Genomic DNA, 115,343 nt, shown 5'->3' with positions numbered 1-115,343 from the left:
CCGGAGGACGCCGCGCCGGCGACGACCGTCGACCTCGTCAGCGCAGGGCCCGGGATCGCGCCGGCAGTCCGGCCCGGAGGGCAATGCCGACTCGCGGTCATCGGCGCTGGAAACTACGCTGGCCGTGTGCTGATCCCGGCGCTGCGCGCGGGCGGCGCCGTCCTGGATACCCTGGTCAGCGCACAGGGTGTGAGCGCGGCGCATTACGGACGCAAGCACGGGTTTCGCCGCGCCGGCACCGACGCCGCGGCCGTCATCGCCGCCGAGGACAATGATGCGGTGGTGATTGCCACCCGGCACAACGACCATGCGGCACAGGTGATTGCCGCATTGCGGGCCGGAAAGCACGTCTTCGTCGAAAAGCCACTGTGCCTGACCCTGGCAGAACTCGAGCAGATCCAGGCCGCCCTGGTGGGCGATGGTCAGCATCCTGCGCCGCTGCTGATGGTCGGGTTCAATCGGCGGTTTGCGCCGCTCGTCCAGCGCGCGCAAGCCCTGCTGGCGGGTCTGACGGCGCCAAGAGCCGTGTCGATCACGGTGAACGCTGGCGCGATTCCGCCGGAGCACTGGACCCAGGATCTGCGCATTGGCGGTGGGCGGATCGTTGGCGAAGCATGTCACTTCATCGACCTGGCGCGCCATCTGGTCGGTCACCGGGTCCTGCGCTGGGACCTGGTCGCACTCGACGGCGCGACGCGCGACAGCGTGTCGTTGCAGCTCCAATACCAGGATGGATCGATCGCCACGATCCAGTACCTGGCCAATGGCCATCGAGGCGTCCCCAAGGAGCGCATCGAGGTCTATTGCGGTGGACGGGTCCTGGGCATCGACAATTTCCGCAGCCTGCGGGGGCATGGCTTCGCAGGCTTTGGCAGCCAGGGGAGTTGGCGCCAGGACAAGGGACAGCAGGCCTGCGCGGCTGCCTTCATCCAGGCCATTCGCGAGGGCAAGGCGTCACCGATCGCCGCCGACGAGATTTTCGAATCGAGCCGAATCGCGATCGAAGCGCAGCAGCGCGCGCTTGCTGCACTGCAACCTTGAACCGGTCAAACCGCTGGCTGGCGGCCGGCATTGGCCCGGCGGGCGAGCATCCAGCGTACCGCGCGCCCAGGCAGTTGCAGGCGGACGAGGTGCCTGACCTCGAGGTCCGGGTTGTTGCGCAGGAACAGGCCGAACAGGTACTCGTAGACGAAGGGATGCAGGCAGGTCCGGCTGCCGCGGTGGTCCAGCCAGTGTGTTTCCAGGAGTCGCCGGCAGGATTCATCGGCACTCAGACTGGCATGCATGGCCGACAGGAACGCGTGGTAGCGGATGCAGGCGGGGCCGTCTGCCAGCCAGAAATTCCGCAGCACCGGAACCCAGCGCTCGTCCGGCTGCAGCCCATGGATCTCGCGCAGGCGCCGCAGGATCGCACCAATGGCGTTGTCGCTATTGCGCTGCAGTTCGTCGCCGCGGGCTTCGTTGTCGTAGATGTAGATGTTCGCCCCATCGGGATCGGCACCGATTGCGTCGCTGATCGCCGCCACCGTGAGGTCGGTCTTCTCGCGCAGCCGCCACGAAGTCACACCCCAGAAATCATGGCCAAGGTAATCGCGGGCAGCGAGGAGGTCGAGGATGATCCGGTTTTCGTACAGGGGATCGAGCGTGCCGTTGAAGTAGGGCACAGCAAGCGGGTCCAGTGCCGCCCGCTGGTCATCACGGAAAAAGACTTGAACGAGCCGGACGCTCTTCATCTCTCGGTTGATTCGTGCAGATCGGCGCGTGCGACTTCCATGGCGCCAATGTTGCCGCTGCGCGCCAATCGTGTCGACGCCCGGGCCGCCCCGGCCGTGGCACGCCCGGGGCAGGCGGGTGGCGCAGGTGCTGGATGACCTCGGTCTCGCGCTACTTCCACACCTTGCGCCACCTGAAGCCGGTTCAGTGGTATGGCCGGCTGTGGTTTCGCATTCGCCGCCCAAGGCCCAGGCTGGCGCCTGCGCCGGCGCGCCGCGCAGTTGCAACATGGTGCGAGCCCGCAGCGCGCGAGCCCTCCCTGATCGGTCCATCGCACTGGCAACTCGCATCGGATGAGGTACACCTGGATGGCGAAGGGGGCTGGCAGTTCCCCCGGCTCTCCGAGTTGCTGCGCTACAACCTGCACTATTTCGACGACCTCAACGCCACGGGTGCTGCAGGCCGGCGGGACTGGCATGCCAACCTGATCGCACACTGGATCGCCGGGAATCCCCCGGCACAGGGCGTGGGTTGGGCGCCTTATCCGACCTCGCTGCGGATGGTCAACTGGATCAAGGCGTCGCTCTCGGGCTTTGCGCTGCCGGCAGAGGCCATTCACAGTCTGGCCGTGCAGGCGCGCCAGCTGGAGCGCCGCCTGGAGTGGCATCTGCTCGGCAACCACCTGTTCGTCAATGCCAAGGCGCTGGTGTTTGCCGGCTGTTACTTCGACGGCGACGAGGCTGGGCGCTGGCGTACGACGGGACTTTCGATCCTGGATCGTGAGCTCGATGAGCAGGTGTTGCCCGACGGCGGGCAATTCGAGCTCAGTCCGATGTATCACGCGCTGGCATTCGAGGACCTGCTGGACCTGATCAACCTGGCCGGGGCCTTTGCAGGCGTCATTCCGCGGGCGACCGTTTCGCGCTGGCGCGCCGTCGCCAGCCGGATGGGTGCCTGGCTGGAGGCCATGTGCCACCCCGATGGGGAAATTTCCTTCTTCAATGATGCCGCCATGGGGGTCGCGCCGACGCCAGCCGAACTTTTCGACCATGCAGCGCGTCTTGGCGTTTCCTGGAGTGCGTGCGATACGGAACTGACGCACCTTGCGGATTCGGGGTACATCCGTGCGCAGCTGGGCGCCGCGGTGCTCCTGATCGACGTGGCGCGCATAGGCCCGGACTACCTGCCGGGTCACGCGCACGCGGACACGCTCTCGTTCGAGCTGTCGCTGGCCGGTCAACGGGTACTGGTCAACAGCGGAACCAGTTGCTACGGAATCTCGGCAGAGCGTCTGCGCCAGCGCGGAACCGCGGCGCATAACACGGTCATCGCCGGCGGTCTGGATTCGTCGGAAGTCTGGAGCGGCTTTCGAGTCGCCCGTCGGGCGCGTCCTTTGGGCCTGAAAATCGAGCGCGATGCCTCATCGATTCGCATCGAGTGCGCTCACGACGGCTACTGCCGCGACGGCCGGAAACTGATCCATCGCCGGGAATGGCGTCTGACCGCGGGGACGCTCGAAGTGTGGGACATGCTGGAGGGCGATCAGGTCGAAGGCGAGGCACGCTTTCACCTGCATCCGGATATCGGAATCAGTGCGCCTGGGCGACTGCAGGATTCCCCGTCTGGCGCGGCAATCCTGGCGCTGGGTGAGCAGTTGGGTCTGGTCGACAGTACCTGGCACCCGCGTTTCGGCACGACGGTTGCGAACCACGTCATCACCAGCGCCGTTCCCGCCAATCGGCGCGTCGGGATTTGCCTTGAGTGGAAGGCGCGGGCCAGCGGCGTTCGCGTCGAAATTCGCCATTGCCGCTGACGCGCGGCGCCCTTCGCAGCGATACTTCCCGGCTAAGCCGGCTCCGGGTCCCCACTTGCACATCCTGTTCCTGACCGACAACTTCCCGCCGGAAGTGAATGCGCCTGCCAGTCGCACCTGTGAGCACACGCGCGAGTGGGTTCGTGCCGGGGCAAAGGTGACGGTGATCACGGGGGCGCCCAACTTTCCGAAGGGCAGTGTTTTCCCCGGCTACCGCAATCGCTTGTGGCAGCGCGAGACCATCGACGGCATCGAGGTGATCCGCGTCTGGACCTACATCACGGCGAACGAGGGCTTCGCCAAGCGCATTGCCGATTACATGAGCTTCATGCTGAGCGCATCGCTCGCCGCGCTGTTCGTGCGGAAGGTCGATGTCGTCCTCGGCACGTCGCCGCAGTTCTTCACGGCGTGTGCCGGATGGTTCGTGGGTGCGGTGAAGCGGCGTCCTTTCGTCTTCGAACTGCGCGACCTCTGGCCCGAATCGATCAAGGCGGTGGGGGCGATGAGTCATTCGCGGGCAATCGCGATGCTCGAGCGCATCGAGTGGTTCCTGTACCGGAATGCCGCGCACATCGTCTCGGTCACCGAGTCTTTCCGCGCGCACCTGATGGCAGGGGGCATTCCCGCGGAGCGCATCACGGTGATCACCAATGGTGTCGACCTGACAAACTTCTCGCCGCGCGGCAAGGACAGCGAGCTGCAGTCGACGCTGGGCCTGGCCGGCGCGTTCGTGGCCGGGTACATCGGCACGCATGGCCTCGCGCACGGCCTCGGTACGCTGCTGGATGTGGCTGCAATGTTGCCGCAGCTGGCGGACGGGCGTCGATTGGTACTTGTGCTGGTCGGCGATGGCGCGGAGAAGCGCGCGTTGCAGCAGCGCGCGGCGCAAGAGAATCTGGGCAACGTGATCTTCGTCGACACGGTGTCCAAACAGGACATCGTGCGGTACTGGTCACTGCTCGATGCGTGCATCGTGCATTTGAAACGGACGCCGTTGTTCGAGACGGTGATTCCGTCGAAGCTGTTCGAAGCCATGGGAATGGGTGTGCCGGTGGTGTTGGGCGTTGCTGGCGAAGCGGCATCCATCGTCACGCGTGAAGCGTGCGGGCGGGTGGTGGAGCCCGAAAGCGTGGGTGCGATCGCGGCTGCGCTCTCGGAGATCGCGATGGATCCGGCGCTGGCCGCCGGTTTCCGCGACGCTGGCCTTGCGGCAGCCAGGAAATATGAACGCTCTGCGTTGGCAGCCCGCATGTTGGCGGTGCTGGAGGCGGTGGCAGGCAAGCCTGGGCACGACCGATGAGTGCGTGGCAGTTGTTGCTGCCATCCACTTGATCGACGGGCCAGGCGACCGGGCCATCGCTTGCACCGCTCAGGCGGTTGTCGGCACACTAGGGACTCTGTCTCTGTTACCAACTGGGAATCGGCATTGGGCTGGAACTTGGGGCTGGACCCATACGTAATCGCGGCGATGCTGACTGCCCTGGCAGTCGGTGCGGTCAGCTGTTGGTGGCTGATCGGGCACGCCGCGCGAATGGGGCTGGTCGACCACCCGGTCGGTCGCAAGGATCATGCGCACCCGACCCCCGTGGTCGGCGGCATCTCGATTTTCCTCGCGAGCTGCGTCGGCTGGTCGATGGTGCCTGGATTCACGCTCGGCAGCAGTGCGTTCGGACTGCTGTTGGCCGGCGCTATGCTGATCGCGGTCGGGATACTGGATGACCTTCGCGATCTCAAGTGGCACTACCGGATCCTGGTCCAGTCTGTAGCCGCATTGACGATCTGCTGGTTCGGCGCGGAACTGCACAGTCTCTCGCTTCCCGAGGCACGACCCGCGCTGTCATTGGGATGGGCGTCGATGGCGTTCACTGCGTTCGCGGTGGTCGGAATCATCAACGCCGTCAACATGATCGACGGGGTCGATGGACTGGCGGGGTCGATCGTCGCGGCAACCTTGATCGTCATCGCCGTGCTCGCTTTCTGGACCGGCCTCGCGCTCCTGGGGTGGCTGCTGCTGGTGGCCACCGTCGCGATTGCGGCCTACCTGATCTTCAATTTGCGCATCCCCGGTCGCCCCAAGGCGCTCACCTTCCTCGGCAACAGTGGCAGCGCATTGCTGGGCCTGCTGGTCGCCTGGTCGGCAATCGAACTGACGCAGGCGCCGTCCGCCCGGGTGACGCCATCGGTCGCACCCTGGCTGGTCGGCCTGCCGATCCTGGATTGCCTGACCCTCATCGGACGCCGACTGGCCGGTGGTCGTTCGCCGTTCTCGGCGGATCGCATGCACTTCCACCACTTGTTGCTCGATCGCGGATTCAGTGTGCCGCGGGTCGTTGTCGCCGGTCTCGTCCTGCACCTGGCGATCGCCGGAAGCGGACTTGGGCTGATGTTTCTGGGAGTTCCGGATCTGGCATTGATCGCCGGTTTCCTTGGCCTGCTTTGCGCATACGCGATCACTGTGTCACTGAACACGACCGGGCCCGCACTCCCGGCGACGGCAGTCCGCGGGGATCGCGACGCCAGCTGATGTTGCACAGGAAATTGTTGTAGGTTGGCGGCCCCCGGACGCAGGGCCGCTGTCGTTTGCGCGTTGAGAATTCCCGGTTGCATGCCGATCCGCATCCTCCCCGATCACCTGATCAACCAGATCGCCGCTGGCGAGGTGATCGAGCGCCCGGCGTCGGTGGTCAAGGAATTGGTCGAGAACGCGCTGGACGCGGGCGCCTCGCTGGTCGAGATTGACATCGAGGCGGGTGGGGCGAAGTTGATCCGGGTGGCCGACAACGGCGGCGGCATCGGCGTCGACGAGCTGCCGGTGGCGTTGTGCCGGCATGCCACGAGCAAGATCGCGTCGATGGACGATCTGGAGATGGTGCGCTCGCTGGGATTCCGCGGCGAAGCCTTGCCGAGCATCGCGTCGGTCTCACGCCTGACGCTGGCGTCGCGCCAGCCGGGTGCCGCGCACGGCTACGTGGTGGATGCCTCGGGCGGCCAGGTATCCGCGCCCCGAGCAGAAGCGATGCGACCGGGTACGCGGGTGGAAGCCTGGGACTTGTTCTACAACGTCCCGGCGCGGCGCAAATTCCTCAAGGCGGAGCGCACCGAGTTCGGCCACGTCGAGGACTGGGTGCGCTCGCTGGCGCTCGCGCGCACCGATGTCGAGTTCCGCCTGTCGCACAACGGCAAGGCGCAACTTCCTATTCGCGCCGCGGGCTCGGCGACCGATGTGCGCCAGCGGCTGCGCGCGGTCGTGGGTCCGGAGTTTGCCGAGCGCGCGCTGCAACTGGATGCCGAGGGCGCCGGGGCGCGGCTGCACGGCTGGGTAGGGTTGCCCACCGATGCGCGCTCGCAGGCGGACCAGCAGTATTTCTACGTCAATGGCCGTCTGGTGCGCGACCGGCTGATCGCCCACGCGGTGCGCCAGGCCTATGCCGACGTCCTGTTCCACGGGCGCCACCCGGCTTTCGTGTTGTACCTGGACATCGATCCGGCGCGGGTGGACGTCAATGTGCATCCGGCCAAGCACGAGGTGCGTTTCCGCGACGGCCGCGTGGTGCACGACATGATCTATCGCACCCTGCACGAGGCCCTGGCGGGGACGCGCGCGGGTGCTGCGGCGCCCGTGCCGGCGATGGCGGAGTCGCCAGTGGCCGGCCCGGTCACGGCATCGACGTCGGCGCCGGCTTATCGCCAGATGCCGATCAGCTACGCGCAGGCGGCCGAGCCGATGGCGGCCTATCGTGCGCTTTACGCAGTGCCTTCGAGCCTGCCGCCTGCTTCGACGACGGCCATGCCCGCAACCGATGCGGCCGAAGCGCCGCCGCTCGGATTTGCCCTGGCGCAGTTGCACGGCGTGTTCATCCTGGCGGAGAACGCCGCTGGCCTGGTGCTGGTCGACATGCACGCGGCGCACGAGCGGATCACCTACGAGCGGCTGAAACAGTCGCTGGGAGGCGCCGGTGTGCGCAGCCAGGCATTGCTCGTGCCCTTGCAGATTGCGGTATCGGAGCGGGAAGCCGACCTGGCTGAGGCCGCGCGCGAACGCTTCGAGGCGCTCGGATTCGACATTGCGCGCGTGGGCGTGGAGGCGATCGGCGTGCGCCGCGTGCCGATCGCGCTGGCCGACCTGGACATCGAGGCGCTGGTGCGCGATGTGCTGGCGGATCTGCGCCAGCACGGCAGTTCCACGCGCATCGAGGAGACCCGTAACGAACTGCTCTCGACTCTGGCCTGCCACGCGTCCGTGCGGGCGAATCGCCGCCTGAGCGTGCCCGAGATGAACGCACTGCTGCGCGACATGGAGGTCACCGAGCGCAGCGGCCAGTGCAACCACGGGCGCCCGACCTGGGTGCAACTCGACAAGGCCGCGCTCGACCGGTTGTTCCTGCGCGGTCGCTGAGCGTGGTGACTGTCCCGGTCAGGCTTCCACCGGCTCTGCGCTCACATGCACCGAATGGCTGGTCTCGATGCGCAGGCGAATCCGCTCGCCGGCTTGAACTTTGACCGGCGCCGCCAGCACGTAGACCGGATGCAACCAGTGATTGTCCGGCCGGTAGGTGGCCGGGTTGGTGGCGAGCAGTTGCCCACAACCAAGGTCGGCCTCGAACCAGATGGCCAATGCCTCCAGGGTACCCGCCCGGGTGCAATCGACGATCGCCGTCGCTGCCTCGCGCGGATGCGACGGCAGGGTCAGATCGAAGTCCGCGACGCAGTGCGAATCCCCCAGAGCGAGCCACTGGGTGATCTCAGCAGGCTTGATCTGCAGGCTGGCTGGTGACTTTCGCGATAGATCAGCGAGTGCCGTGAAGTCCACTCCGTAGGCATGTCGCCAGTTCTCGAGCACATCATCACTGACCCGCAGGCGGTCGCGGTACTTTGCCGGCAATTCGACGGGAAATGCGTGCACCCGCAGTCGTTGCGGAATCAGCTTCGCATCCGGCTTGAGGAAGCGGCGCACCGCGTCCGCCGTTGTTTCGAGGATTCGCTCCCCGAGCGGTTCATTCCCGATGATCTCGGAAACCAGCACATCGGCACGCTCTGGAACCTGGATCTGCGTCGAATATCCCTCGATCAGGCTGATTCTGTCGGCCACGCCGTTTTCGGCGAACGCCCTGCGGGCCGTATCGGCAATGTTCGTGGCTTCGATGGCATACACCCGGCGCGCTCCGGCCTTGGCTGCGGCAATTGCCAGCACGCCGGAACCGGTACCCAGATCGACCACCACGTCGCCGGGCTTCACGACGTCGGCAATCGCTCGCAGGAAGCGCTGGGTTCGCTCCCGGTCCTCCAGCATCTGGATGTGGATCGCGGGCGAGCCGAATCCAGCTACCGGATTCGCGCGCACTTCCAGTTCAACCGCCGCCGGGTCTTCCAGCATCCCATGCCGGTGCAGGAGCAGGAGCTGCTGGGTCAGCTCCATCCAGTCCTGTGCGCCAGTCAGGCGGCCGCGGAAATCAGCCAGCACCTCGTTCATGCTGCGCGGCGTGCGGAAAGCGTCAAGCAGGGCAAGGGTGTAGGGGCCGCCGCAGATCTCCCGTTGCCCCGACTTGAGCAGGAACTCGCTCGGCGACTGGCAAGTCACGCGCAATCCGCGGGCCACCCTCAGCCTGTCGCCTGGGTTCACGCGCGCGCTCCTCGGACAATTGACGGGCCCGCGAGTCTATACGCCCGGCCCTCAGCTGTGCCCGGTGATGATGTGGCAGACGCTCTCGGCCAGCGCGTCGGCAGGAATGCTGCTGGTTTCCAGCCTGATCTCCGGACTCTCCGGCGCCTCGTAGGGCGCGTCGATGCCGGTGAAGTTGGGGAGTTTACCGGCGCGGGCGCGGGCGTAGAGGCCCTTGCTGTCGCGCTGTTCGCAGACTTCGAGCGGAGTGTCGACGTGGATCTCGACGAACTCGCCTTCGGGGAACAGGGCGCGGGCCATCTCGCGTTCGGAGCGGTAGGGCGAGATGAAGCTGACCAGCACGATCAGGCCGGCGTCGGCCATCAGCCTGGCGACTTCGGCGACGCGGCGGATGTTCTCGACGCGGTCCTCGGGGGTGAAGCCCAGGTCCTTGTTGAGGCCGTGGCGGACGTTGTCGCCGTCGAGCAGGTAGGTGTGGAAGCCGAGCGCGTGCAGGCGGCGGTCGACCAGGTTGGCGATGGTCGACTTGCCGGAGCCGGACAGGCCGGTGAACCACAGGCAGCGCGGGGCCTGGCCCTTGATCCGGGCGCGGGCGTGGCGGTCAACCGCGAGGGTGTGCCAATGGATGTTGCTGGCACGGCGCAGCGCGAAGCTCAGCGTGCCGCAGGCGACGGTGGCGTGGGTCTGGCGGTCGACCAGGATGAAGCCGCCGAGCGTGCGGTCGTCGGCGTAGCGCTCGAAGGCAATCGGCGCAGCCAGAGTGAGCTTGCAGTAGCCGACTTCATTGAGCAGCAAGCGCCGGGCCGCGAGGTGTTCCTGGGTGTTGACGGCGACCTTGTGCGTGATGTCGCTGACCTGCGCACCGACCGTGCGGGTGGCGCTTTTCAGCCAGTACTGGCGCCCGGGCAGCAGCGGTTCGTCGCTCATCCACAGGATGTGCGCGGCAAACTGGTCGGCGACCTCCGGCGGGTGGCGCGCATCGGCGAGCACGTCGCCGCGGCTGATGTCGATCTCGTCGGCGAGCGTGAGCGTGACCGCCTGGCCGCGCTGCGCCTGCGGCAGATCGCCCGACGTGCCGATCACTCGCGCGATGCGCGTGCGCCGGCCCGACGGCAGCGCCACGACTTCCATGCCGGGTTCGGCGATGCCCGCCGCCAGGGTGCCGGAATAGCCACGGAAGTCGGCGTCCGGCCGGTTGACCCACTGCACCGGCAGGCGCAGCGCGCCCAGATCGTCCGCGTGGTCCAGGTCGGCCTGTTCCAGCAGTTGCAGCAGGTTCAGGCCGCGGTACCAGCCCATTGCGTCGGAGGCGCGGGTGACCCAGTCACCGTCGCGCGCCGAGATCGGCACGCAGCTGACCTTCTCGATGCCGAGCTTGCCCGCGAGTTCGCGGTAATCGGCTTCGATCGCGTCGAACACTGACTGGTCGTAGCCCACCAGATCCATCTTGTTGACCGCCAGGATCACCTGGCGCACGCCGAGCAGGGCGACGATGTAGCTGTGGCGGCGCGTCTGCGTCAGCAAGCCCTTGCGCGCATCGACCAGCACGATGGCGAGGTCCGCGGTGGACGCGCCGGTGGCCATGTTGCGGGTGTATTGCTCGTGGCCGGGGCAGTCGGCGACGATGAACTTGCGCTGCGCGGTGCTGAAGTAGCGGTAGGCGACGTCGATGGTGATGCCATGCTCGCGTTCGGCCGCGAGGCCGTCGACCAGCAGCGCGAAGTCGATGTTGTCGCCTTGCGTGCCGTGGCGGCGGCTGTCGCGTTCCAGCGCCGCGAGTTGGTCGTCGAACAGCTGCTGGCAGTCGTGCAGCAAGCGCCCGATCAGGGTGCTCTTGCCATCGTCCACGCTGCCGCAGGTGATGAAGCGCAGCAGCGACTTGCGCTCATGCTGGTGCAGGTAGTCGGCGATCTGCGCGCGGGTGTCCTCGGCGAGGGCGCTCATCAGAAATAGCCCTCCTGCTTCTTCTTCTCCATCGACGCGCCCGGATCGTGGTCGATCACGCGTCCCTGGCGCTCGGAGGTGCGCGCCTGCAGCATCTCGGCGATCACCGCCTCGATGCTGTCGGCGTCGGATTCGATCGCGCCGGTCAGCGGGTAGCAGCCGAGCGTGCGGAAGCGCACGCGGCGCATCTGCGGCACTTCGCCGGGCTTGAGCGGCAGGCGCTCGTCATCGACCATGATCAGCGCGCCATCGCGCTCGACCACCGGGCGCTCGGCGGCGAAGTACAGCGGCAGCACCTCGATGTTCTCGCGGTAGATGTACAGCCAGATGTCGAGCTCGGTCCAGTTCGACAGCGGGAAGGCGCGCACGCTCTCGCCGGGATGGACGCGCGTGTTGTACAGGTTCCACAGCTCCGGGCGCTGGTTCTTCGGATCCCAGCGATGACCCTCGCTGCGGAAGGAAAACACGCGCTCCTTGGCGCGCGATTTCTCCTCGTCGCGGCGTGCGCCGCCGATCGCAGCGTCGAAGCGGCCGGCATCCAGCGCCTGCTTCAGCGACTGGGTCTTCATGACGTCAGTGTGTACCGTGGCGCCGTGGGTCACCGGCGAGACGCCCTGGCGCAGGCCTTCCTGGTTGATGTGCACCCGCACATCGATGCCGTAGCGCTCCGGCAGGCTGTCGCGGAAGGCGATCATCTCGCGGAACTTCCACGTGGTGTCCACGTGCAGCAGCGGGATCGGCGGCTTGCCCGGCGCGAAGGCCTTGCGCAGCAGGTGCAGCAGCACCGAGCTGTCCTTGCCGATCGAATACAGCATCACCGGCCGCTGGAACTCGGCCGCGACCTCGCGGAACACATGGATCGCCTCGGCCTCCAGGCGGTCCAGATGGGTCAGGGGCGGCAGGGCGGTCATCGGGCGCGGGATGCGCGCGCGCGGGCGCACCACGGCCTCGTGGTCGGCCCAGTCATGGGATGGGCTGCGCGAACCCGCCCAGCCATCGGAATAAGTGCGTGTGTCCATGCCCGCATTGTTGCGATGCCCCGGTCCGGCCGCGAATGACGATTGGTGATATGCAACTGCCGCGGATCAGGCGAGCGCGAGGGTCTCGCCGGCGCAAATCACCACATCGGCGCGGCGCAGCGCGAACAGGCCGACCGTGACCACGCCGGGAATCTGGTTCCAGTCGCGCTCCAGTTGCTCCGGGTGGACGATCGCCATCCCGTGCACATCGAGGATCAGGTTGCCGTTGTCGGTCTTGAAGCCTTCGCGCAGCACCGGGTGGGCGCCCGCCTTGACGATCTGCCGCGCGACGAAGCTGCGCGCCATCGGAATCACTTCCACCGGCAGCGGGAAGCGACCGAGCACGTCGACCCGCTTGCTCTGGTCGATCAGGCAGATGAACTTGCGGCTGGCGCCGGCGATGATCTTCTCGCGCGTCAGCGCGCCGCCGCCGCCCTTGATCAGGCGGAAGTGCGGGTCGCACTCGTCCGCACCGTCGATGTAGACCGGCAGGTCGCCGGTGCTGTTGAGGTCGAGCACACGGATGCCGTGCTGCTTGAGCAGCGCGGTGCTGGCTTCGGAGCTGGATACCGCACCTTCGATGTCGTGCTTGCGCGCAGCCAGCAGCGGGATGAACTGGTTCACGGTGGAGCCGGTGCCGACACCGATCACGGCGCCGTCCTCGACATAGCGCATCGCGGCTTCCGCAGAGCGGCGTTTCTGGTCGTCCTGGTTCATGGTGGGCTCCGGTTCGAAGTTCACTAGGATACGTGTGGATGAGGCAGGATCGTTTCATCAGCGAGAGTTCCGGTCGCCCCTGTCGGTGCGCTTATTCGCGCATCGAACACCGGATGCGCGTAGCCCGGCGGTACGCGCGCAGCGCGTTCCCCGGGTACTTGCCGCCAGGCGCCGGCGGTGAATCGCTGCGCGATACACCGCCCTACGCAAAATCAATGCCTTGCGACATGCTTCAGCCGCGATCTATTGCCCTTCACCCGGAGCAAGGTACTCCCGGAACATCGCGGCTGAAGCCGATCGCACATCCAGCCAGTGCTGCCGCAACAAGCGCGGCTGACATCGCTCAAGTACACGGGCAGCGAAGTGCCTAGGATTGCCTGACCAATCACAGGAGAGGCCACGATGGGCGCGACGATCCTCGACGGCAAGGCGGTGGCGGCGGAAGTCCGCGCGCAGGTCGCGGCTGAAGTGGCGAAGCTCAAGGCTGCCGACCAGCGCTTGCCGGGTCTCGCGGTGGTGCTGGTCGGCGGCGATCCGGCCAGCCAGGTCTACGTCGGCGCCAAGATCAAGCACACGCACGAGGTCGGCATGCATTCGGTGGAGCGCATGTTGCCGGCGGAAACCTCGGAAGCGGAGTTGCTGGCCGAGGTAGAGCGGCTCAATGCAGATCCCGCGGTCGACGGCATCCTGGTGCAACTGCCGCTTCCCGCCGGTCTCGATTCTCAACGCGTGCTCGATGCGATCGATCCGCGCAAGGATGTCGACGGTTTTCATCCGGTCAATGTCGGCCGGCTTTCGCTGGGCTTGCCGGCCTTGGAGCCATGCACGCCGCGCGGCTGCGTGATCCTGGCCAAGCGCGCGCGGCCTGATCTTGCCGGCCTGCACGCGGTGATCGTGGGCCGCTCGAACATCGTCGGCAAGCCGCTGGCGCAACTGCTGCTGCGCGAGAACTGCACCGTGACCGTCGCGCATTCGCGCACCCGCGACCTGCCGGCCGTGTGCCGCCGGGCCGACATCCTGATCGCGGCGATCGGCCGGCCGAAGATGCTCGGCGCCGAGCACGTCAAGCCCGGCGCGATCGTCATCGACGTCGGCATCAACCGGATCGCCACTGAGGCGGGTACCCGCCTGGTCGGTGACGTGGACTTCGACGCGGTCAAGGACATCGCCGGCGCCCTCACCCCCGTGCCCGGCGGCGTCGGGCCGATGACGATTGCGTGCTTGCTGGACAACACGCTGGCGGCGTGGCGGGCGCGTCGCCAAGGGTAAGGCGGGGGGGGAGGCAGGGGGAGGTGAAGTGGGGCAGGGGACTTGCCTTGCGCTCCGCTATGGGAGTGTCGCCGATTGACGGCAGGTTTTCTCGCTCTTCATGCGGTTAGCCGCGGGAAAGCTCGCGGACGGAGTCCGCTCTCACCGAACATGCGCCAAGATGTTGAATTTCATACATTTTCAGCCCGTGCGAAACGACGACCCTGTGATTGAGTACGCAAAGGACGCAAAGGGACGCAAAGGACGCAAAGACAGCAAGTGCCGGGGATAACCCAGCGCTGTATCGCGTTTGATTTCCTTTGCGTCCTTTGCGTCCTTTGCGTCAAAAACAGAGTCCGCGATCTTGCGAGAGTCACGGTTCGATGCGCGAATAAGCGCACCGGCAGGGGCGACCGGGACTCTCACCGAGCATGTCGCAAGACATTGATTCAGCAATGATAATTCGGAGGGCGCGAGGGCAAGTGGGCACGCAAAGACGCACCTTCGCATCGAACCGGCTCTTGCGTGCCCTCGTGCCCTCGTGGCCTCGTGCCCTCCAGTTCCATGCGCGAACAAGCGCGCCGGCCAGGGGCGACCGGGACTCTCACAGGCGGCGCGGTGTGCGAGCTTCGCTGCCGACAACCAAGAGCCAACAACCAACAACGAACCTCCACTCACCCAGGTGCCGACCAATCCGCGGGCGTCAGCGGTGGCAACCCGTGGCGCGCGCGGGCGCGGTCGCACTGGGGGCTCGGCTGACCATGTTCCCAGGCTGCCGTGAGGTCGCGGCAGGGGCTGGGGCGTTGCACGTAGATGCGGCAGGCGGTGTTCATGCCGATCTCTCCATCGAGGGCGATGCAGCGCAGGTGCAGCGCGTCCTCCACGCGCATCGCCACGCGCAGCGGATCGATCTTCTCGGTCAGTCCCGGGTCGATGCCGCGGTCTTCGGCTTCCGACCAGTACATCGGCACGCGGAAGGCGGCACAGCAGGCGCCGCAACTCAGGCAGGGGTGGGTCATCGGCAGGTCCTCGTACCTGTACCAACGGACAGGGGCGCATGCAGGGGCGCGGGCATACTATCGGCGACGAAACGGTCGCGGGGGCGGCCGTCCGTTCTGTACCGGGGAGGGTGGCATGAACGTACGTATGGTGGCGCTCGGCGCCGCAATCCTGGGATGCGCGATCGCCGCGTCGGCGCCGGCAGCCTGTGTCGACAACGTGGTGCTGGTGCACGGCAATGCCGGCAAGCCCAGCGACTTCGCCAATACCTACAACGAACTGCGCGCCCGCGGCTATTCGACCAGCCAGATCTTTCGGCCGGACTGGGGCAGCAAGAGCTGTCCGGCCTGCAACGACCATTACGGCAGCGAGGAAACGCCGGTCGCGAACGCGCTGACCCAGGCCAGGGCCGCGTCCTGTACCGGCAAGATCGATGTGCTCGGGCATTCGATGGGCGCCACGCTCGCCGCGCGCGAAATCGCCAAGCTGGGCCTGGCCGGCTCGGTGCATACCTTCGTCGGCATCGCCGGCGCCTTCCGCGGGCTGTGGAGCTGCGGCAGCTATCCCTTCAACGTCATCACCAGCACCTGCGGCTCCTGGGGCCTGTCGGTCGGCAGCCCCTTCGTCAACGGCCTGCAGTCAGGCGGCTTCGCCGCGCGCAGCTATTCGATCAAGTCGTGGAGCGACCAGATCGTCTGCTCGACCGGCTTCTGCACCGTCGGTGGCGTGCACTCATCCAGCGTGCCCGGCGAAACCGGCAGCTACACCTATGCGCTCGGCCATTTCGGCCTGCTGACCAGCACTGCGGCCACTCAGGTGAATTTGATCCAGTAGGCGTGGCAGGCGTCTGAGGTGGTCGCCACTGCGATCTGCCCCCTTCCAGGCTGTCGGTTGCTGGTTGTCGGTTGTCGGCGGCAAGAGCCGGCGTGCCGAGAACCCGGTGGGAGCGGCTTCAGCCGCGATCTTCTGCCGTCGACTGCCGGAAGAGATCGCCGACAGAGTCAGCTCACACCAAACATCCGATAACTCATTGATCTGAAGAGCAGTTTGTCCGCAAAGGACGCGAAGAGCGCAAAGAAGAGCGGAAACCGCTTTCGCTTCCTTTGCGTTCTTTGCGTCCTTTGCGGACAAAAAAGTGGCGCGGGTCGCGAAGAAGTTCGATGCGCGAGCAAGCGCACCGGCCAGGGGCGACCGGAACTCTCACAAGCCAGCGCGAGCCGCTAGCCTGCGGCCCCTTCCACGCGCTCCTCGTCGCTGATCATCCGCAGGCGCACGCGACCATCCTCGACCCACTGGCCTATGCGTGAGCGGAAGCGTCCGCAGGCGGAGAGCTGCACCCATTCGTGCACGCATACGGCGGGTTCGGCGCGCGGTATCCAGCGCAGCATCAGGGTCAGCCCGTCCGGGTCCGCGGCAACCTCGGCGGCCCAGCCGCTGATCTCGGCTGAATCCCAGTGCACGCGACCATTCGAACAGGTGGCCGGATACACCCGGGTTTCGCTGCGGCCGTCGGCCCAGCGGTGGACGTTGGTCTGCAGGTAAGGATACGGGCCGTCTTCCGGAAAGCTGCAAATCAGGCGCGACTGGTGCTCATCGACCAGTTCTCCGGCAGCGTCGTAGTAGCGGCACTGGCCTTCCCAGGTGCCCGCGTGGCGGGCGAGTGTGGGCATGGCTTGCTGCAGGGTTTGCATCGGCGTTCTCCTTTGCCGTGAGCTTAGGCGCGATGGGACCGGCGGCATTGATCGCCGTCATTCCAGATCCAGGCGCCCACCCTCGGGGAACTGGAAGAAGCCCTGTGGGCCCGGCCAGTAGAACCACAGCTCCGATTGCCCGGCCAGGATGTCGAGGAATTCCTCGTTCAACTGGCCGACCAGTTCGCCCAGGTCCTGGGTGGGCGGCAGCAGTTTCAGGTCCAACGTGCGCTGGCGCGTGGCCCAGTCCAGGCGCACGCTGAAGCAGCGCCTGGCACCCGGCAGTTGCAGGGCGAGCTTGAGCACACCGCTGCGCCACCAGGCCGGGCGTCCGTCCGGGAAGCGCACCGGCACCAGTCCGGTGTTGGGGCGCGGCGGGGTATCCGCCGCCACGCACACCAGGCCGCCGTCCGCAATGGTGGCGGCGATCCGTTCGCGCGCGCCGCCGGTGCCGATGCCGGCATTGCCGCACACCTGCGCGACCATCCACAGCCGCAGGCGCATGTAGCCGTAGCGCAGCCAGCCGACGCCGGGCGGGCGGGCGTCGAGCGAGCGGTAGACCAGGTAGACGTGGTAGCCGGCGGCGCGCAGGGTCGCCAGCGCCGGCAGGCCCTGGTTGAAGTTGTAGAAGAAGCACAAACCGCCCGAGGCGGGCGCGGTGTCGTGGCGCGTCAGCGGCATGGTGCGCGCCAGGCCGCGCCAGCCGCGTCCGAGTGCGCGGAACAGGTCGGCGTGTTCCAGCAGGAAGCCGAAGCGGAAGCGGCGGTCGAACTCCGGATCGTTCGCCGCGAGGCCGAGCATCTGGCGTCCACCGCGGCTGCCGCCGACCTCCTCGCGCATCAGCAGCCGGCTTCCGGCCAGCCACCAGTAGATCGCCAGGCACCAGTGCCATGGCAACACCGCGGCCAGGCCCGGCACCAGCCACAGCGACAGCAGGTCGCGCAGTTCGCGCTTGATGGCCAGCCACGGGGACATGCGATCGGCGCAGGGTGGAAACCCGCCAGTCTACGCAAGTCGAAGGATTACTCGAATCCGTTGCCGAACAGCGCATCGCCATCGGCCCAGACCGGGCGCGCATCGGTCACGACGATGCCTTGCGCGTCGGCCCGCAGCGCGGTGGTCGTGGCGCCGACCGTCAGGCTGCCACCCGATGAGGCCATGCCCTTCTGCAGCGTCAGGCTGGCGCTGCCTCGGGTCGGATGGCTCAGGCTCAGGGTCCAGTTGCTCCCGTTGTCGACCAGCGCGGCGCCGAGTTGGGCTTCACCGTTGTCGTAACCGGTCACGACGTTGAGGAAGTAACTCTCCGCGCTGCCGATCGAATCCAGTTCCAGCCGGTACTGCCCCGCCTGCTCGTCGCCGGGCAGATCCTCGTCGATCAGACGGAAGCTCGGCGCAGCCGGCAGCAAGGTGATCAACTCTGCCGTCTGCGACCCCAGAACAGCGGAGAGCCGGTTGCCGCTGGCGGTCGGCTGGGTCTCGAAGTGCATGACGAAGGTGCGCCGCACCTGGTCCGCGGTCAGATGCGGACCGCTCAGCAGCCAGCCGCCGCCGTTGTACCAGGGCAACAGCGAATCGGCCGATCCGCGCATGCGGTCGAGGATCACCAGCGCCTCAAGCGGGCGGATGAACACGAATTCGCGCACCGCCTTGTCGGCGTAGGGCCAGTCGACCCTACTGTCCGGCATGTTGCGGTAGGCGTCGGAGTAGTCGATGGCGACGAAACTGAACTGAGGCGCGTGCTGCAGCCGCACCACATCCGGCAGGCCCCGCGGGTTCTCGCCGCGGTCGCCACCCGGCGGGATCACGCGCGGCCCGCTGCCGACCCAGCGCCCGGTATTCCAGCCTTCGAACAGCAGCGTGTTGTGCGCCAGCGGGTGTTCGGTGTCGATGCTGCCGGTGCCCATGAAGCCGCGCAGCTGGTCCGAATAGCCGGCGCTCTCGCGGGTCAGGAAGCGGCCCTTGCGCCAGACCTGGAAACTGCCGCCGTCGTAATGCCGGTGTTCGATGTGCCCCGGGGTGCCGAGCTGCAGGTGCACGGCCATCGCGCTGGCGTCGTGGCTGGTGCGGCTGTCGAGCACCCCGGCGCCCGGGGCGTAGTAGTCGAGCGGCAGTTCGCCGTAGTCGGCGACACTGCCAGTGCCGCCGAGCGCGTCGAACAGCCAGCGGCGCCCGGCACCGGTCTGCGCCAGCCAGGCGCGCGCGTGGCGCGCATTGCCGAGCGCGGGCAGGCGCGTGCCCATGAAGCGCGCGAAGTCACCGAGGTACTCGCGTGCGTTGATCGTGCCGCCCAGGTGGAAGTTCTCGTCGTCGTTGAACGGGAACAGCAGCGGACCGCCGGACCAGCTGCCGCTGACCGTGGTCGGCCCCGGCGTGGTGCCGTAGAGCAGGGCGTATATCGCCTCGCGGAAATAGGGCGTCCGGGCATAGGGGTCGTAGCCGAAATCGGCCGCGCTGGCGAAGGGAATCAACGGATAGCTCAGGCTGACCACGCCGTAGTCGCCGCCCTCGGGGAACACCCCACCGCGGCCGAAGTCCTGGTACCAGCCGGCGAACCACTGGTCCAGGCGCACATCCAGCGCGTGGTCGATGTACTCCTGGGCGCGCGGGTTGTCGCCGTAGCTGGCGATGCCCCACATCAAGGCATTGCGCGTGCGTCCCCACCAGTAGTTGTTGGCCTCGGCGCCCTGGTTGGCGAAACCATCTGCGATCTCGCTGTCGAGGTAGCCGTTCCAGCGTGTCACCAGGGTGGCAATCTGCGCCGGCGACATCCGCTGGTGGCACCAGTCGTAGATGACCAGCAGTTCCTCGCCCTGTTGGCGCAGCGCGTCGCGCCGGCTGCCGTTGTTCTCGACCAGCCAGCCGGTGAGGTGGCTGACGGCGGCGTCGCAATCGGCGTTGTTGGCGGTCAGCAGGCCGCGCAGCGCGCGCTCGAACTGGATGTCGCTGCCCTGCGGTGTGAACGGTGTCGTGCTGAAGTGGGCCTGCGCCTGCGTCAGGCGCGCGGCATTGCCGAACCACAGGCGCGGATGGCCTGTCGGAATCTGCAGATTGGCGGCGCCCGCGCTGCAGGCGATGAGACAGGCCAGGAGCGGCAGGAATTTCGGCATCACTTGGTGACCTGTGTGAAGGATCGGTGCAAAGGTTAGCGCGAACCGGTGCGCCGGAGTGTGTTCCTTGCCTGGGTTCGAGCGCGGTCTCGTGGCGGGTTGGGACATACTGCATCGATGAACGAGCCTCGACACTCCAAGTACCAGCGCCTCATCGATTTCTGCATCGACCTGCCGGACGAACCCTGCGCAATCGTGCATCCCTGCGACGAGCCGTCGCTTTCCGGCGCGATCCGTGCCGCCCAGATGGGCTTGATCAAGCCGATCCTGGTCGGGCCGCGGGCACGCATCGAGGCGGCCGCCGCCGAGGCCGGGCTCGATATCACGCCCTATGAGCTGATCGATACGGCGCACAGCCATGAATCTGCAGCGCGCGGGACCCAGCTCGTGGCCCAAGGCCGTGCGACCATGCTGATGAAAGGCAGCCTGCACACCGATGAGCTGCTGGGATCGGTGGTGTCGCGCGAAGCCGGGTTGCGTACCGAACGGCGCATCAGCCACTGCTTCGTGATGGATGTGCCGCTCCTCGATCGCGTGGTGATCATCGCCGACGCGGCGATCAACATCTTTCCGACGCTGGCAGAGAAAGTCGACATCGTGCAGAACGCGATCGACCTGGCGCAGGCGTTGGGCAATCCCCAGCCCAAGGTGGCCATCCTGTCTGCCACCGAGTCGGTCAACCCGAAGATCCAGTCGACCATCGAGGCAGCCGCGCTGTGCAAGATGGCCGATCGCGGACAGATCACCGGTGGGCTGCTGGATGGTCCGCTGGCGTTGGACAATGCGGTGAGCCTGACTGCTGCGCGCATCAAGAAGCTCGATTCGCCAGTCGCCGGTCGTGCCGACATCCTGATCGCGCCGGACCTCGAGGCCGGCAACATGCTGGCGAAGAGCTTGTCCTTCATGGCTGACGCGGATGCGGCCGGAATCGTTGTCGGCGCACGCGTGCCGATCATCCTGACCAGCCGCGCCGACACGCTGGAGGCGCGTCTGGCCTCGGTCGCGATCGCGGTGCTGCTGGTGCATCACCGGACGCAGCGGATGAAATCGGCCTTGAGTGGCGCCTGAGCAATGCGCGTGCTGGTACTCAACGCCGGTTCGTCCAGCCTGAAGTTCGCGCTTTACGACGGTGCCCGTGGCACGCTGGCCGTGCGCGTTCGCGGGAGCGTCAGTGACATTGGCGGCGCCCCGCGTTTCAGTGGGCGCAGCAGCGATGGCAGCGTGTTGCCCGAGCTTGGCTTGAGCGAAGCGGGCCAGGCAGAGGCGCTTGACTGGCTGCTGGACCACCTGGCGCGTACCGGCCATGGATATGACGCGGTAGGTCACCGCGTGGTGCATGGCGGCATGGACCTCGCCGCGCCGGTTCGGGTCGATGCGCAGGTGCTCGCCGCGCTGGAGGCGCTGGTGCCCCTGGCGCCACTGCATCAGCCGCACAACCTGGCGGCAATCCGCGAGATCGCGCTGCGCCATCCCGAACTGCCGCAAGTGGCGTGCTTCGACACCGCCTTCCACCGCAGCCACGCCGAGGTCGAGCAGCGCTATGCCCTGCCGGATGCGCTGCACCGGCAGGGCATCCGTCGCTACGGTTTTCACGGGCTCTCCTACGAGTACATCGCTGCCGTGTTGCCGCAGGTCGATGCGCGCGCGGCGGCCGGCAAGACCATCGTGCTGCACCTCGGCAACGGCGCCAGCCTGTGCGCGCTGGAAGCCGGCCGCAGCGTCGCCAGCAGCATGGGGTTCTCTGCGCTGGACGGGATTCCGATGGCCACCCGCTGCGGCCAGGTCGATCCGGGCGTGCTGCTGCACCTGATGGCGGCGCACGGAATGGACGCCGCTGCGCTGGAAGAGTTGCTCTATCGGCGCTCGGGGTTGCTCGGTATTTCCGGCGTGTCGAGCGACATGCGTGTGCTGCTCGCCAGCGATGTTCCGGGTGCGCGCGCCGCCATCGAACACTTCGTGCACCGCATCGTGCGCGAGGTCGGCGCGCTGGCAGCCACGCTCGGTGGCCTCGACGCGTTGGTGTTCACCGCCGGCATCGGCGAGCACGCCGCGCCGGTTCGCGCTGCGGTGGTGGAGCGCCTCGGCTGGCTCGGCGTCACGCTCGACCCCGCGGCCAACGCGGCGAACGCGGTGCGCATCAGCCGTCACGACAGTCGCATCGCCGTGCACGTGATCGCCACCGACGAGGAACAGGTGATCGCGCGCGAGACCCTCGCGCTGTTGTGAGATCGCGTCAGCGCTTGAACGCGGAGACGCGGGCCCCCCCCCCCGCCACCCAAGCCGCCGCGGAACACCTCGTCGCGCAGTGCGCGCACCACCGCGTAGCTATAGGGGCCGTCGGCCACCGACGGATTCGGTGAGGCCGAGCCCAGCACCAGCAGGTGCTCACCTTGGTTGATCACGCCGACGCCGAATTCGTGGCCGATGCCGTTGCCGCCGAGGTCGATCGGGTACTCGATTGAGCCGCCGGCGCCGAAGCTCGGGTCGCCGCTGCCGTCCTCGGCCAGGCGCATCAGCGCCAGGCGGAAGTCGCTGCCGGGGCCGGTGTTGCCGGTGTGCAGTGCCGCGACCAGCTTGCTGCCCTGCAGCGCGCAGCCGTTGACGTAACTGACGTTGTAGAGATCGTTGAAGGTGCGGTAGATGCGTCCGCCGCTGCCGAAGCTGCCATCGGGCTGGCCCTGCGGCGTCAGGCGCGCAGCGGAGAACACCAACAGCGTGCCGGGGTTGAAGCTGCGGCTGGCGCCGCAGTCGTATATCCGGTCTTGCGCATCGACCAGCAGCGACCCGGCATAGTCCAAGGTTTCCTCGTTGACGTCGAAGTCGTCGAAGCTGATCTCGGCAACGCCATTGGCACCGAACCCCCCCACCAGCGCACCATTCGCCGTGTACTTGGCGACGAAGCGCTCGAAGTCATTCGGACTGCTGGCCGGCTTGAAAGTGCCGCCGAGGTAGATCGAGCCATCGCTGCCGAGCGCGATCGAGCGCGCGCTGGTGGTGCCGTTGTCGACAGTCAGCGTGCGCAGTCCGTTGACGCCGAAACCCTGGTCGACACTGCCATCGGCATTCAGCCGCAGCAGCAGCGCCGAGTTGCCCGGGTTGTTGAAGTTCGGCGTCTCGATGCTGCCGGCGATCAGGAACTTGCCGTCTGCCAGCACCGCGAGCGCCTGTGCGGTCTCGCTGCCATTGGCGATCAAGTCCAGCTCGGGGCGCACGCAACCGTCGCCGCCGAAGCTGGTGTCCAGGTTGCCGGCGACGTTGTAGCGGCACAGCACCACGTCCGAGTCGTCCGGGCCGATGGCCCAGCCGGTGGCCAGCGGCTTGCCGTCGGCAGCGGTCTTCAGGTCGCCCAGCAGGAAGGTCAGCGAGGCGTCGCCGGAGGGCCTGTCGCGCGCCAGCCCGTTGGTACCGAAGTTGGTCACGCGTGATCCGTCCGGGTTCAGCCGCGCGATGACGAAACGCCCGGAGTTGAAGCCGCCGCCCCCGACATAGAGCGTGCCCGACGGCGCTTGTGCGATCGCCACCGCGTATTCGCCCTGCGCCGCCTGGCTGGTGACATCGATGATCGCGCGCCCGGCGGTGCCGAATCCGGGGTCGGGAAGGCCATCGAGCGGCGGATTGCCGGCGACGGCGCTGGCGCTGACGGCCGTCAGCGCGCAAACGAGGGTACGGGCGAGCGCAGCGCGCGGCTTGCTCAGGGTCATCGGGTTGCTCCTTGGGATTGCCTTGTCCGTCCAGTACGCAAGCGGGCAGGCCGGGAGATCACGCCGGTGGACACCGGCGTATCGTCGCGGCGGAAGTCCCCGGTGCCGATCCGATGAAGCGCATGCTGACCAGCCTGGCCACCACCCTTCTCCTCGCCTATCTGGTGCTGTGTGCGCTGCTGTTCCTGCTGCAGCGGCAGATGCTCTACCAGCCGCAGGCCACGCGGGTTCCCGCATCCAGCACCGACTTCGCGCTCGATCGCGATGGCGTGGTCCTGCGCGGTTGGCGCCTCAATCCCGGCCAGCCGCGCGCCCTGCTGTATTTCGGCGGCAATGCTGAAGAGATCGGCTGGCAGCGCGAGCGCTACGCGCGCTGGTTCCCGCGGCACACGGTCTACCTGGTTGCGTACCGCGGCTATGGCGCCAGCGAGGGCAGCCCCGGCGAAACCGCGCTCAAGGGCGACGCGCTCGCGCTGTACGACCACATCATCGCGGCGCACGCGACCGTTGATGTGCTCGCGCGCAGCGTCGGCACCGGCGTGGCGCTGCACCTGGCGGCGCGGCGCAGCATCGGCCGGCTGGCGCTGATCACGCCCTACGACAGCCTGATGGCGGTCGCCGGCCATCATTACCCGTGGATGCCGGTGCGCTGGCTGCTGCGCGAGCGCTTCGACGCAGCAGTCGACGCCAAGAAGGTGCACGGCGCAGACCCTGCTGCTGGTCGCGCGCCAGGACGAGATCATTCCGCCGGTGCACGCCGAGCGCCTCGCTCGCGCCTTCCCGCAGCATCCATCCGTGCAGTGGCTGGACACTGACCACAACACGACGGAGATGGACGGCCACTTCGTACTCGCGCTGCAGCGGCATTTTCGCGCCCACGCATGGCAGCATCGGCCCAACCCTGGGCCGGAGACGCCGCGCAGTGAATGATGCCCGTGAGACCGCCGCCCGCTGGGCGCGCCTGGACGCTGCGACGCGCGAGCGCGAGCTGGCGGAGTTGCGTCGCCAGGATTCGGCGCTGGCGCGCGAGGTGGAGGCGCTGCTGGCGCCGGCCTCGCTGGACACGGCGGCACCGGTGGCGGGCGAGGGCGCCGGCGCCGGCGACCTGGAGCGCATCGGGCCCTACCGCATCCTGGAGCGCATCGGTACCGGCGGCATGGGCAGCGTGTACCTCGCGATCCAGCCGAATCCGGAGCGGCGCGTGGCGCTCAAGACCATCCGCCAGGAACTGGTCAGCCCGCGCCTGCGCGAGCGCTTCGAGCACGAGGCGCGGTTCCTCGCGGCGCTGGAGCATCCGGGCATCGCGCGGGTTTACGAGAGCGGCAGTGCGCTCACGCCGCAGGGCGAGTTGCCTTACCTGGCGATGGAATATGTCGAGGGCCGGCCGCTGCTGGCCGCGGCCGAGGAAGGTCGCTGGTCGTTGGAGCGCCGGCTGCGCGTACTGGTGGCGCTGGCCGAGGCGGTGCAGCACGCGCATGTGCGCGGCATCGTGCACCGCGACCTCAAGCCCGACAATATCCTGGTCGACGCCCAGGGCCAGCCGAAGATCCTTGATTTCGGCGTGGCGCGCGCCATCGATGTCGAGCCGGCGGTGGCCGGGCGCCTGACCTATGTCGGCGAGATGGTCGGCACGCCGCACTACATGAGCCCGGAGCAGCTCTCCGGCGATCCGACCAGAGTGGACGCGCGCAGCGATGTCTACGCACTCGGCGTGATCGCCTACGAGCTGCTGACGGGCGATCTGCCGTTTGCAGTGCGCAATTCCTCGCTGATCGAGGTGATCCGTCACCGCGAGAAAGCGGTGCCGCGACAACTCTCCGCCCTCAGGCCCGAGTATCGCGGCGAACTTGAGATCATCGTGATGAAGGCGCTCGCCGGCGACGCGCAGGCGCGCTACCAGAGCGCGCAGGCGCTGGCGGACGATCTCACGTGCTATCTCGAACATCGCCCCATCCTGGCGCGCGCGCCGAGCGCCTGGTACCTCGCGCGCAAGTTCGTGCGGCGTAACCGCATCGCGGTGGCGGCCGCCTCGGTGGTGCTGGTGGCGCTGGTGGTCGCGACGGTCGTCAGCCTGCGTGCCGCCGAACGCGCCACCCGCGCGCTGGCCGAGGCCACCGCGCGCAGCGCCGAGCTTTCGGCGGTCAACGATTTCGTCGAGCAGATGCTGGTCAGCGCGGATCCCGAGACCGGCGGCAGCCAGGATCGCCCACTGCACGAGGTGCTGGATGGCGCCGAGCTGGCGCTGGCCGGCCTGCGCGAGCCGCGCGCCGCGGGCCAGGTGGCGATGCTGCTGGCGCGCACCTGGGGCGGCCTGGGCGACAGTGCGCGCGCGGAGAAGCTGTTGGATCGCGCACAGCCGTGGGTGGAACAGGGCTTCGGTGCGCACAGCCCCGAGCGCTTCCGCCTGGAGCAGATGCGCGCCGACGAACTCGGACGCCGCGGCGAGCTGGATGCCGCGCTCGCCGCCTACGATGGACTGCTGCGCGACATGCGCAGCGTCGGCCTGGATCCGGGCCTGGCCGCCGACCGCGTGCGCCTGGCGCAGGCGCAGGTGATGCAGGGCAAGGGCGAGGCCGAGGCGGCGGTGGTGCAGTTGAAAGAGGTGCTGGCGCGCAGCGGCGACGCGCTTCAGCGCGAATCGCCGGAGGAATACGACGGCGCGCGCTACAACCTCGCCTATGCCCAGTTGTTCCTCGGTGATTTTCCGGCGGCCGAGGCGCTGCTGCGCGAGGTGATGGCCAGCGAGAGCGCGCGCCTCGGCCCAGACCACCCGCAGACCCTGTACACGGTCAAGGCGCTGGGCCAGGCGCTGCACCGCCAGGGCCGGTTGCCGGAAGCCGAGCCGCTGTACCGGATGGTCTACGAGAAGCGCAAGGCGGCTTACGGCGAGGGCCACCGCAGCACGCTCAACGCGGCAACCCAATTGGCCGCCGGTCTGGTCTCGCTGCAACGGCCGGCCGAGGCCGAGCCGATCCTGCGCGAGGTGATCGCGGCGATGGAAAAGAATGGCGAGTCGCGTTCGCCGCAGTTCATCGCCAACCTGAACATCCTTGCAGGTGCGCTGGCGCAATCGGAGCAGTTGGACGAGGCGCTGGCGCTGACCGGACGCGGCATGGCGATCGAAGCGGATATCGGATCGCCAAACCAAGAGACGCTGGCCGCGCGCAACCAGCACGCCACGCTGTTGCTGAAGCTCGGCCGCGTGGACGAGGCCGCGCGCGAGTTCGCCGAACTGCTGCCGCTGGTCGAGCAGACCCTCGGCCGCGAGCACATCCATTACGCCAGTTTCAGCAGCCAGGCGGCCGCGTGCGATCTGGCGCGCCAGCGTTTCGATGCCGCGCGCGAGCGCCTGGAGGCGGTCTTGCCGGCGCTGGAAGCGCGCTTCGGCCCCACCCACGCGCGCACCCGCGAGGCCTACCAGCGCCTGGCTGATGCCTGGACCGGACTGGGCGACGAAGCGCGCGCTGCGGAGTTCCGCGCCAAGGCCCAGCCTGCGCCTTGAGCGCCGGCAGCGCCGACGCTATCGCTGCAGGACACCCCGCAACCGCTTGCCGTTCGGCAGGCTGATAGAGACCCGCGTGCCATCGGCCTTGCCCTTCAGGTGCTTCGCACAAAAGGCCCGGAACGCCAGCACCGGGAGCGGTTCCGAGGCCCACAGGTTGTCGGTCTCCCAGTCGCCGCCCAGGACGAAGGGCATTTTGGCGAATAGCCGCTGGCCAATCGGCAGAGGACCGTGTTCCTCCTCCCATTCCTCCAGCAGCGATTGCCCGGAGTAGTAATCGCATTCGTCCAGCAACTGCTCAAGAAAGAGCGTCAGGGTAGCCGCCAGGGGCTCGATTTCGCCGGTCTCATGGTTCAACCGGACGACGGCTTCTCCGCGCACGCCATAGGGGAAACAGAACAGGTCATGGGCAAAGAACACGATGCCGTCCAGATCCTGGTCGAAATCCTTGCGCCATCCCGCGGCATCGTTCCAGGACTCGATCTCGGTGTAGTGGCTGGTCCCCACCGGGAAGATCTCCAGCGCGCCTCCGAAGAAATAGCCGCCATTGAAGCTCTCGTACAGTGGAGTCAGAGAGGGTGCGCCGAGCTTCGCCAGGGCGCTCCGGATCGCGGGCATTGCGGGTGCGGGGAATCGAACGGTGGCCTGACGCAGAAGGGTGTTGAGCAGCTTGCCGGTCATCCGGAAACCTCGGACAGAAAATGGAACAACGCGGATTGGCGTCGGTTTCGGGCTCAGTTCCGGTCGAGCCAGCGACGCCCGATGGTGTCCATCAGCCGGATCAGCTCCGCAAACCCGGACGGCTTGACGAAGTAGCTCACCGCACCATGACCGAAGGAGTCGATCAGGTCATCCGCGATTTTCGACGAGGTGAGCATCACGATCGGGAACGGGACTGCGTTGCCGTCCGCTTGCAATGCCTGCAGGATCTCGATGCCGTTCATCCCCGGTAGCTTGATGTCGAGCAGCACCAGATCCGGCGCCGGGACCTCGCTGCGGTCGATCCACCGGCGCAGCCGCCGCAGACCTTCGCGGCCGTCGCTGACACAGTGCATGGCCGCCCGCAGACCCGCTTCCAACGCCGCGAGCTGGATCAGCTCGGATTGAACGCTGTCGTCTTCGATCAGCACGATGGTGGCGGTACTGCCCCCGTCGCTCAAGGCACCACTCCCGGCTGCAACACCCGTATCCACCAGCCATCCGCAGGAAGCCACCGATGCCGGGCGCTGGCATGCACCCTCCGGCAACAGCCACAGCCTAACCCAAGCGGGACGGTCCCGGTTGGCCCCTGGTCCGGCTGCAACCAAAGTGTTATTCCCGGTTCACGCCGGCAGGCCCGCGAGCCGGCGGGATCAGGCCACATTGGTGTAATTTTCCGCAACCGTCCGGGCCCGCCGATGATGTCAGAAGCGCATGCATTGACCAGCGAAGATGCCCGCGGCATGCAGCAGGTCATCGAACGCCTGCCGATGCCGGTGCTGCTCGAAGGCCTGTCGGGCGGCATGCTGCTGTGCAATGACGCCGCGCGTCGGCAATTGGCGCAGGCCGCACTGGACCCCGTCCCCGGTGGCTGCGTGACCGAGGTGCTGCGCAAATGGGTGATGCGGGTGTCGGCGGGTGCGCCGGACCAGGTGCAGGCACAGGCGTGGAATGCCTGGCTGGGTGCTGCAACCGGTGTCCCGCTGCTGGCCGCGGACCGGGACCAGTGCTTCGAACTCCGGCGCGCGGCGATACCGGCGCTGGGGCATCTGTGGACCATTGCCGACATCAGCGCGCACAAGCGCCTGGAACGCGAGCTGCGGCGCAACACCGAAAGCCTCGAGCAGCGCGTGCTGGAGCGCACCCAGGCGCTCGATCACGCGCGCCAGGCCGCGCAGCAGGCCAATCTCAGCAAGACGCGCTTCTTCGCGGCGGCCAGCCATGATTTGCTGCAGCCGTTGAATGCAGCACGGATCTTCGCCTCGACGCTCTCCGAGCAGCCGGACCTGTCGCCTGCCGGGAGGCTGATGGCAGAGCGCATCGACATCGCTCTGCGCAGTGCCGAGGAGGTCATCGATGTGCTCGTCGATGTCGCCCGGCTGGACACCGGTGCGGTGCGCCCGACATTCGAGGACGTGGATCTGGAGGATCTGCTGCGCGGCCTGCTGGACCAGTTCGGCTCGGTCAGCCACAGCCGGAAGCTGCGTTTGCGCCTCGGATCCTGTCGCTACCTGGTGCGCAGTGACCGGCGCCTGCTGCGGCGGGTGCTGCAGAACCTGATTTCGAACGCCTTGCGTTACACCGCGCGCGGCGGGGTGTTGGTCGGCGTGCGCCGGTGCGGCGGGAACATCCGCCTCGATGTCGTGGATACCGGGCTCGGTATCGCCAGCGAGAAGCTGCCGCGTGCCTTCGAGGAGTTCCAGCGCGTTGGCACCGGCTCGCCTTGGGGTGAGCGCGGTCTCGGCCTGGGGCTGGCGATCTGTGCGCGCATCTGCCATCTGCTCGGCCACCGCCTGTCCGCGCAATCGCGTGAGGGCCGCGGTTCGCGCTTCAGCGTCGAATTCGCCCAGGCCTGGCGCAAACCCGTGGCGGCTGGGGCGCCTTGCGCCATTCCGGTCGCGCCCCCGGCACCGGCACCGGCGCTGGCGCTGCGCGTGCTGTGCGTGGATGACGACGAGCAGGCGCTGCAGGCGATGCAACTGCTGCTTGCCGGCTGGGGTGCGGAGGTCGCGGTCGCGAGTTCGCGCGCGGCCGCGGAGGGGGCGATGCAGCAGCGGCAGTTCGACGCGCTGATCGTCGATTTTCAGTTCGACGGCGATCCCGCGAACGACGGGTTGTCTCTCATCGCAGAGGCGCTACGTCCACCGCACGCGATCCTGCTGACTGCCGACCGCAGCAGCGAACTGGCCGCCGCCGCCGCTGGCGCCGGCATTCCGGTGCTGCACAAGCCGATGCGCGCGGCGCGCCTGCGCGCCTTGCTGGAGGCGGTGCGCCGGCGCTGAGCCGTGCGCGCGGTCAGCTCCGCCTGATCTCGGCAGGCGCCGCGGCGTCGCCCACGGCGCGCTCGAAGTTCAGCAGTTGCATCAGCAGCGCCACCTGGGTGCGGTTCTGCGCGCCGAGTTTGCGCAGGATGGTCGACATGTGCACCTTGACCGTGGCCTCGGTGATCCCGAGATCCCAGGCGATCTGCTTGTTCAGCCGGCCCGCGGCGAGCATGGTCGCAATCCGGTACTGCTGGGGCGACAGCTGCGCGATGCGCCGCGCTGCGTTTGCCTCGGCTTCGTTCAGCGCCGGACCGGCACCACCGGAAAGCGCCGCCGGCAGCACGATGTCGCCGGACAGCACCCGGGCCAGCGTGTCGCCCACCTGCTTGAGGTCGGCGGACTTGGACAGGAAGCCCGCGGCGCCCAGGCCCATCGCGCGGTCCATCACGGCGGGATCGTCCATCGCCGAGACCACCACCACGGCCGTGCCAGGTGCCAGCGCCCGCGCGTGCACCAGCGCGGACAATCCCTCGGCTCCCGGCATGTTGAGGTCGAGCAGCAACAGGTCGATGTCGTCTTGCCCGGCCAGCGCTGCCTGCAGCGCCGGCAAGTCCGCCACTTCGGCGATTCCGGCCGACGGCAACAGGCGCCGCACGCGGCCGACCAGAGCCTCGCGAAACAGGGGGTGGTCGTCGGCGACGATCACGCGATGGCTGGGCGCTTGCGATGGCATGTTCATGGACGACGCCTGCGCTCGATCGTTGCGCCGCAGGCTACGCGAGTTCGCGGCGAGAGGCACGCGCGCGGACGCGGCCGCACGCTGGCGCCGCACGGCCCCAGGCTGGCCGCGCCGGCGCGCGCCTCAGGGTTCACGCCGCCAGCGCCGGCAGCCATACCGAGAAGCAACTGCCGTGTCCCGGGGCCGACTCCACCAGGCATACCTCGCCCTCCAGCAGGCGCGCTGCGCGGTCCACCAGTGCCAGGCCCACGCCGGTGCCCTCCGAGCGGTCATCGACGCGCTCGAACAGACGGAACACGCGGTCATGCAGCTCCGGATGGATGCCGATGCCATTGTCGCGGACATCGATGCGCCAACCGGCCGGGCGCGCGCTCTCGCGGATGTCAACGACAATCAGCGGCGCGCGCCCCGGGTGGCGATGCTTGAGCGCGTTACCGACCAGATTGCCGAAGATCATCTGCAGCAGGACCGGATCGCTGTGCAGAACCAGCCCGTCCGGCACCTCCAGCCGCACCTGCGCGCTCACCGCGGCGATCTGCAGGTCCAGAGCGGCGCGCATCGACTCGAACGCGTCCCGCGCCGGCAATGGCTGCAAGCGGATCGCGCGCTTGCCCAGCTTGGCCAGTTCCATCAGGTTGCGGATCAAGGTGTCGGCCTGGTCAGCAGAGCGCGCGATCCGTGCGATGCAATCGCCAGCGCGCGTCGGGTCGTTGGCTTCGATGGCCATCCGCGCGAGATCGGCCATGCCGCGGATCGAGATCACCGGATTGCGCAGATCGTGCGCCACCGAATGGTTGTAGGTGTCGAGTTCGCTGTTGCGCTTCTCGAGTTCGCGAATCAGGTGCTCGCGTTCGGCCTCGGACTGCTTGCGCACGCTGACATCGCGCTGCACCGACACCCAGTGGGTGTAACTGCCCGAGCGGTCGACGACCGGCGAGATCGCCATTTCGGTCCAGAATGCGCTGCCATCCTTGCGGTAGTTCAGCACTTCGGCACGCACTGGTTGCCAGGCATGCAGTGCGGCGCCGATGCGCTGCAGCTCGGCGGTGTCGGTTCCCGCGCCCTGCAGCAGCCTCGGGGTGCGCCCGAGCACCTCCTCCGCGCGATAGCCGGTCTGGCGTTCGAAGGCTGGATTGACGTACACGATGCGCGGCCCGCGGCCCGGCGAGGGGCTCGGCGGCGGTCACCACCACGGCATCGTTGACCTGATTGATGCAGGTCTGCAGCAGGCGCAGCTCGGCCTCGGCTTCGCGCTGCTCGGTGATGTCGCGGATGAAGCCGTGCCAGAGGATGCTGCCGTCGGCGAGCGGTTCCGGTTGTGCCTCGCCGTGCATCCAGCGCACCCCGCGGCCAGGTACGTGGATGCGATAGGCGTGCGACCAGGGCACCAGTCCACGCGCGCTGGCGTCGATGGAGGCGTACAGCGGCATCAGGTCGTCCGCATCCACCTGGGCGAAGGCCGCATCGGCGCTGTCCAGCAGTTGCGCCGACGACAGACCCCACAATTCCTGCGCCGCCTCGCTGACGTAGGGCAGGTCCATGCGCCCGTCCGCATGCCGCCGGAACTGGTAGAGCACGCCAGGTGCCTGGCGCGCCAGCTTGCGCAGCACCGCGTGGCTCTCGCGCAATTCGGCCTCGCTGCGGCGGATTGCCGAGATGTCCGACAGCGTGCCCACCTCGCGGATCGGCAGGCCGTCGCTGTCGCGCTCGATCACGGTGCCGCGGTCGAGGACCCACTTCCAGCTGCCATCGCGGCAGCGCACGCGATACTCGCTGCGATACATCGGAGAGCCGCCGCATAGTGGCTGGCCTCGTCGCGTTCGACCTGGGGCAGGTCGTCCGGGTGCACCCGGATCCGCCAGGCGGCCATGTCGTCCGGGAATTCGTGCGGTTCGAAGCCGAGGATGCGTTTGAACTCGTCGGACAGCACGGTGGCGCCGGTCTGCGGATTCCAGTCCCAGACGCCATCCCCGGTGGCCTTCAGCGCCACCCGCACCATCTGGTACTGCGCTTCGAGCACGCGGTCCATCCGCCGCTGCTCGCGGTGGCGCACGGCTTCCAGCAGCTCGCGCTCGATCGCCGGCACCAGGCGCGCCATTCGGTCCTTCATGACATAGTCGTTGGCACCCATGCGCATCAGGTCCACCGCCGGCTCTTCTCCGATCAGCCCGGAGACGACAATGAACGGCAGGTCCGGATCGACCGCGCGCACGGTGGTCAGCGCCTGCAGCGCACCGAGCCCGGGCAGGACGAAGTCGGAGATCACCAGGTCCCAGCGTCCTGGCGCGAGTTCCGCGGCGAGATCCCCGGCGGTTTCAACGCGCGTCACCTCGACCTCGAAGCCGCCGCGCCGCAGGTGGCGCTCGAGCAGCGCGGCGTCGCCCTCGTTGTCCTCGATCAACAGCAGCCGCAGGCTCCGCGCACTGGCCAGCAGTTCCTCGACCTGGCTCGGATTGATGCGTCTGCCTGAAAATGCAGGCTGAAACACGTACCCTGGCCAGGAATCGACTGTGCCTGGGCGCGCCCGCCATGGCGGCGCATGATGCGGTCGACCGTGGCCAGGCCGATCCCGGTCCCGGGGAAGATGGTGGGACTGTGCAGTCGCACGAAGGGCTGGAACAGTTCGCTGGCGCGTTGCGGATCGAAGCCGACTCCGTTGTCGTGCACGTGGATGACGGTTTCGCCGCCGTCGGATGCGGCGCTGACGCGAATCCGCGCAGCGGGGCAGGGGGCACAGAACTTGAAGGCGTTCTGCAGCAGGTTGGCGAGCGCAAGGTCCAGCAGCGGGCGGTCCGCGCGCACGCGGATGCCGGGGGCAATGTCGACCGGGATCGCGGTTTCCCTTGATTCGTCGCGCAGGCGACCGACGATTTCCTGCGCCAGCGCGCTGACATCCACCTCGCGCACTTGCAGCCCGCTTTGGGCGATGCGTGCAAGCCGCAGCAGCCCCTCGACCAGATCGCTCATGCGCCGGGCTTCCTGACGGATCCGCGTCAAATGGCCGCGCGCAAGGCTGTCGAGTGCCGGGCCGGCGTCCTCGTCGAGCGCTTCGCTCCAGCCGAGGATGCCGCGCAGCGGCGCGCGCAGATCGTGCGAAACCGACTGGGTGAACGCGCGCAATTCCTGGTTGCTCGCATCCAGCTGGGCGGTGCGTTCCGCGACCCTTCGTTCAAGCCCGGCGTTGAGGTCCAGCAAGGCTTGCTCGATGGCCTTTCGCGCAGTGACGTCGACCACGATGCCGGCTAGCCGAGCGGCGCCATCATCGTGCTCGACCACCGCGCGGCCCCAGATCCAGTGCAGGCTGCCGTCGGGCCAGATCACGCGGACCTCGAGGTCGAGTTCCTCGCCGCAGGAAATGACCCTGGCCATCGCGTCCTTGGCCCGCGCGCGATCTTCCTGGTGCACATGGTTCAGAAAGATCTGCTGGCCCCATTCGGGACACAGTTCCTGGTAGCCGAAGCAACGATCGTGCTCCAGTGAGCGGGTTGCCTGCAGGGTCCTGAGATCGAGCGTCCAGATGCCGATGCCGGCCGTCCGCAGCACCCATTCCAGGCGGTGCTCGCTGCGGGCCAGCGCCTGCTCAGCCAGCACGCTGGCAGTGAGGTCGCGGGTGATCGCGAGGTGGCGGATGCGCCCACTGAGCGGATCACGCATCGGCGTGGCGGCGCTCTCGATGTGCAGCACGCGCCCTTCCAGGCTGACCAGACGGAACTGCAGGCGGCCGGGTTGGCCTGCGCAGACCGCGCGATGGAAGCTGGCGAAGCGTTCGCGATCATCTGCGTGCACGAAGTTCAGCAAGCCGATGCGATTGGCCGCAGAAATGTCGCGGACGCCGAGCACGGCCAGTCCAGCGCGATTGATCTGCACCAGCGTGCCGTCGCTGTCGACCAGTTTCACGCATTCGGGCTGCTGCTCCACGATCGCTTGCAGCAACTGCGTGGTGCGCCTGAGTTCGCCCTGCTCCAGCATCGCGCGGGGCAGGTGGCGCACCACGCTGGTGATGAGCTGTCCGCCGGAGCCGTCCGGCACTGCCAGCAGGCGGATTTGGGCCGGCGCCTGGCCACCCGGCGACGGCAGCTGCGCCGGGGCTGCCCAGCAGATGCTGGCGCCGGTGCGCACTGCGATCCGGTGCTGCTCCGCCCACTGCGGCCCCCAGCCACCAGGGCACACCGCTTCGAGCTCGCGCCCGATCGCTTCCGGGACGCGGCAGCCCAGCCATTCGCAGGCCGCCGGGTTGAGGTCGCTGATACGTACGCTGCCGTCGCTGGCCATCCGCGCCCACAGCACCGGCTGGTCAATCAATTCGTACACCTGGCGCCAGTCGGCGCTCTCCTGCGATTCCACGCGCGCGGCGGCAGCTTCGCTCACGTCGTTCCCACCGAATCGGCCCGGTTACAGTCTACAACGATCATGCGGCCGCGCTGCCCTGCGGCTGCGATTTCCGGCCGTATCGATTGCGCATCGAGCGCGGAGTGGGCAGCCTTGCGCGCGCCGACCGTTGGCCTGTCCCGGAGCCTGCCATGATTGATGCCCGAGAAGCACTCCAGCGACTGCAGCAGGGCAACCGCCGCTTCATCCTGGGTGCCGACAACGCGCCGCTGGCCAGCCGTGCGCACCGCGAGGAACTGGCGGAGGGCCAGGCGCCGGTCGCGATCATCCTCGGCTGCTCGGACTCACGGGTGCCCGCCGAGATCGTGTTCGACCAGGGGCTCGGGGACCTGTTCGTCATTCGCGTGGCCGGCAACATCGTGGCGTCCTCGCAGATCGGCAGCGCCGAGTTCGCCGCCGAGCGCTTCGGCACGCGGCTGATCGTGGTGCTGGGCCATTCCCGTTGCGGCGCGGTGTCGGCCACGGTGGAGGAACTGCGCCGCCCGCGCGAGAACCAATCCCCCAACCTGCGTTCGATCGTCGACCGTGTGCGCCCGTCGGTCGAGGCCCTGCTCGAGACCGAGTTGCGCCACGACACTGATGCCCTGATCCATCATGCGGTGCGCAGCAATGTGCGCGCTTCCTGCAATCAGCTGAGGCATGGCTCGCAGGTGCTGGAACGGCTGATCGAGAAGGACGGGTTGTGGGTCGTGGGCGCGGAGTATTCGCTGGAGACCGGCGTGGTCGAGTTTTTCGACGGTGTGCCGGATCTGCCGGACTGAAAACGGGTACCCGCGGAGCGCCAGCCAACGCGCTCCGCGGGCACTGCTGCCGCCTCAGCTCTCCGAGCTGCCGACCTGGATGTGCATGTTCTCGATCGCGTCCTTGCCGTACCAGCGGCCGTCGATCAGCACCAGTTCGATCTCCTTCGACAGCGGCGCGTCGAACACCGTGACGGTGGTGCGCACGCGGGCCGTGGCGCCGACGATTTCGAGCACCTCGACCTGGGTGCTCGCCAGGATCGCATCGATGTCCAGGCCATACAGGCGCACCGCGCGTTTGCCCGCCGCCAGCATGTTGCCAGCCTTGGCCAGCACTTCCTCGAAGCTCAGCATCCGCGCCTGGTCGAGGTTGCTGATCCCGGTGGCGCGTGCCGCATCGGCCACCAGGGTCAGTGCCTGGCGGGCGGTCTCGGAACTGAGGAAATCGGTGGTCGTGACCCATTCCTGGATGCCCGGCAGCGCCGCGCGCAGGGTGGCCCGTTGTTCCTCGGTCAATTCCGCATCCGGGCTGGCCAGCGCCATCTGTGCCGCACCGATGCCCATCATGATCGCGCCAGCCGCCTGCGGGCGGGCCTCTTCCAGCTTCGGCTCGATCTCCGCCATCAACAGGTCGACCGCATTCGGCGCGGTCAGGCGCCCGAGTTCCTCGGCGAATTCGGCGCGCTGCTCGTCAGTGATCGGTTTTGCGCGCGCCAGTTCATAAGCCTCGCGCACTTCCTGGAACTTCGCTGCCGGCATCATCGCGCGCACCAATCCGGCGAGATCGTTGCCGCGCAACAGGCGTGCGGCTTCGCGGATGTGCAGCGCAGGATCCGGCGCAGCCACGCTGGCACTGCTGGCCGGCAGCGGAGCTTCCTGGGCCAGCAAGGGCTGGGCGGCGCACAGGCTGGCGAGCATCAGGGACAGCGACAACAGCGAGCGTTTCATCGGCGTTCTCCTCGGTGGGGACTTTAGTGTGCTAGTGATGTGCAACACCAAAAAGTGTCGGAAGTACTGGCCCGCCAATCGGCGCAGGCCCGGCGAGGTGCTTGCTGTGCAGCCGGATTCGCGCTCTGCTACGGACCAAAGCCAGCCACGCCCGGGAGTCCGCCATGACCTGTCTCCGTTGGATTGCGCTCTGCCTGTTGCTCGTCGCGCTGCCGGCCATGGCGCGCATCGAGGTGCGCACATCCGAAGTGAAGAGCGCCAACTATCGCGAGCTGGCGACCGAACTCGAAAAGTCAGGCGTGCTGGCCGAGTTCGCAAAGGGCATCAACGACTGGATCGACGTGCCGGAAACGGTGGGCCTGCGCTTCGCCGAGTGCGGCGAGGCGAATGCCTTCTACGACCCGTCCAAGCGCGAGATTTCGATGTGTTTCGAGCTGATCGAGGCCTACTACACCAGCCTGGAAAAGAGCTACGAGAGCGAGGACGAACTCGACGACGCGGTGTGGAATGCCTTCTCGGTAGTGCTGTTCCATGAACTTGGGCACGCGCTGGTGGACGTGCTCGACCTGCCGATCACCGGGCGCGAGGAAGACGCCGTCGATCAGCTGGCGGCATGGTCGCTGATCGACAACGCCGATGGCGATTACGCTGTGCTCGATGCGGCGCTCAGCTACTACGTCAGCGGCGAGGAGAGCGGCAACGAGTTCTACGCCAGCGATTTCGCCGACGAGCACTCGCTGGATCCGCAGCGTTACTACAACCTAGTCTGCTGGGTCTACGGCAGTGATCCCGACCGCCACCAGGACCTGATCAGCGACGAATGGCTGCCGCCCGAACGCGCCGAGCGCTGCCCGGCCGAGTACGAGCAGATCGACAAGGCCTGGTCGCGGCTGCTGGCGGATGCGGAGAAGTAGGCGCGGGCTGCGGGTAGTTGCCGCGAGGACGCGGTTAGCGCCTGCGCCGCACGCCTGCGTGTCGGATCGGTGAGATTCCCGGTCGCCCCCACCCGTGCGCTTGTTCGCGCATCCAGCTGTCGCGTCCCCGTGCCTGTTTTTTTTGTCCGCAAAGGACGCAAAGGACGCAAAGAAGGCAAGAGCGACGTGGGTGCAGCGTCCGGATCTAGTGTGGTGTTCCGTAATTAAGTTGAAGAAATTTCCGATGAATTTTGCGGCGAGGCAAGGCGAGAGGAGGGTGAAAGCCGGCGGCTTGCGCGGCATGCCGCGCGCCGGCGAACGCCCGCAATGGTTGCGGGCCGGAACCGGAGGTCAGCAGGGCTATGGCGACGACGAGCAACGCCGCAGGCGCAAAAGGCGCGGAAATAATTCAAGGTAATTACGGAACACCACACTAGCTCTACTTTGCGTCCTTTGCGTCCTTTGCGGAAAAATGTCTTTTGTTTCATGTTCAGTGAGGGTGGTGTCACTCCGGCACGGCCAGCGCCAGCGTCTCCTTGACCTCTTCCATCACGGCATAGCTGCGTGACCCGGACACGTGCGGCAGGGTCAGCAGGGTCTCGCCGAGCAGCCGGCGGTAGGCGCCCATGTCGGCCACGCGCGCCTTGATCAGGTAGTCGAAGTCGCCGGAGACGAGGTGGCATTCGAGCACCTGGGGCAGTTCCACCACGGCCTGCTTGAAGGCCTGGAACACGTCCTTGCTGGTGCGCACCAGGCGGATTTCGACGAACACCAGCAAATCGGCGCCCAGGCGCGCGGGATTGAGGCGTGCGTGGTAGCCGGTGATGAAGCCCTCGTCCTCCAGCTTCTTGACCCGCTCCAGGCAGGGTGTGGGCGACAGGCCGACGCGCTTGGCGAGTTCCACATTGGCGAGGCGTCCGTCCTGCTGAAGCTCGCGCAGGATCCGGCGATCGATCCTATCCAATTGATTCTTTTGAACTTTCTGTTGACGCATGGTGTTTCATGCTCCGGCGTGGCCTGGCCTCAGCGGATTATGCTTCGAATCGGCGATATACAGCCGAAAATTCCAGCCACGCATCCATACACTTCGCGCCCATCCTGTCGGGGCCCGCGCAGGCAGCGAGTTGCGCTGCTGCGGCGCAGCATGACAGGCCCACCCCAAGCACGAGGCGAGGCAATCATGTTGATCGGCGTTCCCAAGGAAATCAAAAACCACGAATACCGCGTCGGCATGGTGCCGGCCTCGGTGCGCGAACTGGTCCAGCACGGCCACCAGGTCATCGTGCAGACCCAGGCAGGCAGCGGCATCGGCTGCTCGGACGCCGATTACGTGGCGGCCGGTGCGACCGTGCTGGCCACCGCCGAAGAGGTGTTCGCCAAGGCCGAAATGATCGTCAAGGTCAAGGAGCCGCAGGCGGTCGAGCGCGCCCGCCTGCGCGAAGGCCAGGTGCTGTTCACCTACCTGCACCTCGCCCCGGACCTGCCGCAGACCGAGGACCTGATCAAGTCCGGCGCCACCTGCATCGCCTACGAGACGGTGACTGCGGCCAACGGCGGCCTGCCGCTGCTGGCGCCGATGTCCGAAGTGGCCGGCCGCATGTCGATCCAGGCCGGCGCCACCGCGCTGCAGAAGGCCAACGGCGGCCGCGGCATGCTGCTCGGCGGCGTGCCGGGCGTGGAGCCGGCCAAGGTGGTGATCCTCGGTGGCGGCGTGGTCGGCGCGAACGCGGCGCTGATGGCCGTAGGCCTGGGTGCGCAGGTGATCGTGCTCGACCGCAATGTCGACGTGCTGCGTCGCCTGGTCGCGCAGTTCGGCACCCGCATCGAGACCGTGTTCTCCAGCGCCGATGCAGTCGAGCGTCACGTGCTGAGCGCGGATCTCGTCATCGGCGGCGTGCTGGTCGTCGGCGCCGCGGCGCCCAAGCTGGTCAGCGCCGAGATGGTCAAGCGCATGAAGTCCGGCGCAGCGGTGGTCGATGTCGCCATCGACCAGGGCGGCTGCTTCGAGACCGCGCACGCCACCACCCACGCCGATCCGACCTACATCGTCGATGACGTGGTGCACTACTGCGTGGCCAACATGCCGGGCGCGGTGCCGCGCACTTCCACCTTCGCGCTCAACAACGCGACGCTGCCGTTCATCCTGGAACTCGCCAACAAGGGTGCGAAGCGCGCGATGGCCGAGAACGTGCACCTGCTGCGCGGCCTCAACGTGCACGCCGGCAAGGTCACCTACCAGCCGGTCGCCGAAGGTTTCGGCTTCGAGTACGTGCCGGCTGAGAAAGCGCTCGGGCTGTAAGCGCAAGAGGCCCGTCCGTGCCGCCGGTTGGCGGCGCGGACGTGCTCCGGGATCGGTCATTCGAAGCCGTTCCTGAAGACCAGGTCCGGCGCGGCGCCCACGGTGTAGACCTCGCCGGTGGTGAAGCTGCCGTTGCCGGCGCCGGCGCCGCCCAACTGCGCGCCGCCGCCGAAGATGCTGTCGTTGTCGATCAGGTCCAGGCGCAGGGTGCCGCTGCCGGTGCCGAGGTTGACGGTCACGTTGGCGGTGGTGCTGTTGCCCGACACGCCGGTGACCGTGGCGCCGCTGATGCCGCCGGTGGTCGTGAGCGCGAAGTCGCTGCCATCCACGCCCGTGACGCCGGGATTGAAAGTCACCGTAAACGTCACACTGCTGCCGGGCGTGGCCGGATTGGCGCTGGCGCGCACGATCGACACCACCATGGGCACCGCTGCCGGCTCGGCCTGCGCTTCGTAAGAACCGATGTCGCTGCCATCGCCGCCGGCGGCGTTCGCGGGAGTCAGGTCCACGGTACGCGCGAAGCCGCTGCCGCGCTGGTCATTGACGCTGCCGGTGTGCACACCGCCGTCGAGGGCAGCGCTGCCCGCAAACAGCGCGTAGGTCCGGGTCTGGCCGCCATTGAACGACAACATCCCCAAGCGCGGGTTGACGTTGCTGCGATCGCTGGCGTGGTTCAGCAACGGCAGGACGGTATCGGAGAGATTGAATCCTCGCGAGTCGATGCTGCCCGGCCTGGTGGCGGTCACCAGCACGAGGTTGCTACCCGTGGTGTTGGCGAGCAGGGTGTTCTGCAGGCGGGTGATGCTGGTCACCGTGGCGGTGGCCGATGCGGTGCGGATGCCGCCGCCGGCGCTGCCGACGTTGCCTGCCAGCGTACTGGATGTAAGCTCCAGCACGCTGTTGCTCGCGGTGCCACCGACGCCGACATGCGCGATGCCGCCGCCGAGGCCGGCGCCATTGGCGGAATTGCTGCCGATGGTGCTGCCGCGCACGATCAGGCGATGGTTGTCGCCCTGGAAGTAGATGCCGCCGCCCTGGGTGCTGGCGATGTCGCCAGTGATCGCGCTGTCGCTGATGACGCCGTTCGAGTTCGCCAGCGACACGCCTGCGCCGCTGGTGGCCAGGTTGCCGGTGACCTCGACCTGGGTCAGGTGCAGTTCGGCGCTGAAGGCATCGATGCCGCCGCCGAAACCGTCGCCGCCATTGCTGCCATCGTCCAGCCCATCGATGAAACGCATCCCGGTGATCCCGATCTGCACCGGCTGGAAGATGTCGAGCAGGCCGAAGGCCGTGGCGCCGCCGGCGCGACGGAGCGACAGCGATTGCGCGCCAGGGCCGTCGAAGTTCATCTGGCCGGTGGGCTGCGGCAATCGGGTGGCGAGGAATATGTTGGCCGGCACGCCCAGACTGAACAGCACATCGTCCGTCCCCGGACCGTTGGCATTGGCGTCGAGGATGGCCTGGCGCAGGCTGCCGGCGCCGCTGTCGTTGGCGGTGCTGACGAAAATCGCCTGCGCCTCGACTGCGCCGATATCGGCGTTGTTGCCGCCCGTCGCAGCATTGATGGTCGCGATATCGACAGTGCCATTCAGTCCGCGCTGATCGCGGCCATAGCGCAGACCCTTGTCCAGCGCCGGGCTGCCGGCCAGCGGCATGTGCGTCGGCACCTGGCCGGAATGGATGGCCAGCGGGCTGAGTTTGGGATCGAGCGGATTGCCAGAGGTGCCGGTCTGGTCGCCGGGTTGGGTGAAGCTGGTGACGTTGCCGGGATTGCCGATCAGGTTGTGGCCTTGCGACTGGGGCGCTGCGCCGCCGAACTGTTCGATGTCGATGCTTGTCGCGCCGACCAGGTTTGCAGCGATGATCGTGTTGCGGACTGAAACGGTAGAAAAGGTGAGACGAAGTCCAGTACCGCCAGATGTGTTGCGATTGCCGGCAATGGTACTGTCGATCAGCATCCCGCGTCCGGCGTTGAAGAAGACACCGCCGCTCTGGTTTGCGCTGACCGTCGACGCCACCAGCAGCAATTCTGCCTCAGCCCCGCTTTCGATTGCTGCGCCGACAGTGGTTGCCCGGTTACCGTGGATCGCGCTTTCGCGCACCACCATCGCTGCATAGTCCCGGTTGCGGATGCAGCTGCCAGAGTCGCCCGCGCTGTTCTGCACCACGCTGCGGGCAACCGTCAGGTGAGCACCTTCCGCATTCAGAATCGCACTGCCCTCTCCGGTGTTCGGCGTCCCCACCCCGTTGCCCTCGGTCAGCGTCAGCCCGGAAATTCCCACCCGGCGATCAGCCTGCACGGCGATCACGCGACTCTGGCGATTCCCCGAGATTGCCAGCCGCTGCGCACCGGGCCCATGGATGGCGAGATTGCGGTCGATGCTGAGCTGGCCGCTAGTCAGCGTGATCGTCGCCGGCGCCAGCGTCAGTGCGGGGTCGAACCAGATATCGCTGACTGCCGGCGCCACTGGCGCATCGGCGATGGCTTGGCGCAGGCTGCCGAGGCCGCTGTCGTTGGTGCTGGTGACGATCAGCGGCGCCACTTCCACCGCACCGATATCGGCATTGTTGCCGCCGGTGGCCGGCGCGATGCTGGCCAGATCAAAAGCACGCGTCACGCCGCGTGCATCGCTGCCGAAGGCTTTGCCCTTGTCCAGCAGCGGGCTGCCTTGCAGCGGCGCATGCACCGGCACGGTGCCGCCATTGTGGCTCAGGGGGCCGAGTTTGGGGTCGAGCGGCGCCGCTGCGGTCCCGACTTGGTCGCCCGGCTGATTGAAGGCAGTGATGGCGCCTGGATTGCCGATCAGGTTGTGGCCCAGAGAGACAAAGCTGCCTCCGTTTTCGCTGAGATCGTCCCCGGAGTTTGCGGCGACGACGCTGTTCTGCAGCGTGGCAACCGTTCCAGCCGACATGCGAATCCCCCGGGCGTTACCCGCAATCGTGACGCCGACCAGCGTGGTTGGCTGCGTGATTACCAGCGCCGCGATGTCGCCGGATGGTGCATGGCCTGAAAACGTGACACGCTCCAGCTGATTTGGACCCGCGCCACCGATCAGGACCCCGGTGCTGGCCAGCACGCCGCTGATACTCGTGGTGTTGTCGGCGAAACTGCTGTCGTAGAGAGCAAGTCGACCCGAGCTTCCCGTGAAGATGGCCCCACCATTGGCCACAGCGCGATTGCCGCTGATGTCGCAGCCATGCACAACCAGCCCTGCCCCCAGAGCGTAGATGGCACCGCCCGGGCCGCTGACAACCGCTCCTGCCCCCGTCCCTTCGGTCATTCGCAGGCCGCTCAAGGTGACATTCCCGCCCGCGGTGACGGAGATGGTGAAGATCCGGCTTTGGTAGTTGCCCGAGATCGTCAGGCGATGCGCGCCAGGACCGACGATGGCCAGGGCTTTGTCGATCAGGAGATCACTCCCGCCGAGCACGATCGCCCGCGGCGTGTCGAAAAACGGCGAGGCAAAGCTGACCAGATCGCCCGGCGCCGCCACCGCGATGGCTTCGCGCAGCGAGCAGTCGGCATCACAGACGCCATCGTTGGTGTCGGCGATCTTGGTGACTGTGCGCGTCGCGCCATTCTCCAGGAGCAACAGGTTTGCCGACGTCACGCTACCCACGTCGCCGCTCCAGCCATCCTGGAAACGCAGGATCCAGGTGCCGTTGGCCGGCTGGTTCAGAAACGCGGTGTTGAACGACGTCACCGCTGGCGGCGGCACGGCCACCGGGCCGGCGACCACGCTGCGCGAGGTTGAGGCCGGGATATTGACGTCAGCCAGCCCGGCATTGGTCCACCAGTTGCTGCCGGCCTCCAGAAAGGTCTGCAGGTTGGCGCTGACCAGGTTGGCCGGGGATCCGGCCGACGTGGGCGTGGTCGCGCCGGTGCTTTCGAACACCAGGTGCTCGACACCGGTCGGCGCGATCAGCGAGACCCTGAGATCGCCGACAAAGGGATGGTCGGCGGCGAACTGCACGCCAACGCCGGTGAGGGTGCCGTTGACGCCGGTCACGTCGAAGCGCACATCACGCGGCGCGCCGTAGTTGCGCGGCCCTGCGCCAGCACCATCCGGGATGGTCCCGAGGTTGCTGCCCGGGAAAGTCATCGCGCCGGCGAAGGCGTCGATCGCAACCAGGCACCCGCACAGGCCGAAAGCGGCCACCCAACGACCACCCCCACGCTTGCGGAACATGCAGATCCCCCGGTTGGCGATGATTTGAGTATGGGCTGAAACCGTGACGTCGATCACGATTTCAACACCCTTTGGCTGCTGCCGCCCGCATCGCAAGCAGCTCCAGCCGGCCCTCTCGGCCGGGGCGCAGCCAAGGCCGCATCCGGTCTCCATCGGCGCAGCGCTGACGCTAGTGTCCCCTGCCATTAGTTCGATGAATTATTTCCGCGCCTTTTGCCCCGAATGCGTCGTTGTTCGTCGTCGCCATAGCCCTGCTATGACTCCTCCTCTCGCCTAGCCTCGGGCCAAAATGCATCGGAAATTTCTTCAACCAACTAATGGCAGGGGACACTAGACTGGCACGCACACTCTCGTCGTGAACCATTGCATGGCGCGCACTGGCGACATCCTTTCCAGCGGTCCTGGCCAAGGCGAATGCAGCGCCAGTGCTGACGCCCTGTCGCCGCTGCTGTACGCGGAGCTGAAGACGCTGGCCGCGCGGGCGATGCGCGGTGAGCGCAAGGGCCACACCCTGCAGACCACCGCGCTGGTGCACGAGGCCTGGCTGCGCGTGGCGGGTCAGCGCAAGCTGGACCCGGCCAATCGCGAACAGGTGCTCGCGATCGCGTCGCGGATGATGCGCCGCGTGCTGGTCGACCATGCTCGCCGCCGCCAGGCCGACAAACGCCAGGGCATGGAGAACGCGCGCGACCTCGAAGAGATCGAGTGGAGCGTCGCGGCGCCTGGCGCGGGCGCGAACACGGACATCATCGCGCTCGACGGCGCCCTGTCGCGGCTGGAGGCGATCAGCCCGCGCCAGGCCCAGGTGGTCGACCTGAAGTACTTTGCAGGGTTGGAGCTGGAGGAGATTTCGACAGCGCTCGGCGTCGCCAGGCCCACGGTCGTGCGCGACTGGCGCATGGCGCGCGCGTGGCTGGAACGCGAACTCTCCCGTGCCTGAGTCCAACTACGCGCTGGCCCAGCAGATCGCGCATGCGCTGCTCGACCTGCCCGAGGCGGCGCGCGCGGATGCCATCGATCAGCACTGTGGCGCCAACGCGGAACTCCGCCGCGAAGTCGAGTGGTTGCTGGCCGCCGCCGAGGACGATGAGCTGGATGCGGTTCCCGAAGCGGTGCGCGCCGCCACCGATGCCCTCGCGAACGATTTGCGCATCCATGGCCGCGCACCCGGGCAATACCAACTGATCGAACCCATCGGCGAGGGCGGGATGGGCGTGGTCTGGTTGGCGGAGCGCGAAGTCGGTGGTGCGCGCCAGCAGGTCGCGCTCAAGCGTTTGCACAGCGGCTCGGTGGCGCACAAGTCGCGCCTGCAGGAGGAGCAGCGCATCCTCGCCAGCTTGTCGCACGCGAACATCGCGCGCCTGCTCGACGCGGGCGAGGATGCCGACGGCGTGCCTTTCCTGGCGATGGAATATGTCTCGGGCGAGCGCATCGACGACTGGTGCTTCCGGCGCAACCTTGACCTTCGCGCGCGGCTGCAACTGTTCATCAAGACCTGCGCCGCCGTGTCCTACGCGCACCAGCAACTGGTCATCCACCGCGACCTGAAGCCGGCCAATGTACTGGTAGACGAGGCCGGCGAACCCAAGCTGCTCGACTTCGGCATCGCACGGCTGATCGCGGCGGACGGCGCGCCACGCACCGTGACGCAAGCGATGACGCCGGCCTACGCCAGTCCCGAGCAGCTCGAAGGCAAGCCGCTCGGCACAGCCACCGATGTGTGGTCGTTGGGGGTGATGCTGTACGAGTTGCTCAGCGGGGTGCAGCCCTATGGGCACCTGGACAGCGAGGTGTCACGCGCCAACGCGGTGCTGGCCGGCGTCGTGCCACCGCCCAGCCAGCCTGCGCGGCCATCGGCGAACGGCGTGCGCATCCCCACCGACATCGACGCCATCGTCCTCAAGGCGCTGCGGCGCGAGCCGGAGCAGCGTTACGGCTCGGTGCGCGAACTGGCCGACGACCTCAAGCGATACCTGGACTCGCAGCCCGTGCTGGCCCGCCGCGGCCAGTGGGGTTACCGCGCACAGCGTTTCGTACAGCGCAACCGCTGGCCGCTGGCGGTCGCAGGCGTGCTGACACTGATGGCCTGCGGCTTCACCTGGCGCACACTGCTGGCCGAGCGCGAGGCGCGGCTGCAGGCGGAGGTGGCCGAGCAGACCACCGAGTTCCTGATCTCGACTTTCGCGCTCGCCGATCCCACCCAGGGCGGACGTCACGACTACAGCGCACGCGAGGTGCTCGACCGCGGCCACGAGCGCGTCGATCAGGAGCTGGGCGCCCACCCGCAAGTGCGTGCGCGTTTGCTCGAAGCACTCGGCAATGCCTATCGCGGCATCAACGAGGGCAGTGCAGGGGCCGAGTTGCTGGAGGCTGCGGCTCAACTCAACCTCGATCCCGCGATTGACCAGCCGCTCGCGGCGGCGCGCAGCCTGCGCGCCAAAGCAGAGGCCATCCGGGCCAGCAACGGGTCCACCCACGCCGCGAAGGAAGCCGCGCAGCGGGCTTTCGACCTGGTCCGGATCCACGCGCCGGACGACCCGCTAGCCTTGGCCGACGCGCACGCCTCACTGGCAACGGCACTGAACGGTGCGAGCGACGACCGCAGTGCGGTGACCGCCGCGCGCGAGGCCTTGCGCCTGCGCGAGGCCGCCAAGGCCGGTCCGCTGGTCATCGCCAACAGCCTCGTCGATCTCTGTCGCGTGGTCGCTGGCGCCGGCGATACGCAGGGTGCGCTCCCCCATTGCGAGCGCGCCGTCGCCATGTACGCCCACGCCGGCGAAGCGCGCAGCAACGGCTATCGCCTCGCCCTGCGCGAACTGGAACTCGCACTGGTCTACAACGGCCAGAACGAGGCCCACCTGAAAGTGGCGCGCGAACGGCTGGCCATGACCGCTGGACTGTTCGGCGAGGACAGCTCCGTACTTGCCTCCGAGCGCGTGTCGATGGCCTTGGCCCTGGCCGAACAGGGCCTGTTCGACGAGGCCGCAGGCCTGCTCCAACTCAGCATGCCCGTGATCCTGGCGCGCAACGGTGCGGACAGTTCGCAGCACGCCAAGGCGCTGTTCTGCCAGGGCTGGCTGCAGTACCTGCAAGGTCAGTTCGATCAGGCGCTGCCACCGATGCGCCAGGCCCTGGCCATCCAGGAGGCCCGCGTGAAGGGCCGCGACCACTACATGCTGCACGTGCTGCGCACGACGCTGGCCCAGGTGCTGATCGAATCCGGCCAGGCCAGTGCCGAGGCCCGCGCATTGCTCGAGTCGGTCGTCGCCGAGCGCAGCCAGGCGGGAGCGATGGCCAACGCGCTCGCCTATTCGCGCCTGCCGCTGGCGCAGTGGCATGCCGCGCAAGGCGACGCGGCCAGCGCCCGCCGCCTGCTGGACCAGGTGAGCGCCGTCGGCCCCGGCGTGGAAAAGGAAATGCACGCGCGGGTCGCGACCACGCGTTCGGCCTTGCTGGCCGCCGAAGGGGACCTGGCCCGCGCTGCTACCGAAGCCAAGGCGGCCTACACGATCATTCTGGCAGATCGCGGCGAGACCCATCCAGCCACAGTGCGCTACGCCCTCGCATACGCCCGCGCCGCGCGCGCAGCTGGCGCGGCAAACGAGGCGCAAGCGATCGAGCGCCAATACCGACCCTGGCTCGCGCGCCTCTATCCACCCGGTTCGGTGTACCTGACGCAGTTCCCGGCGACTCGTTGAACGCCGCGCCCGGATGGGCGCCCGCGGCTCCGCCGGGCGGGATACGAGGCCGCGAGGCCGATCGAATCATCGCGAAACCAAATGATCCTCGACAGCGCTCCGCTGCGCGTCCATGCGGGCGAGCGATGGAGCGGGGCCCTGACCAGGCCCGCGTGGCGTCCGCCGCATCGACGGGGCGCTCTGGTGGCGTGTCCGGAGTGCTTCGGTCCTTCATTCACAACGTAAACAGGGGATATGCGATGAAAAAGGCGTTCAGTTCGGTGGTGGCAGGTCTGGCGACGGCTTTGGTGGCGTTGCTGAGTCCGGGCATTGCGTCAGCCAAGGTCGTCGTCCTGACCGCGGAGGAGATCCAGGCCATCACCTCCGTTTCGAACAGCTTCGAAGGGACCCTTGACGGGGTGATGGCCGGAGAGGTCGTCCGGTTCAAGATCAACTCGCCAACCAGCTTTTCCTATGAGTACGTCAACGCCGGCGAGGCCTTCAACTTCACCGGAGAGCTGGCCCGGGCCGGGGGCAATGCCAAGGGTAATCCGACGCTGAACTTCAAGCAGCCGGACCAGGACGAGGTGCGTTTCGAATGGCTCAGCAAGAACCAGATCCAGTTCGAATACTGGGAGCCGGGCAAGAGAGCGGGTCAGACCCGCAACAACCCCGCCATGGCGAAAACCACGCTGACGATTGCGGCCGACCCGACGGAAGCGCCCGCGGAAGTCACCCCTGAGCGCCAGGAAGCGCGGGAAGCGGCCACCACCTTGCTGCCAGCGGATACCTACACCTGGCAGCCCTTCGGCAGCACCCTCACGATGGGCGCAGACGGCAGTTTCCGGGAACTCGCACCCGGCTCCGACGTGAGCGGGTTCTTCATCAAGAACGGGGGGGAACTCTGCTTCGATATCGTCAACGGGAACTGCTACGACGTCAGTGGTCCCGACGCTAACGGCAGCTACACGCTGACCTACGCGACCAAGATGATGCAGAGCGACAGGCAGAACTCGCAGGCTGGCAGTCAGACAACGCTGACGCCCAACAAGCACTGACGCGATTGGCCGCGGCAGGGAAGCTTGCTGCTTCCCTGCCGCAGGCTGCGCGCCAGCGTGCTTCTCGCCGCCCGGTCGGGCTGGCATCGCAGGGCGGATGTGTGCGCCGTCGCCGGGTGTAGGATCGAAGCCCTCCTCCCCGACCCGCACGGACCCGCATGTCCCGGCAGCTCCTCGCGTTTGTCTTCGTCCTTCTCGGAGGCGTCCAGCTCCCGGCGTCGGCGGCGCCCGCCGAGGACCTGGACAACGCCTTCAAGCCGATGCTGTGGCGCTCGATCGGTCCCTTCCGCGGCGGCCGTTCGAACGCGGCCACCGGCGTGGTCGGCGATCCGCGCACCTACTACATGGGCACCACCGGCGGCGGCCTGTGGAAGACCGTGGACATGGGGCTGAGCTGGCGCAATGTGTCGGACGGCTACTTCGAGTCCGGCAGCATCGGTGCGGTGGCAGTGGCGCCGGGCGATCCGAACGTGGTCTACGTCGGCATGGGCGAGCACGCAGTGCGCGGCGTCATGACCCACGGCGGCGATGGGGTGTACCGCTCCACCGATGCCGGGCGCAGCTGGAAGCGGATGGGCCTTGAAGCCACCCAGCATATCTCGCGCATCGTGGTCCATCCGCAGGATCCGGACGTGCTCTGGGTGGCGGCGCAGGGCGCGCTGTATGGGCCCAACCCCGAACGCGGGATCTACAAGTCGGTCGATGGCGGCGCGAACTGGAAGAAGGTGCTGTATGTCGACGAGCGCACCGGCGCATCGGAGCTGTCGCTGGACGCGAGCAACCCGCGCATCCTGTACGCGGCGATGTGGGAGCACGGCCGGCGCCCGTGGAACATCACCAGCGGCGGCCCGGGCAGCGGCCTGTACAAGTCGACCGACAGCGGCGAGACCTGGGAGCGCCTGAGCGAGGGCCTGCCCGAGGAGATGGGCAAGCTGGCGATTGCCGTCAGCGCGGCCGACCCGGACCTGGTCTGGGCGCTGATCGAGAGCGATTCGAACGAGGACGAGCGTGGCCTGTACGCCTCGCACGACGCCGGCAAGCACTGGAAGCAGGTCAGCAGCGATCCGCGCCTGGTCCAGCGCGCCTGGTACTACATCGAGGTGTACGCCGACCCGCAGGACAGCGACACAGTCTACGTGATGAGCGCGCCCGCACTGCGCTCGCGCGATGGCGGTCGCACCTGGGAGGATATCGACGGGCCGCACGGCGATTTCCACGACCTGTGGATCAATCCCGCGGATTCCGACAACTTCATCATCGCCAACGACGGCGGCGCCGCGATCACCTTCGACGCCGGCGCGAGCTACAGCTCGCAGGACATCCTGCCGACGGCGCAGCTCTACCGCATCAACGTCGACAACCGCTTCCCCTACCGCATCTACGCCGGCCAGCAGGACAACACGACGATCATGATCGCCAGCCGGGAACTCGCCAGCGACGGCATCGGCACCTCCAGTTGGGCGCCTTCCGCCGGCGGCGAGAGCGCTTTCCTCGCCTTCGATCCGGACCATCCGCGTTACGTGATGGGCGGCAGCTACCAGGGCACCATCGATGTGATCGACACCGAGGCGACCGCCGGCAGCAAGATCATGGCCGCGCCCATCCAGTACCTGGCGATGGACGCCAAGGACATGAAGTACCGCTACAACTGGAACGCGCCGATCATCTTCAGCCGGCATGAGCAGGCCTTCTTTCATGGCGCCCAGCACCTGCTCAAGACCAGCGACATGGGCAAGACCTGGCGCGAGATCTCGCCCGATCTGACGCGCAACAACAAGGCCACCCAGGGCACGCCCGGTGGCCCGTACACCAACGAGGGCGTGGGCGCGGAGAACTACGGCACGCTCGCCTACGTGGCCGAATCGCCGCACGAGAAGGGCGTGATCTGGACCGGCAGCGACGACGGCCTGGTGCACCTGACGCGCGATGGCGGCGTCACCTGGAAGAACGTCACGCCGCCGAAGCTGGCCGAGTGCCTGGTCAATGCGATCGAGGTCTCGCCCTTCGATCCGGCCACCGCCTACATCGCCACCACGCGCTACAAGTTCAACGACCACGCGCCGGGCCTGTACAAGACCACCAATTACGGCGCGAGCTGGACCCGCATCGACCAGGGCATTCCCGACGGCGCCTTCACCCGGGTGGTGCGCGAGGACGATGTGCGCCGCGACCTCCTGTACGCCGGCACCGAGCGCGGCCTCTACCTGTCGTGGAACGGTGGCAAGGACTGGTCGCCGTTCCAGCTCAACCTGCCACGCGCGCCGATCACCGATCTGCGCGTGCACCAGGGCAATCTGATCGCCGGCACTTCCGGGCGGTCGATCTGGATCCTCGACGACCTCAGCCTGGTGCGGCAGTACCGCAAGGACCGTCCGGCCTTCACGCTCTACCAGCCCGGCGATGCCTACCTGGTCAACAGCACCAGCGAGTTGGACGCGCCGGCGGCCGATTTCACCGGCGCCCACACCTACCGCGGGGTCAACCCGGCCAGCGGCATCGTGCTGTACTACGAGCTGCCGGAGCTCCAGAAGGCCGACGAGATCACGCTCAGTGTCACCGACGCCGCCGGGACGCTGGTCCGCAGCTACACCTCGAAGGCGCCGGCCAAGGCGCGCAAATGGGATGGCGGTCCGGCGCCGGATCCGCTGCTGCCCAAGGCCCAGGGCCTGAACCGCTTCGTCTGGGATCTGCGGCATCCGAGCATCACCGGCGTGCCCGATGTGTATTTCGAGGCCAGCTGGGCCGGCCATCGCGCCGTGCCTGGCGAGTACACCTTCACCCTGACGGCGGGCGGGCAGACCCTCGCCACCCGCGCCCGCATCCGGCCCAATCCGCTGTATTCCACCGATGCCGCCACCTACCAGGCGCATCACGCGCTGATGTCGGAAATGGAGGCGGCGCTGTCCCAGATGCACCAACGGATCAACGACCTGCACCGCAAGCAGCGGCAACTGGCGACGCTGCTGAAGCAGTTGCCGGACGACGACAAGTACGCCGCGCTGAAGTCCGACGGCGAGGCGCTGCGGCAAAAGCTCAAGGCCTGGGACGAGGACATGGTGCAGCGCCGAACGCGGGCCTATGACGATGTCGAGAACTTCCCCAACAAGTTCACCGCGCACTATTTCTTCCTGCTCAACCACGCCGAGAGTGATTTGCCGCTGGTCACCGCATCGACCCTGCAGCGCCGCGCGGAGCTGGACGCGCAGTGGGCGACGCTGAAGGCGCGCGCGGACGAGTTGATGGACCAGGACCTTCCGGCGTTCAATGCCCGGCTGTGGCAGGCCGGCGTCGGGGCGATCTGGAAGTGATCGCCGCGGGCGGCAGCTTGCGTCAGCCGCCCGGGCGATCCGACTGCGTCAGGCCGGCGGCGACTGTGTCTGTTTCTTCGCCAGCCATTGCCGATGCGCCTGCGCCAGCGCAAGGTAGCGCGGGTGCTGCCGCAGGCTGTCAAGCCCCGGGCTCTGTTCGAAGCCGGTGAAGCTCACCGGCCCGATCTGCGCGGCAATCGCCTCCAGGTGGAACAGCGCACGCTCAGGATCGCCGGCGCGCGCGTAGGCCACTGCCAGGGACTGGCGGATGCCACTCTCGGCCCACACATCGCGCTTGGCGTGGGCGGTCCAGTCCGCTTCGGCCGCACGCACGCCGGCGAGGTCTCCGAGCATCCCCGGCAAGTCGCAGGGGTAGTAGAAGTAGTAGCTGGTCGACGACCAGCCGCCGGGGTAGGGCGCGGGCCGGCTTGCGATGCGGGTCTTCAGGGCCTGCAACGCGGCGAGCGCCGCCTCGCGCTGGCCGGTCACCAGCAGCGCTTCGGCCTGCGCGTGGGCGTAGGCATCCGGGTGCTCCGGGAACTTGCGCAGGCGCTCGGGCCAGAGTTCCGGTGACAACGCCCGCTCGATCCACTCGGGCTTGCGGCTGGCCAGCGCGATGCGGAAGGGCAGGGCGACATAGAAGTCGTTGGGTCCGTCGATCGCCGCCCAGGCGCCGTCGACATCGCCACGGTTCAGCCGGTCCTCGGCCACATGGGTCGGCAGATCGGCACCCAGTTCCTTGACCCGCGCGCGCACCGCGTCTGCCCGCTCGAACTCACCGAGCGTCAGCAGCGTGTTCGACAATTCGATCAGCGTGTCGGTATTGGCCGGGTCGGTCTGCAGCGAATGCTCGAAGGCGGCGATCGAATCGCCGAAGCGTCCATCCCGGCGCGCCACCAGGCCGCGCGCATACCAGGCCTCGGCATTCCCCGGCGCGCGCTTGAGCACCCGCGCGAGCAGCGCATCGGCGCCGGCGTAATCGAGTTCGCCCCAGTAGCGCTCGTAGGCCTGCGCCATCCAGGTCTCGACGTCCTTGGGCGCCAGCGCCTGCGCCTGCGCCGTGCTCTGCCTGGCCGCCTCGCGCATGCTGGCGTCGTTGTAGCCGAACCAGTAGCTGGCGAACTGGGTGCGCGCCCGGCGCGCATAGGCATGCGCGAACTTCGGGTCCAGCGCGATGGCGCGGTCGAACTGGACCAGCGCGGCGGCGAAGCGCTCCGGCGTGGCGCGGTCGTGCGCGGACAACAACTTGCCCTGCAGGAAGGCCTCGTAGGCCAGCAGGTCGCGGGTGGAACCGGCCGCCAGCCGCCGGGCCTGCGCCGGGCTCAGCGCAACGTGCGTGGCCTGCGCCACTGCCTGGGCGATCTCGGCCTGGATCGCAAACACGGACTCGGCGCTCAGGGCGCGGTCGTAGCGTTCGGCCCACAGGTGCACGTCGCTGGGGCCGTCGATCAACTGCACCGTGATCAGGACTTGGTTCCCCGAGCGTTGCACCGCGCCTTCCAGGACCACCGCGGCGCCCAGTACGCGCGCGATCTCGGGGATCGACAGCCGGGTATCGGCGTAGCGCAGCATCGAGGTGCGCGAGATCACCTTCAGGCTGGAGATCTTGGCCAACTGGGTCAGCAGGTCGTCATGGATGCCTTCGGCGAAATAGGCGTCCTCCAGCAGCGGGCTGCGGTTGCGGAAGGGCAGCACGGCGATCAGGCCGCCGGCTTTCTGCGCCGGCGGCGCGCTGGCATCGGCCGCCGGCCGCGTTTCCGGCGACCGCTGCAACAGGAACTTGTCGGTCAGGAAATAGCCTACCGCGAGCAGCAGCAGGACAATGATCAGGCGGTCCTGCAGGCGACCGCGGGCTGGCAGCTCTTCGCCGATGGGTCGGTCGCTGATCCGACGCAGCCGGCGCCGGCGCCGATCGGGTCCCTGGTAGTCCTCATCCGCCGCCAGCTCACTTTCCAGTTGCAGACCCGCAGGCGTCAGCTCGTAGATCCACGAGAACACCAGCGAGACCGCGAAGCCGATCGCCAGCAGCACCACCAGCGATTTCATCACCCAGGGCGGCGCCTCGAAGACGGGCAGCAACGTCGCCGCCACCTGCACCGCCAGCCAGGCAGCCACCAGGTACAGCCCCGCCATGCGGAAGACATTGCGGCGCTTGAGTTCGGCGAGGAGCTTCACCTCAGGTTCCCGGCAGGCAGCCTGCGGCAGCGTAGACCGATGGTTGCCCGCGCATGGGTTGCGGTGCTCGGCTGGCCTGCAACGAGGCCAGCTGCACAGTCTTGGCGACGAGTGGCTGCACCCTGCCGTCCTTGCCCGATGCACCGATGGTGGCGGTGGAAGCCGATCCTAGCATCGCCATGGATCAGCCGGTCCGGCCCGGCGCGGCGCGGCGCTTCCGGGTCACCGCTGCGGCCCCGGAATGCGATCAGCGCTCGACGCTGCGATCGCGGCATCGTGCGCGGCGAGCAGGTCGACCAGCTTGCCAGCCGCGCCGCCCAGCGTCCTGCGCGCCAGCCAGGCGGCGCCGAACTGCAGCCGCACGCCGATGTCCAGTCCCGGCAGGGCCACCAGCAATCCGGCGCGGATTTCATTCTCGACCATGAACTGCGGCATGTTGGAGACCGCGTCGGAGGCCAGCACGATCTCCTTCAGCACCGCGGCGCTGTCGCACTCGATGGTCACCAGTCCAGCGCGCCTGGCGCGCTCGCGCACATGGGCCGGCATCGCCTTCAACAGGGCCTCGCTGGCCCGCGGCGGGAGCCGCGGTGCGGCCAAGGGGTAGGTGAACACATCCTGCGCGCCGGGTGCCTCCAGCGCCGCCAGCGGATGGCCGCTGCGGCAGACGAAGCGGGTGCGATGCGCGGAAAGCGCGCGGTGTTCGAAGTCCTCCAGCAGGCGGATTTCGCCCAGTTCGGCGATCACCAGGTCCACCTCGCGCGCGCGAGCCCGTTCCGGCAGTTCCTGCCACGGCGCGACGATCAGCTTTACCTGCAGCCGTGGATGGGTGCGGCTGAGCTGGCCGACCACCGGCCCGATCAGTGCCGCCGCACCGAATGGCCCGACGCCGACGCGCAGCTCCCCGAGGTCCAGCCCCCGGGCCAGTTGCAGGTCGCGCTCCAGGTCGCGCGCACCGGCAACCAGCGCCTCGGCGTGGCGCAGCAGCAGGCGCCCGATCTCGGTGGGTTCGACGGCGCCGCGCTGACGCTGCACCAGCACCGCGCCGGCCTCCGATTCGAGCGACTGGATGCTGCGCGAGAGCGCCGGTTGGGTCAGGTGCACCGCCTTGGCGGCGCGGCTGAAGTTGCCGTGCTCGACGACTGCGAGCAGGTGATGCAGGCGCCGGAGATCAAACATGATGCGCAAGACGCATTGATGACAAAGAAAGAATGCATTGGACACATGCAAGCCTAGCGCAAATCATGGCGTGCAGGGCTGCATCGGCTGGCGTGTCCCGGCGACGGACGCGCGGTCTGGACCATCCGCCAGGGGAGCTGCGTCATGAGTCACAGGATTCTGCTGATCGCATCGGCGCTGCTCGCGGGCGCGGCCTGCACGCGTGCGCCAACCGACGCCGGCGACAGCGGCCGGCCCAGTGCCGCGGTGCAGGCGATCCACGCCCAGGCAGCGGAGGCAGCCGACCTCGCGGACCCCGCGAGCTTCGCCGATGCCCAGCGCGGCTTCATCGCCGCGCCCGAGGGTCAGGTCACTGCGGCGGACGGTCGCGTGGTCTGGGATTTCGATGCTTTCCGCTTCGTTGCCGGATCTGCGCCCGCCACCGTGCACCCCAGCCTGTGGCGCCAGGCGCTGCTCAACAACCACGTCGGACTGTTCCAGGTCAGCGAGCGCATCTGGCAGTTGCGCGGCTTCGACATCGCCAACATGACCCTGATCCAGGGCGATACCGGGTGGATCGTGGTCGATGCCCTGACCGCGCGCGAGACCGCGGCGGCGGCGCTGGCCTTCGCGCGCAAGCACCTGGGCGAGCGCCCGGTGACCGCGCTGGTCTACACCCACAGCCACGCCGACCACTTCGGTGGCGCGCTCGGCGTGCTCAGCGCCGAGGAAGCCAGGGCGCGCGAGGTGCCGATCGTCGCACCCGCCGGCTTCATCGAGGAAGCGACCAGCGAGAACGTGCTGATGGGCACCGCGATGGTGCGCCGCGCCGCCTACATGTACGGCAGCCGCCTGCCGGTCTCGGCGCTGGGACTGGTCGACACTGGCCTCGGCAAGGCGGTCGCCTTCGGGCGCGTGGGGCTGCTGCCGCCGACCCGTCTGGTCGAAGGCAGCAGCGAGGAAATGGTGCTGGACGGCGTCCGCTTCGTGTTCCACAACGTGCCCGGCAGCGAGGCGCCGGCCGAGTTCACCTTCGAGTTGCCGGACCTCAAGGCCTACTGCGGCGCGGAACTGATGAGCCACACGCTGCACAACCTCTACACCCTGCGCGGCGCGAAGGTGCGCGATGCGCTCAAGTGGGCGCACTACCTGGACGAATCGCTGGCGCACACCGCGGGCGCCGAAGTGGTGTTCAACCAGCACCACTGGCCGGTCTGGGGCCAGGCGCGTATCCGCGAGTTCATCGAGATGCAGCGCGACAGCTACCAGTTCATCCACGACCAGACCGTGCGCGGGATGAACGCCGGACTCACCGCGCCCGAGATCGCCGAGACGCTGCAGATGCCGCAGGCGCTGCAGGACCATCTCAATGTGCACGGCTACTACGGCACGCTGCGCCACAACGTGAAAGCGGTCTACCAGTTCTACCTTGGCTGGTTCGATGCGAATCCGGCCAACCTCGATCCGCATCCGCCGGTGGAAGCCGGGCGCCGCTATGTCGAGGCGCTGGGCGGCGCGCAGCAGGTGCTGGCGAAGGCGCAAACCGCCTTCGACGCGGGCGACTATCGCTGGGCGGCCGAGCTGCTCAAGCACGCGGTGTACGCCGATGCCGGCGACGCGGCCGCGCGCGAACTGCTCGCGCGCAGCTTCGAGCAACTGGGCTACGCCAGCGAGGCCGCCACCTGGCGCAATGTCTACCTCACCGGTGCCCTGGAACTGCGCCAGGGTCCGCCGGAAACCGGCATGGACCGCGCGGCGATGATCGATTTGCTGCAGCACACGCCGGTCGAGCGTTTCCTCGAAGCGATGGCTGCCTCGCTCGATGCGCAGGCCGCGGGCGACCTCGCACTGACCATCAACCTCGAGTTCTCCGACCTCGGTGAGACCCATGTCCTGGAACTCGGCAACGGCGTGCTGCACCACCACCGCGCACCGCCGGCAGAGGACGCCGCGGCCACCCTGCGGCTGAGCAAGGCCTTCTTCCTGCGCATGCTCACCGGCAGCGCCGGCGCCACCGACCTGCTGACCTCGGACGAGGTCGAGATCGAGGGCAGCACGCTCGATCTGGCCCGCTTCCTGCGCCTGATCGACAAGCCGACGGGGACCTTCCCGATCGTCACGCGCGAGTGACGAGCCCAGTTGCGCGCGCCGGGAAGCTCTTGCCGCGTCGAGGACGGGCCGTGACGCGCTTCCCGGGCCGGATGGGGACCTCCAGCTTCAGCTCGCGATATGCAGCAGGTAGGCCACATAGGACGCGTACGCGCCCAGCAGGAAGGCGCCGTTCCAGCGCGTGATCCGGTAGCCCATCAGCATCATCGGCACCAGGACCAGGGCGAAGCCGATCATTACCGGGATGTCGAGCCCCATCAGCGTAGGCGCGGTGGTCGGCAGCGGCGTGATGATCGACGTGAGGCCGAGGACGCACAGCAGGTTGTAGATGTTCGATCCGAGGACATTGCCGATGGCGATGTCGGCGTGGCCGCGATAGGCCGCCATGACGCTGGAGGCCAGCTCAGGCAGCGAAGTGCCGATGGCAACGATGGTCAGTCCGATCACCAGTTCGCTCATACCCCACATCGTCGCCAGCTTCACCGCCGCCCCGACGCACAGGTGCGCGCCACCCATCAAGCCGGCCAACCCGAGGACGATCAGGGCGATCGTCCCGCCGAGCTTGCGATGGGCTTTCGGGTTCTCGTCGGCGAATTCCGCCTGGACGGTGGCTGGTTCGCTCTTCGAGGTCTTCAACAGGAGAAGCATGAATGCGATGAAGGCGCCGACCAGGACGAAGCCTTCCCAGCGCACCAGTTGCCCCAGGCTGGCGAGGCCCCAGAACAGGAAGCTGATCGCGATCATGATCGGCAGTTCGACCCGGACCATGCGCAACTGCACCGCCAGCGGCGCGACCAGCGCGGCCAGTCCCAGGATGACGCCCACGTTCGCGATGTTCGACCCGACCACATTGCCGATCGCGATGTCGGTGTTGCCATTGACCGCAGCGCCGATATTGACCGCCAGCTCGGGTGTGGAGGTCCCGAAGCCGACAATCACCAGGCCGATGACGAAGGGGCTGATGCCAAAGCGCTCCGCTACCGACGAGGCTCCCTTGACGAAGAGATCGGCGCCCACCGCCAGGATGGCCACGCCGGAAGCGAGGATCAGGATTTGCAGGAGCATGCGCAGCGCAGGGGCAGGATCGGGCTGGCAAGGATGGCAGAATCACGAAAGTCCATCGTGCACGAGTTGTATGTGCGCGTCCCTGCCGACAGGTGGTGGGCGGAGATGGTGGCGCCGATCTCGGCCTGGGCTTCGCATCAAGCCGCGATTTGCGGGCCCGCGAGGGAACTCAGGGGGCGTGCACGCCTGGTGGCGGCACAAGCCGATGCACGCGCAGCGCCTGGTAGATGCCGCGGCACTCGTCGACCACGCGCGCGTCTTCTGCGCCGAGCTCGACAGCTTTCTCACGGGGCGTCTCGAAGCCGGTCGACTGCCACACCGCGTGGTACCAGTGCGGCGCCCACACGCCGTCGCTGGCGCGCGGGCCGGCGGGCCAGTGCAGCATGCGATCGGTGAACGGGATGCCGAGCAGCGCGCAGACCGCGCGCAGATGGCCCCCTGGATCGCGCAGGAACTCGCCGGCGTCGATCACCGGCGGTGCGCGGCCGTCGCGGTCGGCGAGGCGCGCGAACAACTCGGCCTGCTGTGGCAGCCCGATCTCCGCCGCGCTGACGGTGCCGCGGGTGCGCAAATAGGAGGCAACCACCTCGGCCGGATCGCGGATCAGCAGGATGTTGGTCAGTTGATCGATCCACCCGCGTTCCATCTGCGGCAGCAGGTGGTGGGTCATGTGCTTCTGGTACCAGATCGGCTGGCCATCCGGCACCGGGCCGACAAGTTCCGCCACCACGCGCCGCCAGTCGGTCTCGCCGGCCGCGATCACCTCGTCGCGGCCCGGATGGTCGGCGCCGGTGGCGGCGAGGTAGTGCGCGTACAGCGGTTCGTCGCTGACCATGCAGTCGCCGCGGTTCTCCCAGGCCCGCATCATCGCGGTGGAGATGTTGCGCGGGCCGGACCACATCGCGATGCGCAGCGGGCTCATCGTGCAGCCTCGCGCGCGGCGACATCGCGCAGGACGAGGTCGCGGTACAGCGCCTGCAGCCGGTGGATCATCGGGCGGCCCTCCGGGCTGGCCGATGCAAGCGCACGGCCATCGACGGATCTGACCGGCACCAGCCCGGCGAAGGTGCCGGTGACGAAGGCTTCCTGCGCGCCGTAGACCTCGGTCAGGCTGAAGTTCTTCTCGCGCGCCGGGATGCCGGCCAGGCGACAGGCTTCGAGCACCTTGGCGCGGGTGATGCCGGGTAGGCAGTAGTCGCCGCTCGACGTCCACACCTCGCCGCGACGGACGATGAAGAAGTGGGTGGAGTTGCAGGTGGCGACGAAGCCGTGCGGATCCAGCATCAGCGCCTCGTCGGCACCGGCGGTGTAGGCCTGGATGCAGGCGGTGATGCAGTTGAGCTTGCTGTGGCTGTTGAGCTTTGGATCCTGCACATCCGGATAGCCGCGGCGCACGTGCACGGTGAACAGCTTGAGGCCGCGCGCCAGCGTCTGCGGCAGCGGCGTCTTGTATTCCGGGATGATCACGATGGTGGCCGGCCCGATGCACACCCGCGGGTCCTGGTAGGGCGTGCGCTTGACCCCGCGCGTGACCATCAGCCGCAGGTGCACGCCCTCGCGCATGCCATTGGCCTCCAACGTGGCGTACAGGGCGCGCCTCAGTTCGTCCCGCGTCAGGCCGATCTCGAGCGCGATCGCCTTCGCGCCCTCGTACAGCCGGTCGAGATGCTCATCGAGGAACACCGGATGGCCGGCTACCACGCGCAGCCCTTCCCACACGCCATCGCCGAGCACGAAGCCCGAATCGAACACTGACAGCGTTGCCTGCGTGCGCGGCTTCAGCTCGCCGTTGACGTAGATCCGGATGTCCGCATTGCGCGGATCGTCGATGAAATCGTGGGTGCCCTGCGCCATCGACCGACCTCGCGGCAAAGCCCCGAGCATACCGGGCCCTGTTCCATGCGCCGATGCCAGTTAAACGCGGAGACGCAGAGGACGCAGAGAAAAGCGCGGAGAGAAGCGGATGAACAGGGTGATTTTCGGGAAATGGTGACTGACTGGCGCGCTGCGGAGCGTTCAGACGCGGAGGATAGGGAGAAAAATCATGGGCAAGGTCGGATGCGGCGCCTGCCACTCCCGCCATCGCTCTTCTCCGTGCTCTTCTCTGCGTCCTCCGCGTCTCCGCGATTGACGGGTCCGGTCGCGAGATCATTCAGCGCAGAAGAGCCAGAGAAAAGCATGAGAAAGGTTGGATGCGGCGCATGCCACTCGCGCCCTCCGCGTCTCCGCGTTTAACCGGCCCGGTTCAGCCGTCAGCCGAGGTAGGTAAAGACGAGGATGGCGGCGAGGATGGCCAGGGTCACGGCGCCGCCAAGAACCACCAGGCGCGTCAGTGCCTTGCGATTCTTCTCCAGTTCCTGGTCCTTCGAGGCGAGGATCTTGCTCATCGCGTCCTGTCCGGCATGCAGCGGGCCGATACGGCCGAAACTGCGGAGCGTTCGAGCCTACTCCGCGCCCCTGCCATGTCAAGCGCGCGGCGTCAGCGGAACCCCGCCTTCTGGCCGATCGCGGCCACATGGTTGACCAGTTCGTGGCAGAGCACCACGGCCTTGTCGTCGGGGCTCCAGAAGGCATTGGGCTGGCCGCAGTCCTGGGCGACCAGGCGGACCATCACGGCGCCCTCCGGAAACTTGAACTGCTTGAGCAGCGCCTGTCCTTGCTCCAGCAGTTGCGCCTTGCGCACCAGCCGGGCGGCGTCGACTGTGTCGGCGGATTCGGGCTCGATGTGGTTGACCGGGACAATGAAGCCGTCGAGCTGCGCCGGCATGCTCGCTACCTGGCCCCGCAAGTTTGCCGACCACGAGGCGGCGTTCTGCGCGGCCTCGGGAATGCAGCTCTCGCGACGTGCCTGCGGCAGCCCCAGGCGCCCGGCCAGCGGGCCCATGGTCTGCGGATCCGCGCCGTACAGCAGGCAGGCGATCTGGAAGCCGCGCTGCTCGTCGATGCCGTGCTCGTCCCACCAGTGCAGCTCGTCGCGGTCCGCTTCGCTGGCCTGGCCCGAGGCCAGCCACCACTCGACTGCCGCAATCGCATCGGTGCCGTCCTCCTGGCCATCCGGCGACAACCACCAGGTGGCGAAACGGTCGGCCGCGTCCTCCTCGCGCCCGAGCACCGGCATGTCGTACAGATCCACCAGCGCATGACCGATCTCGTGCAGCAGCACGAAGCGCAGCGTGCCGTTGACGAACTGCTGCAGGCTGACGCTGTCGCGGAACATCGATTGCGGCGGCGCCAGGCGGATCTCCTCTGCCGGCGCGGCCTGAGTGATTGCGGCAAGTGCGAGGGCAGCGAGGGAGTTCAGGCGCATCGGGCGGCCACACCGGCAGGACAGGGCCCCCGAGTCTGCAGGCAGCCCGCGCGCTTGCCCATTGGCCAATCGTGACGATGCGCTGCGTCGGCGCGGCTCAGAGATCGCGCCGCCCGGTGAGCACACCCGCACCGCCCAGCAAGCCCTGCGCCATCCAGGCGGCGACGATGACATAGGCAATCCGCGGCAGCCAGGCGGCCAGTTGCGCCTGCTGCGCCTCCAACTCCTGCGCTTCGGCCCCGGCCCAGCGACTGAGCATCTCCGGCAACTGTCCGCTGCCCTCGCCAGTCGCAATCATCCCGGACAGGGCGTGGTGATCGATGCCGTCCAGCGCGCTCACCGCAGAGGCCAGGGTGGCGCCGCCCTGCATGCGCGGCAGCAACTGATCGAACTGCGCGCGGACCGCACGCAGGCGCACCGTGCCAGCTGCCAGTGGCAGCGCCGTGAACATGCTGACGCCACTTTCCAGCAGCAGCGCCAGGCTCTCCACGCCGCGCTGCACCTCATTGCGCCGCCACAGCGGGCCGAATACCGGCACCTGCAGGGCCACCGCTTCGATCGCCAGTCTCGCCGGACTGTCCGGCACTGCTGCGGCATGCTGCCGGAGGTGGCCGACCAGAGCCCAGCACGCCGCCAGCAGCATCAGTGTGCCCACACTGTGCAGCAGGTAGCCGCCGCCGCTGAGCGAACCACTCACCAGCGCGGGCAAGGGCTGCAGAAACAATGCCAGCGCCAACACGAACAGCGGCAGCAATAGACGTGCGCGCACCTGCTTGGCCAGCTTCGCGCGCAGCGCGGCGGCCGCGCCCAGACGTTCGTGCGCAATCGCCGGACTGCCGGCGAGGATCGCCGCGCGCAGCACGCCGGCTTCCAGCGGCGTGAACAGGCCCGCCGCCGCGCCCGCATCGGCCAGCGATTGCCCGCGCGCCAGCGCGCGCGCGGCGCGCGCCGTGGCCGGCTTCCAGGCACCCGGAAGGTCGAGCATGCCGACCGCCTGCGCGGGCGGCACGCCCGCGCGCTCCAGGGCCGCCAGTTGCGCATGCATCTGCGCGCGCAAGTCGTCAGGCAGCAGCTGCGGGAAGGCGGGAAGAGTGCTTCGTGCGGGCATACGCTGGAGTCTGCCAGCGGGGTGCCCGTTGTGGGCCGAAATGATGCGTGGGGATTCGCAAGCCACGCGCCGGGCGCGTAGCGTTGTGCTCCACCTTGCGAGTCGCCCGTCGCCGATGACCGTGCCCCCCGACCATGCGATGGCGATCCTGCACGGCGCGCGCCTGCGGCTGCGGCCACTGCGCAGCGGGGACGCAGCCGCGCTCTACACGCTGTTCAGCGACCCGGCGGTGACCCGCTACTGGAGCTTCGCCGCGTGGACCCGCCCGGCGCAGGCGCAGGCCTTCATCGAGCTGCGCCAGTCGCTGGATCCGCAGCGCGTGCGCAGCTTCGCGATCGCACTCGCTGCCAGCGACGAGCTGATCGGCACCCTGACCCTGTTCCTGCTGGCTGGACAGCGGTGCGAAGTCGGCTATGCCCTGGCGCCGGCCTCGCAGGGACAGGGTCTGGCGGCTGAGGCTTTGCGACTGGCTATCGCGCATGCATTCGGCGCACTCGGCGTGCAGTGCATCGAAGCCGATGTGGACCCGCGCAACCGGCCGTCCGTGCGCCTGCTCGAAGGCCTGGGTTTCCGCTGTGTGCGCGAGGTGGCCGAGCGCTGGCGTGTGGGCGACGAGATCGGCAGTTCGGCGATTTACGAATTGCGTGCCGCTGCGCCACCCACGGGCTGATCGCGCGGCTCAGGACTCCGCCGCGATCTTCCGGCGCATGCGCCAGGTTCCCCAGGCCACCAGCAAGGCAATGACCGGGATCGACACCGCCGTGATGACTTCGACCGATCCGTGGTGCCAGTCCGCCGTCGCCCGCGCCAACTGGCGCACCAGGCTGGAGCCGTAGTAGGTCAGCACCACCACCGACAGGCCCTCGACGGTTTCCTGCAGCCGCAATTGCAGCCGGGCGCGCTGGTTCATCTGGCCCAGCAACTCCTGGTTCTGCTGCGCCAGGTCGATGTCGACGCGGGTCCGCAGCAGTTGGCTGTTGCGCGCCACGCGTGCGGAGAGTTCCTCCTGGCGACGGGCGATGGCCGCACAGGTGCGCATGCCGGGCTGCAGGCGCCGCTGCATGAACTCGGCAAAGATCGGGAAGCCCGACACGCGCGATTCGCGCAATTCCTCGATGCGTTGCATCACCATGCCCTGGTAGGCATGCGAGGCACCGAAGCGGAAAGTCGTGCGCGCCACCGAATGTTCGACCTCGGCCGCGAGCGTGGACAGCGCCGTCAGCGCGTCGCGCTCGTCCTGCGCCGAGCGTGCATGGTCGATCTGGTCCATCAGGTCGGCCAGTCGCTGCTCGCTCAAGTACAGCCAGCGCCCGGTCTCCTTGGCCACCGGCAGGCCCAGCAGGGCGAGCATGCGGTAGGTCTCGATCTCGACCAGCCGCTGCACCGTGCGCCCGGTCTGGCGCTGGGTCATCGACTCGTTGAGCACCAGGAAGCGCGAGAAGCCGTTGTCGATCTTGAAATCGCTGAACACCCAGGCCGTCTGGTCCGCGACCCGCGCCGCCACCATCGTGCGCCCGTTGGCGATCAGCCCGGCCAGCACCGAGTCCGCACTCAGATCTGCCGTCGGGCGCACCTCGATCTGCGTGGCCACCATCAGCTTGCCCGGAATCCGCCGCATCCACTCCGTGTGCAGCGCATCCAGCGCGGTCGCGTCGGCATCGAGTACTTCACCCGCCGCCAGCGCGCGGAAGAAGGTGTAACTGGAAAACTCCGTATGCCGCTCCCAGCGCATGCGGAAAGCGGCCGTCTCCAGCGTCAGGAAGGAATCCGCGTTCTCGATCGCGGTGCATTGCAGGCCCTTGCACAACTCGGCGAGGATCGCGCGCTCGTCGCCTACCGCCTCGGCCCCTTCGCCGTTCTGGAACACCAGGTGCGACACCAGCATCGCCCCCACCAGCGGCACCGGCGGCCCGGCGTGGAACTCGAGGTTCAGCCGCTGGCGTAGCGGGTGCTCGTCCAGATGCGCGAGCAGTAGCCGTGGATGCATGGACCGGTGCCTCCGGCGGACGCAGGATTGCCCAGAGCGTACTCCCCGGGGTTTGGAGTTGGGGCTCAGCTTGCTGCCGTCGCACGCCGTGGTGGGGTGGTGGCGCTCGATCCTGGCGACGTCGCCAGGACGGCAGGCGGCGACGGGCGAGTCCCGGGCGGTGGGTGTCCGGGGCCGAACACGAGTGTCCGCTGGCGTGCGCCGGGCTGCCCCGGATCCGCGTTGCTGCGCGGCCCTCGGCGAGGCATGCAGATTGCATGCGCAGTTGCCGGGCTGCCCCGAGCCCGCAGGGTCCGCGCTGATGAACGACTTCCGCTACGCCCTCCGCCAGTTGTGGCGACACGCCGGATTCGCGCTCGCGGCCATGCTGACGCTCGGCCTCGGTATCGGCCTCGTGGCCACCCAATACAGCTTGATCGACGGTGTGCTGCTGCGCCCGCTGCCGTTTCCGCACGCCGACCGCATCGTCCACGTCGCGCTTGCAGAGGGCAGCGACTCGCAGTCATGGAGGCGATTGCGGGCGGACGACTATGCCGCGCTGGCCGCGCAGCAGCGGGCTTTCGACACCCTTGCAGGCTGGCGTTCGGAAACCTACAACCTGGCCGCGCCAGGCGAACTGCCGCAGCGCCTCTGGGGCTCGGCAGTCACGCCCGAGTTCTTCGCGATGCTCGGTGTGGCGCCGCTGCACGGGCGCCTGCTGGAGCTGCAGGACGCGCAGCCGGGCCAGCCGCAGCGGGCGATGATCGAGCACCGCCTGTTCGTCGAGGCCTTCCAGGCCGATCCGGGTGTGGTTGGCCGCAGCGTGCGCCTGAACGGCGAGCCGACCACGATCATCGGCGTGCTGCCGCCGGGTTTTCGCTTCCCGGGCAACGACAGTGTGTGGGTCAACATGCGCCTGCCAGCGGAAGGAACGCCGGTGGATCACCTGCAGATCGGCATGGAGGCGTTCGGCCTGCTTGCGCCAGGGCAGAGCGCGCAGAGCGCGCAGGCCGAAGTCGGCACTTTGTTGCAGCGCCATCGCGCGGCGCTCGGAGAAGGCGCCGACGGCAACACGCCTGCGCGCGTGCAGCCCTTGCAGTACGCCTACAACGGCGGGCCGACGGTGCCCTTGCTGCTGACCCTGCTGGCGATGACCGGTTTCGTGCTGCTGCTCGCCTGCACCAATGTCGCCAACCTGATGTTCGTGCGCGGCGCCGACCGGATGCGCGAGATCGCGGTGCGCAGCGCACTGGGTGCCGGGCGGGCGCGCGTCGTCCGCCAGGTGCTCGCGGAGAGCCTGCTGATCGGCCTCGGCGGTGCCATGCTCGGCCTGGCGCTGGCGGCGGTCGGCATCGGCCTGCTGCAGGCGCAGGCGGCTGCGCGCCTGAGCATGCCGGCGTGGATGTACTTCGACCTGAATCCCCGCGTGGTCGGCATGGCGCTGCTGCTGGCCATCGGCGCCGGTCTGTTCGCCGGCCTGTTGCCGGCGCTGCGCTCGAGCCGGATCGACCTCGCGAAGAACCTGCGCGAGAGCGGCCGCGGCCAGGTCGGTGCGGCGCGCATCGGTGCGTGGACGGCTGCCGGACAGCTGGCCTTCGCGTGCGCGGCCCTGGTGGTGGCCGCCCTGTTCGGCCAGAGCCTGGTGCAGAGCTCGACAGTCAACTTCAGGTTTGATCCGGAACGCCTGCTGGTGGGTCGCCTCGAACTGCAGGGCCCGGCCTATGCCGAAGCGAGCGCGCGCACTGCATTCTACGAGCGCCTGCTGGACCACGTGCGCGCCGTGCCCGGTGTGTCCGCGGCTGCGGTGAGCAGTCGCGATCTCGTCGGTCAGGGTGTCGGCGTCAGCGTGGAGATCGAGGGTGTTGCGTACGCGCGCGAGCAGGACCGCCCGCCGGCATGGCTGGAAGTGGTCAGTCGCGATTATTTCGCGCTGCTCGGCCAGCCGGCGCTCGCGGGTCGGCTGTTCGCGGCCAGCGACAGGGCCGGTGCGACGCCCGTGGCGGTGCTCAACGCGAGCCTCGCGGAGCGCCTGTGGCCGGGACGCAGCGCGCTCGGCCAGCGTCTGCGCCGCGGTTTGCCTGGCGAAGCTTGGGTGACCGTGGTCGGAGTGGTCCCGGATTTGCACATGCAGGGTGTCGGCAATGCCGGCGACGGTGGTGGTTACTACCTGCTGCAGGATCAGCAGAGCTGGGGTTGGCTGGAGTTGCTGGTGCGCACCGAGGGCGATCCCGCCGCGATGGTCGCAGCGGTGCGCTCTGCGGTCGCGGCGATCGACCCCTTGCAGCCGATCCACAGCATCGCCACCCTCGGCGAGCGCACCCGCGGCTGGCTCGCCCCGATGCAGATCATCGGCTCGATGGCCGGCGTGTTTGCCATAGCCGCCCTGTTGCTGGCCGCGGTCGGCGTGTACGGCGTGATGGCCTACGCGGCGCGCCGGCGCCAGCGCGAGTTCGGCCTGCGCCTGGCGCTCGGGGCGGCCGGGCACAGCCTCGAATGGATGGTGCTGCGCCAGGGCGCGCCGCAGACGCTCGGTGGCATCGTCGTCGGCCTGTTGCTCGGCTTCCTGCTTGCGCAGCCGCTGGCGCCGGTACTGGCGTCCGCATCGGTAGCCGATCCGCGCATCTACGCGCTCGCCGCCGCACTGCTCGGCGTGGCGACGCTGCTGGCGAGCTGGTGGCCGGCGCGGCGCGCGGCGGGTGTCGATCCGATCGCTGCCTTGCGCGGCGACCAATAGTGTCGATCTCGGTTGCGGCAGCGACCTGTGCAGCGCACCACAATCCTCGCGCTGCGCATCGACCATGTGCTGCCGATCCCCGCGACCACCGCGGCCAGCGCTATTGCAAATCGGCGGCATCGAGGTAAAGGACGGTCCCTGTGCAGACCTGCGCGACGTCCATGGGTGTGCTCGGCGCCGCGCGCATCGACTGGATGATTGGCCCCGCTGCGTGGTCGGCTGGTTGGTCCGGCTGTTCGGCCCGCAGGCCCTCGGCTTCATTCGGTCGGGGCGTGCGCAGGACCTTCATTCGAAGCCGCTGGCGTGGACGCGGTCGCCATGCAGGCGCATCAACACGACGTCGATGTTGCCGCTCTCGATGGTGGCCGCGGCGCCGATCAGCAGGCCTTCGAGGCTGAGGAAACTGGCGGCCGGTCGCAATGCGCGCTGGGTGCCGCCGATGTTGGGCACGGTGATCCCGACGATGGTCATGCCGCTGGTGCCATAGCTGGGATCGACGCTGCCGACCGATGTCAGGCGCATGATGCCTGTGCGTGCCTCGCTACCGCCGAACAGGGCGGACGTGATCAGGTAGGGTCGACCTACGTCGGCGGAATCGCGACCGACCTCGATGGCGGTGTCGCCGCTGATGCCGAGCACGGTCTCGTTCCAGTCGTACAATGCCTGGCCGGCCGTGCCGAAGTTCGGCAGCGCGCTGCCGTCAGCTTGGTGCACGCGCACGAAGGACCTCGAAAGCACGCCTGCGCGGTCTGCCCGCCCGGACACATAAATGCGCGTGACCGTGGATGTTCGCAGCACCCCGAGGCCACCGCAGGCGGCGCCATAGCTCTGGCCGTCGACTTGCAGGAAGTGCGTCAGCAACTGGCCGCCGTTGAAGCCCGGATCGAGGCTGCCGTCGGCACCCAGGCGTGCCAGGCCGTAGCCGAGCAGGCTGCCATCAAAATCGCCGACGCGCGAACACACGACATAACCGCCGTCCCCGATCTCGCGCAAGCGATAGCCATCGTCGCGCGCCGCGCCGGCAAAACTCAAGGTACGAATGCCAAAACCGCTGTCGAGCGTGCCGCCAGGCAACATGCGCAGCACAAAGCCATCCAGGAATGCGTCGTTGGTGCCGCTTGGCTTCACCCGTCCGGATACGACCAGCCGCCCGGCGGCATCGATCAGGGCCTCGTCGGCGCGATATTCGAATCCGCTGTTGCCGAGCGCGAACGGGCCGCCGAGCAGGCCGCCGTTGACCCCGTAGCGCCAGACGCGCAAGCCATCGCCGTTGAAGCCGACCAGGTAATGACTGCCATCGGCCGCGATCGCCGATGCCATCGCATTGGGGTTCAGGGCGCCGCCGGGCGGCGTCAGGCTGAGACTGCCGGCCGGCCCGACGCTGGTGTCGGCAAGTCCGGTCGGCGTGCGCAGCGCGATTGCCATCGAATAGCCGCTGCCGTTGTAGGCGCTGCCGACCATCATGGTGCGGCCATCGGAAAGGCGCCGCACGCTCTCCACCAGGTCGAACGGTGGGCTGCCGAGGTCGTAGGTCACGCGAACGCGTCCGAGTGCGCTGGCGCCGCCATACTCGGTGTCCAGGTTGCCCACATTCACTGCCAGGGCCGGCAGCGCCAGCCACCCCAGCAACGCCATCCAGAGTTTGTGCATTGGTCTCTCCTCTGCCGCGAGGTGCGGCGCGATTCCGGGTGCAACGGAAAACGATGGAGAAATCCGGCAGCCGCCGCGGGCTCAACTGCCCGGCGACAGCGCAGCCAGCTCGCGGCGGCTTTGTTCGGCGAGCGGACTGGCAGCGCCGAGCAGGCGTTCACGCTGCTCCAGCACGCTGGCGAGTAGCTCCCGCGCCGCCGCGTGCTCGCCAAGGACCTGCAGCGTCAGCGCCAGTTCGTGGAACGCAAAGGACGCAAAGGAGAAGAAAGGACGCAAAGGAAAGCGCTAACTGCACTGCCTGGGTTGTGACCGGTCTCCTGCACCCCGCTCTTCTTTGCGTCCTTTGCGCCCTTTGCGTTGAACGCTCGTTGTGTCTCTTGGCTCCGGGCCAGCACGTCCTCACGCGGCCTGCATCCGGCGTGCACGGCGCGCGGACGAAACGACGACAAGTGATTGATACAAAATGCATCTTGCCTTGATGGGGCTTTATCCATGCTGGCACCACGCTGCCTTCCGGCAGTCGTGCGGTGCTCTGGGGAGCGCCGCTTCCTCTCTCAGCAGGAGTCCTTCCATGTACGCCAAGTCTGCACTTGCGGGTCTGCTGGCGCTGGCCGCCTTTTCCGGCGATGCGCATGCCAACGCCCGCGTCACCGTCGGTCATTTCGCGCCCTTCGCACCGTCGCTGCAAGGCACCTCGGTATCGATCCGGGTGAACGGTCAGGTCGCGCTGCAGAACGTGGTGTTCGGCCAGTTTACCGAGTACCTGACGCTGGGGCCGGCGGGCCGCTACACCGTCGACGTGCTCCCGACGGGCACCAATACCGTGGCGATCAGCGCGGCGCTGGACCTGGCCAACAACACCGACTACACCGTGCTCGCAGTGGGCGATGGTGGCAACCAGCCGCTCGCGTTGCTGCCGCTGGTGGACGACAACAGCGCGCCGGCGGCCGGCCAGGTCAAGGTGCGCGTAGTCCATGCGGCGCCGTTCGCCAACACCCTGGCCGCCACCGAGGTCTCGGTGCGCGACAAGACCGGCGCGGTGGTCGGCGGCCTGGCGCGCGTCCCTTTCCGCGGCGCCAGCGGCTACCTCAGCCTGCCGGCAGCCCGCTATGACCTGAAGATCGCCACGCCGGACGGTGGCACCACGCTGATCGATCCCAAGCCGGTATCGCTGGCGGCAGGCGGCATCCTGACCCTGGTCGCCACCGGCGGTGCCAACGGCTACGCGACCGGCATCACGGGGATCGCCGCCGGCGCTGCGCCCAGCAATCCGCTGCCTACCTTCGCCATCGGCCCGGTCAAGGTCCGCGTGGCGCACTTCGCGCCCTTCGCGGCCAGCCTGGACGGCACCGCGGTGCGCGTGACCGTGGATGGCGCCGAGGTGCTGAACAACTTCCGCTTCCGCGACTTCACGCCGGAGCTGGATCTGGCCCAGGGCGCCTACGAGATCCAAGTGTTCCCGCAGGGTTCGGCAAGCGCCGCGATCACCGGCACGGTGGAGCTGGACGGCAACAAGCGCTACACCCTGGCGGCCGTCGGCAACGGTGCGGAGCAGCCGCTGGCGCTGCAGCAGTTCGAGGACCGCGCCAGCGCGCCGCCGGCCGGCCGCTACGCGCTGCGCGTGGCGCACACCGCGCCTTTCGCGGCCACGCCCGAGGCCACCGCGGTGTCGATCCGCACCGACGGCGGCGATGTCGTCGCCGGCCTGTCCAGCGTTCCCTACGGTGCCGCCAGCGGCTACCTGGAACTGGCCACCGGCAGCCTGGACCTCAAGGTCGCCACGCCCGACGGCAACACCAACCTGATCGACCTGGCGGCGCTGAACCTGCCGGCCGGTGCCATCGCGACCGCCTACGCGGTGGGTGACGGCGTGCGCCAGCCGCTCGGCATTGTTGCGGTGCCGCTCGGCAACGTGGCGCTGGAGGCGAATGTCGATACCAGCGTCGACGGCATCTGGTTCAACCCGGCGCTGAACGGGCAGGGCTGGAGCTTCCATGCGCTGCCGTCGCAGAACCGCTTGATCGGCGCCTGGTACACCTACAGCGCCGATGGCAGTGGCCGCCACCTCTGGTACACGCTGGATTCCTGCCGCTCGGCGCCGGGCGCCACCAGCTGCCTGTTGCCGGGTGCCTTCGACAACCGCGAGGTGACGCTGTCGATCTACGAGAGCCAGGGGGGGCTGTTCGGCCAGCCAGCCCCGGTGGTGACGCGCGACGTCGGCACGCTCACCATCCGTTTCCTCAGCTGCACCCAGGCGGAGCTGCGCTACCAGATCGGCAGCTTCACTTCCGCCACGGTGCCGATCACCAGCCTGGTGGCGAAGCCCGGCTGCACCCTGGGCAATTGAGACTCAGGCTTGAGCGTAGCCCGGAGTGCCGCGCAGCGGCTCTCCGGGTACTTGCGGCAAGTGCCCGGAGAAGGCGTGGTGTGCGCACTCCGGGCCACGCGGGTGATGAACCCGGTTGCGCTGGCAAGGTGCCAGCGTGCCCTGACGAAACATCCGGGCTAGACTCGCGCGATCCTGCATCCGCGAGATTCCCGATGTCCCGCCCAGACCCCAGCCAGGCCAAGCTGATCCAGCCTAACGCCGACAACCGCTACGAGGTGACGGCGGGCGACCTGCCGCTGTCATGCCCGATGCCGGGCATGCACCTGTGGAACTCGCACCCACGCGTCTACCTGCCGGTCGAGACCGAGGGTACCAGCCAGTGTCCGTACTGCGGCGCGTACTACACCCTCAAGGGCGGCGCTGGTCGCGGGCACTGATGCGTCCGGCCATGGGCAAAACCGGGCGCATGCGCGCGACGGCGGGGGCGCCGCGTGCCGGCTAGTCCACTGCAGCCCTTCCGCCGCGGCTGGACCGTGGTGCAGCTGATACCGGAACTGGCGCCGGGCGGCGCCGAGCGCTCGACGATGGAAGTCGCCCGTGCGCTGGTCGCGGCACACCACCGGTCGATCGTCATCTGCGGCGGCGGTCGCTGGGTCACGCGGCTCAGGGCCGAGGGCAGCGAGCACATCAAGCTGGCGATCGGCAGCAAGTCGCTTGGGCTGGTGTCGGCCTGGCTCAAGCTGCGCAAGCATTTGCGCAAGCTGCGGCCGGACGTGGTCCATGCGCGCTCGCGCCTGCCGGCCTGGCTGCTGCGCTTCGCCCTGATCGGCATGCACCCGCGGCCCAAGGTGGTGACCACGGTGCACGGCCTGAACTCGGTCTCCGGATACAGCAGGATCATGACCTGGGGCGATCGCGTCATCGCCGTGTCGCGCGCGACCGCGGACTTCCTGCTCGAGAACTACCCCAGCCTGGACCCGTCGCGCATACGGATAATCCCACGTGGCGCGGACCCCGCCGAGTTTCCGCCGCGCCTGAAGGCCACGCCGGAGTGGATCCGGACTTTCGGCGACGAGTATCCCGGCCTCAAGGGCGGGTGCCTGCTGACCTTGCCGGGCCGCGGCACCCGCCTCAAGGGCCATGCGGATGCGATCGGCATCCTGGCCCGCGTGCGCCAGGCGGGGGTGGATGCAAGGCTGTTGCTGCTCGGGGTCGTCGAGGGTCGCCGCCAGGGCTATCTGTCGGAACTGCGACAGGTCGCGCGCGAGCACGGGGTGTTCCCCTATGTCGCGTTCAGCGCCTCGCGCGGCGACGTGCGCGAGGTCTACGCCCACAGCGACCTGATCCTGCAGCTGTCGACCCGTCCCGAGAGCTTCGGGCGGGTGGTGGCCGAAGCGCTATGCATAGGCCGTCCGGTGCTCGGCTATGACCACGGTGGCGTCGGCGAACTGTTGCGCGAACTCTACCCGGCTGGCCTGGTTCCCCCGCGTGACCTGGATGCGGCGGCGGCGCGGGCAATCGCCCTGCTCAAGTCGCCACCACCGGTGGACACCGGGCGGGTGCCCAAGGTGGCGGACATGCAGCGCCGGACGCTGTCGGTCTACGATGAGTTGATCAACGGCAAGGCCCCGGATTCCAGCAGCGTCCTGCAGCGGTGAGCGCGGCGCGGCCTGTTGCCGGAGCATGGCTGGCGGGCCTGTTGCTGGCCGTGCCGCTGCTGCTGCCGTTCTCGCGCGCCGCCGAACTGCCGGTGCTGCTGGGCGCGCTGGCTGGCGTGTGGCTGACGCTACGCTACCGCGGGCCGTGGTTGCGGGCGCGGTCCGCGCACGCGCTGGGGCTGGCACTCGGCGCCTACACGCTCGCGGCGCTGCTGTCGGCGCCGGATGCGCTGGCGCCGGACAAGACCTGGGTCACCGCGGCGGCGGCGCTGCGTCTGCTGGCTTTTGGACTTGGTGTGCTTGGGCTGCTGGAGCTGGCGCTGGCCGCCGGCGCCGCGCCGTCATTGCTTTCGCGCCGGTTGCTGTGGGTGGCAGCGCTGCCACTGGCACTGTGGGTGATCGATGCGCTGCTGCAGGCTGCGACCGGCATCTCGCTCGGCGGCAGTCTCGATGCCGATCGCCTGAGCGGCATCTTCGGCGCCGACGACCTCAAGCTCGGCCCGCTGCTGCCGGCGCTGTCGCCGCTGCTGCTGTGGCCGCTGCTGGGTGCGCGGCGCTGGCTGCTGGCGCTGGTCTGGATCGCAGTGCTGGTCGTCGTGCTGCTCGCGGGTTCGCGTGCCGGCTGGGTCAGCTATGCCTGGGTCAGTGCGCTGCTGGCCTGGCGCCTGGCCGGCGGGTCGCGTCGGCTGTTCGCCCTGTGGCTGGGTTTGGCGCTGCTGTGCGGCGCGCTCGCGGGGGCGGTCGGCTACCAGGCGTCGGACAGCTTCCGTGCCCGGGTCGACCGCACGCTGGCCTTCGGCGAGGGCCAGGCCGATGTCGCGCTGGCCGGTCGCGTGCCGATCTGGCAGACGGCCTCGCGCATGGCGCTGGCGCATCCGGTCAACGGCGTCGGCGTGCGCGGCTTCCGGCATGCTTATCCCGCTTATGCCACGCCCGGCGATCCCTGGGTGGATCCGGTGGCCGGCACTGGCGCCGCGCATGCGCACCAGCTCTTCCTCGAACTGCTGACCGAGACCGGCCTTGCGGGACTGCTGCTGTGGCTGGGCGCGGCCTGGGTGCTGTGGCGCGAGTCGCGCCGCGGCGCCGCGGATGCGGCGACCCAGGCGCCGTGGATCGCGCTGGGGGCGCTGGTCTTCCCGCTGAATACTCACCTCGCGTTCTATTCGAGTTTCATGGGGCTGGTGCTGGCCTGGCTCATTGCGCTGGCCTGCGCCCAGTCGCGCCTGAGGGAGGTCGCATGCGCGAGCCGCTGAGCGTGGTGGTGACCACCTTGAACAACGCGGCGACGCTGGCGCGCTGCCTTGGGAGCGTGGCCTTCGCCGACGAGCGCCTGCTGGTCGATTCCGGCAGCACGGACGACACCCTGAAAATCGCCGCTGCGCACGGCTGCCGCATCCTGCACAAGCCCTTCGCCGGCTATGGCCCGCAGAAGCAATGGGCGATCGAGCAAGCCACGCATCGCTACGTGCTGCTGCTGGATGCAGACGAATGGCTGCCTGAGGACTGCCAGCGCGAGATCATCGCGCTGATGCAGTCGATCGGCGCCGGCGCGCCAGCGCTGGCCGGCTGGCGGATCCCGCGGCGCGAGCAGATCTTCTGGCAGTACCAGCACGCCCTGGCGCGGCTGAACACATTCCTGCGGCTGGTCGACCGCACGCGCTTCCGCATGAGCGCATCGACCGTGCACGCGGCGCCGGAGGTCGACGGTCCCACTGCGACGCTGAAGGCCGCCTTCAACCACGACGGCGAGCCGGACATCCACACCAAGGTGGCCAAGATCAATGCCTATTCCAGCGGCCTGGTGCAGGACAAGCTGGAACGCGGCGTGGTTTTGGTCGGCCTGCGCATGTTGCTCTACCCGCCGTGGTTCTTCCTGCGCCAGTATCTGTTCAAACGCCAGTTCCTCGACGGCTGGGCCGGATTCATCCAGAGCGCGGTGGGCGCCTTCTACGTGTTCCTGAAGTACGCCAAGGTGCATGAAGTCCGACGCCGCCATCGCGATTGAGCGCCTGCGTCCAGCCTGGCGTGCGCTGTTCGGCCTGGCGCGCCTGCTGGCGCGGCTGCCCTACCGTTGGCAGATGCGCATCGCGCAGCTGCTCTCGTGGCCGATCGCCTGGGCCGCCGGCAAGCGCGGCGCGATCGTCGCTGCCAATATCGCGCTGTGCTTCCCCGAGCTCGACGCGCGCGCGCAGGCCCGCCTGGCGGCGCGCAACCTGCGTTGTACTGCGGTCAGCCTGTTCGAGACCAGCATGGCGTGGTTCGCGCCGCCGCGAGTGACCGCGGGGATCGTCGAGGTGGAGGGCCTGGAGCACCTCCAGCGCGCGCTGGAGGGCGGCAAGGGCGCGCTCTGCCTGTACAGCCACTTCACCATGATCGAGCTCGGCGGCCGGCTGCTCAGCGAGGCGCTCGGCCGGCCGATGCACCAGATGGTCCGGCGCAACAATGATCCGGCCGTGGAAGCGGTGATCGACCAGGGCCGCCGCGCCTTCTGCGGGCGCACGCTGGAAAAGAAGGGTCTCGGCGAGCTGCTGCGCTCGCTGCGCGAAGGCCACCCGGTGGGCTACGCACCGGACCAGAACTTCAACCTGCACATGGCCTTCGTGCCCTTCTTCGGCCAGCCCGCCGCCACCCTGACCATGACCAGCCGCATCGCCCGCCTGTCGCGCGCGCCCGTGCTGTGCGTGTGGATCACGCGGCATCCGTCCGGCTACGGGTACCGTTTGCGCATCGATCCGCCGCTCACCCAGTTTCCGAGCGCAGACCCGGTCACCGACACCGCGCGCATCATCGCCCTGCTCGAAGCCGAAGTTCGCAAGACGCCCGAGCAGTACCTGTGGGCGCATCGGCGGTTCAAGACCAGGCCGGATGGGTCTCCGGTGGCGTACGCGGAGGACCTGCTCAAGGCCCGGCATCGGCAGTGAGTCCGGTTGTGGGTTGTGAGTTGTGGGTTGTGGGCGGCAAGAGCGGCGTGGCACCGATCCACGGTGGGAGCGGCTTCAGCCGCGATCTTTTCCGGCGGCCGCTGGAGAGATCGCCGACGGAGTCGGCTCCCACAGGCCCGCGGCTTGCCAGCTTTGCTGCCCACAACCCACAACCCACAACCCACAACCAGACTCAAACCGACCACACCACCGGAACCCCGAATGCTGATCCAAACCGTCATCCCCCTCCGCTGGCGCGACCTGGACGCCTACAACCACGTCAACAACTCGGTGTTCCTGACTTTCCTGGAGCAGGCGCGGATCGAGTGGTTCGACAGCCTGCCGGAGCCCTGGCGCACACCTGACGGGGAGCCGATCCTGGCCGCGGCGACGGTGAACTTCCGCCGGCCGATCCAGTATCCGGAGACGCTGCGGATCCGGCTGTTGGCCGAGCGCGTCGGCAACAGCAGTCTGACGGTCTCGCACCGGATCACGTCTGCGGGCGATGAGGATGTGCTGTATGCGGACGGCCATACCGTCGTCGTGTGGGTCAGCCCGCGCGACGGGCGGCCGGTGCCCCTGCCGGAAGTCGTGCGCCGGATTGCCGGATCGGCCGACTAGAATCCCGACGCAATCCCTTCACGGACGCATAGATGTCTCCTGCGGACAACAACGACCTGTCGCTGCTCGGCTCGGCGCCGTCCTTCGTCGGCGTGATGGAGCAGGTGTCGCGCGCGGCGCCCCTGGACCGGCCGGTGCTGGTGATCGGCGAGCGCGGCACCGGCAAGGAACTGGTCGCCGCGCGCCTGCACTACCTGTCGCGGCGCTGGGACCGGCCCTTCGTCAAGATGAATTGCGCGACGCTCGCCGAGACGCTGCTGGAGACCGAACTCTTCGGCCACGAGGCCGGCTCGTTCACCGGCGCGACCAAGCGCCACTTCGGGCGTTTCGAGATCGCCCACGAGGGCAGCCTGTTCCTCGACGAGTTGGCGAATGCCTCGGCGCGGGTGCAGGAGAAAGTCCTGCGCGTGATCGAGTACGGCGAGTTCGAGCGCGTCGGCGGGCGCGAGACCATCCGCACCAATGTGCGCCTGATCGCTGCGACCAACCTGGACCTGCCGGCCGAGGCGCGCGCCGGGCGCTTCCGCGAGGATCTGCTCGACCGCCTGGCCTTCGACGTGATTACCCTGCCGCCGCTGCGCGCGCGGCCCGAGGACATCCTGCCACTGGCTGAACACTTCGCCACGCGCATGAGCCAGGAGCTGCGGCGCGATTTGTTCCCCGGATTCTCGCAGCGCGCCCAGCAGCAGCTGATGGAACACCCCTGGCCCGGCAATGTGCGCGAGCTGCGCAATGTGGTCGAGCGCGCGGTCTACCGCATGGACGATGTCGAGGCGGAGATCGACGACATCCCCTTCGATCCCTTCGATTCGCCGTGGCGTCCACGGGCACAGCGTATGGCTGTCGACGCGCCGCCCGCGGCGCCCCCCACGTTGCCCGCGCCTGCCGTCACCAGCGGTCCGCGGCTCCCGGTCGATTTCCGCGCCGAGATCGAGCGCATCGAAATCGAATGGCTGCAGGCGGCGATGCAGCAAGCGCGCTTCAACCAGCGCAAGGCCGCCGAATTGCTGCAGCTCAGCTACCACCAGCTGCGCGGCTACCTGCGCAAGTACAAGCTGGTGGGCGCGGGGGACGAGAATGGTGAGGACGAAGGGTGAGGACTGAGGAACCGCGAGCAGGAGCTCGCGGCTGAAGCCGCTCCCACCGAAAATGCGCCACAATGTTGAATTTCCTGCATTTTCCGCCTGCGCCGAGGGACGCCCCTGTGATTGAGTACACAAAGGGACGCAATGGACGCAAAGACAGCAGTGCCGGGGCTATCCCCGCGCGGTATCGCGTTTGATCTTCTTCGCGTCCTTTGCGTCCTTTGCGTCCAAAAACACAGTCCGCGATCTTGCGAGAGTCACGGTTCGATGCGCGAACAAGTGCACTGGCAGGGGCGACCGGAACTCACAGGAGCATCACCAGCGCAGCTCCCTGTGGGAGCGGGCTCTGCCCGCGATCATTTCCGGGCGGGTTAAACGCGGAGACGCGGAGGGCGCTGAGAAAAGCAGAGGAGGCGCAGGCAGGCGTTGCGCTTCATCCGCGTCGCATCCCGCCCTTCTCGCCGGCTCCTCTCCGCGTCCTCTGCGTCTCCGCGTTTAACCATTTGAACGGAGCTCAGACGATCTTGCACGCCTCGTCGAACTCGAAGCGCGGGTTGCGCGGGTAGTGGCCATCGGCCGCGCCGTAGCCCAGGTTGACCAGGAAGATCGACTTGTATGCGGTGCCGGCGAAGAATTCGGCGTCCACCTTCGCGCGGTTGAAGCCGCCCATCGGGCCGCAGTCCAGGCCGAGCGCGCGCGCGGCGAGGATCAGGTAGGCGCCCTGCAGGGTGGCATCGCGCGTGCCGGCGAATTCGATCGCCGCGGGGTTGCCGGCGAACCAGCTGCGCGGATCGGAGGCGACCGGGTACAAGCGGTTCAGGTGCTCGTAGAACTCGAAGTCGGCGGCGACGATGACGGTGGCGCCGGCGGTCATCGCCTTGCGCACATTGCCCTCGTCCAGCGCCGGCTTCAGGCGCTCCCTGGCCTCCGGCGACTTGACGAAGACGAAGCGGCCGGCCTGCGAGTTGGCGCCGGTCGGCGCCCACTTCAGCGTGTCGTAGAGCTTGTGCAGCAGCGCATCGTCGATCGGACGATCCTGCCAGCGGGTGTAGGTGTGCGCATCGGCGAACAGGGTGGCCAGCGCCGCGTCATCGAGTGCCATCGGAAGAACCTCCGCGAGGGGAAAGCCGCCATCATAGGCGCCCAGGCGCAAGCGCATGTGAGCACGTCGGACCGATGGAACTCGCTCCCTCGATAGCGGTGGTCAGCGACGGCGCCGCCGGCAATGAGCTGCAGGCGCTGGCGCTGGCGGGCGCGCTGAGCAGCGAGCTGCCGCGTATCTGGAGGCTGCGCGCGCGGTGGCCGTACTCGGCGCTGGTGCCGCAGTTCGCGCCGGTGCTGGCGCCCGGTGCCTGGATGCCGCACCTGGATGAGCCGTGGCCGGAGATCGCGGTGGGCTGCGGGCGCATCGGCGCCGCAGCGCTGCTGTCCCTCAAGCGCGCCAGCGGCGGGCGCACGCGCACCGTGCAGATCCTCGACCCGCGGGTGAGCCGGCGCGCTTCGACGCGGTGGTCGTGCCCGCGCACGACCGCCTGTCGGGGGCGAATGTGATCGCCATCGAGGGCTCCTTGCATGCGATCGACGACGCCTGGCTGGCGCAGCAGCGCAATCTCTGCCCGGCACTTGGGCGGCAGCCCGGGCCGCGGACGCTGCTGCTGGTGGGCGGTCAACGGCGTGGTGTGGATCTGGTCCCGGCCAGCTTCGAGCGGGCGGCCGCCGCGCTGGCGCGCTGGCGCGCGCGCGAGGGTGGCAGCCTGTGGGTGATCGGCTCGCGGCGCACGCCGGCCGCCTGGCGCCGGAAGCTGCGCGTGCTGTTCGCTGATGCGCAGTTGCGCTGGTTCGACCCAGGCGACGGCGACAACCCCTACCGCGGCGCGCTCGCCTGGGCGGATCGGATCGTCGTCACCGCCGATTCGGTGAACATGCAGAGCGAGGCGCTGGCGACCGGCAAACCGGTGTACACGCTGTGCGAAGGCATGCCCACCGGCAAGCTCGGCCGCTTCCATCAGGCGCAGGTCGCTGCCGGGCGGCTGCGGCTGCTGGGCGCCGAGCCGGCCGAATGGCGCTATCCGCCGCTGCGGGAACTGGCGCGGATCGTGCCGCTGGTTCGGGCCAGGTTGTAAACCTGCCGCGCACCCTTGCCGGGAGTTTTTGTCCGCAAAGGACGCAAAGGACGCAAAGAAGGCAAGAGCAGATTTGGCTTGCGCGGCATTCTCATTTGCCCGCATCTCCGTCAAAGGATTTGGCTCTCCTTTGCGTCCTTTGCGTCCTTAGCGAACAAACTGTCTTTTACTTCATCGACATCGACCGTGCTCGGTGAGGGCGTGACCCGCCTGCCGGTGAAGCGCTGCGCGCTACACCGGCCTACCGCAACGCGGCTCTCCGGCGCTTGTCCCTACTCGATCGGCAAGTAGATGTCGCTGATCAGTTCGGCTTCCGGCGTGTTGCCGGGGTCGCTGACGAACTCAAAAAGGGTGCGGTCCTTGGACTTCAGCCCATGCACCGCGATGTAGGCCTTGCCCTTGGCCTCGGCGTCGTTGAGGCCGGTGTACGCGCCGGTGTGGCGCACGCGCACGGCGCGGCCGGCGTAGCTGGTGCCCGCCTGCACCGGGGCTTCCAGCTCCACGTCGGTGCGCGCGACCGGGATCGCAGCGTCGAAGCTGTAGCCGCGTTCGTCGTAGTAGTTGTCGATGCCCATCGGCGCGCCGGCCTGCTCCAACCCGGCCTTGCCCATCTGCGCGCCGATCAGGCCGTAGGCGTTGCCGTAGGCCTGCGCGATGGCGGCGGGATCGGTGGTGCTCGATGCGGTGACGTACAGGATCGGCTGCGCCGCGCGCTCGACGATCGCGATGTTGGCGCCGGCGATGTCCACGTCCGGCAGGGTCATGGCCAGTTCCTGCAGCTTGGCCAGGCCGCGCTCGTAGTCGGCGCCGATGAAACGGTCCATCAGCAGCCCGAACCAGCGGTTGAGCACGTCGTAGCCGGCATCGGTTTCGAAGGCCCAGGTCACGCGCGTGCCCTTGCCTTCGGCCGCCAGGCGGTATTCGGCCTTGGCGATGCCCATTTCGCCGAAGTCCAGGTCCACCGCGATGCGCCCCGGCTCGCTGGCGGTGATCGTCTGGCTGCCCTGGCCGACCGATTCATCGCCCTTCCACGCCATCTTTGCGCCGACGCCGCTGTCGCCGCCGCTGAAGACGTACTCAGCGTTGGGATCGGCGGCGGCCCACGGCGACCACTCGTTGAAACGCTTGAACGAGTTCAGTAGCGGGTGCACCAGGCTGATCGGACGCTCGATCAGGACCGAACGCTCCACGTGGGTCTTGGACGGCAGCAGCAGTCCGACCAGCGCCAGCAGCACCACCAGCGAAACGAGTCCGATCGCGATCCGCTTCAACCACACCATGGCTGCCTCCCTCAGTAGACCTGGCCTTCCAGTTCACGATAGCGCTTGAGCGCCTCGCGCGCGGCATCGCGGCAGATGTCGCGCTGCACCTCGATGCCACGGCGATTCAACTCGCCCACCCAGTCGGCCGGCAGCGGGCCCTCGTCGAAGCCGGTCAGCGATTCCACGTCCTCGCTGCGCGCGCCGATCAGCAAGCGGTCGATACCCGCCCACACGGTGGCGCCGAAACACTGGCAGCAGGGCTGCGAACTCGTCGCCAGGGTGATCTTGCGGCCGATGGCATTCAGGCGGAACACCTGCAGCCGCTGCTGCGCGGTCATGTAGGCCATGGTCTCAGCGTGCGCCACCGAGCAGCTCTGCTGGATCACACGGTTGACCCCGATGCTGATCAGCCGGCCCTCGTCGGTGAACACCGCGGCGCCGAACGGTCCCCCGCTGCTCTGCTCGACATTCATCCGCGACAACTCGATCGCCAGCAGCACCTGCTCCTCGGGCGTGGTGTAGAGCCGCGACATGTCGACCACATGCTGGGTCCACGCGGGCAGGGTCAGGTGGATCTGGACGGGGAGGATCATGGGGCCTCGGGAGGTTCGAGTTTGCCGTCACGGGTGCCGAATCTGGCGGGGACTGGTTGTGGGTTGTGAGTTGTAGGTTGTGGGCGGCAAGAGCCGTGTGAGCCAGCCTGGCGGAGACCCGCTCGGCTGCCCACAACCCAGAACCCAGAACCCACAACCGGTTACTTCTGTTTGGCGTAAGAATCCCGCAGCGTCACCGTGCGATTGAACACCACACGGCCGGCGCCGTGCTCGCGGCGGTCGGCGACGAAGTATCCCAGACGTTCCAGCTGGAAGCGTGCTTCCGGTTCCGCGCCTGCCAGCGAGGGTTCGAGCCAGGCCTGGACCACGCGCTTGGAATCGGGGTTCAGGTGGTCGCGGTAGGTCTTGCCGCCTTCGTCGTCGTCCGGGTTGGGCACGCTGAACAGGCGGTCGTACAGGCGCACCTCGGCGGCGACGGCGTGGGTGGCGGAGACCCAGTGGATGGTGCCCTTGACCTTGCGGTCGGCGCCGGGCAGGCCGGAGCGGGTGTCGGGATCGAGGGTGCAGTGCAGTTCGGCCACGTTGCCCGCGGCGTCCTTGACCAGCTCGTTGCAGCGCACGATGCCGACCCCGCGCAGGCGCACTTCGCCGCCCGGCTGCAGCCGGTGGAAGCCCTTGACCGGCACTTCCATGAAGTCCTCGCGCTCGATCCACAACACCGGCGAGAACGGCACCTCGCGGGTGCCGAAGCTCTCGTCCTTCGGGTGGTTGGAGAACACCAGCTGCTCGACGTGATCGGCCGGCAGGTTGGTGATGACCAGCTTGAGCGGATCGATCACGCCCATCCGGCGCGGCGCGCTGGCGTCCAGCACCTCGCGCACGCAGCCTTCGAGCACGCTGTATTCGATGGTCGCGTTCTGCTTGCTGTAGCCCAGGCGCTCCCAGAAGTTGCGGATCGCCGCCGGCGGGAAGCCGCGGCGGCGCGCGCCGGACAGCGTGGGCATGCGCGGGTCGTCCCAGCCGTCGACGATGGCGTCCTGCACCAGCGCGATCAGCTTGCGCTTGCTCATCACGGTGTAATCGAGGTTGCCGCGCGCGAACTCGGTCTGCTGCGGGCGCGAGGCCTGCATGTCGAGGCCCTTGGCGCGCAGCGGGTCGGTCAGGCTGGGATCGCCGACCAGGTCCAGCTGGTCCAGGCACCAGTCGTACAGCGGCCGGTGGTCCTCGAACTCCAGCGTGCACAGCGAGTGCGTGATGCCCTCGACCGCGTCGGAGATGCAGTGCGCGTAGTCGTACATCGGGTAGATGCACCACGCGTCGCCGGTGTTCTGGTGGCTGACCTTGCGGATGCGGTACAGCGCCGGATCGCGCAGGTTGATGTTCGGGCTGGCCATGTCGATCTTCGCGCGCAGCGTGCGCGAGCCATCGGCAAACTCGCCGGCACGCATGCGTCGGAACAGGTCGAGGTTCTCGTCGACGCTGCGATCGCGGAACGGGCTGTTGCGGCCCGGCGAGGTCAGCGTGCCGCGGTACTCGCGCACCTCGTCCGCGGACAGATCGCAGACGTAGGCCAAGCCCTTGCGGATCAGTTTCTCACCGCACAGGTAGAAGACTTCGAAATAGTCCGAGGCGTGCAGCAACCGGTTCCACTCGAAACCCAGCCAGCGCACGTCCTGCTGGATCGCCTCGACGTACTCCAGGTCTTCCTTGACCGGGTTGGTGTCGTCGAAGCGCAGGTTGCACACGCCGCCGTTTTCGGCCGCCATGCCGAAGTTCAGGCAGATGCTCTTGGCGTGGCCCAGGTGCAGGTAGCCATTCGGCTCCGGCGGAAAGCGCGTGGCCACACGCCCGCCATGCAGGCCGCGTGCGACGTCCTCGCGGATCATCTGGCGGATGAAGTGGTTGGCGACAGGTATCTCGGTGGTCATGGCGGCGGCAGGGCGCAAGGCAAAGCCCGCGATTCTAGCCTCGCTTTGGCTCGCTCCGTTCAAGCAGTTGAACGCGGTGACGCGGAGGGGTCGCTCCGTTCAAGCAGTTTTGCGCGGAGACGCAGAGGACGCGGAGAGAAGCAGGAGAGAAAAGCATTGCCTGATGGCGGTTCTGATCTCTGCGCCCTCTGCGTCTCCGCATCTGATCCGGACGGAGCCGCAGAGACTCAAAGCAAAACCTTGTTGAGTCTCTTGCTCTTCTCAGCGTTCTCTGCGTCTCCGCGTTTAACCGGCCTCTGCGCGCGACTGCCGGCGAGGACGCCGGCGTTCCCAGGTGCCTCCTCGGCGCTCTCTCTGCTTTTCCTCTGCGTTCTCTGCGTCCTGCCTTTTTGACGCGCGGCGCGTTCAACCGGTCCGGAGAACCCAGAATCCGAGGCGCAAAGACGCAGAGAAAAGCAATTCGGATGGAGCTTTTCGCTCTTCTCCGCGCTCTCTGCGTCTCCGCGTTTAACCGGTCCCGGTCACCCGAAGAACTCCTCGACGTCCGCGAGCATGCGCGTGCGGCGCATCGGCGGCAGTGAGTCGAGGAACTGGCGCCCGTAGGCCTTGGTGACGAGGCGCGGGTCGCACAGCATGAGCACGCCGCGGTCGCGGGTGCTGCGGATCAGGCGGCCGGCGCCCTGTTTCAGCGCGAGTACGGCGCTCGGCAGCTGGTAGTCGCGGAAAGGGTTGCCGCCGGCTTCGCGGATGGCTTCCAGGCGCGCTTCCATGACCGGGTCGCCGAGCTGGGCGAAGGGCAGCTTGTCGATCACCACCAGCGAGAGCGCGTCGCCGGCCACGTCCACGCCTTCCCAGAAGCTGGCGGCGCCTAGCAGCACCCCGTTGCCGGAGGCGATGAAGTCCGCCAGCAACGCCGGGCGCGGGCGTTCGCCCTGCACGAACAGCGGATAGCGGGTTTCCTCGCGCAGGATGTCGGCCGCCTCGCGCAGTGCGCGGTGCGAGGTGAACAACAGGAAGGCGCGGCCCTTCGACGCCGCGAGCACCGGCAGCGCGGCGCGCACCACGGCCTCGGTGTAGCCCGGCTGGTTCGGCTCGGGCATCCGTTGCGGCTGGTACAGCAGCGCCTGGTTGGGGTAGTCGAAAGGACTGTCGAGCTGCAGCGTCTCGGCGCCGAAGAAGCCGGTGGAGCGCTGGAACAGGGCGAAGGACTTGCCCACCGCGAGCGTCGCCGAGGTCGCCACCCAAGCCGCGCGCGAGGCGGCGCGGTACTGCGCCAGCGATTCGGCGGCATCCAGCGGCGTCGCGTGCACGGCAAAGCCGCGCTGGAACAGCTCGTACCAGCAGACCTCGCCCTCGCCAGGCGCGCCGGCCGCGCGTTCCAGCCGCGTGATCGCGTCGCGCGCGCGCTCGGCGCAGGCGGTGAGGCCCGTGCTGCGCTCGGCCTGGGCGTCGAGCGCCTCGACCAGTTGCGTGAGCGATTTGGACAGCGCGTCCTTGGCCTCGACCACGCCAGGCTGCTCCGCCGCCTGCCACCACGGGCCCTTGATCGGCAGCGAGTCCAGCGCCAGGCGGAATTCGCGGCTGCGCAGCTCTACCTCGTCCACCGGCGCCTTCAGCAGGGCGAGTGCGCCGGATTGAGCACCGGCCTCGGTGAGGATGTCGCGCGCCAGTTCGACCAGTTGGCGGTAGCTCAGCGAAACAGTGAAGAACTGGCTCGCGATCTCGCCGATCTGGTGCGCCTCGTCGAGGATGAAGGCCTGCGCGCCGGGCAGGATCTCGCCAAAGCCTTCGCGCTTGATCGCCATGTCGGCAAACAGCAGGTGATGGTTGACCACCACGACGTCCGCTTCCTGCGCCTTGCGCCGCGCCTTGACCACGAAGCAGTCGTTGAAGCGCGGGCATTCGCTGCCGATGCAGTTGTCGGCGGTGGAGGTCACCCACGGCCACACCGAGGAATCCTCCGGCACCTTGTCCAGTTCCATCCGGTCGCCGCTGCGCGTCAGGCGCGCCCAGGCGCGAATCTCGGCGAGGTCGCGCACTGCCTCGCGGCTGGCCAGCCGGGCGGCGTCCTCGGCGATCTCCAGCCGATGCAGGCAGAGATAGTTGGCGCGGCCCTTGAGCAGCGCCTTCTTCGGGTTGAGCTTGAGCGTGGCGCACACCCGCGGCAAATCGCGGTGGTAGAGCTGGTCCTGCAACGTCTTGGTGCCGGTGGAGACGATCACGCGCTGGTTCTGCAGCAGCGCCGGCACCAGATAGGCGTAGGTCTTGCCGGTACCCGTGCCGGCCTCCACCGCGAGCGCGCCGCCACTGGCCAGGGTGGCTTCCACCGCCGCCGCCATGCGCTGCTGCTGCTCGCGCGCGACGAAGTTGGGATCTGCGGCGAAAGGACTATCGGGGCCGAGGGCCTCGGCTGCAGACATGCGCGGGATCGGATGGCGGAAAGCGCGGAGTCTACGTGAGGCCCGACGCGCCGGGCCGCGGGCGGCTGTAGGAGATTTCCTGTTGCTTTGTGCACATGATCTGAAAATGCGGAACAGGTGTTATTCGCACCTGAGGCACGGATCGTGCGGCGGCCTCGCTGGTTGCGACGCAGCGTGAGAGCCATCGGTGTGCATTGGTCGCGGCCCGGCGAGCCCGCCGACACCGTCGGCTCTCGTAGGGCTAGATACTATGTTGATGAAATAAAAGACATTTTGTCCGCAAAGGACGCAAAGAACGCAAAGTAGAGCCAAGTCCGCTAGCGGACTTGCGGGGATTTGGGAACGCTGCGAAACCCACCACGCTCTTGCTCTCTTTGCGTTCTTTGCGTCCTTTGCGGACAAGAATAGCTGGCAAGGGAGAGCGCACCAGCGGGGGCGGCCGGGACTCTTGCAGGCCTGAGTGGGAGCGGCTTCAGCCGCGATCTTCCCCACCGCCAAAGGCGGGCTGTTGCGAACTTTCAGGGATAGAAGAGGCAAGTGGAATGAAGACGATATTGAAGGTTCTGGTGGCGCTGGTCTTGGTGGCGATCCTGCTGGCGGGTGCGCTGGCCTGGCGCGGACAGTCGATCCTGTCGCACCAATGGGAGATCGCCATCGCGCCGCGCACCGCCCGCTGGCGCCGCCGGACCTGGTCGAGGGCAAGCGCATCGCGACCATCCGCGGCTGCCTCGAATGCCATGGCGCTGACCTCGGCGGCCAGCTGTTGGTGCAGGCACCGATCGGCGACCTGGTGCCACCGAACCTCACCCGTGGCAAGGGCGGCGTGGTGGCGGCCTACACCCCGGAGGACTGGGAGCGTGCGATTCGCCACGGCGTGGGTCCCGGCGGCCGGCCGCTGATCCTGATGCCGAGCGACGACAACACGGTCATGTCCGAGGCCGACTACGCGGCCCTGCTGGCCTATGTCCAGAGCGTGCCGCCGGTCGACCGCGAGAATCCGCCGACCCGGCTGACGCTGCTCGGCCAGATCCTGCTGGGAGCCGGCCAGTTGCCGCTGCTGACGGCCGAGCGCATCGATCATGCGTTGCGCCCGGCGCAGCCGCTGGCGGCGCCTACGGTGGAGTACGGCGAATACGTGGCCAACATGTGCGCCGGCTGCCACGGCAGCAACTTCGCCGGTGGCCCGATTCCCGGCCAGCCGCCGCAGTCCCCGGCGGCCGCCAACCTGACACCCAAGGGCGCGATCAAGGACTGGACGCTGGCGCAGTTCGGCGCCGCGCTGCGTACCGGCGTGCTCCCCGATGGCCGCAAGATGGAGCCGCAATACATGCCGTGGAGCGCGTTCGCTGCGATGACCGATACCGAGGTCGAGGCGCTCTACCAGTACCTCAAATCGCTGCCGGCCGCGGACCAGCGCCCATGATCCGGCTGCCCACGCTCGATGCAGGCGCCGTGCGCCTGCGCCAGCTCGACGCACTGGACCTGGTCGACCTGCATGCGGTGTTCTCGGACCCGGTGGCGATGCGCTATTGGAGCCGCCCGCCGTTTGCGGACCTCGATGAGACCCGCGGCTACCTCGCCGCCATCGACGCCGGCCGTGAGCGGGGCGATCTGCTGCAGTGGGGCATCGAGGATGTCGCCCAGGGCCGGGTGATCGGCACCACCACCCTGTTTGCCATCGATCGCGAGCAGGGCCGCGCCGAGATCGGCTACATCCTCGGCTCGCCGCACTGGGGCCGCGGCCACGCACAGTGCGCGCTGAGGCGCTTGCTCCGCTTTGCCCGCGACGAGATGGGGCTGCGGCGCATCGAAGCTGATGTCGATCCGCGCAATCTGGCCTCGCTGCGGTTGTGCGAGCGCCTCGGTTTCCAGCGCGAAGGCTTTGCCCGCGAGCGCTGGGTGGTGGCCGGCGAAGTGCAGGACTCGGTGCTGTTCGGGTTGCTGCTGCGGGAGCTGGTGGAGGGGTGAGGTTGCGCCAGTGGGAGCGGCTTCAGCCGCGATCCTGTGCCGGTTGGTGGGAATAAGTGTTTTTCCGCAAAGGACGCAAAGGACGCAAAGTAGAGCCAAATCCATGGCCGGATGCGGGGCATGGGGATTTTGAGCAACACCGGGCGCATTTGCTTTCTTTGCGTCCTTTGCGGACCAAAAAAGCAGGTGCCGGTACGCAACAGTTCGATGCGCGAATGAGCGCCCCGGCAGGGGCGACCGGGAATCCCACAGGTCTCCGGATTGCGGCTTCGCTGCATCCTCAGGCCGCATGTCCCGCGATCGACCGCCGCGCCAGCCAGGTCAGCACCAGGCCGGTCAGGGTCATCGCCGCAGCGCCGAGGGCGAGGTGGCTGGCGTTGTGCTGCAGCAGCGGCGACAGCAGGCCGGCGACGCTGGCGTTGACGATCAGGCTGAGGAACATCTGCAGCGAACTGGCACCGCCGCGGCGCTCGGGGAACAGGTCCATGCTGGCGATGGTCAGCAGCGGATGCGCCAGCGCCACGCCGAAGGCGATCAGCCCGATGGGCAGCACCGCCCACGGCCAGCTGATCGTGGCCACCGACTGGGTGTAGGCGATGTTGCCGATGCTGGCGGCCAGCATCAGCGCGTAGCCGAGGAACATCGCACTGCGCGGGCGCACGCGGCCGGCCATCCGCCCGCTGGCGAAGGAGCCGAGCACCATGCCGCTGATGGTCGGCACGAAGAAGGCGGCGAACTGGCGCTCGTTCATCCCGAGCAGTTCCATCACGAACACCGGCGCCGAGCTGATGTAGACGAACATCGCGGCGAAATTGAAGCCGCCGGCAAAGCACAGCAGCACGAAGTCGCGGCTCTTCAACATCGTGAAATAGCCGCGCATCAGATTGCCCGGGTGCAGCGGCGTGCGTGCGGGCAACGGGTGAGTTTCCGGCAACCAGCGCCAGGCCGCCGCGATCACCGCGCCCGTCCACAGCACCAGGAACCAGAAGGACGCGCGCCAGCCGAAGTAGAGCAGGTAGCCGCCGATGATCGGCGCCAGTGCCGGCGCGATGCCGAACAGCATGCTGACGCCGCTCATCACCCGCTGCGCCCGCGCGCCGGCAAAGCAGTCGCGCACGATCGCGCGGCCGACGATCACGCCGGCGCCGGCGGACAGGCCCTGCAGTACGCGGAAGGCCAGCAGCATGTCCATCGAGGTCGCCAGCGCACAGCCCACCGAGGCGAGCGTGAATGCGCTCAGCGACACCACGATCACCGGCTTGCGCCCGAGCGCATCGGACAGCCCGCCGTGCCACAGCGACATCACGGCGTAAGCCACCAGGTACAGCGACAGCGTCTGCTGCAGTTGGAAGGGCGACGCGCCGAATTCCTTGCCGATCGCCGGAAACGCCGGGAAGAAGGTGTCGATCGCGAACGGGCCGATCATCGACAGCGAGGCGATGATCGCGATCAGCGGACCGGCGTTGTAGCGGGCGGTGGCGTCGGACACGTCGGGGGCGGGCAGGGCAAAGGACAGGGGATGATGCCTGTTTGTGTGTGCGCCCCCATTCATCCTGCTGTGCAGATTGTTGCCATTGATGAACTGGGGGGTTCCGTCTTGCAGGAATCTTCTGCTTCTTCACGCGACGGATCGAGGAGTTCCCATATATGCTTCGTACGGCTGCTTTTGTTGTTCTGTTGTTGTCTCCGATGGCCTGGACTTCCGCTCAAACGACGCTTCCGGCGGTGGAGGTGGTAGGTGTCCAGATTGGCTCGGCCATTTGCAGCAGCGGGTGCTCGAACTGGTTTCCCGCAGCGTTGGCTGAATTGCCAGTGCAGATGGATGAGATCTCGCACATGGCTGCGCCGCGGTTCTTGATGGTCATTTGCGACGGGGACGTTCAGGGTCGAGAAGCGGCGGTATGGAATTGATATCGGTCATATCTGGGAGACACCTATGGGAACGACATCGCAGGGCGACTGAGACAGGCATATGTAGACGCGCAAAATCTGGGTCAGACTTTGACGTTTATTTCACCGATAACTCTTCCGGAACTTATGTGCGGACTGGTGCGGGATTACATGATGCGATTGGATTCAGTGAACGCTCGGCTCCCGACTGTGCGCCATAGAGTCTCCATGAACAAACACGTTCGCATGGCGATGGGGGCGGCGATCATCCTTCTGGTTGCCGCTTCCTTGATTTACTCAATGCGTGCGCAGAATGAAACGCCGGTCTTGCCGCCGGCGCCCGCGAACCTGTCGCTGGCGGAGGATTCCAAATCCGAGTCAGAGGCAGACTTAGCCAATCGCTCACCGCCGGAATCATCCAGCATCCCGCGGCAATCGGCGAGGTCCGCGTTGGACCTGCTGAATCGCGCCACGAATGCGCGCAGCACCGATGCCGAAATGATGCGCAGAGCCAACGCAGGGGATCTTGAAGCCATGTTTGCGTTGAGGGTGCTGGACATGCGCTGCAGCAGTTTCTTGAACGCTGATGACGCCTTTCACCCGCGGCATGGACTCGCTCGACTAAAAACAGAAGGAGCGCAGCGCGCTGCAGCCGAAAAGGCGCTCGCCTTGATGACCGCTTACTGCGATCTGCCTTATGTCGCCGGTGATCGCAGAGAACTGATGAGTGAATATGAGCAGCGCCTGAAAGATGCGGCAAGGGCGGGCGATCATATGGCTCAGGCCGCATTGCTTTTTGAGGGGATGAGTGAGGCGGAAATAGTCAATGCCTATACGCAAGCGGATGATCCATGGGTGATTCAGATGGCCATGAGTGCTTTGGGTCGTGGCGGTGGGCCAATAGCCCGCGAGATTGAAGCGATGGTGTTTCCACAATCGATGCGGTCATTCAGGCAGAAGGAGATTCGCACGATCCGGAGTAGTGCCGCGGAGTGGGTGAGCTGCCAAGCAGGGCGGTACTGCGGCCCCAATGATTTCGAGGTTCTGTCGCGGTGTTATGACACCGGCAACTGCCCTTTAGGTCTGGATGTGATGACCCGGATCCAGCATTGGGATCTGTCGGGCTACCAGTTCGAGTTGATGCAGCGGTATATCGCGGCAGTGAACGCCAGGCTCCCGCGAGGACCTTGAAGCGCAGGCGTGTCGGCGTCGAGCCGTTTCGACAGCCAGACCGGGATGGAATTGGGCAACCAGAGCGCCTGTCAGTTCCTACCGAGCTTCAGCACGCCTCAATCCGCCACCAACTGATACCCCTTCAGCCTCTGCGCGAACTGCTGCAGCGCGGCCACGCCGGAGCGCTCGGCGTCTTCGCACCAGGCACGGATGGCCTCGCGCAGGGCTTCGCCGTTGCGGCCGGAGCGTTCCAGGGTTTCGGCCAGGCGGCGCTGGTAGTCCATCACGGTGGCGACCAGCGGGCGCTCGCGCACCCAGGCGCTCATGCGCTCGCGCGAGGCCTCGTCCAGCCAACGGCCGTTGTTCGCCAGTGCGCGGCGCAGGCGGCCGCGCAGCAGCGCCATCCGGTCGCCGGCGTTCGCGGCTTCCTCGCGCAGCACCGGCACGATGACACCGCGGAAGTAGTCGCGCATCACGCCGAAGCGGTGCGTCAGCAGCGCCTTGACCGTCTCCATGTCGGGCATCGACACATTCGGGCGGATCGCCAGGCTCGGCGCCACCCGGGTGACTTTCGCCAGGCCAAGCGCCGACAGGATGCGGATCGCCAGCCAGCCGATGTCGAACTCGTAGTTGCGCAGCGCGAACTTCGATGAACTCGGGTAGGCGTGGTGGTTGTTGTGCAACTCCTCGCCGCCGATGAAAAAGGCCCATGGCGTGAGGTTGGTGGAGCTGTCTGTGGTCTCGAAATTGCGGTAACACCACCAGTGGCCGAGGCCATTGACCACGCCCGCAGCGAGCACCGGGATCCACAGCATCTGGATCGCCCAGATCGCGATGCCGATCACGCCGAACAGCGCGAAGTCGATGGCGAGCATCAGCACAGGGCCGAGCGGCGGCGCCTTGGCATAGACCTTGCGCTCGATCCAGTCGTCCGGCGTGCCGCTGCCGTACTGCTCGACCAGCGCGCGGTCCCGCCGCGCCTGCTGGTACAGCACCACCCCGTGGAACAGCACCTTGGCGATGCCGTGGATCTGCGGGCTGTGCGGATCCTCCTCGGTCTCGCATTTGGCGTGGTGCTTGCGGTGGATCGCCACCCACTCCTTGGTCACCATCGCCGTGGTCAGCCAGGCCCAGAAGCGGAACAGGTGCGCGACCACCGGATGGAACTCGACGCCGCGATGCGCCTGGCTGCGATGCAGGTACAGCGTCACCGCGAAGATCGTCAACTGGGTCACGCAGACGAACCAGGTGGCGACCAGCCACCACTGCGAACCGCTCAGGCCAGCAGCAAGGAAGGACAGGAAATCAGCGGGCATCGGTATGTCCGGAAGCGAGGGCGCGCCGATTATCGGTGCGCCTCGGTGCCAGTTCTACGGACGCGGGCGTATGGTCGGGGAGTGCGGAGGGTTGAGGGTGGCCGTTGGGGTTTGGTTCCGGTTGTTGGTTCTTGGTTCTTGGTTGTTGGTTGTTGGTTGTTGGCGAAGCTCGCGCGCAGCTGCTCTTGTGGGAGTACCGGTCGCCCTTGCCGGTGCGCTTGTCCCCGCATCGATCTCTCGCGCACCCGTGCCTGCTTTTTTGTCCGCAAAGGACGCAAAGGACGCAAAGAAGGCAAGAGCGTCTTGGGTTGCGCGTTATCCCCATGCCACCGCATAGCCCGCTATGGATTCGGCTCTACTTTGCGTCCTTTGCGTCCTTTGCGGATAAATGTCTTTTATTTCATAGACGTGAATCATGCTCGGTCAGAGCGGACTCTGTCCGCGATCTTTCCGGCTGCCGCCGGTCGATCCAAGACCGAAATCCGCCGACTGCCCCGTGCCCTCAAGGCAACTGCGCCGCCATTCGCCGCCGCAGGCCGCAGTGCGCCAGCACTTCCGGCCATGGGAACATCGGTCCCGGGTCGCGTTTGCGCCGGACCAGGATCGACGGATCATCGCTGGCCGGCACCTCCGCCAGGTCCAGGTCTTCATGCCCGGCGATGTCGGTCAGCGCCGGGCAGCGCTGGCGCAGGTCGGCCAGCAGCGCGACCAGCGCATCGACCTGGGCCGGCGGGTAGGGCTCGGTCATCTGCTGGTGGCGCGAATCCAGCCAGTCCGGGTGGCGCCCGCTGTTGACCAGTTCGATCCCCACCGAGCGCGGGTTCCAGCCGCGCGTGTGGTGCGCGATGCGCTCGGGCGGCACGTATTCCTCGGTGTGGCCGTCGCGGTCGATGTAGTAGTGGCCGCTGTTGCCGGTGCCGCTGTCGTAGTGCGTGATCTCCCCGAACTTGCGCGCGATGGCCAGACTCGGCAGCTCGGTGCAGTGGATCACCACCAGTTCGACCTGCGCGATCTCGCGCGGCCCGAGCTTGTCGATGTAGGGCAGGGGATTGGCAACGAACATGCGGCTTTCCTGATCCGGCGGTGGCGCAGCCGCTAGGATAGGGGGCCGGCGCATGCGCAACAGCCTTCGGAGCGACCCTTGAGCAACCCAACCCGCGGCCACGTGATCCTCTCGCACGGCATGGAGAGCGGTCCGAACGCGACCAAGGTCACCCGGCTGGCGGCGGTGGCTGAAGCCCTCGGCTACACCCAAGAGCGGGTGGACGACCAGGGCATCGTCGATCCGCTGGCGCGGCTGGACCGGCTGCTGCCGAAGATCGACGCCGCGCCGCGGCCGCTGGTGCTGGTTGGGTCCAGCCTGGGTGCGTACGTCTCGGGCCTGGCTTCGCTGCAGCGCGAGGTGGCCGGATTGTTCCTGCTGGCGCCGCCGGTGCGCATCCCGGGAGGCGTGCCGGACCTGGAATTGCGTGCGCGGCGGATCGCCATCGTGCATGGTTGGCGCGACGAGTTGATCGCACCCGACGAGGTTTACGCGCTGGCCGCGCAGACGCGCGCCACCCTGCACCTGTACGACAGCGACCATCGCCTGACCGACGTGGTCCCCGACATCGAACGCGACTTCGCGGCCTTCCTCGGGCATGTGCACGCATGAGTACGCTGCCCTTCTTTGCCAGTTGTGCGCGCGGGCTGGAACCGCTGGTGGCGCGCGAACTGGCCGCCTTCGGTGCCGGCGAGATCCGCGAAACCGCCGCCGGGGTCTCGTGCACGGCGACCCTGGAGCAGGCCTACCGCATCGGCTACTGCGCGCGCCTGCCGAGCCGCTGGCTGCTCAAGCTGGTCGAGGTGGAGCTGACCAGTTCCGAGCAGTTGTACGAGGTGGCCAAGGGCGTGCCCTGGCACGAACATTTCGGCTCCGAAGACCGTTTCGCGATCCACGTGGCCGGCAAGTCCTCGCTGTTCCGCGACACCCGTTTCGCGATGCTGCGGGTCAAGGATGCGATCGCCGACGCCTTCCGCGAGCGCGAGGGCGTGCGCCCTTACGTGGACGCCGAAACGCCCGATGCCAGCGTGCACGTGGTGATCAAGGGCGGGCGCGCGGCGATTTCGCTGGACCTGGTCGGCGGCGCGATGCACGAGCGCGGCTATCGCAAGCTCGGCCACGAGGCGCCGATCAAGGAGAACCTCGCCGCGGCGGTGCTGGTGCGCGCCGGCTGGCCGGAAATCGCGCGCGGCAGGGCGGCCATCGTCGATCCTTTCTGCGGCGGTGGCACGCTGCTGATCGAAGCGCTGTGGATGGCCGCCGACGTGCCCGCGCAATGGCTGCGCGAGCACTTCGCCTGGAGCCGTTGGCGCGGGCATGACGACGCGCTGTGGCAAGCCGTCAAGGTCGCCGCCGACGAGCGCGCGCAGACCGGATTGCAGAACTTGCTGGTGCGCGGTTTCGGCAGCGACAACGATCCCACCGCCATCCGCCTGGCGCGCGGCCAATTGCAGGCGGCGAAGGTCGCCGGCTTCTGCCACCTGGCGGCGCTCGACGCGCGCAAGCTGCAGGTGCCGGCGGGCTTCGAGCACGGGCTCATCGTCGCCAACCTGCCGTACGGCGAACGCCTGGGCGACGAGCGCGAGCTGATGCCCTTGCACCGGGAGTTCGGGGCTGCGCTGAAGCAGTCCTTTGTCGGCTGGCGCTTCGGCCTGCTGGCCGGCAGCGAGGCGCTGGCGCGCGCCACCGAGTTGCGCGCCGAGAAGGGACAGGTGCTGTGGAACGGCGCCATCGAGTGCCTGCTGATCACCGGTGCGGTGTCTGCGCCGGTGGTGCGCAGCGACGGTCCGGTGCGCTTCCGCAGCCCCGGCGCGGAGATGGTCTACAACCGCATCGGCAAGAACCGCAAGCGGCTCAAGCGCTGGCTCGAGCGCGAGCGCATCGAGTGCTATCGCATCTACGACGCCGATTTGCCCGAGTACGCCGCGGCCATCGATGTCTACGGCGACCGCCTGCACATCCAGGAATACGCCGCGCCGGCCGAAATCCCGCAGGCCAAGACCGAGGAGCGCTTCAAGGACCTGGTCTACGCCGCGCGGCGCGCCTTCGACCTGCCCGCCGAAAACGTCTACCTCAAGCAGCGCCGCACCCAGTCGCCGGACGCTCAGTACCGCCGACAGGACCAGAGCGGCGAGTTCTTCACCGTCTCCGAGGCGGACGCGCGCTTCGAGGTGAACCTGCAGGATTACCTCGATTCCGGCCTGTTCCTCGACGGTCGCCAGATCCGCGAGTGGATCCACGACAGCGCGCGCGGCCTGCGCTTCCTCAACCTGTTCTGCTACACCGGTTCGGCCACCGTCGCCGCCGCGCTCGGCGGTGCGCGCGAGAGCATCAGCGTGGACCTGTCGCCCACCTACACCGGCTGGGCCGAGCGCAATTTCCGCATCAATGGCCTCGACCTGCGCCGCCACCAGCTGGTGCAGGACGACGCGGTGCGCTGGCTGGCCCAGTGCCGCGAGCGCTACGACCTGATGTACATCGACCCGCCCACCTTCTCCAACTCCAAGCGCACGCCGACCGTGTTCGACGTGCAGCGCGACCACGGCGCGCTGCTGCGCGATGCGCTGCGTTGCCTGGCGCCGGGCGGGCGCATCCTGTTCGTATGCAATTTGCGCAAGTTCAAGCTAGATGCGGACTTGTCCGAGGTGGCGCGCATCGACGACGTCACCGAAGCCAGCATCCCGCCCGACTTCGCCCGCGACCAGCGGATCCACCGGGCGTTCTGGGTGCGAGGGTGGGGATGAGCCGGTGGGTTCGGTGGGTTTGGACACGGCCGGAGTAGCTTGAGGCCCTAAGCAGCAGGGGAGTTCCCCCGGCTCTGCCGGGGTGGCAGTAGAAGTTTGACGTTTGCTGGAGTCCATCGCGGAGACTCCCGTCGTGAGCCGCCAAGCACGATGAGGAGAAACCGCGATGGACAAGTATCGAAGTTTAAATCACACGCAGTGGGAGTGCCTGTACCACGTCGTGTTCATACCGAAGTGCCGCCGCCGCACGTTGTACGAGGACTGCGGGTATCTCGGGGTCTGTTCAAGGGTTGGCTTCGCAGAAGAGTGAGGTGGAGGAGGGGCACTTGATGCGCGACCATGTGCACATGTTGCTTCGGATTCCGCCGAAGTACGCGGTGTCGAACGTGGTGGGATACATCAAGGGTAAGAGCGCGATCCACTTGGCGCGGGTGTACGGAGGCGCAAGCCGGAACTTCGTGGGGCAGCACTTCTGGGCAAGAGGCTACTTCGTTTCGACCGTTGGCGCTGACGAAGCGGTAGTGCGCGCGTACATTCGGAACCAGGAAGCTGAGGACACGCGACTGGATCAGTTGGAGCTACTACGGTGAAAGACCACCTTCAGGTGGCGCCAATGATGTGGGGACGTGTCAACGTCCCCGCCCTATCACTGAGCGGCTCACACATTTAAAGCCCCCGGCTCTGCCGGGGGATACTTACCTGCTCTTGAGTCCGGTTGTGGGTTCTGAGTTCTGGGTTGTGGGCAGCAAGGCCCGCAGGCTCCTGGCCTATTCGCAGCGCCGCAGGCCATCGGCCCTCCGGCTCCGCGGCCCACAACCCACAACCCACAACTAGCCAAGGCCGCGCCGTTTCATTCCCCATTCATCCCCTTGCCTTACCTTGATGCCATCCCGGGCGTCCGGGGCGGGGAGGAATGCCATGCGTCGTTTCGTTCTGGTGTTGCTGGCCCTTGCGGGCCTGGGCCTGGCCTCGGTGGCGAGCGCCGGGGGTTGGTCGATCGGCTGGTCGGACTACGGCCGTCATGGCGGATACTCGATCAGCTATGGCCGCTCCGGCGGGCACTCGTACACCTCGATAGGGCTGCACGCGCCGGCGTGGTCATACGCCGGATACGGTCGCGGATACGGCTACGGTTACGGCTACCGCGATCCCTGGTTCGTCGGCGGCTACCGGCGGCCGGTCTATGCCTACGATGATTGCTACTACGGATGCGGCGGCTACTACGGCTACCGCACGCCTGCGTACTACGGCTATCGCTACTCGGCGCCCAGGTACAGCCGTTACGACCGCTACGGCCGCCATGACCGGTACGATCGTTACGACCGACGTGACCGGTACGATCGTTACGACCGGCGCGATCGCTACGACCGGCGCGAGTATGGTTATCGCGATGATGACCGCGGCTACCGCCACGCGCGCTACGACCGCGATGGTCGCCACGATCGCTACGGTCGCAACGAGAGCGCCTACGAACGGGCCCGCGAGCACGCCGACGAATCGTCGCGTAGCCGCGGCTGGTGAGTCGGTCAGGCGCGCGGTTGCTGGCGGTTGACGCCCGCAACCGCCCGCCGGTATATTTCGCGGCTCGCTTGACGGGCGGTTAGCTCAGCGGTAGAGCATTGCTTTCACACGGCAAGGGTCACTGGTTCGATCCCAGTACCGCCCACCAATCAGATCAAGGACTTGGGCTCGCTTCGGCGGGCCCTTTCCATTTCCGGGGTCTGCTCCGGAGCAATCAGCCGTCGACGACCTGGTCGCGCCCCGCGGATTTGGCGCGATAGAGCGCCTGGTCGGCGCGCCGGTAGGCGTCGTCGGGGTGGCCGCCAGCCGCGCCGAGCACGAGGCCGCCGCTGAATGCCGGGCGCCAGCCGGCGGACTGGGGCCAGGAGTGCGCGCGCAGTTGTTCGCGCAACTCTTCGAGCTGCCGTCTGGCCTGGTCGCGGACGTCGCCCGGCCACAGCAGGAGGAATTCCTCGCCGCCGACGCGCGCTGCCAGCGTGGCGCCGGCGCATCCGCGCATGGCCTGGGCGAAGACCTGCAGGACCTGATCGCCGAATGCATGGCCGTGGCGATCGTTGATTGCCTTGAAGTGGTCGATGTCGAGCAGCGCGAGGGTCACCGGACCCTCGCGCAGGCTCTGGATCAGAACCTGGTCCGCATGCCGGCGGTTGGCCAGGCCGGTCAGCGGATCTTCGCGGGCCTGGCGGCCAAGCTGCTCGGCGAGTTCGGCGTTGCGGCGGTTGGCCTGTGCCAGCGCGTCGCGTTCGGCGACCAGGTCGCGCGTCTTGCGCTCGACTTCCCGCTCCAGGCTCGCGGCGCGCAGGCGCAAGGCGCGGACGCGCCAGTGCAGGGCCAGCGCTAGCAGCAAGGTCAGCGCGACGCCGCCGCCAATGCGCACCTCGACCCGCTGGTGCCAGGCGGGCAGTACTGCGATGCGCAGGACCGCACGACTGCCCGCGGTGGGCGCGTCCGGCCAGCCGGCCTCGACTTCGAAGCGATAGCTGCCGGGTGCCAGGTTGGTGTAACCGGCGCTGCGTTCGCTGTCGGCAATCTGCCAGGCCGGATCGAAACCGAACAGGCGATAGCGCAACTGGAGGCGGCCCGGCGCCGCGAAACTGATTCCGCCGAAGCGCAGCTGCAGCCTGCGCTGGTCTGCGCCGATGATGACCTCCCGGTCCAGGTCGGCTTCGGCGCCATCGATCAGCACCGCTTCGATCGTCGCCCGCGGCGCCGGCGCCGGTGCGTCGACCATGGGTGAGTCGGGGTCGACGAACCCGACACCGCCGGCGGTCGCGAACCAGAGCCTGCCGGCGTCATCGCGGACTGCCGAGGGCTGCGAACCGCCGTTCATCTGGTTCGAGGGCAATCCGTCGGCGCGTCCGAACTGGCGGCCGGCCACGCGCGAACGGCGGCCGTCCAGCACATCCATCAGCTCCTGCGGCGCGAGCCGGAGCACGCCCCGGTTGCTGGTCAGCCAGAAGCGTCCGCCGGCATCCTCGACCAGCGCAAACACCGCGTCGTCGAGCAGGCCATGCCGGCGGTCGAGCATCTCGAAGCGCTGATTGCGCCAGAGCCCGACACCGCCGTCGCTGCAGATCCACAACCGGTCCTCGCGATCGTGCAGGAAACCGAACACCGAGCGCGCCACGCCGTCGGCGAAGGGCGCTGGCGCGAGCCCGCTGCGATCCATCCGGGTGGCGCCCATGGATGTGCCGATCCACAGCGCGCCCTTGCGGTCGCGCGTCAGGGCGGTGACGAAATCGCCCTCGAGCCCGTCGCCGCGGCGGTAGATGCGGCAGTCCGCCCCCGCGCAACGCGACAGGCCCAGGGTACTGCCATACCAGACGCTGCCATCGTCGTCGACCAACGTTGCGCGCACCTGCGACGAACCCAGCTCGGCGGGCGCGCGGCGGCGGCGCAACTGGCCGCCGTCCCATTCCCAGGCGCCATCCGCGCTGGTGCCGATAGCCAGCTTCCCGTCCTTGCCCTGCGCCAGGGACAGCACGGACTGCGGCCCGAGCGGGTCCAGCCAGGCCGGACGGCGCTGTACCCGTCCATGCACCAGCAGGTCGACGCCCGCTGGCCCACCCGCCAGCAGGCGGTCGTCCGCCAGTGGCAGCAGGGTGCGGACGAAAGGGTCGGCCAGGCCCTGGTGCTCGGTCACCGCGCCAAAAGCCGCTGCGTGCAGGCGCACCAGCCCGCCATTGCTGCCGATCCACAAGTTGCCTTCCTGGTCGCGCAACAGTGAGGCGACCCGCGAGTTTGGCAAGCCCTCGGTGCGCCCCAGGACCTCGCGCCGCCCGCCGTCCAGGTGCACCAGGCCGACGGATTCCGCGCCCAGCCAGAGGGAGCCGTCGCGGTCCTCCAGCACGCGCGTCAACGCCGCATCGAAGCCCGCCGCGTGCACCTGCGTCAGGTCCGGGTCCAGGCGCATCAGGCCCTGTGAGCTTGCCAGCCACCATCCTCCGGCGGCGCGGGCCGCCAGCCTTGAGACCAGTGGCGCCGTGGCGCCGGGCCAGCGCGGGGCCAGCGGGCGCAGCTGCTCGCCATCGAGCAGCATCAGGTTGCCGTCGGTGGCCGCCAGGACGCGCCCCTCGCGATCTTCGGCCAGGCTGTAGACGTTGACTCGCCCGGCATCGGTATCGAAACGGAGTGGATGGGGCCCGCTCGCGTCGAGCCGCAGCACCGACCCGTTCGAGGTGCCGGCGTAGGCGATTCCGCCGCGCGTGACCAGCAGGGCGACCACGTGCTCGCGCAGATCGACCCCGGGACGGCTGTGCACGATGTAGCGTCCCTGGCGATGCTGGAAGATGCCGCCGCCATGGGTGCCGATCCACAGGCTGCCGTCCGGCGCGGCGGCGAGCGCCAAAACGCCCGAGCCGCGGAGCGTGGGATCGGCATTGGCCGGCAGCGGCGAGAAGCGTGCGCCATCGAAGCGCACCAGGCCTTCCCAGGTGCCGATCCACAGATAACCGTCGCGCGTCTGCGCCAGGGCGAGGACGGTGTTGTGCGGCAGGCCGCGGTCCACCGTCCACCCATCCAGGCGCATCTCGTGCAGCGGCCGCTGCGCAAGCGCGGGAGTGGCGAGCAACAGTGCGAGGAGGAAGGCGCGGATCACCGGTGCAGTGTATCCAGCCGACGAGGGCAGTTGGCAGTGGCGAAGGCGGCTTTCCGCACGCCGGGGAATTCACGTAGGCTGGCCGCAATGGCTTTCGACGGCGCACCAGGCGCCATGGAGCATCCGATGGGCGAGATGAGCGGCAAGGACTACCGCAAGGCGCTGGAGCCCTTGCAGGAAGAGCTGAATGTCATGCACCGCTGGCTGCAGCACACCGGCCAGCGCCTGGTGGTGCTGTTCGAGGGCCGCGACACCGCTGGCAAGGGCGGGGCCATCAACGCCATCGCCGATTGCCTCAATCCGCGCGCCTGCCGCGTGGTCGCCCTGTCCAAGCCGAGCGACCGCGAGAAGACCCAGTGGTATTTCCAGCGCTATGTGGAACACCTGCCGAGCGCTGGCGAGATCGTGCTGTTCGACCGCAGCTGGTACAACCGCGCCGGCGTCGAGAAGGTCATGGGCTTCTGCAATGACGAGGAATACCGGCGCTTCCTGGAAGACTGCCCGCGCTTCGAGCGCATGCTCGTCGACAACGGCATCCTGCTGTTCAAGTACTGGTTCGCCTGCGACCAGCAGGCGCAGGAAGAACGCCTCGCCGAGCGCCTGAGCGATCCGGTGAAGCGCTGGAAGATCTCGCCGATCGACCTCGCCGCGCGCGGCAAATATCGCGATTACACCGCGGCACGCGACGCGATGTTCGAGGCCACCGACGTGCCCGAAGCACCGTGGACCCTGGTCGACATGAACGACCAGAAGCGCGGCAGGCTGAACTTCATCCGCCACCTGCTCGACCACCTGCCGGACCACGAGGTGGCGCTCGAACCGCTCGAATTGCCGCCGCTGACAAAGAAGCCGGCGAAGGAGAGCTATCCCAAGCGCGTGGCCAGGGCGAAGGCGGTGTACTGAGGCGGCGGACTGGCGGTTGTGCGCCGGTTGTGGGTTGCCGGGTTCTGGGTTACGGGCAGCGAAGCAGGCGAGCCGGCAGCCCGTGGGAGCGGCTTCAGCCGCGATCTGCTTCCGGTGACCGATGGGAAGAGATCGCGGACGGAGTCCGCTCCCACCGCAGTTGATTCAAGCATCTGAAATAAAAGACTTTTGTCCGCAAAGAACGCAAAGGGCGCAAAGTAGAGCCAAATCGATTGCCGGATCCGTGGCATGGGAATGTTGAGCAGCCCAGGACGCTCTTCTTTGCGCCCTTGGCGTCCTTTGCTGACAAACAAGCAGGCAAGGGCGCGCGACAGTTCGCTGCGCGAAAAAGCGCACCGGCAGGGGCGGCCGGAAGTCCCACATGTTCGCGAATACCAGCCTTGCTGCCCACAACCCACAACCCACAACCCACAATCTACAACCAGCCTTCACGCAGTCTGGTAAGAAGCGTTCACCCGATCACGAACCCACCCGCCACCGGCGCATCCACATCCGCCGCCTCCACCGCATCGACCCTTGCCAGCAGGGGGCCGCGCCAGAGCCAGCTTTCGAGCTTCGCCAGGGCTTCGTCGCTGCCCTGGGCGAGCACCTCGACGCGGCCGTCGGGCAGGTTGCGTGCGTGCCCGTGGATGCCCAGCGCGCGTGCTTCGTTGCGGGTTGCGGCGCGGTAGCTGACACCCTGCACACGGCCGCTGACGAGGAAGCGCCGGGTGGGCATTGCGCGTTTACCTGGCGGCGTCGATCGCGCGCTCGAGGTCGGCGCGGGTGACCGGGCCGAGGAAGCTCTGCTTGAGCTCGCCGTCCGGGCCGATCAGATGGGTGGTCGGCAGACCCTTGGGCACGGCGAAGGCAGCGGGCGGGGCGTAGACGTCCACGGCGGCGATGGCGTAGCTGATCTTGCGCTCCGCGATGAAGGCCTTGAGGTCCTCCGGGGTGGTTTCCTCGAAGGCCAGGCCGATCACGCTGACGTCCTCGCGCGCGTGATCGAGTTCGTCCAGCTCCGGCATCTCCTTGATGCATGGCCCGCACCAGGTGGCCCAGTAGTTCACCACGATCCACTGTCCGCGCAGCGCGGCGACATCGAAGGTCTTGCCATCCAGGGTGGGTAACGACAGCTCCACCGGCGCGGCGCCGGCGCTGCTGCCAACCAGGGCAAGGGACAGCAGGAGCGTGCGGAAACGATTCGACATGCGCAGAGCCTCGAGACGGACTGTTGGAGTATGCAGCCGACCGGGCGCACGGCCGATGACTGACAGATTCAGTTTGGCGGCTGCTCGACCGGCAGGCTGGCCGAGGGATCGTCGCGCCGCGCGCCCGGCTTGCGGAACAACTCGGCCAGCGCCTGATCGAACTGGCGCTCGGCCGCCTGCGCCGCGTTCTCGCACATCTGGCGCACGCGTGCATCGACGTTGCTTGCCGGCGTGTGGGTGTGCTTGCCATCGGACAGCGGGAGCAGGAAGCCGCCGCCGCGGTAAAGGGCGCGAATGCGCACGATTTCCGGGTCGCGCGAGAGGATCCAGCTGCCGATGTCGGTGCGCTGGGCGATGCGTTCGCGTTCCAGCGTGCCAAGCAAGTCAGCGATGGTCGATTCCGGCACATCCGGCAGGCGCCCGGCCAATTCGCCCACCGACAGCCCGACACCCTGCAGCTGCGCCTCGCGCAGGCGGGCCAGCAGGCGCAGCAGGGCCGGGAAGCGCTCGCGCTCGGGCAAGTCGCGCTTGGTTGCCTCATGCGCGAAGGCGCCGAGCGCCGCGGTCAGCGAGGCGCCGAGCAGTGCCACCACCCAGGAGACATAGATCCACAACAAGGTGACCGGGATCAGCGCCACCGCCGCGCCGTAGATCTGCTGGTAACTCGCGAAGCGCCCGATGAACTGGGCGAAGCCCCACTTGGCCACCTCGAATGCAGCTGCGCAGAACAAGCCCCCGAGCAGCGCGTGGCGCAGCCGCACTGGGCAATTCGGCACGATCAGATAGGCCAGCGAGGCGGCGGCGAAGGTCACCAGGAAAGGCAGCGCCGCGAGCGCCATCGACTCCAGTCCGAAGCGCGCGGACAGTGCCGCGAGATAAGGACTGGCGAGGAGCGCCGAGCTGACCGCGAGGCCCGCCCCGACCAGCAGTGGCCCCAGCGTCAGCGCGGCCCAGAACACCACGAAGCGGGCCAGCGCGCGGCGCGGCGCGACCACCCGCCAGATGCGGTTGAACGAGTGTTCGATCGAGGTGACCAGCAGCAGGCCGCTGACGAACAGGGCGGCGATGCCCACGGCTGTCAGCTGCGAGGCCTTGTCGATGAAGGCCAGCAGCTCGGTCTCGATCTGCTCGCCAACCGCCGGCACGAAGTGCTTGAACACCCAGTCGGTCAGGGCATCGATGAAGCGCTCGAACTCCTGAAATGAAGCGAGCACGCTGATCGTCACCGTCAGCAGCGGGACCAGGGCAAAGACCGTCGTGAAGGACAGCGCGCCGGCCGCTTCGAAGCATTGGTCGTCGTTGAAGCGCCGGGCGAGGAAGCGCGCGAAAGCCAGCGTCTGCTCGGTCGGGCGCTTGAGGGCGGTGGCGATCCTGGAACGCATGCGGCTTCGGGCGCGGGGACTGGAAGGCGAGTTTACGTGGCAAGGCCGCGGCAGGGGACGCGCATTCGCAGGTGGTCCACGTGCAGGGCAGGTAGCATGCACGGTTTCCGCGCTGCGCCGAGCTGTCGATGCCCTTCATTCTGGTCCTGTACTACAGCCGCCACGGCAGCACCGCGCAGCTGGCGCGGCGCATTGCCAGTGGTGTCGAGGAGATCGACGGCATGCATGCGCGGGTGCGGACGGTGCCGGAACTGGTGGCGGCCGCGGGTAGCCACAGTGCCCCCGAAGTGCCGGCAGACGGCCCACCCTTCGTCAATGTGGACGATCTGGCTGACTGTCGCGGGCTGATACTCGGCAGCCCCACGCGCTTCGGCAACATGGCGGCGCCGTTGAAGCACTTTTTGGATAGCACCGCTGCTCTATGGCTGAGCGGCGCCCTGGCGGGCAAGCCGGCGGCAGTGTTCACCTCCACCAGCAGCCCGCACGGTGGCCAGGAGAGCACCCTGTTGTCGATGATGCTGCCGCTGCTGCACCACGGGATGCTGCTGGTGGGGCTGCCGTACAGCGAGCCCGCGCTGACGCGCACCACCGGCGGCGGCTCGCCCTATGGCGCCGCGCACCTGGCGCGCAGCCACGGCGAGGTGCAACTGAGCGACGACGAGAAGACGCTGGCGCGCGCTCTCGGGCGGCGCGTGGCCGACATCGCCCGCCGGCTGGACCGCGCATGAGCCCGGCCCGGATCTGCGCCGTCAGCCTGGCTGCGCTGGTTCTGCTGCGGCTGGCCTATGCCTGGGCAATCGCTCCCGACGCGCGCGCGGCTGCCGGCTTCGCCGCTGTCGCGCTGGCGCCGCTGCTGCCCTTCGTCGCCGCCTGGGCCTTCCGCCTGCGCGGGCTGTGGATCTATGGCGGCATCGCGGCCTGGGTCTACCTGGCCCATGGTGCGATGGAGGCCTTCGCCACGCCCGCCGTGCGCGGCTGGGCGCTGGCGGAGGTGGCGCTCGCCACGGTCTATTTCATCGGCTTGTGGTGGCGCACCCGGGAGCTCAAGGCGGCGCGAGTAAAAGGCTGAAGGCGGGTGTTGGTTGTTGGTGTTGGTGTTGGATTAGAGCCGGTGGGCGAGGGGGCGCTGGTTGGCGGTTGATGGTTGTTGGCGCTGCTTCGGCTTTGCTGCCAACAACCAACAACCAACACCAACACCAACACCAACACCCACCAACACCGCTCCTCACCCCGCCGCTGGCCGCTGCTCCGTCATCCAGCGCGAGAACTCGAAGTCGAACAGCGTGGTGGGCGAGCCGAGCGTCGGGCTCTCGGCGTAGTCGACGCCGGCGGACAGCAACTGAGCGATCTGCTCGCGGCTATCCACCGAACTGGCAATCATGATCATGCTGCTCTGGTGCGCGCGACGGATCAGTGCAGTGAGCAATTCAGTCGCGCGCTCGCTGCTGCCGGTACTGGTCGACAACTCGGGTGAGAGCCGCAGGTAGTCGATCGGCACGCCGCGCAGCCGCTGCACCAGCGTCAGGTCGCGGCCGATGTCCTTGAGACCTACGCGGATTGCCAGTGGCTTGAGGCGCTGAGCGAACGCAATCAGAGCCTCCATGCGATCACCCAGCACCACGGCCGGCAGCGTCAGTGCAATGCCCGTGCCGGATTGCCGCCGCTCCTGAAGCAACTGCTCCAGATGGCCGGCCAGGGTGCCGTCGTCCAACGCCCACGGCGAAAGATCGACGACCAGCCGCACCTGACGCCCACGCTTGAGCAAGTCGGCACGCACGCTGAGCGCCTCGCCGATGATGAAGCGGTCCACATCCGTGACGCAGCCAATCTCGCGGGCGACGCGGATCAGGTCGTCCTGGCTCGCGGCAGGCTGGCCGGTGCCGCCCGGACGCCAGCCAAGTACCAGTTCGTACTGGCCGGGCACGCGCCCTCGCAGCGGGATCAGCGGCGCGCCGCGGATCTCCATGTGCTGGCCGAAGCGACGGCTCTGCAACAGACCGCGCAACTGGGCGTCGCGCTCGGCCGGGATCAGGCTGGCGCTGGACACCTCGAACCACATGCAGCGATCGCCGCCCAGGTGGATCGCCGCCAGCGCGGCCGCCTCGGCGTTCTGCACGCCGGTATCGGCCGATTCACCGTCCAGGTTGGCCAGGCCCAGACTGGCTTTCAGCGACAACTCCTTGTCGCCGATCTGGATCCGGCGCCGCAGCAGGCTCTCGCGCAGGGCTTCGGCGCTGGCCAGCGCGGCGGCGCGGTCGCTTCGCCGCAGCAGTACCAGGTAACGGCAGTCCTGGTAGAGCGAGGGCAGGTCTTCGGCGCGCAGATGCTCCTTGAGTGCCTGGCCGACGGCGATGTCCAGCCGGCTCTGGCCCGAGATGCCAAGCGATTTGCGCAAGGTTTCGTGCTCGTCGAGGACGATGTAGAGGATGACCGCGCCTGGCTGGCCGCGCGCCGAGTCCGCGCGCTCGATGAACTCGCGCCGCGGATACAGCCCGGTGGATTCGTCGCGCGCGACCGTGCGCTTGGGGGCGAAGCGCTTGCTGCGCTTGAGGCGCGACTCGATCACGCTGATCAGATGACGCGGCTTCAGCGGCTTGAGCAGATACTCGTCGGCGCCGCCGGCAATCGCTTGCTCGCGCAAGGCCAGTTCGCGCGAACTGGCCACCAGCACCACCGGGATGTCGGCGCTGGTGGGGTCGTCGCGCAGGCCGTGCAGCAGCTTCATCGATTCGGCGCCGCGCATGTCGGCATCGATCACCGCCACCTGCGGCTTGAACTCTCCGATCGCCGACAGGCCGTCGTCCGAACCCTGGCACAGGCGCACCGTGTAGCCCGCGTCCTTGAGCCAGGTTGCTGCCTCGTGTCCGCGGCTACGGTCGCCGTCGACCAGCAGCACGCGACTGGACGATCCGGTCACCACCGCTTCGCTGGTCAGCGCGACCAACATCGCCAGCGGGTCCAGTGGCGGCTCGAAGTACTTCACGCCCTGGCGCAAGGCCACGAGGCGCCGGCCCAGATCCTGCCGCGGCGCCACCACCGCGAGCGTCGGTTCGCGATGGGCCTCTCCGAGTTCGGCACGTGCGGCTGCCAGGGCGCGCAACTGCGGCACGATGTTGGAGAACGCCGCGCCGACGACCATCGCGCGCGGCACGGCGCCGGACAGCAACCCCAGCGCCTGGTCCGCGTGCAGGAAGCTGCGGACGGAGTAGCCGTGCTCGGTGAATGCCGGGCCAAGGTCGATTCCGAACTCGGCGCCGTCGCCCACCAGAACGATCATCTCGTCGTGGCGCTGTCGCCGCTTGGCCGGTACCGTCGGTGACGGCCGTGCGGGTGCGCTGGTGGTTGCCGGTGACGGCAATGGAGTGGGCGCTGCGGTGGGTGGCGACGTCGCCGCAGTTGCCGCCGGCTTGAGGCCAGCGCCGCGTGCCTGGACCATGTCGAGTGCGAGCGCGGTGCTTGCCAATGTGCTGACCAGCGCAGAAAGCGTGCGCAGCTGCTCGTGGTTGGGCGTCAGCGAGGTGTCGACGAAGACCCGGACGAAGGTCTCGAGCTCGCCCGCCTTGCGGCTCAGCGACAGGCGCAGGCGGTCGCAGGCGCGCACCAGTTGCTTGGCGGCCAACTGCAGCCCACGGCCATGCGCAGCGCTCCAGCGGCTGGCATTGAGCTTCTCCCAGGCCTGGACCAGGCTGGTGGCGTGTTGCCTGAGCTCCTCGTGCGCGCGCTCCAGATGAGCGTCGCTACCTTCGAGTTGCTGCCCGGCGCTTGCGTTCATGCGCTCTTCTCCCGTTTCCTGGCTCACATTCTGCGCTGTCTCGCGGTGGCCGTTTGTGCTCTCGATCAGCTTACGCCGGCTTCATGGCGCATGCTGCGATCCGCGTCCGCTAACGCCTTCGCGCCCGATGTTAGGCTAGTCACTCGAGACTCAGGGAGAGGGGTGGTCCATGCTGCGCGGGCGCGGTCGTTCGACTTACGCAGGTTATCTGCCCTCCACGGCTGCGATTGGCCTGCTGATCATCAACCTGCTGCACAACTGTTTCACGTATGCCGCCCTGGCAGGACACTCCGAGGTCGGGAGTGCCTTCAGCAACGCGATCAGGAACGACTCGCCGATCGTTGAGGCTTACATCGCAGCAGGTTCGGCGTTGCGCGGGCTGCCTGGGCTGTCGACGCTGGGTGATGCCACTGCCGCAGCGGCTGCTGCACCGCTGGCGCCGCGGATCAAGGATTTCCCGCAAGGGGCCGATGCCATGTTCTTCGGCGAGTCCCGCAGCTCTGCGCAATCCCGCATGCTCTGGTCCAGGCGCCTCACGCCTTTCCTTGCCCTGGTTGCCCTGGTCGTGTGGATGCGCCGGCAGCGCCCGATCCACATGAAGGCCCGCCTGCGCGCCTGACCGGCCCGCCGCGCTGTCCGATCCCGTCGCCGCCCGGACATCCGCAGTTTGTGCGGGGGTCAGATGTGGGCTGCCCCTGTGCGTCAGTTGCTGATCTGGCGCGTCAGTTGGCCGCAAATGATCTATTCATATGTCATTCGGTCGGCGACTTGTTGTGCGCCGCAGCAAATAGTTTCTCAAGATAGCAATCCTGAACAGCCCGTTAATATTGGGTTTTGCATTCGTTCAGCTTCGTCATCTGTCTGTCTGCATCGATTAATGCTGCAACGCAGCACGACTGACGCGCTACGGCACTTTGTGCCCCGATTGACCACCTCCCGGCGGCTGTTTAATGTTCCCCGGCGGTCGCGGTGTTGAGTCCATCCTGGGGAGGCCCGGATTCCACCGTCGACCGCTCTTTTTGCTGGATCCAACGCAGGCCCGGGAACTCCCGGAACCTGACACTCGTGGACTCTCTGGGGATAGTACTCATGCGCAAGATTGGTACCGGTCTGGGTGTTGCCATAGCAATGGCGCTTCCTTCCCTTGGCCTCGCGGCCGAGCTGCGTCAGGCAATGCAGCCTGTCGCAGGTCAGTACATCGTCGTCCTGAAAGAAGAACAGGTCAGCTTCGGCGACAACCAGCGGTCCAATATGCCGAGCGTCATGTCCATGGCAGTCGACATGTCGGCGGCCTACGGCCTGCAGTACGTACGCCACTATGAGACGGTCCTGCCGGGCTTCGTCATCCGCGCCAGCGCCAAGCAGATCGATCGCATGCTGTTCGATCCGCGTATCGCCTACATCGAGCAGGACGGCGTGGTGACCGCAAGCGCCACGCAGACCGGCGCCACCTGGGGTATCGACCGCGTCGACCAGCGCGCGCTGCCGCTGAACAGCAGCTACACCTACGACACCACGGCGAGCAATGTGCACGCCTACATCGTCGACACCGGCGTGCTCGGCACCCACACCCAGTTCACCGGCCGCATGGGCAATGGCTATACCGCCATTTCCGACTCGAACGGCACCAACGACTGCAACGGCCACGGCACGCATGTCGCCGGCACCGTCGGCGGCACCACCTACGGCGTGGCCAAGGGCGTGACCATCCACCCGGTTCGCGTGCTGGGTTGCGACGGCTCCGGCACCAATTCCGGCGTGATCGCCGGCATGGACTGGGTCGCCAGCAACCGGGTCCAACCCGCTGTGGCCAACATGAGCCTCGGCGGCGGCGCCTCGACGGCGACCGACGACGCGGTGCAGCGCATGTATGCGGCGGGCGTGACCGTGGTGGTCGCTGCCGGCAACGACAACTCGAACGCCTGCAACTACTCGCCGGCGCGCGCCACGAACGCGATCACGGTCGGGTCCACGACCAACACCGACGCGCGTTCCTCGTTCTCCAACTACGGCACCTGCCTCGACATCTTCGGGCCGGGCTCGAACATCACCTCGGCCTGGTACACCGGCACCAGCGCGACCAACACCATCAGCGGCACCTCGATGGCGTCTCCGCACGTCGCCGGCGTCGCGGCGCTGTACCTGGCGGCCAACCCGTCGGCCACGCCGGCGCAGGTCACCACCGCGCTGATCAACAACGCAACGCTCAATGTCGTGACCAGCGCTGGTACCGGTTCGCCGAACCGCATGCTGTATTCGCTGTTCGGAGGTACCCCGCCGGCAAATGTGGCGCCGACGGCGAGCTTCACGTTCACCACCAGCGGCCTGACGGCGACGTTCACCAACACCTCCACCGACAGCGACGGAACGATCGCCTCGCGTAGCTGGAACTTCGGTGACGGCACCACCTCGACCACCAACAGCCCGAGCAAGACCTACAGTGCGGCCGGCACCTACACCGTCACGCTGACGGTCACGGACGACGACGGTGCGACCAACACCACGACGCGCTCCGTGACGGTGAGCTCCTCGGGCGGCGGCGGTGCGACTGCGCTGGCCAACGGCGTAGCCTCCGCGGGCTCCACCAACTCCACCAGTGCCAACAGCAGCTGGAAGGACTACACGGTGGCCATTCCGTCCGGTGCGTCCAACCTGGTGATCGCCACCAGCGGCGCGACCGGTGACGTCGATCTGCACGTCAAGTTCGGCGCCCAGGCCACCACCAGCGTCTACGACTGCCGTCCGTACAGCTCCTCGGGCAACGAGACCTGCACCTTCGCCACTCCGAGCGCCGGTACCTACTACGTCCGCGTCTACGGCTACCAGACTGGTACGTTGACCTTCAACACGACGGCCTCCTGGAGCACGGGCGGCGGTGGCGGCGGCACGGTGACCGAGAAGCTGTCCAACGGCAACTTCGACAGCATCACCACCAGCACCAACTCGGCGCCGGATGGCTCGTGGGCCCGCTCGGCTTCCAGCGGCACCTCGTTCAACACCCTGCTGGCCGGCCAGACCAATGCCAACACCGGTGGCAGCTATGCCTACCTCGGCGTCAACGCGACCACCAGCTCGCAGACGGTGCAGAGCAAGCCCACGCTGATCCCGGCGGGTGCGACGCAGGCCACGCTGAGCTTCTACACCTCGATCGTGACCAGCGAGACCACCACCACGACGGCCTACGACAAGCTGCAGGTGCAGTTGATCGATGCCAGCACCAACGCCGTCCTGACCACGCTGGTGACGCTGTCCAACGTCAACAAGACCACCAGCGCGTCGACCTACGTGCAACGCAGCTACAACGTCGCGGCGTACAAAGGCAAGAACGTGCGGATCCGCTTCGTGGCCACCACCGACAGCTCGCTGGCGACCACCTTCCGGGTCGACACGGTCAGCCTGCGCACGGATGGCTGAACGTCTAGCCTCCTAGCAACACTGCGGTAACTGAAGGCCCCGGGGGAAACTCCGGGGCCTTTTCTTTGGTTGTGGGTTGTGGGCTCTGGGTCGTAGGCGGCAAGAGCCGTGGTGCCGATAGCCCGTGGGAGCGGCTTCAGCCGCGATCTTCCGCCGGCAGCCATAGGGAAAGACCACGGCCGGAATCCGCGGCCAAGGGGCTGCGGCCTGCGAGCTTCGCTGCCCAGAACCCAAAACCCAGAACCGGCCCGCAACCACTCCGGAATTCAGCGCCCTTACGGCGCTCCACTACGACGGTTCGAACCGGTTCGCGTCACGGTTCTTGCGAACCTTCGCCGGATCCCAGACGCGGCCGCTCATGGTGATGTAGGCGCCTGGCGGAAGCACCTGGACGGCGCCGATGGCGCAGCCGATGTTGAACACCGCGTCGGAATTCTGGAACCGGGCCGGGTTCAGCGCGCCAGTCAGGACAATGGTCTTGCCGGGAATGGTTGACAGCACCTTCGCGGTCTCGACCATGGTGTCGGTGCCATGGGTGACCAGGATGTGCGCATGCGGCTGCGCCTCGATGGTGCGCCGGATCAGTTCGCGGTCGTCGGCGGTCAGGTGCAGGCTGTCCTTGCGCATCAGGGCGACCATGTTTAACGTGAAGTTCACCCCGAATGAGGTCAGGATGCGGCCGATCTCGGGCTCGCCGATCTGGTAGGTCGAGAGATCGTCGAAGTAGATCTTGTCGATGGTGCCACCGGTGGTGACGATGCACAGGTGTTGCATGAGCTACTCCGTTTCATCGGTGGCGAGCAGCCGCGAGTCTAGGGTGTCGTCGCTCGGGATTCGATCCACGCCATGCGCGGCAAAGCGGCGCGCGGCAGCAAGCGGCCGGTGGTCGCCCTCGGCCAGCGCGGACCAGGCGCCGTGTCGCAGCAGCAGCGCCAACGCATAGCAGCGGCCCAGGGTCAGCGCGATGCCGCGGGCGTGCGCTTCCCCTGCGCCACCCATGTGCCAGGCCTGCTGTGCGCGTTCCAGCGCGTGGCGGATCAGTACTGCGCCGGGCTCCCCATCGCTGCCGGCCTGGCCGAGCAGGCTGGTCAGCGAGGCATTCAGCGTGGCCCAGGCGCCATCGCCGCGCAGCACCCTGAGCGCGTCCAGCGAGAGCACGTCGGTGGTGCCTTCCCAGATGCTGAACACCTGGGCATCGCGCAGCAGGCCCGGGATACCGGTGTCTTCGATGTAACCGGCGCCGCCGAAGCCTTCGACGATCTCGCTGATGCCGGCGACCGCCTGGCGTGCGGTCAGCAGCTTGGTGATCGGGATCAGCAGTCGCAGCAGCAGGCGGTGGCGGTCGTCGAGCGCACCCTGGTCGGATTTGCCGAGCAGTTCGGCCACATGCAGTGCCAGATGCAGCCCGGCTTCCAGTTCCGCCTGCAGGCCCGCGAGCATGTGCTGGTGGATCGGTTGTTCGATCAACCGCCGGCCGAATACGCGCCGGCGCCCGGCGTAGTCGCGCAGCAGTTGCAGCCCGCGGCGGAAGTAGCTGAGCGCCGCGAAAGCATTCCACAGCCGCGTCTGGTTCAGCACCGGCGCGATCATGCGCACGCCGCCGCGCTCGGCGCCGACCAGTTCCACCGGCGTGCCGTTGAGCTGCAGTTCGGCGGTCGGCAGCTTTCGGCTGCCGAGCTTGTCCTTGAGCCGGTCGACGACGATGTTCTGCAGCCGGCCGTCGGCGTCGCGCGGTTCGCAGTAGAACAGCGCCAATCCATCATTGCCGCCGGGGTTGCCCTCCGGCCGTGCGAGCAGCAGTGCCATTTCGGAGGTCGCCGCCGAGGTGAACCACTTGCGACCCCAGGCGCTCCAGCGCCCATCCTCGCTGCGCAACGCGCGCGTCTCGGTGCCGCTGACGTCGGAGCCGCCGGTGGTCTCGGTCATCCACTGGCCGCTGGTCCACAGCGTGGTGGCGTCGCGGCTGGTCAGGTGCGGCACCGCGAGGTGCGCCAGGCGCTGGTTGCCGGACTCGATCAGGGCGCGCGCCGCGCCATCGGTCATCGCCAGCGGGCAGGACCAGAAGTCGTTGCCGGCCGTCGCGAGATACACCATGCCAAACTGGAACAGCCGCGCATGCGCCCCCTTGGTGCCGTCGTAGCCGTGCCAGACCAATCCGAATCGCGCAGTCAGACTGGGCATGCTCTGCCACAGCGGCGTCAGCTCGATCTCGTCGATGCGATGGCCCCAGGCATCGAAGGGCGTGTGCCGCGGCTCCAGCAGGCGTTCGCGCAGCTGGCGCGGGTACAACTCCTCGGCCACCACTTGGCCCAGTTCATTGGCTTCCTCGTGGAAGTGCTCGAACAGCGCATGCGGCAGCATCCGCCGCAGCGCCGACTGCAGCACGCGGTCGCTGGCGTAGGGGTTGGCCAGCTGCGGCGGAGACTGGGTGAAGGCCATGGCGTGCCGATCCTGCGAGGATTGGTGCCAAGTTTAGACCTGCCTTGCGGAACCGGCGGGGTGTCGGGCGGTGTTGGTGTTGGTTTCTGGTGTTGGTTGAAGCATGACCAGGCGAGTCCCGGCTGGCGCGCGCTTGCCAACACCAACAACCAACACCAGCACCAAGCGGCAGCGCAATCTACCAACCCGGCGAACGCATCCGGGCGGTGGTCGCGCCGCTGCTGATTGGGCATGATCCCTTGACGCCGGCCCCACTGCGCCTGCTCCATCGTCCTCCGCCCGAAACCCCGAGGTTGTGTCCGGATGCAGTTGAAGGCGTTGTTCGAGATCGATCGTCGCGAACGCGCTGCGCTGCTGCTCGCCTTCGTCTATTTCTTCGGGCTGCTGACCAGCTACTACATGCTGCGCTCGGTGCGCGAGGCGATGGGCGTGCGTTTCGGGCCGGAGCTGTACAACTGGCTCTACACCGGGACCTTCGCCTGCATGCTGCTGGCTCAGCCGGTGTACGGTGCGCTGGTGTCGCGGTTCGCGCGGCGGGTGTTCGTGCCGGTGGTTTATGCCTTCTTTCTCCTGTGCATCCTGGTGTTCGTCGGTGTCTGGCAGGTGCCCGGCTGGCGCGATGGTATGGCGCCGGTGTTCTACATCTGGTTGTCGGTGGCGAACCTGTTCACCGTGTCGGTGTTCTGGAGCTACATGGCCGATGTGTTCGACGAGCACCAGGCCAAGCGGGTGTTCGGTTTCATCGCCGCGGGCGGCTCGGCCGGCGGGCTGAGTGGCGCCGCGTTGACCATGTTGCTGGCCGGGCGGATCGACATTGATGGCGTGCTGCTGGTCTCCTTTGGCTTCCTTGCACTGTCCTGCGCCTGCGCGGTCCTGCTCGCGCGTTATGCGCGCCAGGCCAGCGGACGCGCGGATGCGGACCAGATGGATGCGCTGATCGGCGGGACCAGTTTTGCGGCCTTCCGCCTGATCGTCAGCCAGGTGCCGCTGCGCTGGCTCGGC

The 115,343-nt window shown here is 67.8% G+C and carries 90 protein-coding genes, 1 tRNA gene and 2 pseudogenes (2 of these 93 running past the window's edge); 46 read left to right on the top strand and 47 right to left on the bottom strand.

Annotation, left to right across the window (positions count from 1 at the left end; translation table 11 throughout):
* Positions 1-1,041: the 3' portion of a bi-domain-containing oxidoreductase gene (locus IPK27_03990; GenBank protein ID MBK8066799.1), read on the top strand. Its footprint begins 1,107 nt before the window's first position; only the last 1,041 of its 2,148 coding nucleotides appear in the window; its start codon lies off the left edge, out of view; it ends in the stop codon at positions 1,039-1,041.
* A 5-nt stretch (positions 1,042-1,046) separates the two neighbouring features.
* Here IPK27_03990 and IPK27_03985 read toward each other — a convergent pair whose 3' ends face one another.
* Entirely contained in the window at positions 1,047-1,733 is a 687-nt protein-coding gene (locus IPK27_03985; GenBank protein ID MBK8066798.1) for a hypothetical protein, read from the bottom strand.
* Positions 1,734-1,867: 134 nt separating this feature from the next.
* Here IPK27_03985 and IPK27_03980 point away from each other — a divergent pair, with 134 nt between their 5' ends.
* From IPK27_03980 to mutL, 4 genes are all read left to right on the top strand, one after another.
* Complete coding sequence (locus IPK27_03980; protein MBK8066797.1) at positions 1,868-3,526, top strand: alginate lyase family protein; 1,659 nt, start codon at positions 1,868-1,870, stop codon at positions 3,524-3,526.
* 55 nt (positions 3,527-3,581) lie between these two features.
* Entirely contained in the window at positions 3,582-4,826 is a 1,245-nt protein-coding gene (locus IPK27_03975; GenBank protein MBK8066796.1) for a glycosyltransferase family 4 protein, read from the top strand.
* 168 nt (positions 4,827-4,994) lie between these two features.
* Positions 4,995-6,050, top strand: coding sequence for an undecaprenyl/decaprenyl-phosphate alpha-N-acetylglucosaminyl 1-phosphate transferase (locus IPK27_03970; GenBank protein MBK8066795.1), 1,056 nt, complete (start codon positions 4,995-4,997; stop codon positions 6,048-6,050).
* Positions 6,051-6,131: 81 nt separating this feature from the next.
* Positions 6,132-7,922: a DNA mismatch repair endonuclease MutL gene (gene mutL / locus IPK27_03965; protein ID MBK8066794.1), complete on the top strand. Its 1,791-nt coding sequence runs from the start codon at positions 6,132-6,134 to the stop codon at positions 7,920-7,922.
* Positions 7,923-7,940: 18 nt separating this feature from the next.
* Here mutL and IPK27_03960 read toward each other — a convergent pair whose 3' ends face one another.
* The 4 genes from IPK27_03960 to rpiA form a co-directional block, all read right to left on the bottom strand.
* Complete coding sequence (locus tag IPK27_03960; GenBank protein ID MBK8066793.1) at positions 7,941-8,996, bottom strand: 50S ribosomal protein L11 methyltransferase; 1,056 nt, start codon at positions 8,994-8,996, stop codon at positions 7,941-7,943.
* 201 nt (positions 8,997-9,197) lie between these two features.
* On the bottom strand, positions 9,198-11,090 hold the full coding sequence (gene cysN / locus IPK27_03955; protein ID MBK8066792.1) for a sulfate adenylyltransferase subunit CysN: 1,893 nt from the start codon (positions 11,088-11,090) through the stop codon (positions 9,198-9,200).
* Positions 11,090-12,001: a sulfate adenylyltransferase subunit CysD gene (gene cysD, locus IPK27_03950; GenBank protein ID MBK8066791.1), complete on the bottom strand. Its 912-nt coding sequence runs from the start codon at positions 11,999-12,001 to the stop codon at positions 11,090-11,092. Before cysD ends, cysN begins: the two co-directional genes overlap by 1 nt.
* Positions 12,002-12,175: 174 nt before the next feature.
* Positions 12,176-12,826, bottom strand: coding sequence for a ribose-5-phosphate isomerase RpiA (rpiA, locus tag IPK27_03945; protein MBK8066790.1), 651 nt, complete (start codon positions 12,824-12,826; stop codon positions 12,176-12,178).
* Positions 12,827-13,228: 402 nt separating this feature from the next.
* Here rpiA and folD point away from each other — a divergent pair, with 402 nt between their 5' ends.
* Positions 13,229-14,095 (top strand): bifunctional methylenetetrahydrofolate dehydrogenase/methenyltetrahydrofolate cyclohydrolase FolD, encoded by an 867-nt coding sequence (folD, locus tag IPK27_03940; protein ID MBK8066789.1) that lies wholly within the window; start codon positions 13,229-13,231, stop codon positions 14,093-14,095.
* Between the two features lie 653 nt (positions 14,096-14,748).
* Here folD and IPK27_03935 read toward each other — a convergent pair.
* Positions 14,749-15,093 carry a YkgJ family cysteine cluster protein gene (locus tag IPK27_03935; protein ID MBK8066788.1) on the bottom strand — a complete coding sequence of 115 codons (345 nt, stop codon included), beginning with the start codon at positions 15,091-15,093 and terminating at the stop codon, positions 14,749-14,751.
* A gap of 115 nt (positions 15,094-15,208) precedes the next feature.
* On the opposite strand from IPK27_03935, the gene IPK27_03930 reads away from it, so the two are divergent.
* The gene (locus IPK27_03930) at positions 15,209-15,907 is read left to right on the top strand and encodes an alpha/beta fold hydrolase (GenBank protein MBK8066787.1); all 699 of its coding nucleotides are present in this window, start codon (positions 15,209-15,211) and stop codon (positions 15,905-15,907) included.
* Between the two features lie 386 nt (positions 15,908-16,293).
* On the opposite strand, the gene IPK27_03925 is transcribed toward IPK27_03930, so the two are convergent.
* From IPK27_03925 to IPK27_03915, 3 genes are read right to left on the bottom strand one after another with little or no spacing between them, the layout of a single operon-like run.
* Positions 16,294-16,764 (bottom strand): DUF3598 domain-containing protein, encoded by a 471-nt coding sequence (locus tag IPK27_03925; GenBank protein ID MBK8066786.1) that lies wholly within the window; start codon positions 16,762-16,764, stop codon positions 16,294-16,296.
* Positions 16,765-16,821: 57 nt separating this feature from the next.
* The gene (locus IPK27_03920) at positions 16,822-17,739 is read right to left on the bottom strand and encodes a hypothetical protein (protein MBK8066785.1); all 918 of its coding nucleotides are present in this window, start codon (positions 17,737-17,739) and stop codon (positions 16,822-16,824) included.
* Positions 17,740-17,786: 47 nt separating this feature from the next.
* Positions 17,787-19,871, bottom strand: coding sequence for a hypothetical protein (locus tag IPK27_03915; protein MBK8066784.1), 2,085 nt, complete (start codon positions 19,869-19,871; stop codon positions 17,787-17,789).
* 117 nt (positions 19,872-19,988) lie between these two features.
* Here IPK27_03915 and IPK27_03910 point away from each other — a divergent pair, with 117 nt between their 5' ends.
* Both IPK27_03910 and IPK27_03905 read left to right on the top strand, forming a co-directional pair.
* Positions 19,989-20,939 (top strand): phosphate acetyltransferase, encoded by a 951-nt coding sequence (locus IPK27_03910; GenBank protein MBK8066783.1) that lies wholly within the window; start codon positions 19,989-19,991, stop codon positions 20,937-20,939.
* Between the two features lie 3 nt (positions 20,940-20,942).
* Positions 20,943-22,097: an acetate/propionate family kinase gene (locus tag IPK27_03905; GenBank protein MBK8066782.1), complete on the top strand. Its 1,155-nt coding sequence runs from the start codon at positions 20,943-20,945 to the stop codon at positions 22,095-22,097.
* On the opposite strand, the gene IPK27_03900 is transcribed toward IPK27_03905, so the two are convergent.
* Positions 22,016-23,572, bottom strand: a complete 1,557-nt coding sequence (locus tag IPK27_03900; GenBank protein MBK8066781.1) for a hypothetical protein — start codon at positions 23,570-23,572, stop codon at positions 22,016-22,018. The genes IPK27_03905 and IPK27_03900 overlap by 82 nt on opposite strands.
* 624 nt (positions 23,573-24,196) lie before the next feature.
* Here IPK27_03900 and IPK27_03895 point away from each other — a divergent pair.
* Complete coding sequence (locus IPK27_03895) at positions 24,197-24,502, top strand: alpha/beta hydrolase (GenBank protein ID MBK8066780.1); 306 nt, start codon at positions 24,197-24,199, stop codon at positions 24,500-24,502.
* Complete coding sequence (locus IPK27_03890; GenBank protein MBK8066779.1) at positions 24,495-27,074, top strand: protein kinase; 2,580 nt, start codon at positions 24,495-24,497, stop codon at positions 27,072-27,074. The genes IPK27_03895 and IPK27_03890 overlap by 8 nt, the downstream gene beginning before the upstream one ends.
* An 18-nt stretch (positions 27,075-27,092) precedes the next feature.
* Here the strand turns inward: IPK27_03890 and IPK27_03885 are convergent, their stop codons facing one another.
* Positions 27,093-27,755: a hypothetical protein gene (locus tag IPK27_03885; protein MBK8066778.1), complete on the bottom strand. Its 663-nt coding sequence runs from the start codon at positions 27,753-27,755 to the stop codon at positions 27,093-27,095.
* A gap of 53 nt (positions 27,756-27,808) precedes the next feature.
* Entirely contained in the window at positions 27,809-28,204 is a 396-nt protein-coding gene (locus IPK27_03880; GenBank protein ID MBK8066777.1) for a response regulator, read from the bottom strand.
* A 270-nt stretch (positions 28,205-28,474) separates the two neighbouring features.
* On the opposite strand from IPK27_03880, the gene IPK27_03875 reads away from it, so the two are divergent.
* Positions 28,475-30,055, top strand: coding sequence for a hybrid sensor histidine kinase/response regulator (locus tag IPK27_03875; GenBank protein ID MBK8066776.1), 1,581 nt, complete (start codon positions 28,475-28,477; stop codon positions 30,053-30,055).
* A 13-nt stretch (positions 30,056-30,068) separates the two neighbouring features.
* Here IPK27_03875 and IPK27_03870 read toward each other — a convergent pair whose 3' ends face one another.
* The 5 genes and pseudogenes from IPK27_03870 to IPK27_03850 all read right to left on the bottom strand — a co-directional run bounded on the left by IPK27_03870 (position 30,069) and on the right by IPK27_03850 (position 35,144).
* Positions 30,069-30,770, bottom strand: coding sequence for a response regulator transcription factor (locus IPK27_03870; GenBank protein ID MBK8066775.1), 702 nt, complete (start codon positions 30,768-30,770; stop codon positions 30,069-30,071).
* A gap of 136 nt (positions 30,771-30,906) precedes the next feature.
* A complete protein-coding gene (locus IPK27_03865) occupies positions 30,907-31,920 on the bottom strand; it encodes a PAS domain S-box protein (protein MBK8066774.1) in 1,014 nt (337 codons plus the stop codon).
* Positions 31,921-32,068: 148 nt separating this feature from the next.
* Positions 32,069-32,560: pseudogene (locus IPK27_03860) on the bottom strand (PAS domain-containing protein).
* On the bottom strand, positions 32,488-33,177 hold the full coding sequence (locus IPK27_03855; protein MBK8066773.1) for a response regulator: 690 nt from the start codon (positions 33,175-33,177) through the stop codon (positions 32,488-32,490). Before IPK27_03855 ends, IPK27_03860 begins: the two are co-directional and overlap by 73 nt.
* Positions 33,174-35,144, bottom strand: coding sequence for a PAS domain S-box protein (locus IPK27_03850; GenBank protein ID MBK8066772.1), 1,971 nt, complete (start codon positions 35,142-35,144; stop codon positions 33,174-33,176). Before IPK27_03850 ends, IPK27_03855 begins: the two co-directional genes overlap by 4 nt.
* Positions 35,145-35,296: 152 nt before the next feature.
* On the opposite strand from IPK27_03850, the gene IPK27_03845 reads away from it, so the two are divergent.
* Positions 35,297-35,926: a carbonic anhydrase gene (locus tag IPK27_03845; protein MBK8066771.1), complete on the top strand. Its 630-nt coding sequence runs from the start codon at positions 35,297-35,299 to the stop codon at positions 35,924-35,926.
* A gap of 54 nt (positions 35,927-35,980) precedes the next feature.
* Here IPK27_03845 and IPK27_03840 read toward each other — a convergent pair whose 3' ends face one another.
* Positions 35,981-36,853: a hypothetical protein gene (locus IPK27_03840; protein ID MBK8066770.1), complete on the bottom strand. Its 873-nt coding sequence runs from the start codon at positions 36,851-36,853 to the stop codon at positions 35,981-35,983.
* Between the two features lie 164 nt (positions 36,854-37,017).
* Here IPK27_03840 and IPK27_03835 point away from each other — a divergent pair, with 164 nt between their 5' ends.
* A complete protein-coding gene (locus tag IPK27_03835; GenBank protein MBK8066769.1) occupies positions 37,018-37,767 on the top strand; it encodes a DUF4344 domain-containing metallopeptidase in 750 nt (249 codons plus the stop codon).
* Positions 37,768-38,272: 505 nt separating this feature from the next.
* On the opposite strand, the gene lrp is transcribed toward IPK27_03835, so the two are convergent.
* The gene (gene lrp, locus IPK27_03830) at positions 38,273-38,761 is read right to left on the bottom strand and encodes a leucine-responsive transcriptional regulator Lrp (GenBank protein MBK8066768.1); all 489 of its coding nucleotides are present in this window, start codon (positions 38,759-38,761) and stop codon (positions 38,273-38,275) included.
* Positions 38,762-38,947: 186 nt separating this feature from the next.
* Here lrp and ald point away from each other — a divergent pair, with 186 nt between their 5' ends.
* Positions 38,948-40,066: an alanine dehydrogenase gene (gene ald, locus IPK27_03825; protein ID MBK8066767.1), complete on the top strand. Its 1,119-nt coding sequence runs from the start codon at positions 38,948-38,950 to the stop codon at positions 40,064-40,066.
* A 56-nt stretch (positions 40,067-40,122) separates the two neighbouring features.
* Here ald and IPK27_03820 read toward each other — a convergent pair whose 3' ends face one another.
* A complete protein-coding gene (locus IPK27_03820) occupies positions 40,123-44,256 on the bottom strand; it encodes a CSLREA domain-containing protein (GenBank protein MBK8066766.1) in 4,134 nt (1,377 codons plus the stop codon).
* Positions 44,257-44,623: 367 nt separating this feature from the next.
* Here IPK27_03820 and IPK27_03815 point away from each other — a divergent pair, with 367 nt between their 5' ends.
* From IPK27_03815 to IPK27_03800, 4 genes are all read left to right on the top strand, one after another.
* Positions 44,624-45,196 (top strand): sigma-70 family RNA polymerase sigma factor, encoded by a 573-nt coding sequence (locus IPK27_03815; protein ID MBK8066765.1) that lies wholly within the window; start codon positions 44,624-44,626, stop codon positions 45,194-45,196.
* Positions 45,189-47,954 carry a serine/threonine protein kinase gene (locus IPK27_03810; GenBank protein MBK8066764.1) on the top strand — a complete coding sequence of 922 codons (2,766 nt, stop codon included), beginning with the start codon at positions 45,189-45,191 and terminating at the stop codon, positions 47,952-47,954. Before IPK27_03815 ends, IPK27_03810 begins: the two co-directional genes overlap by 8 nt.
* Positions 47,955-48,193: 239 nt before the next feature.
* Positions 48,194-48,991: a hypothetical protein gene (locus IPK27_03805; protein MBK8066763.1), complete on the top strand. Its 798-nt coding sequence runs from the start codon at positions 48,194-48,196 to the stop codon at positions 48,989-48,991.
* A 158-nt stretch (positions 48,992-49,149) separates the two neighbouring features.
* Positions 49,150-52,299, top strand: coding sequence for a glycosyl hydrolase (locus IPK27_03800; protein ID MBK8066762.1), 3,150 nt, complete (start codon positions 49,150-49,152; stop codon positions 52,297-52,299).
* 48 nt (positions 52,300-52,347) lie between these two features.
* Here IPK27_03800 and IPK27_03795 read toward each other — a convergent pair whose 3' ends face one another.
* On the bottom strand, positions 52,348-54,474 hold the full coding sequence (locus IPK27_03795) for a hypothetical protein (GenBank protein ID MBK8066761.1): 2,127 nt from the start codon (positions 54,472-54,474) through the stop codon (positions 52,348-52,350).
* 222 nt (positions 54,475-54,696) lie between these two features.
* Positions 54,697-55,650, bottom strand: coding sequence for a LysR family transcriptional regulator (locus IPK27_03790; protein ID MBK8066760.1), 954 nt, complete (start codon positions 55,648-55,650; stop codon positions 54,697-54,699).
* Between the two features lie 144 nt (positions 55,651-55,794).
* On the opposite strand from IPK27_03790, the gene IPK27_03785 reads away from it, so the two are divergent.
* On the top strand, positions 55,795-57,759 hold the full coding sequence (locus tag IPK27_03785; protein MBK8066759.1) for an MBL fold metallo-hydrolase: 1,965 nt from the start codon (positions 55,795-55,797) through the stop codon (positions 57,757-57,759).
* 87 nt (positions 57,760-57,846) lie between these two features.
* Here the strand turns inward: IPK27_03785 and IPK27_03780 are convergent, their stop codons facing one another.
* The 5 genes from IPK27_03780 to IPK27_03760 form a co-directional block, all read right to left on the bottom strand.
* Positions 57,847-58,803 carry a calcium/sodium antiporter gene (locus tag IPK27_03780; GenBank protein MBK8066758.1) on the bottom strand — a complete coding sequence of 319 codons (957 nt, stop codon included), beginning with the start codon at positions 58,801-58,803 and terminating at the stop codon, positions 57,847-57,849.
* Positions 58,804-58,972: 169 nt separating this feature from the next.
* Complete coding sequence (locus IPK27_03775; GenBank protein ID MBK8066757.1) at positions 58,973-59,725, bottom strand: HAD family hydrolase; 753 nt, start codon at positions 59,723-59,725, stop codon at positions 58,973-58,975.
* Positions 59,722-60,657 (bottom strand): aminotransferase class IV, encoded by a 936-nt coding sequence (locus IPK27_03770; protein MBK8066756.1) that lies wholly within the window; start codon positions 60,655-60,657, stop codon positions 59,722-59,724. The genes IPK27_03775 and IPK27_03770 overlap by 4 nt, the downstream gene beginning before the upstream one ends.
* Positions 60,658-61,282: 625 nt before the next feature.
* Positions 61,283-62,110, bottom strand: a complete 828-nt coding sequence (locus IPK27_03765) for a hypothetical protein (GenBank protein MBK8066755.1) — start codon at positions 62,108-62,110, stop codon at positions 61,283-61,285.
* Between the two features lie 97 nt (positions 62,111-62,207).
* Positions 62,208-63,218, bottom strand: coding sequence for a type II secretion system F family protein (locus IPK27_03760; protein ID MBK8066754.1), 1,011 nt, complete (start codon positions 63,216-63,218; stop codon positions 62,208-62,210).
* A gap of 115 nt (positions 63,219-63,333) precedes the next feature.
* Between IPK27_03760 and IPK27_03755 the strand changes: the two genes are divergently transcribed.
* A complete protein-coding gene (locus IPK27_03755) occupies positions 63,334-63,888 on the top strand; it encodes a GNAT family N-acetyltransferase (GenBank protein MBK8066753.1) in 555 nt (184 codons plus the stop codon).
* 9 nt (positions 63,889-63,897) lie between these two features.
* On the opposite strand, the gene IPK27_03750 is transcribed toward IPK27_03755, so the two are convergent.
* Positions 63,898-65,205 (bottom strand): DUF3422 domain-containing protein, encoded by a 1,308-nt coding sequence (locus IPK27_03750; GenBank protein ID MBK8066752.1) that lies wholly within the window; start codon positions 65,203-65,205, stop codon positions 63,898-63,900.
* 301 nt (positions 65,206-65,506) lie between these two features.
* Between IPK27_03750 and IPK27_03745 the strand changes: the two genes are divergently transcribed.
* Complete coding sequence (locus IPK27_03745) at positions 65,507-67,918, top strand: ABC transporter permease (GenBank protein MBK8066751.1); 2,412 nt, start codon at positions 65,507-65,509, stop codon at positions 67,916-67,918.
* Positions 67,919-68,018: 100 nt separating this feature from the next.
* On the opposite strand, the gene IPK27_03740 is transcribed toward IPK27_03745, so the two are convergent.
* The 3 genes from IPK27_03740 to IPK27_03730 form a co-directional block, all read right to left on the bottom strand.
* Positions 68,019-68,207 (bottom strand): hypothetical protein, encoded by a 189-nt coding sequence (locus IPK27_03740; protein MBK8066750.1) that lies wholly within the window; start codon positions 68,205-68,207, stop codon positions 68,019-68,021.
* Positions 68,204-69,568, bottom strand: coding sequence for a hypothetical protein (locus IPK27_03735; GenBank protein MBK8066749.1), 1,365 nt, complete (start codon positions 69,566-69,568; stop codon positions 68,204-68,206). The genes IPK27_03740 and IPK27_03735 overlap by 4 nt, the downstream gene beginning before the upstream one ends.
* A gap of 81 nt (positions 69,569-69,649) precedes the next feature.
* On the bottom strand, positions 69,650-69,844 hold the full coding sequence (locus IPK27_03730) for a hypothetical protein (GenBank protein ID MBK8066748.1): 195 nt from the start codon (positions 69,842-69,844) through the stop codon (positions 69,650-69,652).
* A 295-nt stretch (positions 69,845-70,139) separates the two neighbouring features.
* Here IPK27_03730 and IPK27_03725 point away from each other — a divergent pair, with 295 nt between their 5' ends.
* The 8 genes from IPK27_03725 (at position 70,140) to pspF (ending at position 78,194) form a co-directional block, all read left to right on the top strand.
* A complete protein-coding gene (locus IPK27_03725; protein ID MBK8066747.1) occupies positions 70,140-71,915 on the top strand; it encodes a DUF4397 domain-containing protein in 1,776 nt (591 codons plus the stop codon).
* 194 nt (positions 71,916-72,109) lie between these two features.
* On the top strand, positions 72,110-72,334 hold the full coding sequence (locus tag IPK27_03720; protein MBK8066746.1) for a zinc-finger domain-containing protein: 225 nt from the start codon (positions 72,110-72,112) through the stop codon (positions 72,332-72,334).
* A 147-nt stretch (positions 72,335-72,481) separates the two neighbouring features.
* A complete protein-coding gene (locus IPK27_03715; protein ID MBK8066745.1) occupies positions 72,482-73,555 on the top strand; it encodes a glycosyltransferase in 1,074 nt (357 codons plus the stop codon).
* Positions 73,552-74,808: an O-antigen ligase family protein gene (locus IPK27_03710; protein ID MBK8066744.1), complete on the top strand. Its 1,257-nt coding sequence runs from the start codon at positions 73,552-73,554 to the stop codon at positions 74,806-74,808. The genes IPK27_03715 and IPK27_03710 overlap by 4 nt, the downstream gene beginning before the upstream one ends.
* Positions 74,793-75,560 (top strand): glycosyltransferase family 2 protein, encoded by a 768-nt coding sequence (locus IPK27_03705; protein ID MBK8066743.1) that lies wholly within the window; start codon positions 74,793-74,795, stop codon positions 75,558-75,560. The genes IPK27_03710 and IPK27_03705 overlap by 16 nt, the downstream gene beginning before the upstream one ends.
* Positions 75,532-76,476 carry a lysophospholipid acyltransferase family protein gene (locus IPK27_03700; GenBank protein MBK8066742.1) on the top strand — a complete coding sequence of 315 codons (945 nt, stop codon included), beginning with the start codon at positions 75,532-75,534 and terminating at the stop codon, positions 76,474-76,476. The genes IPK27_03705 and IPK27_03700 overlap by 29 nt, the downstream gene beginning before the upstream one ends.
* Before the next feature lie 222 nt (positions 76,477-76,698).
* The gene (locus IPK27_03695; GenBank protein MBK8066741.1) at positions 76,699-77,097 is read left to right on the top strand and encodes an acyl-CoA thioesterase; all 399 of its coding nucleotides are present in this window, start codon (positions 76,699-76,701) and stop codon (positions 77,095-77,097) included.
* A gap of 32 nt (positions 77,098-77,129) precedes the next feature.
* Positions 77,130-78,194 carry a phage shock protein operon transcriptional activator gene (pspF, locus tag IPK27_03690; GenBank protein MBK8066740.1) on the top strand — a complete coding sequence of 355 codons (1,065 nt, stop codon included), beginning with the start codon at positions 77,130-77,132 and terminating at the stop codon, positions 78,192-78,194.
* Positions 78,195-78,696: 502 nt separating this feature from the next.
* Here the strand turns inward: pspF and IPK27_03685 are convergent.
* Positions 78,697-79,284: a malonic semialdehyde reductase gene (locus IPK27_03685; protein ID MBK8066739.1), complete on the bottom strand. Its 588-nt coding sequence runs from the start codon at positions 79,282-79,284 to the stop codon at positions 78,697-78,699.
* A 74-nt stretch (positions 79,285-79,358) separates the two neighbouring features.
* Here IPK27_03685 and IPK27_03680 point away from each other — a divergent pair, with 74 nt between their 5' ends.
* Together IPK27_03680 and IPK27_03675 are read left to right on the top strand one after the other, a co-directional pair.
* Complete coding sequence (locus IPK27_03680) at positions 79,359-79,733, top strand: mitochondrial fission ELM1 family protein (protein MBK8066738.1); 375 nt, start codon at positions 79,359-79,361, stop codon at positions 79,731-79,733.
* Positions 79,691-80,305 (top strand): mitochondrial fission ELM1 family protein, encoded by a 615-nt coding sequence (locus IPK27_03675; GenBank protein MBK8066737.1) that lies wholly within the window; start codon positions 79,691-79,693, stop codon positions 80,303-80,305. Before IPK27_03680 ends, IPK27_03675 begins: the two co-directional genes overlap by 43 nt.
* A 272-nt stretch (positions 80,306-80,577) precedes the next feature.
* Here the strand turns inward: IPK27_03675 and IPK27_03670 are convergent, their stop codons facing one another.
* The 4 genes from IPK27_03670 to IPK27_03655 form a co-directional block, all read right to left on the bottom strand.
* Positions 80,578-81,585, bottom strand: coding sequence for an SRPBCC family protein (locus tag IPK27_03670; GenBank protein MBK8066736.1), 1,008 nt, complete (start codon positions 81,583-81,585; stop codon positions 80,578-80,580).
* An 11-nt stretch (positions 81,586-81,596) separates the two neighbouring features.
* A complete protein-coding gene (locus tag IPK27_03665; protein ID MBK8066735.1) occupies positions 81,597-82,157 on the bottom strand; it encodes a nucleoside deaminase in 561 nt (186 codons plus the stop codon).
* A gap of 164 nt (positions 82,158-82,321) precedes the next feature.
* Entirely contained in the window at positions 82,322-84,049 is a 1,728-nt protein-coding gene (locus IPK27_03660) for a glutamine--tRNA ligase/YqeY domain fusion protein (protein MBK8066734.1), read from the bottom strand.
* Positions 84,050-84,570: 521 nt separating this feature from the next.
* Complete coding sequence (locus IPK27_03655) at positions 84,571-86,469, bottom strand: ATP-dependent DNA helicase (protein ID MBK8066733.1); 1,899 nt, start codon at positions 86,467-86,469, stop codon at positions 84,571-84,573.
* A gap of 640 nt (positions 86,470-87,109) precedes the next feature.
* Between IPK27_03655 and IPK27_03650 the strand changes: the two genes are divergently transcribed.
* Both IPK27_03650 and IPK27_03645 read left to right on the top strand, forming a co-directional pair.
* Positions 87,110-87,892 carry a c-type cytochrome gene (locus tag IPK27_03650; protein MBK8066732.1) on the top strand — a complete coding sequence of 261 codons (783 nt, stop codon included), beginning with the start codon at positions 87,110-87,112 and terminating at the stop codon, positions 87,890-87,892.
* Positions 87,889-88,437 carry a GNAT family N-acetyltransferase gene (locus IPK27_03645; GenBank protein ID MBK8066731.1) on the top strand — a complete coding sequence of 183 codons (549 nt, stop codon included), beginning with the start codon at positions 87,889-87,891 and terminating at the stop codon, positions 88,435-88,437. The genes IPK27_03650 and IPK27_03645 overlap by 4 nt, the downstream gene beginning before the upstream one ends.
* 280 nt (positions 88,438-88,717) lie before the next feature.
* Here IPK27_03645 and IPK27_03640 read toward each other — a convergent pair whose 3' ends face one another.
* Together IPK27_03640 and IPK27_03635 are read right to left on the bottom strand one after the other, a co-directional pair.
* Positions 88,718-89,926 (bottom strand): multidrug effflux MFS transporter, encoded by a 1,209-nt coding sequence (locus IPK27_03640; protein ID MBK8066730.1) that lies wholly within the window; start codon positions 89,924-89,926, stop codon positions 88,718-88,720.
* Between the two features lie 217 nt (positions 89,927-90,143).
* On the bottom strand, positions 90,144-90,302 hold the full coding sequence (locus tag IPK27_03635) for a hypothetical protein (GenBank protein MBK8066729.1): 159 nt from the start codon (positions 90,300-90,302) through the stop codon (positions 90,144-90,146).
* 253 nt (positions 90,303-90,555) lie between these two features.
* Here IPK27_03635 and IPK27_03630 point away from each other — a divergent pair, with 253 nt between their 5' ends.
* Positions 90,556-91,518, top strand: coding sequence for a hypothetical protein (locus tag IPK27_03630; protein ID MBK8066728.1), 963 nt, complete (start codon positions 90,556-90,558; stop codon positions 91,516-91,518).
* A gap of 98 nt (positions 91,519-91,616) precedes the next feature.
* On the opposite strand, the gene IPK27_03625 is transcribed toward IPK27_03630, so the two are convergent.
* Both IPK27_03625 and IPK27_03620 read right to left on the bottom strand, forming a co-directional pair.
* The gene (locus tag IPK27_03625) at positions 91,617-92,816 is read right to left on the bottom strand and encodes a fatty acid desaturase (protein MBK8066727.1); all 1,200 of its coding nucleotides are present in this window, start codon (positions 92,814-92,816) and stop codon (positions 91,617-91,619) included.
* A gap of 502 nt (positions 92,817-93,318) precedes the next feature.
* Positions 93,319-93,879, bottom strand: coding sequence for an N-acetylmuramoyl-L-alanine amidase (locus tag IPK27_03620; protein ID MBK8066726.1), 561 nt, complete (start codon positions 93,877-93,879; stop codon positions 93,319-93,321).
* Between the two features lie 120 nt (positions 93,880-93,999).
* Here IPK27_03620 and IPK27_03615 point away from each other — a divergent pair, with 120 nt between their 5' ends.
* The 5 genes and pseudogenes from IPK27_03615 to IPK27_03595 all read left to right on the top strand — a co-directional run bounded on the left by IPK27_03615 (position 94,000) and on the right by IPK27_03595 (position 98,271).
* A complete protein-coding gene (locus tag IPK27_03615) occupies positions 94,000-94,470 on the top strand; it encodes an alpha/beta fold hydrolase (protein ID MBK8066725.1) in 471 nt (156 codons plus the stop codon).
* The gene (gene rlmKL / locus IPK27_03610; GenBank protein ID MBK8066724.1) at positions 94,467-96,602 is read left to right on the top strand and encodes a bifunctional 23S rRNA (guanine(2069)-N(7))-methyltransferase RlmK/23S rRNA (guanine(2445)-N(2))-methyltransferase RlmL; all 2,136 of its coding nucleotides are present in this window, start codon (positions 94,467-94,469) and stop codon (positions 96,600-96,602) included. The genes IPK27_03615 and rlmKL overlap by 4 nt, the downstream gene beginning before the upstream one ends.
* A gap of 166 nt (positions 96,603-96,768) precedes the next feature.
* Positions 96,769-97,192, top strand: a pseudogene (tnpA, locus tag IPK27_03605) (IS200/IS605 family transposase).
* Between the two features lie 328 nt (positions 97,193-97,520).
* Complete coding sequence (locus tag IPK27_03600; protein ID MBK8066723.1) at positions 97,521-98,123, top strand: hypothetical protein; 603 nt, start codon at positions 97,521-97,523, stop codon at positions 98,121-98,123.
* 73 nt (positions 98,124-98,196) lie between these two features.
* Positions 98,197-98,271: transfer RNA gene (locus IPK27_03595), tRNA-Val, on the top strand.
* A 66-nt stretch (positions 98,272-98,337) separates the two neighbouring features.
* On the opposite strand, the gene IPK27_03590 is transcribed toward IPK27_03595, so the two are convergent.
* Positions 98,338-101,220 (bottom strand): diguanylate cyclase, encoded by a 2,883-nt coding sequence (locus IPK27_03590; GenBank protein ID MBK8066722.1) that lies wholly within the window; start codon positions 101,218-101,220, stop codon positions 98,338-98,340.
* Positions 101,221-101,346: 126 nt separating this feature from the next.
* Here IPK27_03590 and ppk2 point away from each other — a divergent pair, with 126 nt between their 5' ends.
* The gene (gene ppk2 / locus IPK27_03585) at positions 101,347-102,123 is read left to right on the top strand and encodes a polyphosphate kinase 2 (GenBank protein MBK8066721.1); all 777 of its coding nucleotides are present in this window, start codon (positions 101,347-101,349) and stop codon (positions 102,121-102,123) included.
* Positions 102,124-102,595: 472 nt separating this feature from the next.
* Here the strand turns inward: ppk2 and IPK27_03580 are convergent, their stop codons facing one another.
* The 3 genes from IPK27_03580 to IPK27_03570 form a co-directional block, all read right to left on the bottom strand.
* Positions 102,596-102,862 carry an acylphosphatase gene (locus IPK27_03580; protein ID MBK8066720.1) on the bottom strand — a complete coding sequence of 89 codons (267 nt, stop codon included), beginning with the start codon at positions 102,860-102,862 and terminating at the stop codon, positions 102,596-102,598.
* A 7-nt stretch (positions 102,863-102,869) separates the two neighbouring features.
* Positions 102,870-103,334, bottom strand: coding sequence for a TlpA family protein disulfide reductase (locus tag IPK27_03575; protein MBK8066719.1), 465 nt, complete (start codon positions 103,332-103,334; stop codon positions 102,870-102,872).
* A 68-nt stretch (positions 103,335-103,402) separates the two neighbouring features.
* A complete protein-coding gene (locus tag IPK27_03570; GenBank protein ID MBK8066718.1) occupies positions 103,403-104,716 on the bottom strand; it encodes a YihY family inner membrane protein in 1,314 nt (437 codons plus the stop codon).
* Between the two features lie 128 nt (positions 104,717-104,844).
* On the opposite strand from IPK27_03570, the gene wrbA reads away from it, so the two are divergent.
* Positions 104,845-105,444, top strand: a complete 600-nt coding sequence (gene wrbA, locus IPK27_03565) for an NAD(P)H:quinone oxidoreductase (GenBank protein MBK8066717.1) — start codon at positions 104,845-104,847, stop codon at positions 105,442-105,444.
* Entirely contained in the window at positions 105,441-105,785 is a 345-nt protein-coding gene (locus IPK27_03560) for a DUF2069 domain-containing protein (protein MBK8066716.1), read from the top strand. The genes wrbA and IPK27_03560 overlap by 4 nt, the downstream gene beginning before the upstream one ends.
* Before the next feature lie 156 nt (positions 105,786-105,941).
* On the opposite strand, the gene IPK27_03555 is transcribed toward IPK27_03560, so the two are convergent.
* Positions 105,942-108,488 (bottom strand): EAL domain-containing protein, encoded by a 2,547-nt coding sequence (locus IPK27_03555; protein MBK8066715.1) that lies wholly within the window; start codon positions 108,486-108,488, stop codon positions 105,942-105,944.
* Positions 108,489-108,657: 169 nt separating this feature from the next.
* Between IPK27_03555 and IPK27_03550 the strand changes: the two genes are divergently transcribed.
* Positions 108,658-109,107: a hypothetical protein gene (locus tag IPK27_03550; GenBank protein ID MBK8066714.1), complete on the top strand. Its 450-nt coding sequence runs from the start codon at positions 108,658-108,660 to the stop codon at positions 109,105-109,107.
* A 470-nt stretch (positions 109,108-109,577) separates the two neighbouring features.
* A complete protein-coding gene (locus IPK27_03545) occupies positions 109,578-111,902 on the top strand; it encodes a S8 family serine peptidase (GenBank protein MBK8066713.1) in 2,325 nt (774 codons plus the stop codon).
* Positions 111,903-112,190: 288 nt separating this feature from the next.
* On the opposite strand, the gene IPK27_03540 is transcribed toward IPK27_03545, so the two are convergent.
* Together IPK27_03540 and IPK27_03535 are read right to left on the bottom strand one after the other, a co-directional pair.
* Positions 112,191-112,676 carry an asparaginase gene (locus tag IPK27_03540; protein MBK8066712.1) on the bottom strand — a complete coding sequence of 162 codons (486 nt, stop codon included), beginning with the start codon at positions 112,674-112,676 and terminating at the stop codon, positions 112,191-112,193.
* A 3-nt stretch (positions 112,677-112,679) separates the two neighbouring features.
* Positions 112,680-114,341, bottom strand: coding sequence for an acyl-CoA dehydrogenase family protein (locus tag IPK27_03535; GenBank protein MBK8066711.1), 1,662 nt, complete (start codon positions 114,339-114,341; stop codon positions 112,680-112,682).
* A gap of 303 nt (positions 114,342-114,644) precedes the next feature.
* On the opposite strand from IPK27_03535, the gene IPK27_03530 reads away from it, so the two are divergent.
* Positions 114,645-115,343 carry the 5' portion of an MFS transporter gene (locus tag IPK27_03530; GenBank protein MBK8066710.1) on the top strand. It continues 558 nt past the right edge of the window, so 699 of the gene's 1,257 nt are visible here — the first part of the coding sequence; its start codon is at positions 114,645-114,647; its stop codon lies beyond the right edge, outside the window.

Source organism: Rhodanobacteraceae bacterium, assembly GCA_016713135.1.
Lineage (GTDB): Bacteria > Pseudomonadota > Gammaproteobacteria > Xanthomonadales > SZUA-5 > JADKFD01.
The sequence above is the reverse complement of the archived record's forward strand: the minus strand, read 5'-3'. Positions and strand labels throughout refer to the sequence as shown.

Excerpts from the sequence above, each read along its gene's own strand:
- IPK27_03985 (MBK8066798.1), bottom strand. The coding sequence starts at position 1,733 with ATGAAGAGCGTCCGGCTCGTTCAAGTCTTTTTCCGTGATGACCAGCGG.
- IPK27_03980 (MBK8066797.1), top strand. The coding sequence starts at position 1,868 with ATGACCTCGGTCTCGCGCTACTTCCACACCTTGCGCCACCTGAAGCCG.
- IPK27_03970 (MBK8066795.1), top strand. The coding sequence starts at position 4,995 with ATGCTGACTGCCCTGGCAGTCGGTGCGGTCAGCTGTTGGTGGCTGATC.
- mutL (MBK8066794.1), top strand. The coding sequence starts at position 6,132 with ATGCCGATCCGCATCCTCCCCGATCACCTGATCAACCAGATCGCCGCT.
- IPK27_03960 (MBK8066793.1), bottom strand. The coding sequence starts at position 8,996 with ATGAACGAGGTGCTGGCTGATTTCCGCGGCCGCCTGACTGGCGCACAG.
- cysN (MBK8066792.1), bottom strand. The coding sequence starts at position 11,090 with ATGAGCGCCCTCGCCGAGGACACCCGCGCGCAGATCGCCGACTACCTG.
- cysD (MBK8066791.1), bottom strand. The coding sequence starts at position 12,001 with ATGACCGCCCTGCCGCCCCTGACCCATCTGGACCGCCTGGAGGCCGAG.
- rpiA (MBK8066790.1), bottom strand. The coding sequence starts at position 12,826 with ATGAACCAGGACGACCAGAAACGCCGCTCTGCGGAAGCCGCGATGCGC.
- folD (MBK8066789.1), top strand. The coding sequence starts at position 13,229 with ATGGGCGCGACGATCCTCGACGGCAAGGCGGTGGCGGCGGAAGTCCGC.
- IPK27_03935 (MBK8066788.1), bottom strand. The coding sequence starts at position 15,093 with ATGACCCACCCCTGCCTGAGTTGCGGCGCCTGCTGTGCCGCCTTCCGC.
- IPK27_03930 (MBK8066787.1), top strand. The coding sequence starts at position 15,209 with ATGAACGTACGTATGGTGGCGCTCGGCGCCGCAATCCTGGGATGCGCG.
- IPK27_03925 (MBK8066786.1), bottom strand. The coding sequence starts at position 16,764 with ATGCAAACCCTGCAGCAAGCCATGCCCACACTCGCCCGCCACGCGGGC.
- IPK27_03920 (MBK8066785.1), bottom strand. The coding sequence starts at position 17,739 with ATGTCCCCGTGGCTGGCCATCAAGCGCGAACTGCGCGACCTGCTGTCG.
- IPK27_03915 (MBK8066784.1), bottom strand. The coding sequence starts at position 19,871 with ATGCCGAAATTCCTGCCGCTCCTGGCCTGTCTCATCGCCTGCAGCGCG.
- IPK27_03910 (MBK8066783.1), top strand. The coding sequence starts at position 19,989 with ATGAACGAGCCTCGACACTCCAAGTACCAGCGCCTCATCGATTTCTGC.
- IPK27_03905 (MBK8066782.1), top strand. The coding sequence starts at position 20,943 with ATGCGCGTGCTGGTACTCAACGCCGGTTCGTCCAGCCTGAAGTTCGCG.
- IPK27_03900 (MBK8066781.1), bottom strand. The coding sequence starts at position 23,572 with ATGACCCTGAGCAAGCCGCGCGCTGCGCTCGCCCGTACCCTCGTTTGC.
- IPK27_03885 (MBK8066778.1), bottom strand. The coding sequence starts at position 27,755 with ATGACCGGCAAGCTGCTCAACACCCTTCTGCGTCAGGCCACCGTTCGA.
- IPK27_03875 (MBK8066776.1), top strand. The coding sequence starts at position 28,475 with ATGTCAGAAGCGCATGCATTGACCAGCGAAGATGCCCGCGGCATGCAG.
- IPK27_03870 (MBK8066775.1), bottom strand. The coding sequence starts at position 30,770 with ATGCCATCGCAAGCGCCCAGCCATCGCGTGATCGTCGCCGACGACCAC.
- IPK27_03845 (MBK8066771.1), top strand. The coding sequence starts at position 35,297 with ATGATTGATGCCCGAGAAGCACTCCAGCGACTGCAGCAGGGCAACCGC.
- IPK27_03840 (MBK8066770.1), bottom strand. The coding sequence starts at position 36,853 with ATGAAACGCTCGCTGTTGTCGCTGTCCCTGATGCTCGCCAGCCTGTGC.
- IPK27_03835 (MBK8066769.1), top strand. The coding sequence starts at position 37,018 with ATGACCTGTCTCCGTTGGATTGCGCTCTGCCTGTTGCTCGTCGCGCTG.
- lrp (MBK8066768.1), bottom strand. The coding sequence starts at position 38,761 with ATGCGTCAACAGAAAGTTCAAAAGAATCAATTGGATAGGATCGATCGC.
- ald (MBK8066767.1), top strand. The coding sequence starts at position 38,948 with ATGTTGATCGGCGTTCCCAAGGAAATCAAAAACCACGAATACCGCGTC.
- IPK27_03820 (MBK8066766.1), bottom strand. The coding sequence starts at position 44,256 with ATGTTCCGCAAGCGTGGGGGTGGTCGTTGGGTGGCCGCTTTCGGCCTG.
- IPK27_03815 (MBK8066765.1), top strand. The coding sequence starts at position 44,624 with ATGGCGCGCACTGGCGACATCCTTTCCAGCGGTCCTGGCCAAGGCGAA.
- IPK27_03805 (MBK8066763.1), top strand. The coding sequence starts at position 48,194 with ATGAAAAAGGCGTTCAGTTCGGTGGTGGCAGGTCTGGCGACGGCTTTG.
- IPK27_03800 (MBK8066762.1), top strand. The coding sequence starts at position 49,150 with ATGTCCCGGCAGCTCCTCGCGTTTGTCTTCGTCCTTCTCGGAGGCGTC.
- IPK27_03790 (MBK8066760.1), bottom strand. The coding sequence starts at position 55,650 with ATGTTTGATCTCCGGCGCCTGCATCACCTGCTCGCAGTCGTCGAGCAC.
- IPK27_03785 (MBK8066759.1), top strand. The coding sequence starts at position 55,795 with ATGAGTCACAGGATTCTGCTGATCGCATCGGCGCTGCTCGCGGGCGCG.
- IPK27_03780 (MBK8066758.1), bottom strand. The coding sequence starts at position 58,803 with ATGCTCCTGCAAATCCTGATCCTCGCTTCCGGCGTGGCCATCCTGGCG.
- IPK27_03775 (MBK8066757.1), bottom strand. The coding sequence starts at position 59,725 with ATGAGCCCGCTGCGCATCGCGATGTGGTCCGGCCCGCGCAACATCTCC.
- IPK27_03770 (MBK8066756.1), bottom strand. The coding sequence starts at position 60,657 with ATGGCGCAGGGCACCCACGATTTCATCGACGATCCGCGCAATGCGGAC.
- IPK27_03765 (MBK8066755.1), bottom strand. The coding sequence starts at position 62,110 with ATGCGCCTGAACTCCCTCGCTGCCCTCGCACTTGCCGCAATCACTCAG.
- IPK27_03760 (MBK8066754.1), bottom strand. The coding sequence starts at position 63,218 with ATGCCCGCACGAAGCACTCTTCCCGCCTTCCCGCAGCTGCTGCCTGAC.
- IPK27_03755 (MBK8066753.1), top strand. The coding sequence starts at position 63,334 with ATGACCGTGCCCCCCGACCATGCGATGGCGATCCTGCACGGCGCGCGC.
- IPK27_03750 (MBK8066752.1), bottom strand. The coding sequence starts at position 65,205 with ATGCATCCACGGCTACTGCTCGCGCATCTGGACGAGCACCCGCTACGC.
- IPK27_03745 (MBK8066751.1), top strand. The coding sequence starts at position 65,507 with ATGAACGACTTCCGCTACGCCCTCCGCCAGTTGTGGCGACACGCCGGA.
- IPK27_03740 (MBK8066750.1), bottom strand. The coding sequence starts at position 68,207 with ATGAAGGTCCTGCGCACGCCCCGACCGAATGAAGCCGAGGGCCTGCGG.
- IPK27_03735 (MBK8066749.1), bottom strand. The coding sequence starts at position 69,568 with ATGCACAAACTCTGGATGGCGTTGCTGGGGTGGCTGGCGCTGCCGGCC.
- IPK27_03725 (MBK8066747.1), top strand. The coding sequence starts at position 70,140 with ATGTACGCCAAGTCTGCACTTGCGGGTCTGCTGGCGCTGGCCGCCTTT.
- IPK27_03720 (MBK8066746.1), top strand. The coding sequence starts at position 72,110 with ATGTCCCGCCCAGACCCCAGCCAGGCCAAGCTGATCCAGCCTAACGCC.
- IPK27_03715 (MBK8066745.1), top strand. The coding sequence starts at position 72,482 with ATGGAAGTCGCCCGTGCGCTGGTCGCGGCACACCACCGGTCGATCGTC.
- IPK27_03705 (MBK8066743.1), top strand. The coding sequence starts at position 74,793 with ATGCGCGAGCCGCTGAGCGTGGTGGTGACCACCTTGAACAACGCGGCG.
- IPK27_03700 (MBK8066742.1), top strand. The coding sequence starts at position 75,532 with ATGAAGTCCGACGCCGCCATCGCGATTGAGCGCCTGCGTCCAGCCTGG.
- IPK27_03695 (MBK8066741.1), top strand. The coding sequence starts at position 76,699 with ATGCTGATCCAAACCGTCATCCCCCTCCGCTGGCGCGACCTGGACGCC.
- pspF (MBK8066740.1), top strand. The coding sequence starts at position 77,130 with ATGTCTCCTGCGGACAACAACGACCTGTCGCTGCTCGGCTCGGCGCCG.
- IPK27_03685 (MBK8066739.1), bottom strand. The coding sequence starts at position 79,284 with ATGGCACTCGATGACGCGGCGCTGGCCACCCTGTTCGCCGATGCGCAC.
- IPK27_03680 (MBK8066738.1), top strand. The coding sequence starts at position 79,359 with ATGGAACTCGCTCCCTCGATAGCGGTGGTCAGCGACGGCGCCGCCGGC.
- IPK27_03670 (MBK8066736.1), bottom strand. The coding sequence starts at position 81,585 with ATGGTGTGGTTGAAGCGGATCGCGATCGGACTCGTTTCGCTGGTGGTG.
- IPK27_03660 (MBK8066734.1), bottom strand. The coding sequence starts at position 84,049 with ATGACCACCGAGATACCTGTCGCCAACCACTTCATCCGCCAGATGATC.
- IPK27_03655 (MBK8066733.1), bottom strand. The coding sequence starts at position 86,469 with ATGTCTGCAGCCGAGGCCCTCGGCCCCGATAGTCCTTTCGCCGCAGAT.
- IPK27_03650 (MBK8066732.1), top strand. The coding sequence starts at position 87,110 with ATGGGAGATCGCCATCGCGCCGCGCACCGCCCGCTGGCGCCGCCGGAC.
- IPK27_03645 (MBK8066731.1), top strand. The coding sequence starts at position 87,889 with ATGATCCGGCTGCCCACGCTCGATGCAGGCGCCGTGCGCCTGCGCCAG.
- IPK27_03635 (MBK8066729.1), bottom strand. The coding sequence starts at position 90,302 with ATGACCATCAAGAACCGCGGCGCAGCCATGTGCGAGATCTCATCCATC.
- IPK27_03630 (MBK8066728.1), top strand. The coding sequence starts at position 90,556 with ATGAACAAACACGTTCGCATGGCGATGGGGGCGGCGATCATCCTTCTG.
- IPK27_03625 (MBK8066727.1), bottom strand. The coding sequence starts at position 92,816 with ATGCCCGCTGATTTCCTGTCCTTCCTTGCTGCTGGCCTGAGCGGTTCG.
- IPK27_03620 (MBK8066726.1), bottom strand. The coding sequence starts at position 93,879 with ATGTTCGTTGCCAATCCCCTGCCCTACATCGACAAGCTCGGGCCGCGC.
- IPK27_03615 (MBK8066725.1), top strand. The coding sequence starts at position 94,000 with ATGGAGAGCGGTCCGAACGCGACCAAGGTCACCCGGCTGGCGGCGGTG.
- rlmKL (MBK8066724.1), top strand. The coding sequence starts at position 94,467 with ATGAGTACGCTGCCCTTCTTTGCCAGTTGTGCGCGCGGGCTGGAACCG.
- IPK27_03600 (MBK8066723.1), top strand. The coding sequence starts at position 97,521 with ATGCGTCGTTTCGTTCTGGTGTTGCTGGCCCTTGCGGGCCTGGGCCTG.
- ppk2 (MBK8066721.1), top strand. The coding sequence starts at position 101,347 with ATGGGCGAGATGAGCGGCAAGGACTACCGCAAGGCGCTGGAGCCCTTG.
- IPK27_03580 (MBK8066720.1), bottom strand. The coding sequence starts at position 102,862 with ATGCCCACCCGGCGCTTCCTCGTCAGCGGCCGTGTGCAGGGTGTCAGC.
- IPK27_03575 (MBK8066719.1), bottom strand. The coding sequence starts at position 103,334 with ATGTCGAATCGTTTCCGCACGCTCCTGCTGTCCCTTGCCCTGGTTGGC.
- IPK27_03570 (MBK8066718.1), bottom strand. The coding sequence starts at position 104,716 with ATGCGTTCCAGGATCGCCACCGCCCTCAAGCGCCCGACCGAGCAGACG.
- wrbA (MBK8066717.1), top strand. The coding sequence starts at position 104,845 with ATGCCCTTCATTCTGGTCCTGTACTACAGCCGCCACGGCAGCACCGCG.
- IPK27_03560 (MBK8066716.1), top strand. The coding sequence starts at position 105,441 with ATGAGCCCGGCCCGGATCTGCGCCGTCAGCCTGGCTGCGCTGGTTCTG.
- IPK27_03555 (MBK8066715.1), bottom strand. The coding sequence starts at position 108,488 with ATGAACGCAAGCGCCGGGCAGCAACTCGAAGGTAGCGACGCTCATCTG.
- IPK27_03550 (MBK8066714.1), top strand. The coding sequence starts at position 108,658 with ATGCTGCGCGGGCGCGGTCGTTCGACTTACGCAGGTTATCTGCCCTCC.
- IPK27_03545 (MBK8066713.1), top strand. The coding sequence starts at position 109,578 with ATGCGCAAGATTGGTACCGGTCTGGGTGTTGCCATAGCAATGGCGCTT.
- IPK27_03540 (MBK8066712.1), bottom strand. The coding sequence starts at position 112,676 with ATGCAACACCTGTGCATCGTCACCACCGGTGGCACCATCGACAAGATC.
- IPK27_03535 (MBK8066711.1), bottom strand. The coding sequence starts at position 114,341 with ATGGCCTTCACCCAGTCTCCGCCGCAGCTGGCCAACCCCTACGCCAGC.